The organism is Burkholderia sp. b14 (genome assembly GCF_900156195.1).
GTDB lineage: Bacteria > Pseudomonadota > Gammaproteobacteria > Burkholderiales > Burkholderiaceae > Mycetohabitans.
The window spans coordinates 572,193-687,535 of record NZ_FTPJ01000003.1 but is presented as its reverse complement, the minus strand read 5'-3'; the positions used below and the strand labels follow the sequence as shown (position 1 = coordinate 687,535).

The 115,343-nt window shown below is 58.9% G+C and carries 41 protein-coding genes and 7 pseudogenes (1 of these 48 only partly in view); 34 read left to right on the top strand and 14 right to left on the bottom strand.

What is annotated here, in order from left to right:
* Positions 1–622: 622 nt before the first annotated feature.
* Genes B0B13_RS07515 through lexA form a run of 3 tightly spaced genes read right to left on the bottom strand, consistent with a single transcriptional unit; the run spans position 623 to position 2,394 of the window.
* The gene (locus B0B13_RS07515) at positions 623–1,285 is read right to left on the bottom strand and encodes a DUF2939 domain-containing protein (RefSeq protein ID WP_076786907.1); all 663 of its coding nucleotides are present in this window, start codon (positions 1,283–1,285) and stop codon (positions 623–625) included.
* Positions 1,286–1,309: 24 nt separating this feature from the next.
* Entirely contained in the window at positions 1,310–1,726 is a 417-nt protein-coding gene (locus B0B13_RS07510; protein WP_076786909.1) for a hypothetical protein, read from the bottom strand.
* A gap of 20 nt (positions 1,727–1,746) precedes the next feature.
* Positions 1,747–2,394, bottom strand: coding sequence for a transcriptional repressor LexA (gene lexA, locus B0B13_RS07505; protein ID WP_076795441.1), 648 nt, complete (start codon positions 2,392–2,394; stop codon positions 1,747–1,749).
* Between the two features lie 217 nt (positions 2,395–2,611).
* Between lexA and B0B13_RS07500 the strand changes: the two genes are divergently transcribed.
* The 5 genes from B0B13_RS07500 to B0B13_RS07480 all read left to right on the top strand — a co-directional run bounded on the left by B0B13_RS07500 (position 2,612) and on the right by B0B13_RS07480 (position 7,597).
* Positions 2,612–3,661, top strand: a complete 1,050-nt coding sequence (locus tag B0B13_RS07500; RefSeq protein ID WP_076786913.1) for a sulfate ABC transporter substrate-binding protein — start codon at positions 2,612–2,614, stop codon at positions 3,659–3,661.
* A gap of 111 nt (positions 3,662–3,772) precedes the next feature.
* Complete coding sequence (gene cysT, locus B0B13_RS07495) at positions 3,773–4,669, top strand: sulfate ABC transporter permease subunit CysT (RefSeq protein ID WP_076795439.1); 897 nt, start codon at positions 3,773–3,775, stop codon at positions 4,667–4,669.
* Complete coding sequence (gene cysW / locus B0B13_RS07490; protein WP_076786918.1) at positions 4,666–5,571, top strand: sulfate ABC transporter permease subunit CysW; 906 nt, start codon at positions 4,666–4,668, stop codon at positions 5,569–5,571. The genes cysT and cysW overlap by 4 nt, the downstream gene beginning before the upstream one ends.
* A gap of 20 nt (positions 5,572–5,591) precedes the next feature.
* On the top strand, positions 5,592–6,653 hold the full coding sequence (locus B0B13_RS07485) for a sulfate/molybdate ABC transporter ATP-binding protein (RefSeq protein WP_076795436.1): 1,062 nt from the start codon (positions 5,592–5,594) through the stop codon (positions 6,651–6,653).
* 17 nt (positions 6,654–6,670) lie between these two features.
* Positions 6,671–7,597, top strand: coding sequence for a CysB family HTH-type transcriptional regulator (locus B0B13_RS07480; protein WP_076786923.1), 927 nt, complete (start codon positions 6,671–6,673; stop codon positions 7,595–7,597).
* A 53-nt stretch (positions 7,598–7,650) separates the two neighbouring features.
* On the opposite strand, the gene B0B13_RS07475 is transcribed toward B0B13_RS07480, so the two are convergent.
* Entirely contained in the window at positions 7,651–8,085 is a 435-nt protein-coding gene (locus B0B13_RS07475; protein ID WP_076795433.1) for a hypothetical protein, read from the bottom strand.
* A gap of 271 nt (positions 8,086–8,356) precedes the next feature.
* Between B0B13_RS07475 and B0B13_RS07470 the strand changes: the two genes are divergently transcribed.
* Genes B0B13_RS07470 through B0B13_RS07460 form a run of 3 tightly spaced genes read left to right on the top strand, consistent with a single transcriptional unit; the run spans position 8,357 to position 12,699 of the window.
* Positions 8,357–10,231: a sensor histidine kinase gene (locus B0B13_RS07470; protein ID WP_237573895.1), complete on the top strand. Its 1,875-nt coding sequence runs from the start codon at positions 8,357–8,359 to the stop codon at positions 10,229–10,231.
* Positions 10,228–10,677, top strand: coding sequence for a response regulator (locus B0B13_RS07465; RefSeq protein WP_076786930.1), 450 nt, complete (start codon positions 10,228–10,230; stop codon positions 10,675–10,677). The genes B0B13_RS07470 and B0B13_RS07465 overlap by 4 nt, the downstream gene beginning before the upstream one ends.
* 18 nt (positions 10,678–10,695) lie before the next feature.
* On the top strand, positions 10,696–12,699 hold the full coding sequence (locus tag B0B13_RS07460; protein WP_076795428.1) for a response regulator: 2,004 nt from the start codon (positions 10,696–10,698) through the stop codon (positions 12,697–12,699).
* Positions 12,700–12,766: 67 nt separating this feature from the next.
* Here the strand turns inward: B0B13_RS07460 and B0B13_RS07455 are convergent, their stop codons facing one another.
* The gene (locus tag B0B13_RS07455) at positions 12,767–13,231 is read right to left on the bottom strand and encodes a carboxymuconolactone decarboxylase family protein (RefSeq protein ID WP_370643211.1); all 465 of its coding nucleotides are present in this window, start codon (positions 13,229–13,231) and stop codon (positions 12,767–12,769) included.
* 115 nt (positions 13,232–13,346) lie between these two features.
* Here B0B13_RS07455 and pdxR point away from each other — a divergent pair, with 115 nt between their 5' ends.
* Complete coding sequence (pdxR, locus tag B0B13_RS07450; RefSeq protein ID WP_237573893.1) at positions 13,347–14,864, top strand: MocR-like pyridoxine biosynthesis transcription factor PdxR; 1,518 nt, start codon at positions 13,347–13,349, stop codon at positions 14,862–14,864.
* Positions 14,861–14,986, top strand: a complete 126-nt coding sequence (locus B0B13_RS19220) for a hypothetical protein (RefSeq protein WP_255710744.1) — start codon at positions 14,861–14,863, stop codon at positions 14,984–14,986. Before pdxR ends, B0B13_RS19220 begins: the two co-directional genes overlap by 4 nt.
* Positions 14,987–15,053: 67 nt before the next feature.
* On the opposite strand, the gene B0B13_RS07445 is transcribed toward B0B13_RS19220, so the two are convergent.
* Both B0B13_RS07445 and B0B13_RS07440 read right to left on the bottom strand, forming a co-directional pair.
* On the bottom strand, positions 15,054–16,271 hold the full coding sequence (locus tag B0B13_RS07445; RefSeq protein WP_076795425.1) for a tetratricopeptide repeat protein: 1,218 nt from the start codon (positions 16,269–16,271) through the stop codon (positions 15,054–15,056).
* Positions 16,272–16,333: 62 nt separating this feature from the next.
* On the bottom strand, positions 16,334–17,017 hold the full coding sequence (locus tag B0B13_RS07440; protein ID WP_076795422.1) for a PspA/IM30 family protein: 684 nt from the start codon (positions 17,015–17,017) through the stop codon (positions 16,334–16,336).
* 350 nt (positions 17,018–17,367) lie between these two features.
* Between B0B13_RS07440 and B0B13_RS07435 the strand changes: the two genes are divergently transcribed.
* The 3 genes from B0B13_RS07435 to B0B13_RS07425 all read left to right on the top strand — a co-directional run bounded on the left by B0B13_RS07435 (position 17,368) and on the right by B0B13_RS07425 (position 21,342).
* A complete protein-coding gene (locus B0B13_RS07435) occupies positions 17,368–19,860 on the top strand; it encodes a penicillin-binding protein 1A (RefSeq protein WP_076797208.1) in 2,493 nt (830 codons plus the stop codon).
* A 324-nt stretch (positions 19,861–20,184) separates the two neighbouring features.
* Positions 20,185–20,655: a hypothetical protein gene (locus tag B0B13_RS07430; protein WP_139337360.1), complete on the top strand. Its 471-nt coding sequence runs from the start codon at positions 20,185–20,187 to the stop codon at positions 20,653–20,655.
* Positions 20,656–20,712: 57 nt separating this feature from the next.
* The gene (locus B0B13_RS07425) at positions 20,713–21,342 is read left to right on the top strand and encodes a LysE family translocator (RefSeq protein ID WP_076795417.1); all 630 of its coding nucleotides are present in this window, start codon (positions 20,713–20,715) and stop codon (positions 21,340–21,342) included.
* A gap of 374 nt (positions 21,343–21,716) precedes the next feature.
* Here B0B13_RS07425 and B0B13_RS07420 read toward each other — a convergent pair whose 3' ends face one another.
* Complete coding sequence (locus tag B0B13_RS07420; RefSeq protein WP_076795415.1) at positions 21,717–22,364, bottom strand: TetR/AcrR family transcriptional regulator; 648 nt, start codon at positions 22,362–22,364, stop codon at positions 21,717–21,719.
* Between the two features lie 320 nt (positions 22,365–22,684).
* On the opposite strand from B0B13_RS07420, the gene B0B13_RS07415 reads away from it, so the two are divergent.
* The 5 genes and pseudogenes from B0B13_RS07415 to B0B13_RS07400 all read left to right on the top strand — a co-directional run bounded on the left by B0B13_RS07415 (position 22,685) and on the right by B0B13_RS07400 (position 36,284).
* Positions 22,685–23,116 (top strand): EthD family reductase, encoded by a 432-nt coding sequence (locus B0B13_RS07415; RefSeq protein ID WP_237573892.1) that lies wholly within the window; start codon positions 22,685–22,687, stop codon positions 23,114–23,116.
* Positions 23,117–23,356: 240 nt separating this feature from the next.
* Positions 23,357–23,581 (top strand): annotated as a pseudogene (locus B0B13_RS19995) (transposase); the annotation flags it as partial.
* A gap of 730 nt (positions 23,582–24,311) precedes the next feature.
* Entirely contained in the window at positions 24,312–25,967 is a 1,656-nt protein-coding gene (locus B0B13_RS07410) for a ShlB/FhaC/HecB family hemolysin secretion/activation protein (protein ID WP_083703677.1), read from the top strand.
* Positions 25,968–26,007: 40 nt separating this feature from the next.
* Positions 26,008–36,039 (top strand): two-partner secretion domain-containing protein, encoded by a 10,032-nt coding sequence (locus B0B13_RS07405; protein WP_083703676.1) that lies wholly within the window; start codon positions 26,008–26,010, stop codon positions 36,037–36,039.
* Between the two features lie 5 nt (positions 36,040–36,044).
* Complete coding sequence (locus B0B13_RS07400) at positions 36,045–36,284, top strand: hypothetical protein (RefSeq protein WP_076797206.1); 240 nt, start codon at positions 36,045–36,047, stop codon at positions 36,282–36,284.
* Positions 36,285–36,607: 323 nt separating this feature from the next.
* Here B0B13_RS07400 and B0B13_RS17845 read toward each other — a convergent pair.
* Positions 36,608–36,772, bottom strand: a pseudogene (locus tag B0B13_RS17845) (IS256 family transposase); the annotation flags it as partial.
* Between the two features lie 112 nt (positions 36,773–36,884).
* Here B0B13_RS17845 and B0B13_RS07385 point away from each other — a divergent pair.
* Positions 36,885–37,547, top strand: a pseudogene (locus B0B13_RS07385) (IS256 family transposase); the annotation flags it as partial.
* A gap of 351 nt (positions 37,548–37,898) precedes the next feature.
* A complete protein-coding gene (locus B0B13_RS07380; RefSeq protein WP_076793855.1) occupies positions 37,899–38,936 on the top strand; it encodes an IS481 family transposase in 1,038 nt (345 codons plus the stop codon).
* Between the two features lie 46 nt (positions 38,937–38,982).
* On the opposite strand, the gene B0B13_RS07375 is transcribed toward B0B13_RS07380, so the two are convergent.
* Together B0B13_RS07375 and B0B13_RS07370 are read right to left on the bottom strand one after the other, a co-directional pair.
* Positions 38,983–39,942 carry an IS481 family transposase gene (locus B0B13_RS07375; RefSeq protein WP_076795409.1) on the bottom strand — a complete coding sequence of 320 codons (960 nt, stop codon included), beginning with the start codon at positions 39,940–39,942 and terminating at the stop codon, positions 38,983–38,985.
* Between the two features lie 21 nt (positions 39,943–39,963).
* Positions 39,964–40,926, bottom strand: a pseudogene (locus tag B0B13_RS07370) (IS630 family transposase); the annotation flags it as partial.
* Between the two features lie 61 nt (positions 40,927–40,987).
* On the opposite strand from B0B13_RS07370, the pseudogene B0B13_RS07365 reads away from it, so the two are divergent.
* From B0B13_RS07365 to B0B13_RS07340, 4 genes and pseudogenes are all read left to right on the top strand, one after another.
* Positions 40,988–41,470 (top strand): annotated as a pseudogene (locus B0B13_RS07365) (transposase); the annotation flags it as partial.
* A gap of 54 nt (positions 41,471–41,524) precedes the next feature.
* Positions 41,525–41,822, top strand: a pseudogene (locus tag B0B13_RS19205) (helix-turn-helix domain-containing protein); the annotation flags it as partial.
* 139 nt (positions 41,823–41,961) lie between these two features.
* Positions 41,962–43,125 (top strand): ISL3 family transposase, encoded by a 1,164-nt coding sequence (locus B0B13_RS17840; protein ID WP_338909953.1) that lies wholly within the window; start codon positions 41,962–41,964, stop codon positions 43,123–43,125.
* 196 nt (positions 43,126–43,321) lie between these two features.
* Positions 43,322–43,567, top strand: a complete 246-nt coding sequence (locus tag B0B13_RS07340) for a transposase (protein WP_076795404.1) — start codon at positions 43,322–43,324, stop codon at positions 43,565–43,567.
* Positions 43,568–43,674: 107 nt separating this feature from the next.
* Here the strand turns inward: B0B13_RS07340 and B0B13_RS07335 are convergent, their stop codons facing one another.
* Entirely contained in the window at positions 43,675–45,225 is a 1,551-nt protein-coding gene (locus B0B13_RS07335; RefSeq protein WP_237574117.1) for an integrase catalytic domain-containing protein, read from the bottom strand.
* Between the two features lie 128 nt (positions 45,226–45,353).
* Here B0B13_RS07335 and B0B13_RS19200 point away from each other — a divergent pair.
* Both B0B13_RS19200 and B0B13_RS07325 read left to right on the top strand, forming a co-directional pair.
* Positions 45,354–45,602, top strand: a pseudogene (locus B0B13_RS19200) (IS481 family transposase); the annotation flags it as partial.
* A 540-nt stretch (positions 45,603–46,142) separates the two neighbouring features.
* The gene (locus B0B13_RS07325; protein WP_076795399.1) at positions 46,143–47,288 is read left to right on the top strand and encodes an acyl-CoA dehydrogenase family protein; all 1,146 of its coding nucleotides are present in this window, start codon (positions 46,143–46,145) and stop codon (positions 47,286–47,288) included.
* A 253-nt stretch (positions 47,289–47,541) separates the two neighbouring features.
* Here B0B13_RS07325 and B0B13_RS07320 read toward each other — a convergent pair.
* Positions 47,542–48,671 (bottom strand): IS3 family transposase gene (locus B0B13_RS07320; RefSeq protein WP_370643208.1). Its coding sequence is split into 2 segments (ribosomal slippage): positions 47,542–48,410 and positions 48,410–48,671, totalling 1,131 coding nucleotides; the frame shifts between segments, so codons are not numbered across the junction.
* A 163-nt stretch (positions 48,672–48,834) separates the two neighbouring features.
* Here B0B13_RS07320 and B0B13_RS07310 point away from each other — a divergent pair.
* A complete protein-coding gene (locus B0B13_RS07310) occupies positions 48,835–49,104 on the top strand; it encodes a dioxygenase family protein (protein ID WP_076795391.1) in 270 nt (89 codons plus the stop codon).
* A gap of 295 nt (positions 49,105–49,399) precedes the next feature.
* Entirely contained in the window at positions 49,400–50,266 is an 867-nt protein-coding gene (locus B0B13_RS07305) for a class I SAM-dependent methyltransferase (protein WP_076795389.1), read from the top strand.
* A 200-nt stretch (positions 50,267–50,466) separates the two neighbouring features.
* On the opposite strand, the gene fabD is transcribed toward B0B13_RS07305, so the two are convergent.
* Positions 50,467–52,464: an ACP S-malonyltransferase gene (gene fabD, locus B0B13_RS07300; RefSeq protein WP_076795386.1), complete on the bottom strand. Its 1,998-nt coding sequence runs from the start codon at positions 52,462–52,464 to the stop codon at positions 50,467–50,469.
* Between the two features lie 722 nt (positions 52,465–53,186).
* Here fabD and B0B13_RS07295 point away from each other — a divergent pair.
* The 6 genes from B0B13_RS07295 to B0B13_RS07270 all read left to right on the top strand — a co-directional run.
* On the top strand, positions 53,187–60,269 hold the full coding sequence (locus B0B13_RS07295) for a beta-ketoacyl synthase N-terminal-like domain-containing protein (RefSeq protein WP_237573873.1): 7,083 nt from the start codon (positions 53,187–53,189) through the stop codon (positions 60,267–60,269).
* Between the two features lie 172 nt (positions 60,270–60,441).
* Positions 60,442–80,835 (top strand): amino acid adenylation domain-containing protein, encoded by a 20,394-nt coding sequence (locus B0B13_RS07290; RefSeq protein WP_076795384.1) that lies wholly within the window; start codon positions 60,442–60,444, stop codon positions 80,833–80,835.
* Positions 80,836–80,895: 60 nt separating this feature from the next.
* Complete coding sequence (locus tag B0B13_RS07285; protein WP_076795381.1) at positions 80,896–96,573, top strand: SDR family NAD(P)-dependent oxidoreductase; 15,678 nt, start codon at positions 80,896–80,898, stop codon at positions 96,571–96,573.
* 22 nt (positions 96,574–96,595) lie between these two features.
* The gene (locus B0B13_RS07280) at positions 96,596–109,021 is read left to right on the top strand and encodes an SDR family NAD(P)-dependent oxidoreductase (protein ID WP_076795379.1); all 12,426 of its coding nucleotides are present in this window, start codon (positions 96,596–96,598) and stop codon (positions 109,019–109,021) included.
* A 22-nt stretch (positions 109,022–109,043) separates the two neighbouring features.
* Positions 109,044–110,501 carry a cytochrome P450 gene (locus B0B13_RS07275; protein WP_083703674.1) on the top strand — a complete coding sequence of 486 codons (1,458 nt, stop codon included), beginning with the start codon at positions 109,044–109,046 and terminating at the stop codon, positions 110,499–110,501.
* A gap of 67 nt (positions 110,502–110,568) precedes the next feature.
* A protein-coding gene (locus tag B0B13_RS07270; protein WP_076795377.1) for an SDR family NAD(P)-dependent oxidoreductase crosses the window boundary here: on the top strand, positions 110,569–115,343 show its start. 7,873 nt of this gene lie beyond the right edge of the window; the window shows 4,775 of its 12,648 coding nt (coding positions 1–4,775); it begins with the start codon at positions 110,569–110,571; the stop codon falls past the right edge of the window.

The window sequence follows — 115,343 nt, the reverse complement described above, 5'->3', positions numbered from 1 at the left end:
CCACGGATCCACGCAAGCTGAATTAAACACGCTGAGTGATACAGGCTACTCGATACGCTGTTCCAGTCGCGCTTCTCTGTGTAGCCCACTTTTTCGCGCTCGCTACCAGTCTCATGGCGCTTTGCGATTTTTCAGCCAGTAACCCGTTTTTCTTCTAGACGGCTACGCACCGAAGCAACTCCATAGAATCACTTCGCTAAATATTATAGTAAGGTTGCGACTTGCTTCGGAACTTACTGTAGCCTAGGTATATTACTTTCGCAAGCAATTTTCATAAGTCGACAAGCACGCACGGGTCGCGCACGCACGAGTGCGGCCTTCGCTTGGTGAAGGGCACGCAAAACTCGTCAAACAACTACGATTAACTCAAAAAAGCCAAAAAGTGCTACGGATGTCAATCCTCGCCAACACCATACGTAGCGTGGTCGTCTTGCCGGCGCCGTTTAGATCCAGTAACCCGTAGCACCGCCTGTTTGGCGGTAAATGACAGGGCGTCGACGGCCGTCTTATTTGCATAGGCTTTTTGGGCGCCGTTATCCACCACCGCAGCCGCCGAAAGGGCTTGATCGGCGCACTGTGGTGCGGGCTTGCATGAGTGTGCCGCGTGTCGCAACGGCCCGCATCATGAACCGTTGAGTTTGACGCCGACAAGTTGCCAACTGAAGACGCCGGTGCGATGAAAAATCGTTGTATATGGCGGCTCCTTCGGCTCAGCGCGATATCGGACCACGAACTCGTTGATGCCGCGATAGCCGGCGCTCACTTGAGCGCCGCCACTTCTGGACGTGCCGGCCACGGGCTGCCGGCCGCCTGGCGTACTGGAACCGGTTGAAGCCGAGGCGCCCGAAACGGCTGCGCCGCGTGTCGCATCGGCTTGCGGAGCCCGCACCGGGCCCGGTGGTGCCGTGTCGCTCGCCACATCGTGCGGGGGCATGCCGGCTAGCAACGCAGCTACGCCGTCTGGCGTCGCATAAATCTCGACAATAGGTGCGATCAATGCGGAGCCGACCATCGTGCCGACACTCGCGACTGCCTGCGCCAGTGGCGAATCATCCGCATGCGTGCCGACCGCGCGCGCGATTTGTGCATTGAGTTCCTGTTTCAGACTGGTACGCAATGCAGGGTAGTCGACGTATCGATTGACCGCCTCGGCGTCGCGTGCATCGGCTGCATGCTCCAGGCGGCTCAGGACGATATAAGGCGACGCGTAACTGAGCACGCCTGCCAGCACGCTAGCTAGTGCCACCCCTGCGGCGAAAAGACGCTTGAATGAGGCCGATGTCATATGCGCAGTTGTAGCGGGAGCAAATTAATCCAGCAAGCTGGGGGCAACCCCAGTCTCTTCTGCCGCGATATACTGGTCGATCATACTGCAAACCGCATCGATATGGCCCACGAGCACCACACGTGACGCACTGCGGTAGACGCGCACCGGATCGTCCTTCCGCAATGGGCGACGACGGGTCGGTTCGGCCTGAGGCACGCCGTGGCGCAGCGGCGAGCGCGCGAAAGCTGGCAACCCGGATGGCAATATTATGTGTGTCTGCATGACGTGTGCCACGTCGTTGTCCACCAGTGCGGTCGGGTGCTGTGCCGGCGTCGCGTCGCCCATCACCGGACCGAACAAAGTGGCGGGGCGCGACGATGCACCACATGGCACGAGGCCTCGCAGATAACGCAGGCGCCCGAACGCGCGTAATGGAAACAGGTGGGCAAGTCGTTTCATCGGTTTCTCTGTGTCGGTATTTAGAATGCGTTGGGACGGATCAAGCCGACCGCAACGCCTTCCAGTTCGAAATCTTCCTGTCCTGGGCTTACGACGATGTTCTCGTAATCCGGATTTTCCGCGATCAGTTCGATACCATTCGCCAGTCGATGGAAGCGCTTGACCGTTACATCGTCGCCCAGCCGCGCCACCACGATCTGGCCTTCTTTCACGTCGTGCTGTTTCTGTACGGCCAGCAGGTCTCCGTCGAAGATTCCCGCATCGCGCATCGACATCCCGCGCACTTTCAGAAGATAGTCGGGCCGGCTCGCAAACAACGCTGGGTCGCACGCGTAACGCTGCGCGATATGCTCCTGAGCCAGGATCGGACTGCCGGCCGCGACGCGACCGACTAGCGGCAGCGACAACTGCATGAGCGCCGGATGCGGTAGCGTGTAGTGGCGCGGTCCGTCGTCCGTCGACAGCAACCGGATCCCGCGTGACGCACCCGCCGCCAGTTCGATCACCCCTTTGCGCGCCAGCGCGCGTAAGTGCTCTTCGGCCGAATTGGCCGAGCTGAAGCCGAGTTCTGCAGCAATCTCGGCGCGCGTCGGCGGAAAGCCGGTGCGCTCGATCGCGCGGCGGATCAAGTCGTAGACCTGCTGCTGACGGACGGTGAGTTTAGTCATGGTTACTGTATGGATGAACAGACACCTGTATTTTTATACAGTATCAACGGTATTTCAAGTGCTATTTGAAGTCGCCGTTCCCCGCTCAGGAATAGAAGGGCGTGTCGCTCCGTGTCTTACGACTTTTGAATATAAAAGCATAAGGAACGATTATTTTTGATAATGAAATGCGTTCGTTAGACTTGGCCGGTCCCTCACGACATCCACGGGCATACAAATGAGTGAACAGGTAACGGGGCGGGCGCGGCAGTGCGACAGCGCATCGGCGTGGCGGCGCCTGGCCGCGGCATGGGTGCTGACGGGCGGCGTCGTGGTCAGCGGCACGTCCGTCGCGGGCAGCACACTACTCAATGTATCGTACGACCCGACGCGGGAGCTGTACCAGGATGTGAATCAGGCGTTCGCAAAGGAATGGAAGGCCAAGACCGGTGAGAGCGTTTTGTTCAAGCAGTCGCACGGCGGCTCAGGCGCGCAGGCGCGCTCGGTCATCGATGGCTTGCAGGCGGACGTCGTCACGTTGGCGCTGGCCTACGATATCGACGCGATCGCCAAGAAGGGACTGATGGATGCGGATTGGCAAAAACGCTTGCCGGACAATGCGTCGCCGTACACGTCGACGATCGTGTTCGTCGTGCGCAAAGGCAATCCGAAACGTATTAAGGACTGGGACGATCTGGTCAAGCCGGGCGTGTCCATTATTACACCGAACCCGAAGACCTCCGGTGGCGCACGTTGGAACTACTTGGCTGCATGGGCGTACGCGTTGCACCAGCCGGGCGGTAATGAGCAAAAGGCGCGCGAGTTTGTCGCAAAGCTGTACAAGAATGTCGGAGTGCTCGATTCCGGCGCGCGGGGAGCGACCACCAGCTTCGTGCAGCGCGGCATCGGCGACGTGCTGCTCGCCTGGGAAAACGAGGCATTTCTATCGCTCAAGGAATTCGGGCCCGATACATTTGAGATCGTGGTGCCATCGGTCAGCATCCTGGCTGAACCGCCGGTCGCGTTGGTCGATAAGGTGGTGGACCGACACGGCACGCGCAAGCTCGCGCAAGCTTACCTGAACTTCCTGTACACCGAGCAGGGCCAGCAGATCGCGGCGAAGCACTTCTATCGGCCGCGCTCGAGTAAGGTGCCCGAGGCGCTGACCCGGCCGTTCCCAAAGCTCAAGCTGTATACGGTCGACGATACATTCGGCGGATGGGCGAATGCTCAAAAAGTGCATTTTGCTGACGGTGGAGTATTCGATTCGATTTATCAGCCACAGTAAACCGACGACGGCCGCCAGGCGGCGGCCCGCGGCCTGAGATGGCTGCCAGCGTGCGCTGAGCCCGGTTCCTCTGGGCCCGGCACGAGTGGTGCTTAGAGGCGAGTAGCAGGCATGAGTCGTTTTTCTTTTCGCAAGCCCAGTGCGTTGCCCGGGTTCGGTGTCACGCTCGGTATCACGGTGGCGTATTTGGGCCTAGTGGTGCTGATTCCGCTCGCCGCGACCTTCTTGAAGACGGCGATATTGACGTGGCCCGAGTTTGCACGTGCCGTCGCATCGCCGCGCGTGCTGGCCTCGTACCGGCTTACGTTCTGCGCGTCGCTGGGCGCCGCGCTGCTCAATGCAGTGTTCGGCCTTCTCGTAGCATGGGTGCTGGTGCGGTACGAGTTTCCGTTCAAGCGGCTCGTCGATGCGGTGGTCGATTTGCCGTTCGCTTTGCCCACTGCGGTCGCTGGCATTGCGCTGGCCGCCGTCTATTCGGGTAACGGCTGGGTGGGCTCGCTGCTCGCCCCGCTCGACATCAAGGTGGCGTTCACGCCGCTCGGGATGCTGGTCGCGCTGACTTTCATTGGCATGCCGTTCGTGGTACGCACCGTGCAGCCGGTGCTGGAGGACTTCGAGCGAGAGCAGGAGGAGGCCGCTGCCTGCCTCGGTGCGACGCGCTGGCTGGCCTTTCGCCGTGTGGTCCTGCCTTCGTTGCTGCCCGCGTTGCTGACGGGTTTTGCGCTCGCGTTTGCGCGCGCACTTGGCGAATATGGCTCGGTGATTTTCATTGCGGGCAATGTGCCAATGAAGTCTGAAATCACATCATTGTTGATCATCACGAAGCTGGAACAGTACGACTATGCGGGTGCGACGGCACTGGCAGTCGTGATGTTGCTCGTATCGTTCCTGCTGCTATTGGCGATCAACACGCTGCAATGGGTGCTGCAGCGGCGCACATCCAGTACGCGCCGCGCGATGCCGTCTGGCGTTGCACCGTCCGTGGTCGTGGCTGGAGGGGCGCAATGAGCCAGCAAGCCACTCAATCGGCGGTCGCGATCGGCACTAGCGTGCAGTCGAGGCGGGCACCGCGCGTGGGCGCGACGACCGAGCTACGTGCGGTACGTTGGGCGCTGACTGCGATCGCGCTGCTTTTTCTCGGCCTGTTCCTAGTGCTGCCGCTGGTCGCGGTGTTCTATCAGGCGCTAGCCAAGGGCGTGGGGGCCTATCTGAGCGCCCTGACCGACCCGGATGCGCTGTCGGCAATCAAGCTAACATTGATCACGGCGGTAATTGCCGTGCCGCTGAACGTCGTATTCGGCTTGTGCGCGTCATGGGCAATTGCAAAGTTCGAGTTCCGCGGCAAGAGTCTGCTGACCACGCTGATCGACTTGCCATTTTCGGTATCGCCGGTGATCTCCGGGCTAATCTACGTGTTGATGTTCGGCGCGCAAGGTTGGTTCGGCCCGTGGCTACAGGATCGCAACGTGCAGATCATCTTCGCGGTGCCGGGCATCGTGCTGGCGACGGTGTTCGTCACGTTTCCGTTTGTTGCGCGCGAGTTGATCCCGCTGATGCAGGCGCAGGGCGCCGACGAGGAGGAAGCGGCCCGCGTGCTGGGGGCCTCCGGCTGGCAGATCTTTCGGCGCGTGACGTTGCCCAACGTCAAGTGGGGCCTATTGTATGGTGTGATCTTGTGCAACGCCCGCGCCATGGGTGAGTTTGGTGCCGTCTCGGTGGTTTCTGGCCACATTCGCGGGCAGACCAACACGATGCCCCTGCATGTGGAAATTCTCTACAACGAATACAACTTCGTCGCCGCGTTCGCGGTCGCGTCGCTACTGGCGTTGCTTGCGCTGGTGACGCTCGCGCTGAAGTTGATCGCGCAACGACGGCTCACCCAGACGTCGAGCGAGCCGGCAGCCAGCTAGTCATCTAGGCAGAAATTGATATGGGCATTATCGTTCGCAACTTGCAAAAGCACTTTGGCGATTTCGCCGCGCTCGACAACGTGTCGCTGGAATTCCCGTCCGGCGAACTGGTCGCGCTACTCGGGCCGTCCGGCTGCGGCAAGACCACGCTGCTGCGCGTGATTGCAGGTTTGGAGTATGCGGACGCGGGTCAGGTCGTGCTGTACGGGCAGGACGTGAACGACGTCGGCGCGCGCGAGCGTCAGGTCGGTTTCGTGTTCCAGCACTATGCGCTGTTCCGTCATATGACGGTGTTCGAGAACGTCGCGTTCGGGCTGCGTGTGAAGCCGCGTCGCGAACGACCCTCAGAGGCGCAAATCCGGGAAAAGGTCTGCGAGCTGCTCAAGCTTGTACAACTGGATTGGCTTGCGCAACGCTATCCATCTGAGCTGTCGGGCGGACAGCGCCAACGCATTGCGCTGGCGCGTGCGCTTGCGGTCGAGCCCAAGGTATTGTTGCTCGACGAGCCGTTCGGCGCGCTCGATGCCAAGGTGCGTAAGGAGCTACGCAGTTGGTTGCGGCGTCTGCATGACGACTTGCATATCTCGACCATCTTTGTCACGCACGACCAAGAGGAGGCACTGGAGGTGGCAGACCGGATCGTGGTGCTCAATCACGGCCGTGTCGAGCAGATCGGTAGCCCGCAGGACGTCTATGATCATCCGGGCAGTGCGTTCGTCTATGAATTTCTCGGCGCGGCGAATCGGCTGTCCGGCACGCTGAGCGAACAGGGCTTCGTGACGCACGGCGAAGGCGTACGGATCGCCGCGCGGGGTGACTTCAGCGGACCAGCGCTCGCCTTCGTGCGGCCGCACGATCTACGACTGTTGCCGCAGGCGGGCACCGCGCAGGACGGTATCCGCGTGGACGTGCGGCGGATCGTGCCGCTGGGCGGCTCGGTGCGCGTCGAGCTTCAGGCTCAGGCTGGCCAGACGCTGGAAGCGGAACTCGATCGTGACGCATGGCGCGCGCTGGGGCTGGACGTCGGCGACGGCGTGACCGCGGTGCCACGCGCCGTGCGGGTGTTCCCCGCGCAACGATGAGAAATTGAGAAAACAAAATGAACTTCCAACAACTGCGCTTCGTGCGCGAGGCCGTGCGCCAAAACATGAATCTGACCGAAGTGGCGAATGTGCTGTACACGTCGCAATCGGGGGTATCCAAGCAAATCAAGGATCTCGAGGACGAGCTTGGTGTCGATATCTTCATCCGCCGGGGCAAGCGGCTCACTGGCTTGACGGAGCCCGGCAAGGCCGTGCACACGCTGATTGAGCGCATGTTGCTCGATGCGGAAAACCTGCGCCGCGTCGCGCGGCAGTATGCCGATCAGGACACCGGCCATCTGGTGGTCGCCACCACGCACACGCAAGCGCGCTACTCACTGCCCAAGGTTGTGCATCGTTTTAAGGCGATGTATCCGAAGGTCCATCTCGCGCTGCGCCAGGGTAGCCCGCACCAGATCGCGCAGATGGTGATCAACGGCGACGCGGATATCGGCATCGCGACCGAGGGCCTGGACCGCTACGGCGAGATCGTGACGTTCCCAGGCTACTCATGGCACCACACCGTCGTGGTGCGAAGCGAGCATCCGCTCGCGACCCGGCCCGCAGTGACGCTGGAGGATATTGCCGACTACCCGATCATCACGTACGACCAGGATTTCACGGGACGCTCGCACGTGGATCAGGCGTTCGTGCGGGCCGGTGTTGCACCGGACGTGGTGCTGACGGCGATCGACGCGGACGTGATTAAGACGTATGTCGAATTGGGACTGGGCGTAGGCATTGTCGCTGCGATGGCGTACGATCCGAAGCGAGACAGTGAGTTGGTGGCACTGGATACACAGCACTTGTTCGAGCCGAGCACGACCCGCGTCGGACTGCGCAAGGGCGCGTTCTTACGCGCCTATGCATACCGGTTGATCGAGATGTTCGCGCCCCACTTGACTGAGGCCGAGGTGTCCGGCCAGTTGCGCGAAGCCGCCTGACGGCGCGAACGCACCGATGAACGACATGCGGCTGCCCGGCGGCACGCTGTGGATTATGTTTGCCGTGTGCGCAGCGGGCGTCGCGTGTCACGTTCGGCGCCATATGAGCGCCGGTTTGCGATCGAGCAGAATTGAGGCAGGATCGCGGTGCGCGCCCGGCTGGCGAACACCAGGAAGCCGACGCCGTTGGCCTCATACCAATAGCCGCCGCACTCGAGCCCGTCCAGCGGCTGCTCCAACGCATGGGCCACCGATTCGATGCAGCGCCGGCGCAGCTCAGCCGCACGCGGGTAGGGCGGCTGCGCGCCGCGCACCGTGCAGATCAGCACGTCCAAGCCCGGCAGCGCATGCGCATACAGTACGGGTTCGTCCTGGGCGCGGGCGCGCGCGATCTTGGTGTCGAGCTGCGCGAACGGCTCGCAGCCAGCGAGTTGGGCCAAAAAGGACTCGTCGCTGCAGGCGCGTCTGTGCTTTTTTGAAGTGGACATGGTATTCGCCTCGAAACGGCTCGGATGGAATGAAAAGACGGCGGCCTCGGCAAACGCAGCAGCCGTCGTCGTGCAGGCGTTCCGATCTTTATAGCATATTGGCCGATTCGAAAAAATGAATCTGGATCACGTCGCCGCGAGCCTGCTTCGCGATTGAAATATCGGCGTGCAAGGCCGATAATCGTTTGCTGGCCGGCACTGGACCCGTAACGTGACGCCGGCGTTCGATAAGGGGACATGCATTGACGTTCGAGCGGATGCCGGTTGGCACATGAGGCTCTTTACCAAGGGACTATTGCTCGTCGCGGTGCCGATAGTGTGCGAGCTGGCGCTGTTGGTCGCGTTGTTCGGCGTGGAACGGCAAGTGGCCGACGCCGAACGATGGGCGTTGCAATCTAAAAAGGTGATCAATCAGGCCGAGGCGCTGCTTGGTCCGTTGCTGCGCCAGGCGTCGCAATTGCGGGCGGGAATTATCGTCGGTGACCCGTCGTTCGCGGACAAGCGCGCGACATGGATCGAGCTGGCCGACCGGCTTAATGCACTTGAAGCGACAGTAGCCGACAATCCCGAGCAAACGGGTCGCACTGCGCGTATGCGCGAGACGATCGACCGGTATCGCATGCTAACGCAGCGCGTGGCCGAGCAATTACGCGAGGGTGAGCGCCAGCGCGTCATCGAGACATACCGCGGTGAGGAAATGCCGCGCGAGATCAATGAATTTCGCAGCGAGTTGAGCGACTTCGTCGATGCAGAGAACAAGCTGCAGGCGGATCGTAATGCACAGTTGCAAGGCTCGCTGAAGACGCAACAGTTCATGCTCTGGTTTGCGGTGAGTGCGTCGCTGCTAATCGCGGTGATCACAGCGCTTGCGTTTGCGCGACACATCGGCCAGCGGATCGAGGTTTTGACGACGAACGCGCTGCGCCTAGGCACGGGCGAGCCTCTGGGCGCCCCATTGGGCGGCCGCGATGAAATCGCGGAGCTTGACGAGGTGCTGCATGATACGAGCCGCAAGCTGGTGCGGGCGGAACGCGAGCATGCACTGCTGAAGGCCGACCTGCAACGACGTACCGGTGAGCTTGCGCAGGTCAATGAGGAATTGCGTCAACAGACGCAGGACAATGAGATGTTTATTTACAGTGTGTCGCACGATCTGCGCTCACCGTTGGTGAACCTGCAAGGGTTCTCGCGCGAGTTGAAGGTCTCGGCCAGCGAATTGCGCGAGACGATTGGCGAGCTGGATCTGCCCGTGGCCGAGCGTGAACGGCTGCAGCGCATCGTCGACGGCGAGATCCAGGAGTCGATTGGTTTTCTGCAAAACGCGGTCACGCGCGCGGGCGGCATCATTGAAGCATTGCTGCGGCTGTCGCGCGCGGGCCGGATCGAGTACCAGTGGGCGCTGGTGGACGTGAACGCCGTATTGCAGCGGGTGATCGGGGCGCTGAAGAACCAAACGTCGGCGAACGGCGCACGCCTGCTGATTCAGCCGTTGCCGTCGGCATGGGGCGATGCTAGCGCGATCGAGCAGATTTTTGGCCAATTGGTCGGTAATGCATTTGCCTACCTGGATCCGTCCCGCTGCGGCGTGATCGAGGTGGGTTGGATCAATCCGGGCAGTGATGGCGACTCGCCACAGGCCGACGCGCCCACGACACACGTCGCCCAACCTGGGGCGGACGGTCGCATCGCAACGACGCGGCTGACCGGCACGGGCGAGCGCCATCGTATCTATTATGTAAGGGACAACGGGCGCGGCATTCCGGCGGCGTCGTTGCCGAAGGTATTCAGTGCGTTCCAGCGGCTGCATACGGATGCGGGTCCTGGCGATGGGGTCGGGCTTGCGCTGGTCAAGCGGATGGTGGAGCGACATCGTGGACGTGTCTGGGTCGAGTCGGCCGAAGGCGCGGGGTCGACGTTTTACGTCGCGTTACCCGCGCACGCGCCGATGGGCATAGCATACCCGGGAGGTGTCGCGATCGGCCACGCACTGGAGGTAAAAAATCAGGAGCGTGGCAAACGTTTGCCTTACTGGGCACAGCGCGATGCGGGCATGGCCGCTCTCCATGTACTGACCGCGCACCGGGTCGAGGACGCCGGTTCCGGCCCGTATGCCGGTGCATACAATACTTCTTGGGAAAAATCATGACAATTGGGGAGACGGTTAGCATCATCCTAATCGAGGACGACGATGGCCATGCGACGCTGGTCGAGCGCAACCTGCGTCGCGCAGGCCTGACTAATGGCTTCAAGCGGCTATCCGACGGTCACCAGGCGCTGGACTATTTCTTCGGGCCCGCGCCGCTCGGCGATCTGCGCAACTGCGTGGTGCTGCTGGATTTGAAAATGCCGCGCGTGGACGGGGTCGAGGTGCTGCGTCGTCTGAAGGAATCGCCGCAAACCGCGTCGCTGCCGGTCATCGTGCTCACGACCACCGACGATCCGCGCGAAATCGAGCGGTGCTACGAACTCGGCTGCAATGTCTATATCACCAAGCCGGTCGAATACGATGCATTCATCGAAGCGGTCAGGCGGTTGGGCTTCTTCCTTCAGGTCGTGAAGCTGCCGTGCAGCGTGCGGCCGAGCGCACGCTGACCGCGTCCCGGAGTGATCATGTCCAGCGATGCTCACGTGCTGGTGCTCGACGATGACGAGGGCATCCTACTGCTTGCGGCGCGTGCGTTGCGGCGGGCCGGCTATCGTGTCAGCGCATGTTCGACGGTGCAGCAGGCGCTCGATTGCATTGGCGAGCCGTTGCCCGATCTACTCGTGCTCGACTACCGGCTCGGTACGCCACAAACCGGACTGGATTTTTTCCGCGGACTGGTTGCGCGCGGGATCAAACTGCCGGCCATCCTGGCGACAGGCTTTTCGGACGAGTCGCGGATCATTGAGGCGTTGCGTGCCGGTGTGTCCGATGTGGTGCCGAAAGCGGCCGATTACCTCGATTACCTGCCCGAGGCCGTCGAACGTGCGTTGAACGAAGCGCGGATGCGGCGTGTTGTGGCGGAGTCTGAGCGCACGCGCGATCGCGAGCGGCACTATCGGACCATTGCCGAAGCGCTGCCGCATCTGGTCTGGACTTGCACGCCGAGCGGCGAATGCGATTTTCTGTCCAGGCAATGGTCGGATTACACCGGAATGCCGGCTAGCGCGGGACTCGGTGCCGGGTGGTTCGACGCGGTACATGTCGATGATCTTCCCGCACTGCGTGATGCATGGCGACAGACCATCGGGCGGGGCACGGACAGCTTCATCCGTGAGGTAAGGCTGCGGCGTCATGACGGCGTGTATCGCTGGTTTTGTGTGCGAGGCACGGCATTGCACGAAGCAGACGGGCGCATTGTGAAGTGGTTCGGCACGTGTACGGACATTCAAGATCAGCGCGAGGCGAGCGACGAGCGCGAGCGGCTGCTCCAGTCCGAGCAGGCGGCGCGGCAGGCGGCCGAAGAGGCCAATCGTGCGAAGGACCGTTTTCTCGCGATGTTGTCGCACGAATTGCGCACGCCACTTACGCCGGTGTTGGCCAGTGCGCGAATGCTCGAGCGCGCTCGTGACGTTCCCGATCCGGTGCGCTCCGCCATGAAGATCATTCGACGCAACATCGAGTTGGAGGCCCGCCTGATCGACGATTTACTGGATTTGACGCGGGTGGCCAACGGTAAGCTGCTGCTGGCGTTGGAGACGGTGGACGTGCATGAACTCATCGATGCGGTGCTGGAGATTTTTCGCAGCGACATCCAGGTCAAGCAATTGCGTGTGGAACTGGATTGCGCTGCACAGCATCGCTTCGTGCGTGGCGACCGTGCCCGGTTGCAACAGATGTTGTGGAACTTGATCAAGAATGCAGCCAAGTTTACGCCCGAGCGTGGCCGCATCGTGCTGCGCACGCGCGATGCCGAGGCGCCATCCGAAGCGGGTGCACCGCAGATCCGGATTGACGTGCAGGATAGCGGTATCGGCATCGCGCCAGAGCAACTGGGGCGACTCTTCAACGCATTCGAGCAGGGGGGCCAGCGCACCACCCAGCAGTACGGTGGCCTGGGCCTGGGCCTGGCAATCACCAAGGCGCTGACCGACGTGCATGGCGGGACGGTGCACGCTGCCAGTGAGGGGTTAGGGCGCGGCGCCACCTTTACGATCGTGCTGCCTAGTGTCGAGGCACCCGGGCCGGTGATGGAGCGCGGCACGATCGCGGCGGCGCCGCAGCGTGCCACGCTGGACATCCTGCTGGTCGAGGACCACCAGGACACAGCCGACGTGATGGCTCAGCTCATCGCGGGCTTTGGCCACAACGTGATCGCGACCGGGACCGTGGCATCGGCGCTGCAGGCTGCACGGCAGCGGCGCTTCGATCTCGTGGTCAGCGATATTGGCTTGCCCGATGGTACGGGGCTGGACCTGATCACGGCGTTGCGGGGCATGGAGACTGGCGCACGCGTGCCGGCGGTGGCGCTGACCGGCTATGGCTCGGATGATGACGTGCGCCGCTGTCTGGAGGCCGGCTTTATGTCGCACCTGACCAAGCCAGTCAACTTCACACTGCTCGAAGGCCTGATCGAACAGATCGCGATAGCCAAGGGCAGCGATGACGCGTTGTCCACGCCCACCGCTTGATGCTGCGAGCAAGCCGCTATTTTTGCGCTCTCGTGAATGGGGTTTCCGGCCCAGCGGCTCAAGCGGCTCAAGCGGCGCTGGCGGTACGGCGTGTGACCGGCAGTTGCATGCCGACGCCGAGTCGGTTCCAGGCATTGATCACCGCGACCGCGAAAGTCAGGTCGGCAATCTCCGTGTCGCTGAAGTGAGCCTTCAGTGCCTCAAAATCGGCATCGGCTGGATGACCGCCAGGTAGTGTGGTCAGGCGCTCGGCCCAGTTCAGCGCGGCGCTCTCCCGCGCATCGAACAGCTTGGTCTCGCGCCAGGTCGGCACGCTGAGCAGGCGCTGCACGTCTTCGCCTTGCTGAACCAGGTCGTGTGAATGCATGTCGACGCAAAACGCGCATCCGTTGATTTGAGATACACGTAGAAACACAAGGTCACACAACTTCTGGCCGAGTGTGGAGCGTCCCAGTGCGGCATTGACCGACGCCAACGCGAGATAGGCATCTTTGGACAATTCACGGTAAGGCAGGCGGGGTTGGCTCATCATAATTTCCTTTCGTGTCAATGGACTATGAGTCTTTATCGTAAACGGCGAATGGGTTACCGTAAAAGGCCAAAAACGGTTTAAATGATTAGGCCATGATGCAAGTTGGGGCAGAGTGATGACAGTGGAGCGCGGTGGCAAGCGGGCCGTAGTGCGCGAAGGCCGGCCCAGCACGATGCCGACGGCCGATTGGGCCTGCACGCTAGCGCTAGATCGTCGGCGTGGTGAGCCAATGTATCGGCAACTGGTCACCCGGCTTCGCGAGGGAATTCTGGACGGCCGGTTGCCCGCCGGCATGCGGCTGCCGTCCACGCGCTCGCTCGCTACACAACTCAATATCGCCCGTGGCACGGTTGAACTCGCCTACGAGTTGCTCGCGGCGGAAGGATTCATCGAGACGCGCGGCGCAGCTGGCACCCGGGTCAACGCGCGACTCCCACCACAGCATGGACCGGTAAAGCCTGCACCTGCACCGTCGGCCGATAGTGCACCGGTGAGTGCCGCGATAGCCGTAGCGCCGTTGCAAATGGGACTGCCTGCGTTGGACTTGTTCCCACGCAAGCTGTGGGCTCGGGTGGCTAGTCACGAAGGGCGCGTGTTGGCTACGGAGGCGTTCAGTTACGGTGATGCGCAAGGCCAGTCCCGCTTGCGTTATGCGATTGCCGGCCATCTTGCGATAGCACGCGGCATCAACTGCGACCCTGCCAGGATTATTATCACGAACGGGTACCATGGCGCGCTTGGACTGTTGATGACGGGGTTATTGCCGGCGACGGCGTCGCGCCCGATCTGGTTCGAGGATCCCGGCTACCGGCGGGCACGCGACGCGTTGAGGCTGGCCGGCGCGCAATTGGTTGGCGTGCCGGTGGACGACGAAGGACTGGATGTCGATGCAGGCGTGGCGAAGGCACCACAGGCCTACATGGCGCTGGTCACGCCTTCGCACCAAGCGCCGCTGGGGGTATCGCTGTCATTGCCGCGGCGGCTTGCGTTGCTGGACTGGGCGGCGCGCGCCAACGCGTGGGTCGTCGAGGACGACTATGATGGGGAATTCCGCTACTCAAGCCGGCCGTTGCCCGCGCTGGCAAGCCTGGATGGCGGCGAGCGGGTGCTCTACGTCGGCTCCTTCAGCAAGGCGCTCGCGCCCGGCCTGCGGCTCGGCTATATCGTCGCGCCGTCTGCGCTCGCCGGGCACTTGGCCAAGGTGGCCGCGTTGCTAGCGCCGCCCCCGGCCCTGACGCTGCAGGAAAGCATCGCGGCCTTTATCGAAGCCGGACATTTCAGCCGGCATATCCGCCGGATGCGTGCCGCGTATGCGGCGCGGCGCGACGCACTTGCCGCGGCGTTGCACCGTCGCGTCGGCGGCGTATTGGATATTTCGCCCAGCGTTGGCGGCATGCATCTGATTGGCTGGCTGCGTAAGTCTTCCGCGCCACGCGACGGCTCGTTGGCGAACGACGTATTGCTGGCCCGGGCAGCGGTGCGCAGCGGCCTCGCGCCCGATGCGCTGTCGCCGTGGTATTTGCATCAGCGGCGACGTGAGGCGCTGTTGATGAGTTTTACCAACGTGCTGCCGGAACGGGCCGACGACGTTGCCGTCAGGCTGGCCGCCGCATTCGAACGATCCTACGCGTGATGACCACCGAGGAATTATCGCAAGACGATATCAATGCGCCGGCGAGCCGCGATGCGTTGCTGGATGCGGCGCAGCGTTTCATCGGGCGATTGTCCGCCGGCAAATCTATGCTGCAGTCGTAGTCGTAGTCGTAGTTGCGATTGCAGTTGCAGTAGACGTCCCATCGGCTGCGCGCAATGCGTGGGCTGTTTAGGTCCAGTCCGAGTCGTCGTTGTCGCCGACGTCGATGTTACCGCCCGCGTTGTCGCCCCAATCTTCGTTGCCACGGCCGACATCGAATCCTGGGTCACGCTGTGTGCCTGGATGGCCGCACCGGCGCTCGTCGTCGAAGATCACATTGTGCTCGGTCGCCTGCTCGCGGCTGCCCCCGAGCATTTGACCGAGCAGCACGCCGGTCAACAGCCCGCCCATGCTACTCCCACCGCCGCCTGGGTGCTGCACGATCACGGTCGGCTGCGGTTGCGGTTGCGGTTGCGGTTGCGTCGGCGGCGCCGCGCCGCCTTGTGCATGGCCGAACCGTTCGGCTTCTTGGGCATACACGGACGGGTTCCCACTGCTTGACGAGTTACCGGTACCGGTGCCGGCGTTGCCCGCGGCCGCATTCGGCTCGGCTCGTCCTTCAGTGCGGGCCCGGGCGCTGTCCAGACGACGTTTGAGATCCTCGAGTGCGTAGTCTGGCATCGGACTACCGTGGTTCGCAAGTTTGTCGGTCAACTCGCGCAACGCGGTTTCGATCGCGTCGACTTCGCCAAGTAGTGCTTCATGTCCCGGCACCGTCGAGAGGCGCACATCGAGCTTGAGCGAGCGCGTCGCGTTCAGCAGTTCGGTTGCATGCTTGAGTTGCGCGCGACGCTGCTCCTTCGCGCGACTATCATCATTCGAACGTGCGCGCAACACGGTACGTCGCACCAGCAGTACGACCAACGCGAGCACGATAACAAAGCCGATCCACCTGCCGATCGACGGGCTGTGGCGTGACGCCTGCAAAGGCGGCGCGATGGGCGCCACCGCCGTGCCGGCGGTGCCGGGCAGTATCGCGGGCGCAGACGGCAACGGCCTACTGCGCGACACCGCATGTTCGGCCTGTTGCTGCACGCGCGCCTCGATGGCGTTGAACTGCGCGGCGCTGGAGGCAAAGCGCAGTTCAGGGTCGAGCGCCCGCGCTTTCTGAAGTTCGGCCAGTGCGTCCGGGACTCGGCCTTCCTGGGCGAGTACCTGGCCGTACAGGTAGTGTACATGGGCGCTGTTCGGATGCGCGCGCAACACTTCGACGAGCTGGCTGTGCGCCTGCTGCCAGTTGCCTCGTGCAATTGCGTTGTTGACTTCGCGTGTGCTGGGCACCGCAAAGGCTGCAGCCGACGCTGCGATGGCGGCGCCGGCCAGGATGATCGCCAGTAGTTTCTTCATCGTTTGATCGGGCCATGCATCGGCCCATACAGAGGCGTGCGCCGGAGCGCGGCGCACGCGGTTTACGACTGGGCAGTCGTACTGAGCTGCTTCTTCAGCGCCTCGAGACGATCGTCCACAGAGGGCCCCTTGGATAGCGCGGCCAGCTTGTCATCCAGCGCTTTGCCGCTACGCTCGTCGGCCGAGTTCAGCCGCGAGTCGGAGCGCGCGTTCTGCAGCGCGACTTTGTCCTCGAGTTTCTGAAAGTCCTCTGCAAGGTTTTGCCCGCCGATGCCGCCTAGCGCGGTGGCCGCCGTGTCCTTCGCTTGCGCAATCTGCTGCTTGGCTTGCAAGATGTTCGAGCGCGCATTCAGGTCGTTGCGACGTTCGCGCATCTCGTTGATTTGCTGCTTGAGCTGTTCCACCGACGGCTCCAGTGCCGCCAGTTCCTTTGCAATCGCGTCGCGTTCGGCCTGCGCATTCGCCTGGGCACTGAGTGCTTCGCGAGCCAGTGCCTCATCGCCGGCTTGCAGCGCGCGTTTCGCTCCGTCTTCGTACTTCTTCACCTTGTCATCGGCGACGTCGCGCTTGCTGTACTGCATCGCGACCTGCGCCTCGATCTCGATCAGCGAGTTCTCCGCTTTCGCGATGTTGTCGTCGAGTTCGCGTACGATCTGCCGCGCGTCGCGCGCGGGATCCTGGACCGATTCGGCTGCGTCGTTCAACAGGCCCTTGAGCGTACGCGAGATGGTGTTCAGTAGTGACATGAATTCCTCCGTTGATTGGGCCGCGCCCGAGCATCGGCCGCCGCAAATAGTAGGACCGGGCGGGCGGTTGCAAGGGCCGCACTTGTCGCGCCGTTGGCCGGCGTGCGCGCAGCTATGCCTGTGCTTTGACGGGTTGATGGCGGATTCGTTGCGCCGCCGCGCTGTCTGACGTGAGGATCATACACAACGCCGCGCCGACGCGGCACGGTAGCGCGCATCAGCAATTGCTTACAAAAAAGTCGGGGAGAGTGCCGCGTGCACGCATTAAAATGCGCGTTTTGTCGCGACGCCGCAATCCGCACGGGGCGGTAACATCACGCGCGTCGACAAGACCGCGGCGCTATCCTGACATGCCTACCGTAAAACGACCCGATCCGTCCGATCCTCAACGCGGCGAGCGTCGTGCACCACCGACGCGGCAGCGTGCCGCGGCACGCCAGCGGGGCGGGTCGCGCTCGCTGGCTGCCTCGTTTATGCTGGGCTTTGCCGGCCTGGTGGCGGTCGCCGCAGTGATTGGCGCACTGGTGCTGGGCTACGCGCTGGTTGTGATGCGACCAAAGCTGCCATCGCTGGACGTGTTGATTGACTATCGCCCTAAGGTGCCATTGCGCGTCTACACGGCCGACCACGTGTTGATCGGCGAATTCGGCGAGGAGCGCCGCAGCCTTGTGCGAATCCAGGACGCGCCCGACATGATGAAGAAGGCTGTGCTGGCGATCGAAGACTATCGGTTCTACGAGCACGGTGGTGTGGACTTCATCGGTATCCTGCGCTCGGGCATCACGGACCTAGTGCACGGCGGGCGTGCGCAGGGCGCGAGCACAATTACGATGCAGGTAGCGCGCAACTTCTTCCTGTCCAGCGAAAAAACCTATACGCGCAAGATCTACGAGATGTTGCTCGCCTATAAGATCGAGGCGGCGCTGTCTAAGGATCAGATTCTCGAGTTGTACATGAATCAGATCTATCTCGGTCAGCGCGCGTACGGATTTGCCGCGGCGGCCCGCGTGTACTTTGGCAAGGACCTGAAGGACATCACGCTAGCGCAGGCCGCCATGCTGGCGGGATTGCCGAAGGCGCCGTCCGCCTACAACCCGATCGTTAATCCCAGGCGTGCGAAGGTGCGGCAAGAGTACATCCTGAAGCGCATGCTCGAGCTGCGCTACATTACGCAAGACCAATACGACCAAGCGATCCATGAAGACTTGCACGTGCGCACGGCGGGCAACGAATACAGTGTGCACGCGGAATACGTCGCCGAAATGGTGCGCCAGGCGATGTACGCGCAATATCGTGACGAAGCCTATACGCGCGGGCTGACGGTCACGACGACGATCGACTCGGCGGATCAGGCCGCCGCCTACGATGCGGTACGCAAAGGCGTGCTCGACTACGAGCGCCGCCATGGCTATCGCGGACCGGAGGCGGGCATCGAGCTGCCGCCCGCCGGGGGCGAGCGCGATCAGGCGATCGAGGACGTGCTCGTTGACCATCCGGACAATGGTGATTTGCTTGCCGCCGTGGTCATTGATGCGAGCCCGCGGCAGGTCGATGCGCAGTTGTCCGACGGCACCGTCGTGCAGATCAGAGGCGACGGGCTGCGCTTTGCCGCAGGCGCACTGTCGCCCCGTGCGTCGGCAGCAGTGCGGATCCGAGCAGGCTCGGTCATCCGCATCGTGCGCGATGCGAACGGTCGGGCCTCGATTACGCAGCTGCCGCAGGTCGAGGGTGCGCTTGTGTCGGTCGTGCCGCAGAATGGTGCGATCCGCGCGCTGGTCGGCGGCTTCGATTTCAATAAGAACAAATTCAACCACGTCACACAGGCGTGGCGGCAACCGGGCTCGAGCTTTAAGCCGTTCGTTTATTCGGCCGCGTTGGAAAAAGGGTTGGGCCCGGCGACCATCATTAACGACGCGCCGTTGTATTTTCCGCCGACGACACCGGGTGGGCAGGCGTGGGAACCGAAGGACGATGACCAACCTGAGGGCCCGATGCCGATGCGCGTGGCGTTGCAGAAGTCTAAGAACCTGGTATCGATCCGGATTCTGTCGTATATCGGCACGCAGTACGCGCAGCAATACGTGACCGAGCGGTTCGGCTTCGATCCTGACAAAACGCCACCCTATCTACCGATGGCACTGGGCGCGGGGCTGGTGACGCCGTTGCAGTCGGCGGCAGCCTATTCAATCTTCGCGAACGGTGGCTATCGGGTCAATCCGTATTTGATCGCGCAGGTCGACGATGCGCACGGCGAGCCGCTGCTGCAGGCCCAGCCGCTGGTGGCCGGCCAGGATGCACCGCAGGTGATTGCGCCGCGCAATGCGTATGTGATGAACAGCCTGCTGCATTCGGTCGCGTCGGTAGGCACGGGCTCGGGAACCAACGCGTTGCATCGCGGCGACCTGGCTGGCAAGACTGGGACGACCAACGACGCCAAGGACGGCTGGTTCGCCGGCTATCAGCACACCCTGGTCGCGGTCGCGTGGATGGGTTACGACCAGCCCAAATCGCTCGGCAGTCGAGAATTTGGCGCGCAACTGGCGCTGCCAATCTGGGTCCAGTACATGGGGCGCGCGCTGCGCGGCGTGCCGCAGTACCAAGCGCCGGTGCCCGAAGGGTTGACGACGATCGATGGCGAACTGTTCTACGCGGACAAGACGCCGGGTAACGGCTTTGTCGCGTCGATCGGGCTCAACGCGAACGCGCCGGTCGGCGCAAGCGATTCGAACGCACAGTTTGGCACGGTGGGGCCAGGTGGCATGCAACCGCCGGCGCCGCCGCCCGATGTGAATTCGGCAGAGCGCCAGCAGATCATGAACCTGTTTGGCGACAGCAAGCCGTAACACGCGAGCATGATTGCCAGCGTGCCCGTCGAAATGGACGGGCATCTAGTGATGGGCAACCACGGTACACACAACACGCCTTCGATCAATAGCTGGTTCGCTCGTTATCGGCGCTTCCCTGTTCATTTCACATCAACTTCTGTGTCTTGGCTCAATCAGTTCGAACATGGGCACGTTGGCAGCTTGTCCGTCACCCGCTGTGCAATACCGCCGCAACTGAGGTTGCCCGCTGCTGTGGATGCCAGCACCAGCGCGCCTCGCAGTGGCCCGACAACGTAACACGATTTGCTGGCAGAGTCGATTGTACGAATTGGCGAGCATTTATTGCGCAAAGACATCACGGTCCTGCGCAAGTTGCAGCATGATCACCCCGGGCAGTATCCGGATACAGCACATGCTGGGCGGTATCCAGACAGCACACGCTGCACTCTGGAGCGACGCGTGCGGCGCTGGCGGGCAAGTTCCGGCCTACCAAGAGAAGTTTTCCCGCAGCAGCACGAGTGTGGTGCGCAAGGCCTGTCGGATTTTACCGACATGGCTGGGCTACGCGTGACGATCGCCGGCTCGCCATTCGATCACTGGCTGTATCATTTCGTGCTGGCCTTCTCGCGCTGGGAATGCTTCCATGTTGCCAAACGAAGCGAGAGCTTCAAAGCATTATTCACTGACTTGCAAAACACGCTGTGGTTGTCTAGGCGTTGCCCGCGCGAAAATCGCATGCTACACACGCGCAACAATCGCGCTCAGGCTCACGAGAATGGCTATGGGCTGATATTGCCCATGTGTCAGGCTTAATGGCGGCAAGCATGGACGTGGCTTGAGGTGATCGATGAACGGCGATAGGAGCTTTCGATGCTGGACTTTTCGACTTTGGGCACCTTTGTCGTGGTCGTGCTCGGACTGTTGCTGATTCCCGGGCCAGCTGTGTTGCTGGTGCTCACGCGCACAGTACAAGGCGGCCGCACAATCGGCGTATTCACCGGGCTCGGTGTGGCGGCTGGAGATCTTATCCACACGCTCTGTGCAGCAGTGGGCTTATCCGCGTTGCTGATGACCTCAGCGCTGGCATTCAATATCGTTAAGTTGGCCGGCGCCGCGTATCTACTCTATCTTGGGGTGCAGGCGTTGCTCGAGAAACCGACACTTGGGTATGCGCTCACGCCGAAGCCGGCTGCGGTTTCACCTAGGAAGGCCTTTGTTCAAGCGATGCTGATCGAGGTGCTCAATCCAGAAGTCGCGTTGTTCTTTCTTGCATTCCTGCCCCAGTTTGCGCAGCCGGAGCGCGGTGCGACGTTTTGGCAGTTCGTCGTGCTCGGGCTGATCTTTGTCGCCATAGGCATGTTGTACTTGACGGCTGTAATCTTTTCGATACGCTCGCTTGGCCGCATCATGTCGCGTTTACACTGGCTGCGCCGCTGGGAGAAAAAAATGATTGGCATCATCTTCGTCCTGCTTGGACTGAAGCTGGCGATGCAGCAATAATAGGTTTGGTTTGGAGCAACACAACGCATAGCGCCGCCAGCCGCCGCACTTAAAAAAATTAGATTGGACGTTTCATTGGTCTTAGCACCATGCGGTCAGTCAACCCGTTGTTCAATGAAATGGACGGTCACTCGCCGATCCAACGCAGCACGCCGGGCGCTTTGACGCGCTGCGCCAGCGTTCGAAAACGTTGATGGCCAGACACGCCGCTGAAGGTCGGACACGCCGACGTGTTCAAGCGTGTGACCGGAACTGGCGCCCAGTTTCATCCGACAAACGCAGGCCCTGCACCATGTAGCCGCCTCTGCGCGGCCTTATTTGCAGCCTTAGCTGCACCCTATCAGCGTAGCTTTGGCAGCCCAGTCTTGCTTGGCTTAGAGGCGTTCCGCTGATGGGGATTCACTGTCCGTGACTGCTCGCGATGCATCCCAAACCGACATGACATGGGTGATAGCGGCATCTATGACGGTGTGGCGAACGCCGTCTCGAGTTAAGGTGGGCAGCCCTAGCAGGAAACTGTCGAATACCGTAGACAAGGCGCGGACATTGACATTGGCGCGCAGTTCGCCGCTGGCGATGCCCCGCTCAATGCATGCAACAATGCCGGCTCGGGTCTGTGCACGTGAACGCGTCAGCGGTGCGGTAACTGCCGAGTGCTTCTCGGAAGGGGCGCTCAGTACGCCTAAGCCGACCATACATCCCCTCGGATGCCCGCGCTCGCACTGCATCTTGGCCGAACGGCGTAATGCCGTTTCGATGGCATCGCGCGGGGACAGACCGGTGTCCCACAGGCACTCCACCACCCGAGCGTAGGTGGCCAGATAGCGCTGCACGCATTCATGAAATAGTGCCTCCTTAGAGCCGAAGGCTGCATAAAAGCTTGGCGCGGAGATGCCTCCGCCGATGCAGGCCTTTAATTGGCTCAACGACGTCGACTCGTAGCCGTTCTCCCAGAAAAGATGCATTGCTTTCTCGACCGCTTGCTCTCGATTGAAGGTTCGCGGGCGTCCCATTGTCGCCATCTCAAGCTCCAGAATTGCTCCATGGTGAATATACTAAAGATACGTAAATCGTTGACAATCTTGTAGGTGCCCAGTAGTGTACCAATCGATACATAAATTAAAGCAATGCCACTTGCTTACGTTAGTGTCCGGTCGGAAGCGAACAGGACCGAAAAAGCTCTGACCGTCCGCGTACGTAGCGTGGTCGCTTGTGCTTGCCAATGGCGGGTTGTGCACAGGCGAGGTAGCGTCCGTAAGAAATGTATTGATTGGTATATTAATGATGGCTTTCGAGCCATAACAGATCGAATTGCCCCACTTTTTACTGAGGGAACACTGCCATGTTTCAACGCTTCATGCAAATTGTATGCTGCACTTTCGTCCTGCTCGCCGCAGCCCCATCGTTCGCTATTGATAATTTTCTGGTATCAGATCCGGTAGATAGAGGCACCGCTATGAGCACAAGTAACACGCCGGTGGTCGTGTATGTGACCTATCAGGGCACACCGCAAACCTGGTTTGACCGAACCTATTATGTCACCCATCATCTGCCGCTGGTGATGAAGGCTTGGCAACAGTACGGCTTGCTTAGCGCTACTGCGTTTTTTCCTACTGCAGGTCAGGTCGGCACTATCGCCATCTGCGAATGCATTTTCCGCGACGAAGCAGCAGTGAAGGCCGCGTTTAGTTCGCCGGAAGTGCCTGAAGTGATGGCTGACGTACCGCGCTTCACCGATGTGGCGCCCAGTCGCGTGCGCGCGGTTGAGCTTTGATTGGAGGCAAGAAGATGTCCGATCAACATGTTACCTGAGCGCCATGACGATGGCATCGGCTAGCAGGATGCGACGCGACTATTTCTGGGTTCTTGGCGGATGGATCGAACTGGCTCGCCTGACATACCCGCGCAGCGAGGTGGCAACGCCAATGGAAGCAGGTGATACCCGGTGCTCCTGTCTCGGATAGTCGTAACCTACGCCGAAAACTTCGCGGCGGGAATACGCGGGGTACCGGTTCGTATCATGCCAGTTACCAACGCCATTGAAAGCATGCACATGTAGTTGCGTAAGGCCGTGAAAAATCGCGGTCGCTTCCCAAGCGACGAAGCCGACAACAAGCTGATGTATGTAGCCTTGCGCAATATCGAAAAGAATGGGTAGATGCCGCTTATCCCTTGGCGGCAAGCCATCAATCAGTTCGCTATTCTGTCCGGCGAGTGGTTCACCAGCGCCATGAACTGAGATCTTTTAACCAGCCTTAGCACACAAGGTTCCTGATACCTCTTCGCTGGCCGAGACCATCGAGGCGGCCAAGGGGCTGAGGTTGCTCCAGAATCAGGGTCGTTCTGAAATTCCAGCGTTTGGCTGTGGGCCCAACTGTCAAATGAGTTCGGCGCATCCGATAATGAGCTGACTTCGACCACCGCTGCCGACGCATACTATCCTGTGGCGGATCTGGCGGCATTAGAGGTTTGCTTCATCCTTCGAGGTCGGGTAAAGCCCGATGAATCACTCTTAAGCATTGGAGTCTGCACCAAACCAGCTGCGGTTCACTGCTTGTTGCCAATGCTGGTCCGCTGCCTGCAGCGTGGCTGGATGACCCACTCACCGGTGAATGGCACATCATTGGTCGCTCGCCGCGGCCTAATCGATGGAAATTTCGTCTGGGGGGCCTTCACCGGGTCCTTACGGTGTTTCGGCTGGAAACAGCATGTACCCCGATCAACATGGTGGTGCCGGGCCGATCGCTTCTTCATGCCTTTACGCTCGCGGCCAGCCTATAACGGAGGACTGCGGCGGCTGCTCGAGTGTGGAGCGCGCGAGTTCTGCTAGGATTGGCCCTAGCATGCGTTATTTAGCTGCTAGCGCTAGGCAAAAAGTGATTATTATGATAAGGAAAAAGGGGAAGCAGGCGGTTGGTCATCGCCAGTGGGGCGGAAAAGGGGTAGGGTTTTGCGTGGGTCTAGCGCCGATGATGTTGGCGCAAGCGCTACCGCTCGATGGTGCCGAACAGCAGCCGCTGCGCGAGCAGGAACGCGAGCGCGTACTTCGGCAGCAGCGTGAGGCCACGCCGGACGTGCGGTTGACACGCCCGTTAGCGCCTGAGCAAGCGCGTCTTCCCGCGCAAGAGTCGCCCTGTTTTCGCATCGAGCGCATAACACTCGACGGCGACACGGCCACGCACTTCCAATGGGCGTTAGCGGCGGCCAATCCACCGGACGACCCGGCCATTGGCCGCTGCCTGGGCACGGCAGGCATCAACCTGACGATGAAGCGGGTGCAAAATGCGATTGTCGCGCGTGGCTACGTGACCACGCGTGTGCTGGCGGCCCCGCAGGATTTGAAGGCTGGCACGTTGGCGCTCACGCTTATTCCGGGGAGGATCCGCGCGATCCGTTTCACCGACGATAGCAGTCCGCGCGCGACGCGGTGGAACGCCGTGCCGATTACATCAGGCGATTTGCTCAACCTGCGTGACCTCGAGCAGGCGCTGGAAAACTTCAAGCGCGTGCCGACGGCCGACGCTGACATCCAAATCACACCGGCTGAAGGGCCCGACGCCCAGCCTGGCGAAAGCGACCTGGTGATTGCGTGGACACAGGCGCATCCGGTGCGTTTAAACGTCTCTATCGACGATGCAGGCAGCCGGTACACGGGTCGGTACCAGGGTAGCGTGACCGTTTCGTACGACAACTGGTGGACGCTTAATGATCTGTTTTACGCCAGCTTCAACCACGACCTTGGCGGCGGGCATAGCGGCCCCAAAGGCACGCGTGGCTACACCGTTCACTATGAGGTGCCGTATCGTTACTGGCTCCTGGGTTTCACCACCAGTGGCTATGATTATCACCAGCCGGTCGTGGGCGCCTACCAAACCTACCGCTACGGTGGTGATGGCGATCTTACTGAAGTGCGCCTCTCGCGCCTGCTTTATCGCGATGCCGTGCGCAAGACCTACGCTCATGTGCGCGGGTGGCTACGCCATGCGCACAGCTTCATCGATGACACCGAGATCGAGGTACAGCGCCGCCACACGGCGGGCTGGGAAATCGGTTTAAGTCACCGCGAATTCATCGGTTCCGCCACGCTGGAGGGCGGCGTGGCGTATCGCAAAAGTACGGGTATGTTAGGGGCTCAGCCGGCGCCGGAGGAATTTTTTGGCGAGGGGACGTCGCGCCCATCGCTGATTACTGCAGACGCTCAACTGACCATCCCATTGACCATTGCTGCACAGCGACTACGCTACACCACGGCATGGCGCGGACAATGGAGCCGCACGCCGCTCGCGTTGCCGGAACGCTTTTCCATCGGCGGGCGCTATACCGTGCGCGGTTTTGATGGCGAAAGCGCCTTGATCGGCGACCGAGGCTGGCTGGTGCGCAATGACCTAAGCTGGTCGCTGAATCGCACCGGTCAGACGCTTTATTTGGGTGCTGATTATGCAGAAGTGGGCGGGTCATCCGCCCACTTCTTGATTGGGCAGCACTTAGCCGGTGCTGTGATTGGCCTGCGCGGCGGGGCCAAGGGGCTGCTCTGGGACGTTTTTGTCGGTACGCCGCTTAGCAAGCCGGCGGGTTTTCAGACCCGTCGCTTCAACGCCGGCTTTAACGTCAACTGGTCATACTAGGTATCGACGTTAGGACTGCTACCTTTCCTGAGTACCCGTCATGAATTCACATTTATATCGAGTCATCTTCAATCGGGCTCGCGGTTTACAGATGGCCGTGGCGGAGCATGTCGCCAGTCAAAGCAAGCAGCGCGGCGTTCGGGCCGCCCGCTCGGCGTGCAGCCTGCTGGCGACGATGCGGGCACTGGATTTTTCGATTCTGGTGTCGCTCGGAATGGTCGTTGATCTTGCACAAGCGCAGATCGTGGCTGATCCTGGCGCGCCTCGCGACCAGCAGCCAACCGTGCTAAACGCCGCCAATGGCGTGCCATTGATCAACATTCAAGCCCCCAGCGCAAGCGGTGTGTCGCGCAATACCTATAGGCAATTTGACGTCGACCATCGGGGCGTGATTCTCAACAATGCTAGTACCCACGCGCAGACGCAGCTCGGCGGCTGGGTGCAAGGTAATCCGTGGCTAGTCAACGGCACCGCACGTGTGATTCTCAATGAGATCAACGCCAGTCATCCAAGCCAGTTGCGCGGCTACATGGAAGTGGCCGGCGAGCGTGCGCAAGTCGTGGTTGCCAATCCGGCGGGGATCAGTTGCGACGGCTGTGGCTTCATCAATGCCAATCGCGTCACGCTGACCACCGGCGCCCCGATCATGAATGGCGGCAACCTCGACGGCTACCGCGTGCAGCAAGGCGCCGTTACCATTGCCGGCGGCGGGCTCGATGCGAGCCGCGCCGATTATACCGACATTATCGCGCGCTCCGTCCAGATCAATGCTGGCCTCTGGGCTCAGCAGCTACGCGTGACAACCGGCGTCAATCAGGTCAGTGCCAGCCAGAGCGTGGTGGATCCAATTACCACAGACAGCAATGTGCCGGCTTTCGCTCTGGACGTGAGCCAACTCGGCGGCATGTACGCGCAGAAAATCGTCCTGCTCGGTACCGAGCACGGCGTGGGTATGCGCAACGCTGGCCAAATCGGCGCATCAGCCGGCGAACTGGTGGTGACCGCCGACGGCCGCTTGGAAAACAGCGGCGCCCTGCAGGCTAGGACCAATACGCGTTTGGACGTCGGCGGTGGCGTGGCCAACAGCGGTACGATCAGCGCTGGACGCGAACTCGTGCTCTACACCCCAAAAGATCTGGACAACCGGGGCGGCACCTTGAATGCTATGCGCCTGGAAGTAAACGCGGATTCCGTTACAAACCGAGGTGGCACCATTGAGCAAACCGGCGCCCAGGACCTGGTTGTACATGCCGCGCAGGTTCGTAACCGGGAGGACGGCCGCATCGGACAGGCTGGGGCGGATGCCGATGCCGCCACGATGCCCGGGCATGACGGCACGTCGGGCATAAACATCTCGGGTGACAGCGACGCCGCGCCGCTCGCGGCGGGTGCGCTCAACGTTACCCACATACTGGATAACGACGGCGGCCGCATCATGGCCAAAAGTGCCATTGATCTGACCGCCCGCGCGGGCCTGGACAATGAGGGCGGGCATTTAGGCGTGCGCGATTTAAACGTAAAGGACGGCGATCTGGTCAACCGTCTGGGTGAACTATACGTAACAGGCAGCCATCAACTCCAACTCGGCGCACTGCAAAACGAGAAGGGGCAGATGCAACTAGCCGGGCCGCTAACGCTGAACGCCCAATCGTTCGATAACCGCGCGGGTCAGCTGGTGGTAGCCGGCGGCGATAATCGTCTGGAGGTGATGGATGAGCTTGATAATAGCCGAGGCGGGCAGATTGTCAGCGACGGTGCGCTGCATATCCGTGCCAGCACGCTCAAGAACGCACAAGGTCGCGTGCAGCACGCTGGCGGTGGCCGTTTGCAGATCGAGGTGCCACAGTTTGAAGGCGTCGGTGGCACGCTGACAAGCGATGGCGTTTTGACCCTGACAAGTCATAGGGCTGACTTGCGCGGCGGCTTGACTCAAGCCAAGCAGATTCATGTTGACACAGACACGCTGATTACCGCCGAAGGCGTGCTGCGCAGCAGTGGCGCCGGCATGCTCGAGTTGAAGGTGCGCGACGTGTTGGACAACACCCACGGCGCCATTCGCGGTAATGGCGCGTTGACGTTGCAGGCGCAACAGCTGACCAACGAACGAGGTAGGATTAGCGCGGCCGGCACACACGACACGCAGGTTGACATCGCTGATCAACTCAACAATATCAATGGCCAGCTTGTTACCGCGGGCAACACGATGGTGAAGGCGCGTGATTTACGTAACCAGGGTGGCATGATCAGAACCAAGGGTCAATCCAACTTGGACGTGAGCGTTGACGGCACGCTCGACAACCGTGCGCAAGGTACGCTCGCCGCCGATGGTGATTTGAAGGTAACCGCGCCTACAGTGGACAATCGCCGGGGGAAGCTGATTGGTGTTCACGGACTACGCGTCGAGTCCACCACGCTGGATAATCGCAAAGACGGTTTATTAAACGCAACCGAAGGCCACCTGAAGGTGGACAGTCAAGGCCACATCCATAATGCGGGCGGCACGATCCAAGCCGCCGGTGAGCTGACGTTGGACAGCACAGGCTTGGACAATACCGACGGCGCGATCCGGGGCAGCCAGGTCAAACTTGATACTCGGCAAGCGACACTGAATAACACTGGCGGCACACTGATGAGCACTGCCGGTCGCTTCGACGTCAACAGTGGTGTACTGGATAACACCGGCGGGTTACTGCAATCGGCCGGCGCGATGCGCGTGCAAACACACGGTCAAACAGTGCATAACATTGATTCCGGCAAAACGGGCGGCATCTTTAGCGGCGGGGAGTTGGACTTAAATAGTGGCGAACTGCACAATCGCGCCGGCGTGGTGCATAGTCAAGGCCAACTCACCGCGCACGTTGGTGCGTTGAACAATACTCAAGGCCAGTTTGGCGGCAGCGCCGAAGTCGGGCTCAAGGCTGACAGTCTGCGCAATAGGGGTGGCGTGATACAGGCTGGACAGGCGCTGCAGATGGGCGTGGCTGATGTCACTGATAACGATGGTGGCCTGATAGCCGCGAGTGGCGAGTTATCGCTGAACGCTAAGCGGATTTATAACCGTGACACCCGTAGCACGGACCCGGGTACGCCGTTAGGTTTGCGAGGCGACGCCGTTGCGTTGACGGCCAAGCATATCGACAACCATGCCGGGACCATCACCGCCAATCGCCGCGTGGAGATCACCGGCGCGGGCACTGATAGCGTGCTGGACAACACGCAGAGCAACGTCTCCTCGGCCGGTAGCATTCAGGTTTTTGCCGATCATGTGTATAACCCGGCTGGCACGCTATTGTCCGGCACTGACCTCCGTGTCGAGGCTGAGAGTCTGCGCGGAGCAGGCCATTTACTGTCTAAGGGCAATCTGAACTTAGCGTTGCAGCAGGACTTTGACAACGAGAACGAAGTGACTGCCAACGGCCATGCCGTCATTCGCACCCCGGGCCGGCTGGTTAACCGCGGTACTTTCGAGGCAGACGAGCTTGAAGTACGGGGCGCGCAGATCGACAACACCGTCGGTGGCCGGATCAACGGAAACCGCGTGGGGGTGGCCACCGATGGCAAGTTATCTAACCATGGTCTAATCGATGGCGCGCAGACGCGCATCGAGGCCGGCGCGGTGGACAATATCGGCACGGGGCGCCTCTACGGTGATCACCTTACGCTGCAAGCCAACACCGTTGACAATCGACAGGAGGACGGCCAAGCTGCAGTCATCGCCGCACGGACACGGCTGGATATCGATGCAAACAGGCTGAGCGGAGCGGGCCGTTTGCTGTCCGACGGCGATTTAAACTTGGCGTTGCAGCAGGACTTTGACAACGAGAACGAAGTGATGGCCAACGGCCATGCCGTCGTCCGCACGGAGGGACAACTGACCAACCGCGGTGTTCTTCAAGCAGGCGAACTCGAAGTACACGGCGCGCAGATCGACAACACCGTCGGTGGCCGAATCAACGGGAACCGCGTGTGGGTGGCCACCGGTGGCAAGCTGTCTAACCGTGGCCTGATTGACGGCGTGCAGACGCGCATTGGGGCCAGTGCGGTGGACAATGTCGGCACGGGCCGCCTCTACGGTGATCACCTTACGCTGCAGGCCAACACCGTTGACAATCGACAGGAGGATGGCCAGGCGGCGGTCATCGCCGCACGGGCCCGGCTGGATATCGGTGCGAGTAAGCTAAGCGGAGCGGGCCGTTTGCTGTCCAACGGCGATTTAAACTTGGCGCTGCAGCAAGACTTTGACAACGATCACGAAGTGATGGCCAACGGCCATGCCGTCATCCGCACGGGGGGACAACTGACCAACCGCGGTGTTTTTCAAGCAGGCGAGCTCGAAGTTCGGGGCGCGCAGATCGACAACACCGTCGATGGCCGGATCAATGGCAACCGCGTGTGGGTGGCCACCGATGGCAAGCTGTCTAACCGTGGCCTAATCGATGGCGTGCAGACGCGTGTTGAGGCCGATGCCGTAGACAATGTTGGCACGGGGCGTCTCTACGGTGATCACCTTGCGTTGCAGGCCAACACCATTGACAATCGACAGGAGCATGGCCGGGCCGCAGTCATTGCTGCGAGGACACAGCTGGATATCGGTGCAAACGTCGTCAACAACCACGAGCAGGCGCTGATCTTTAGTGCTGGCCATGATAGTACGGCGCTAAACATTGCCGGCGCGCTGAATGAGCAGGGCCAGGCCGTGGATCGTGCCGCTCACGTACTCAACGACAGCGCCACGATTGAATCGCTGGGCGGCCTAAGTTTCAATACCCAGCATCTGCTCAATCGCAACGCACACTTTGCCACTGAACTGGTGCAGGTTAGCGGGCCCACCCAGAGCATAGCGCTCCAGCCAGCCGGTGATCCCAATAAACACGATATCAACGACTATCATTGGGCGGGAGGGCACAAATCCGGCTGTTATTTTCACAACGGCACGGGCGCCGAAATCAGCAATTGGACTCAGTATGATATAACGCGCACCGAATACGAGACCCGGGTTACACAAAGCGCACCGGCGCTCATTCGCTCGGGCGGTAATCTTGTGCTGCACGGTGAAAACTTCACCAATGACAAAAGCCATATTTTCGTCGGCGGCACTTTACAGGGCGATTTGGGTAACCTGAAAAATGAGGCTGTGTTTGGCCAGCATATCACCCGCGAGGTAGGCACTAGCCAGTACACTTGGAATGAATGGCGTGGCGGCTTGAAACGCCGGCATGACCGCCACTGGGAGGCACGGATTGCTTACACGCCAGCCGACATCGTGCACACGATTGAGCTGCCCGTCTCCAAGGTCGAGCAGCATACCGCCAGCGGCGTGCGTGGCTATGCGATCGAACAGCAACAGCTTAGCCAGGCAGATGACGCGCTGAAAGCAAGCGCGATTGTCGAAGTGTCGGCCGTGCCCAGTGTGCGCGCTCCTGAACTGGGCCAGATCGATGTCGCGATAAGCGGTCCGGATCCGGCGATAAGCGGTCAGGGGCCGGTGATAGCGGGTCAGAATCCGGTGATAAGCGGTCAAGAACCAACGAGCGGCCAAAATGAGCAAGGTGGGCTTGATACGCACGGCGATGTCCCTATGGTTATCCGTACTGTCCAGCCGAGCGCCCAGGTACCGGCTAACAGCTTATTTCGTGTTCAGCCCAACAATGGCAGCTATCTGATCGAGACCGATCCGCGCTTTACTGACTATCGCACCTGGCAAAGCGCTGCTACCCTACTGTCACAAGGAAAGCAGAATCCGGCCGCCACACACAAGCGCCTGGGCGACGGATTTTACGAACAAATGCTGGTGCGTGAGCAAGTCGCGCAACTGACAGGTCGGCGTTTTTTGAAAGGCTATGCCAGCGATGAGGCGCAATATCAAGCGTTGCTCGAGGCCGGCAGCGCTTATGCGAAAGCATGGAACCTGCGTCCTGGCGTGGCGCTGAGCGCGCAGCAAATGGCGCAGTTGACTCGCGATATCGTCTGGCTGGTTGAGCAGGACGTGCACCTACCCGATGGTACTGTCACTCGCGCGCTAGTGCCGCAAGTCTACGCCCGAGTCAAGCCGGGTGACCTTGACGGTAACGGCACACTGCTCGCCGCGGAATCGATCGACATGCGACTCAAGGACGAGCTCGTCAACACAGGCACCCTCGCGGGACACACTGCCGTGCAGCTGAATGCCGAAAATTTGCGTAACGTTGGCGGCCGGATCACTGGCAAGACAGTATCTGCTCAGGCGCTTGGCGACATTGACATAATCGGTGGCAGCATTGACGCTGACCAAGCCTTATTCGTTCAGGCTGGCCGCGACCTGAATATGGTCACCACAACCCGCAGCGATGCCAAGCAAGCTGGCCAGAGTGACTTTAGCCGTACCCATCTGGACCGTATAGCCGGTCTGAGCGTTAACTACCCCCTTGGCGGCCCCCTAGCGGCCAGCGCCGGGCGCGACGTCAATCTAATTGCCGCGCAGATCGCCAACAATGGGCAGAACGGCCAGACCGCCCTAATCGCCGGCCGTAATCTGAGTCTGGTCACGGTCAAAGTCGCGGAGCAAGAACGCAACGTCATCGACGCCAGCAACTACCTCAAGCAAGGCATTGAGCAAGAGGTCGGGACCACCGTGCATGCGCGGGGTGACGTACGCATGCAGGCTGGCGGCGACCTGAATGCCCGTGCGGCCCGCGTCAACAGCGACCAAGGCACATTGGTGGCGCTGGCTGATGGGGATGTCAACATCGTGGGCGGGCAAACAAGTCGTCACTGGAGCGAAGGCCGGCAGTATAAAAGTCGTAATCTGTTCGGCTCCAGTCAAACCACCACTCGCGACAGCCTGGTGGACACGACTGCGCAGGCCAGCATCTTCAGCGGCCACACGGTGGCGGTGCAAGGCCGCAACGTGACCTTGACCGGCAGCAACGTCGTGTCAGATAAGGGCACGTTTATTGAGGCGCAAAACGACCTGACTATCCAGGCTGCGACGCAGACCTACAGCGAAAGCCACTTCAAGGAGACCAAGAAGCGTGGTTTACTACATAATGGCGCGATGTCGGTGACAATTGGCAGTCAGGCGCACAGCGCTGACCAGCAAGAGGCCGGCACTCGTGCAACGGCTTCCACCGTGGGCTCGACCAATGGTAACGTGACCTTAGCTGCCAAACAGCTCTATCGGCAAGAAGGCAGTCATATCCTCACGCCGCGGGGCGATGTGGATATTCAGGCGGGCGCAGTCATTATTACGGAAGCCCGTGAGCAGAGTCAGGGTACGCAGCAAACTCAATTCAAGCAATCGGGTTTGACCGTGGCGGTGACGGCGCCAGCGATGGCGGCGGTTCAGACCGCGCAGCAGATGGAGCGGTCGGTCGGACAGACATCCGATCCCCGTATGCAAGCGTTGGCGGGCGTGACGACTGGCTTGGCCGTCAAGAACACTGCCGACGCCATCGCTCAGGATCCAAAATCGGGTGGCGGGGTTAACATTTCAGTCACTGTGGGCGGCGCGCAGAGCGGGAGCCAGGCCACTTACAACCGTGCCACCGCATCGGGTTCGAGCATTGCCGCTGGCGGCAACGTGAGGGTTCAAGCTATCGGTTCCGGCCAAGATTCCACGTTGACTGTACAAGGTAGCGAGATCCAGGGTGGCGGTGATGTCCAACTGAAGGCCGACGGCAAAATCAACCTGCTGGCCGCGCAAAACGCTCGCGAGTCGCACCTGACCCACAGCAGCCTCAGCGGTGGCGCAGGCGTGGCGGTGAACCTAAACTCCCAAGGCAAGGCAGCCGGTGTGACAGCGAACGTCAGTGGCGCACGCGGCTGGGGCGAAGGCACTGACGTGAACTGGACACCCACCCACGTGAGCGCGGGTAACCGACTGGTGCTGGAGTCGGGCGGCGACACTACGCTTAAGGGAGCGATGCTCAGTGGCCGGCAAGTGATCGGCGAGGTGGGCGGGGATCTGAGCATCGAAAGCTTGCAAGAGCGCAGTAGCGAGCGCAGCCGGGATATATCGCTCGGCGGCAGCGTGACGGCGGGTTTGGGGGTGTCGGGTAGTGTCAGCTTCAGCCAGCAAAAGATTGCAAGCGATTGGGCGAGCGTGACCGAGCGCAGTGGCATTCAAGCGGGCGACGGTGGCTTCCAGATTAACGTCAAGGGTCACACGAGCCTGAAGGGCGCGGCGATCGCCAGTACGCAGCAGGCGGTGCATGACGGAGCGAATAGTTTGACGACGTGCACGTTAAGTACCGAGGATATCGTCAACTACGCCGAATACAACGCCAGTAGCGTGGGCCTGAGCGGAGGTTACAGTGTGGGCGGCAGTGGTGGTGGCGAAGATCTGGAAGGGGTTGGCACGAACCAGTCTGGACAGGCGGCGACGGGCGCGGAGCAAGTACCGGATAGCAAGCTGCCGTCGACTCCGGGCGGATTCAGCGTTGCGCCGCCGAGCGTGATGGCCGCTTCGGGCAAGGCCAGCAGCACGACGCTGAGCGGGATCAGCGCGGGTACGATTCGCATTACGGATGAGGCGCAACAGAAAGCTTTGACGGGGCGAGACGTTGCGCAAAGCCTTGCCGGGCTGAACCAGCAAGTGCGGAGTGGACAGGATGGCGATAACGCGCTTAAGCCAATCTTCGACAAGGAGAAGATTCAGGCGGGGTTCGAGATTGCGAATCAGTTGACGCATCAAATCGGCACGTTTGTGGGCCATCGTCAAGCGCAACTGGATGAAGCACAACAAGCGGCCCAGGACCCGAATCTGAGTGCGCAGGCCAGGGCGCAAGCGCAACAGCAAGCGGCACAGCTAAAGGCGCAATGGGGCCCGGGTGGCACTTATCGACGCGCGCTGTCGGCGCTGGGCGCCGCAGCGGGTGGCAATGTGACGGCAGGCGCGGGGCAGTTTGCCCTGTCGGCGACCGTCAATTACGTGCAGGGTTTGGCGGCCAGCGAAGTGAAACGCGTGGCGGATGGCTTGCAAAGCGAGGAAGCGCGCGCGGCGTTGCATGCGCTGGTGGGGTGCGCGGGCGCGGCGGCTAGCCGCCAGGATTGCGGAGCGGGCGCGATGGGGGCGGCGGCCAGTTCGATGCTGGGCTCGTTACTCGGGCCGACGCAGGGGTTGACGCAGCGTCAGAAAGAAGCGCAAACGAACCTGGTGAGTTCATTGGTGGCAGCGGTGGCGGGGATGGCGGGTCAAGACACACCGATTGCGACGACGGCTGCGGTGACGGAGGGGCGGTTTAATCGGCAGCTCCATCCGCAGGAGACGAAGTGGATCAGTGATCGTGAAGCGGTGTATGCGAAGCGCTACGGTTTGACCGCTGAACAGGCGCGTGAAGAATTGATAACACAGGCAAACCTGCAAGTGCAGAATGGCTCGCTAGGCGAATGGAATCAGCGGGCCCACGAATTCCTGAAGCAGGTGCATGGGATGATGCAGGCAGACGGTGACAGCGGGCCGGGGTATATGTTCTATGCGACGCCAGCTCAAAAGGCTGATCCGAGCATGTATGCGGAGCACTATCCGAGCGGCTTGGGGCTTAACCAGCCCACATCAGAAGCGATGAATGCGTCGGTCAATCATGATGCAACCAGTCGAGAGATGATTGCGAAACAGACGCTGGGTGCGGCGGCTGGCGCAGGAGCGATTGTGTTGGCACCGAAGGTTGCTGTGGCAGCGGGGCTGGGTACGGGGTATGACTACGCAGGCGATGTGATTAGCCGAGCAATGGGGTTGTCGAATGGTGAACCGAGTGTAGGGAAGTCGCTGGTTGTGGGTAGTGTTGTTGGAGTAACGGCACCGTTTTTCTTACCGTTGAGTACGTTGGGTGGGAGTACTGCGGGAAAAATTGTGGTGGGCGGTTATAACAGTGTGCTGGCGGGAACGGGGGCGTTTGCGGGTACGGCAATTACGCAGTCAGGCAACCCGGATTTGTCCGCTGGAATTGGCACAGGATCTTATATGTTGGGTACGGCAATGATAAAAATGCTTCCTGGTCCGATGGGTAATGTTCTCAATCAAATTAATCAGATTCTGTCTGGGCCTGCACAAAATGCGATAACGAACGCTGGCGATAAGACGGGGAAGCAGTGAGTGATATGTCTCGACGATTCAGCTTGTATCGCCGTGCCGCAATAGCTTATCTGGCTGCTTGTGCATTGCCGGTTTTTATCCTTGCCATCTCTATCGCGAAAGGAGGGGGCTGGCGTCCAATGCTTATAGGTTTGCCTGCATATTTAACTTTCTTTGCGGCAATTACCTACCAATTCTTCAAGGAACTGCGTGCGTTGAGGCGAGCGGGGGAAGCCGGTGAATCTATGCCGGACGGTAAGCAGTAGCGACGAACCCGACGTATGCCGGTTTACCGAGATCGCTTCAATCTGCAGTTGCATCCGCAGAAAAGGAAGTGGATCAGTGATCGTGAAGCGGTGTATGCGAAGCGCTACGGTTTGAGCGCCGAGCAGGCGAGTGAAGAGTTGGCAATACAGGCAAGTCTGCAAGTGCAGAATGGCTCGCCAGGCGAACGGAATCAGCGGGCCCATAAATTTTTGAAGCAGGCGCATGGGATGTTGCCGGCAGGAGGTGAAAGCAGGCCGAAGTATATATTTTATGCGACTCCAGAGGACGTATCCGTAATTCTGTGTGTGAGGCGTGTTGAAACTCACAGTCCGATGTTGAAGCGCTCGGGGTAGAGCAGCGCGAACTGCGTCATTGCGCTTTTCCAATCATGTCGGGAACCGGTCCATTTGGCAATGACATTGCGCAGCGCCAGCCAGACCAGCTTGAGCGCGGCTTCGTCGCTGGGGAAGTGGCCGCGTGCCTTGATATGTGCGATTCACAGACATCGTTTCAACTAAAATGAGGCGATGGACCGAGAGATCGTCGCGCGATTACGTTGGGTGCACCTGTATCACGAGGCCGGCAACGAGCGAACAATGATCAACGAGCAGTTTGCCGCGCTCAAGAAAGCGATCTTCGAACGGGCCCTGGGCGCAGAGCTGACGCATCACCTGGGCTACGAGAAAGGCCAAGCCAAGCTTGAGGAAAGCGAAAACCATCGCAACGGCAGTAGCCGCAAGCGGATCACGACCGACGATGACCTGCTGGAATTGAATATTCCACGCGATCGCAACGGGACATTCGACCCGGTGCTCATCGCCAAAGGCGAACGGCGTTTTACTGGATTTGACGACAAGATCATCGCGATGTATGCACGCGGTATGACTGTGCGCGAAATCCAGGGTTTTTTGCAGCAGATGTACGGCATCGAAGTCTCGCCTGACTTTGTCAGCACGGTCACGGACGCCGTAATCGACGAGGTACGCCAGTGGCAGCAACGGCCCCTTGAAGCGATGTATCCAGTCGTGTTCTTTGATGCTCTGCGCGTGAAGGTGCGCGACGAAGGGACGGTGAAGAATAAGGCGATTTATCTCGCACTTGGCGTGCGCCGCGACGGCACACGCGATGTGCTCGGGCTTTGGATCGAGCACACTGAGGGCGCCAAGTTCTGGCTGCGCGTGGTCAACGAGCTCAAGCTGCGCGGTGTGCAGGACATCCTGATCGCCGTAGTTGACGGCCTGAAGGGTTTTCCCGAGGCGATTATTGATAAGAAACAAATGATCTTGAATCAGGCTGCGTAGCGAATTGTCTTATGCATGAAATAGCGAGCGACTCTTTGTGGCGATTTCTGAAGACGGCGTAAATGACTGATGGCAGCTTTCTTGAGATGTGCGATTCACAGACATCGTTTCACTTTTTAGAGGGCCGTTTTCGTGGCGTGTTGGAACTTGCCTCTGCTATCGGAGCCACGAGTTCCAACACGCGCCAATGATGTTTAGCTGCAGTGAACTAGACTAAAACTGACAGTGGTTGGTTTTTCATGCTGGCGTGCGTTGCCGCGCAGGGCGTAGTCCGTAGCGGCAACGCACGCCACGAACAGCAAGGAGTCCACCATGACTCAGGAACAGAAGGTCATCCGTGCCAAAGTCGGCATGCTCGAACTGGCCCGGCAACTGGGCAACGTCAGCCAAGCTTGCCGCGTGATGGGTTACTCACGCGACAGCTTCTACCGATTCAAGGAACTGTACGATAAAGGCGGCGAAGCGGCGCTGCAGGAAATCTCCCACCGCCGCCCGCTGCCCAAAAACCGCGTGGATCCGCAGATCGAGGCGGCCGTAGTTGAACTGGCCCTGGAACTGCCCGCTTATGGTCAGATCCGCATCGCCAATGAAGTGCTCAAGCGCCATGCGTTAAAGGTCTCGCCTCAGGGCGTTCGCAGCATCTGGCTGCGTCACGATCTGCAGACCATGAACAAGCGTCTAAAGGCGCTGGAAGCCAAATCCGCTCAGGACGGGCTGGTGCTGACCGAGGCCCAGTTGGTCGCGCTGGAGCGCGCCAAACAGGAAAAAGAGGCCCACGGCGAGTTCGAGTCTGAATGTCCAGGCTACTGTGGCGCGCAGGATACATTCTATGTCGGTAGCCTCAAAGGCGTAGGTCGTGTTTATCAACAAACCTTTGTCGACACCTATTCGAAGGTGGCATTGGCCAAGCTCTATGATCGCAAGACACCGCTGCCGGCGGCTGACTTACTCAATGATCGTGTTGTCCCATTCTTCGACAGTTTCGGTATCCCGCTGCTGCGCGTGCTCACGGATCGTGGCACCGAATACTGTGGCAACCCCGAGCATCACGAATATGAGCTGTATTTGGCCGTAGAAGACATCGACCATACCCGCACCAAGGCCAAGTCGCCGCAGACCAACGGCATCGTCGAACGGTTGCACAAAACCATGCTCAACGAGTTCTATCGGGTGGTGTTCCGCAAGAAGATCTACGAATCGATCGACGCCTTACAAACCGATCTTGATGCATGGCTCGATCAGTACAACAATGAACGTGAGCATCAGGGGCGATGGTGTTATGGCAAGACGCCCATGCGCACCTTCCTCGATTCACTAGCACTTGCCAAGGAGAAACTCATTCCACATTGACCGCTTCTTTTCTATCGGCTCGACTATCTGTCAGATCAAGTTCCGGCTAATACAGTTTAGCAAGGGTCTTGTCGAGTCGCCATTCGCGGTGTTGGACGTGCTCTTTCAGTTCGTCGTAGGCACCGGCTACCTCTTCCGAGAGAGGTGTCAGTTCGCCCAGTTCTGCTATGCGATCGACGGGCGTCTTGCCACCGAGTGATCCGTGCGGGCGGCGCCAGTTATAGTCGAATTGCCACTGTTCAATTTGCTCCTCGATCATGCCTTCGCTCAGGCCATGACGGGGCCAGAATTCGTTCAAGTCAGTGAGTTGCGAACGCTCGACCTTGCCATTGAGGTGTGGCAAGCGTGGTGGGATCGGTCGGAATTTGATGCACTCACTCATCAGGCACCGCTGCACTGACTCGGCGAAGAACTCGCTGCCCCGATCCGTCTGGATACGTTGAATCGGAAACGGCATTTCCTCGATGACGCGATCAAGAAAAAGCAACGTATTACGTGCATTTCTGCGCGAATAGACCGCTAGTACGCGAAAGCGAGAACAATCGTCGACGGCTGTGTACTGATAGAGGCCCCGCGCAATCTTCATCGTGTCCATCTGGACGCAATCTCCCGGAACTGGACGGCTATAACGTTTGGGCTGCGCTGGTCGCCTGGGTCGAACCAATGGCGTCACACGCGCCTGGCACAAGATCTTATGAAGGGTCGCGAGGGATAGTTCTCTTTGCTCATGCAATCGCAGCTCATTTTGGATCCGCCGCGCGCCTTTGTGCTCGGCACGCAGTCGGAGGATCGTTGCTCGATCGCTCTCAGAAACCTTCTGGTTTGGACTTCGGTGTGGACGGCGGCTTTGGGATTGGAGACTGGCTTCGCCGGCTTGCTGATAGCGGCGTAGCCATTTGCGAAGTGTCGGTCGAGAGATGCCGCACCGCGCGCACACGAGGCCGGCAACGCCGGCCTCGTGATACATGTGCACCCAACGTAATCGCGCGGCAATCTCTCGGTCCATCGCCTCATTTTAGTTGAAACGATGTCTGTGAATCGCACACTTGAGATGTCCCTTGGTTCGCGCCACAGCCTGCCGGGTGATACTGGCCTTCAGGTCGGCATTGAGCATCTCATCAGGATTCAGCTCCGGGCTGTACGAGGGCAGGTAGAACACCTCGATTTCATTGATGTGCTCGGCCAGCCAAGCCTTGATCGGCTTGGCGTGGTGAACTTTCAGGTTGTCCAGAATCAGAAACACCTTCTTGCTGCCCATGTCTTGAATCAGCCGCCTCAGAAAGTCGATCAGAATCTCGGCGTTCATCGCACCTTCGAACACCTTCCAGCGCACCTGGCCCCGGTTCGTCACGCTCGAGATCACCGACAAACCTTCGCGCCGACTCATTACACGCCGCTCAGGCGTCTTGCCGATAGGTGCATAGGAGCGGCCGCGCACATCGTCCGAACGCAAGCCCGTCTCATCGCCCCACTGGATTTGCGCGCCTTCGGCTTTTGCCCGGCGTGCAATGTTGGGGTACGTCTCGTTCAACCACGTCTGTACTGCTTCCGCTCGCTGCTCGTAGGCCCGCTTGATCGGCTTTTGCGGCGTGAAGCCCCAGCGTGCCAGATACAGACCGACGCCCTGCAATGTCAGCATCAAACCGAACCGCTGCCGGATCAGTTCTCGCACAGCGTGCCGGTTCCACAGCGCGAAGGGCATCTTCATCTGGTCCGGCATCTGCTCGCTCAGCAGTACGCGAATTTGCACTTCCTGCTGCTCATTCAAGGCACGAGCTCGATTTACCGAGCGCCCACTCGGTTTATCGCACAGAGCCGCCGTGCCTTCTCGCGCATAGCGTTTGCAAATATCGAACACGCCCGTGCGCGACAGGTTCGTATGGTTGGCGATTTCCTCGTAGCTCCAACCACGCTCACGCAGCCCGATCACCTGCCGGCGCCGTTCTTCACGCGCCTCGCGGGGAAGCGCTCTCATGTCTCGTTTTTCCATCTATTTCACGTAGGGGCGGTTTTCCTAGTTTCAAGTTCAAGCATTGCGGATCAATAACACTGTGTTTCCCGAGACGACAGTGCAAACCTGCATCGTTCATTTGATTCGCAATTCGCTGGATTTTGCGAGTTGGAAAGAGCGCAAGCAAGTCGCCGCCGAACTCAAAGAAGTGTATCGGGCGCCGTCGGCCGAAGCCGCGGCGCTGGCGCTCCAAGCGTTCGACGAGGGCCCGTGGGGGTACAAATATCCGCCGATCGCCGCCCTGTGGCGGCGTGCGTGGGAGCAGGTCACTCCCTTCTTTGCCTTTGCGCCGGACATTGGCAAGATCATCTACACAACGAATTCGATTGAGTCGTTGCACATGCAGCTGCGCAAGATCATCAAGGCACGCGGCCACTTCCCCAGCGACGAAGCCGCGCTCAAGCTGGTCTGGCTGGCGCTGCGCAATGTCATTGCCAAATGGACCGGTTCCCGACATGATTGGAAAAGCGCAATGACGCAGTTCGCGCTGCTCTACCCCGAGCGCTTCAACATCGGACTGTGAGTTTCAACACGCCTCACACACAGAATTACGGATACGTCCCCGACACTTCGCTAATGGCTACGCCGCTATCAGGAAGCCGGCGAAGCCAGTCTCCAATCCCAAAGCCGCCGTCCACACCGAAGTCCAAACCAGAAGGTTTCTGAGACCGATTGAGCAACGATCCTCCGATTGCGTGCCGAGCATAAAGGCGCGCGGTGGATCCAGGCGGATCCAGAATGAGCTGCGATTGCATGAGCAAAGAGAACTATCCCTCGCGACCCTTCATAAGATCTTGTGCCAGGCGCGTGTGACGCCATTGGTTCGACCCAGGCGACCAGCGCAGCCCAAACGTTATAGCCGTCCGGTGCCGGGCTGTTGCGCGCAAAGTAAAAATGGCTCTTCCCCACTTTGTGTGAACCTGCAGGTGACAATGACGATCAAGCCGGTATCGCATCACTCGGATAATCGGCATGGATTTTTCCTTTCTTCAACGCCTGTTGCCCGCTTCCGGCATGCGCATTGTCGGGTGGGTGATGATCGGCCATCGGCTCATCATTGCACTAAAACATCAAGGGCTCGTTGCGCACTGCACGGCGTGTGGAGCGACCAGTTCCCGGATACACGGAGGGTACCGACGACGCGTTGAAGACCTGCCGTGTAGCGGCCATCGCGTCACACTGGAAATCCAGGTGCGGCGCTTTCGTTGCGATAATACAATATGCCGCCGGCAAACATTCGCCCAATGCCCAGCGCCATTCGGCGCACGTCAGCAGCGTCGCACAGCCCGAGCACAGACGGTGCTGTGGCATGTGGGCTTGGCGCTCAGTGGCGCCGCGGGTGCGCGCCTGGCGCAGCGGCTGGGCATTTCGATCAGCGGCGAAACGATACTCCGTTTGCTTAAACGCAACGGCCAAAAGCACGTCGCGACGACATCACCCCCTACCATCATTGGCGTCGATGACTGGGCATTCAAGCGCGCTCATCGCTATGGCACCCTACTGGTCGATCTCGAGCAACGGCGCCCATTGGATCGGTTGCCCAATCGTGATGCGACCTCGGTGGCGAACTGGCTAACAGGAAACCGCGCAATCCGCATCGTATCGCGCGATCGCGCTGGGGTTTACGCCGAAGGCATCACCCGTGGCGCGCCGCAGGCAATACAAGTGGCCGACCGATGGCATCTATTAAAGAATCTTGGCGATGCTATTGAGCGCGCGCTGAGCCGCTGCCAGCGGCCTATCCGCGAAGTTGCACGCTCACTCAACCACGAGCACGCTTCTGTCGCATTGCCGGCGATCGAATCGAATGCGCCCGGCGTGGCAACAACATCGCGCGCAAAGGAGCAACAAGCGCAGCGGCGAGAAGCGCGGCTCGCACACTATGAATCGGTCATGCACCATCATCAAAGCGGAATGGCAATCCGGGCGATTGCGCGCCTTACAGCATTGGACCGGCGTACGGTGCGCCATTGGATCAACGCCGGTGGGTTCCCTGAGCGGGCGCAACGGCTGCCAGCCGCCAGCAAGTTGGATCCCTATCGAGCGTATCTTGCCCAGCGCTGGCGTGAAGGCTGCCAAAACGCGGCGAGGTTGTATCGGGAAATCGTCAGACAAGGGTTCAACGGCGGTTGCGGCATCGTACGCCAAGCCCTTCAACCTTGGCGACAAGCCGGGTGAAATCACGCAGCAGCTGCGTACTGCTGTGTCACGAGCGGTGCCTTCCACTCGCCGCGTAGGCTGCTGGTTAATGGGTCGGGGCACGGCCGCGCTCACCAACGACGATAAGCGGCACGTCCAGCGCTTGGTTCAACGACTCGCCGAGCAAAATCCCCAGATAGCAACAATCCGGCGGCTGTCGCTCTAGTTCACTGACATGGTCAAGCGCCGCGCACATCAAGCGTTGGCAAGCTGGCTGCGTCAAGCCCAGGCCAGCGGTGTACCAGAAATGCAGCGGTTTGCAGCGGGCATTGGCCACGACTACGATGCCGTACACGCTGCCCTACTCACGCCCTACAGCAACGGCATCGTTGAAGGCCATGTCAATCGGCTCAAGTTCCTCAAGTGCCAAATGTATGGCCGTGCCGGCTTCCAACTGCTTCGTACTCGCGTGTTGAATTAGGGCTGACTTGTGACGTGAAACTTCACACAAAGTGGGGAAGAGTGTCTGGCATCAACTAAAAAAGCCGCCGTGTTGCCTCATGGGATGATGTTACTCTCAGGTAATTGTCACTCTCCGGTTTTTTTCGATGAAGGCTGGTGCTGCGTAGCAGCGCCAGCCTTCATCGCATCGGCATCACCCAGTATTCTGGCTACCAGTTCTTTGGCGCGGTTCGATCGCCATGCCTTCACACGGCGCTGCACAGTGCGCAGCTGCGCGCCGGAATACATCGTCGGCGCCATGGCGACGAGACGCTCATGTAGCTTCTTGGCCGTGATGCCCGGTTCGGCTTCCAACCATTGCTGTATCGTCGGCCACGTATGCTCGAATGGATCTTCTCGGCTGCGCCAAGTGTGAGGCACGCGCGCCTTTCGCTGATGTGTCGCTCTTACCTCGCCTTCCTGCCACGCTGTGCCAAGACTCGCCAGGAAATCCGCGAGGGGAACGCGAGCAGGTGTGGTTGCCTGCGTCGGCGCCAAGCCGGATTCACTACATTGTGCGACGCGCTGTTGCGCTTCGCGCATGCGGCTCAACAGCTCCAGTGGGTCGAGCGCTCGGAACTGCGCACGTAGCCTGCGTTTGGTTGCCTGCGGCACCGACGCCGAGCGCAGCACACGCTCAAGCGGCGTCAACGGCGCTTCATACCGTTTCGTGACTCTCGCGCCATGACGTGTCTTCGATTGCAGCTTAAATGAAGGCTGGAAGAAGTTAATGTACAAACGTGGCACCTCGTAAAGGCAGGCAAGGGTTTGCGTGGCTTCAAGTCCGCGTAACCGGCCATACCCGACGAGGCGGCGCACGACTGACCCATTCTTTTGTTCGACCCACGCCTGGTCATTCTTCTTATACGCACGAGAGCGTGTCAGCTCGATGCCCGTTGCCTTGCACAAGTCGAATACGGCCTCATTCATGAAAGCGGTATCGTTATCGCAATCCAGACCACGCAGCGCAAACGGCAATGCTCGGCTAACCCGTTTGAGGTGCTCGAGAACGAACGCACCGCTTCGATAGGGCATGGCCAGGCATTCGGTCCAGCCGGTCGCGATATCGGTCATCACGAAGCTATGCACGAACTCGCCGTCGATCTTGGTGCCACCGCAATGCTCGACGAAATCAACCTCGAGATAGCCGGGTGGCGGATTATCCCAGTGAGCGAAGGTGCGGATCGGCACGGCACGGCCAATGGCGTTACCCACTCCACCAGCGCGTCGGCGTTGACCCGCGAAAGCCTGTTCGCGCACGTCATGCAGCAGCCGATCAATGGTAGCGGCGCTGATTTGGCTCAGCCGTTGGCGAACCCGCTTGGATAGCCTCAGGTGAGCATGCCGTGCCATCGCATCAGTCAGCGTTGGAATGAGCGCCTTCAGTCGTTTGCCGCAAATCCGATCGGCCGCCTCCCAGAGCGTGATCAGCGCGGCCCGCACCTGATCGTCGTAGCGTCGCTGGGGGCTGGGCTTCGTCCTGGGCGGCACAGGCTCGCGACACAGCACACGGATGGCGTGCTTACGGTGATAGCCCGTCACCTGGACAAACTCGTCCAGTATCGCGCGCTTCTCGCTCCGATCAGAACGGCGGTACCGCTCACCAACCGCCTCTATCAATTCCCGTCGTGTTCTCATGCTGAGCCGCCTCGTCATCAGTCGTCCCCGCCAGCATTCTGACGGGTAACAAATTACATGAGGCAACAGGCTCCGCTCGGTAGCAAAAAACCTGAGTCAATGCGTCGGCCAAGATGATTGTCGCTGTTCACTGGCGCCGCCCGCACGGATCACTCGGTGGCAAGACGCCTGTCGATCGCATAGCAGAACTGGGTGAACTGACACCCCTCTCGGAAGAGGTAGCCAGCGCCTACGGCGAACTGAAAGAGCGCGTCCAACACCGCGAATGGCGACTCGACAAGACCCTTGCTACACATCACCGGAGTGTGTTGGAACTCGTGGCGCCGATAGGAGATGCTAGTTCCAACATGCCACGAGAACAGCCCTCTAAAAAGTGAAACGATGTCCGTGAATCGCACATGAATGTCAAAAAGCTAGGCTGACGCGCCGTGTGCAAGCGATCCGCGCTCGGGTGCTTGCCTCGTTGAGCAGAGCGCTTGGCCAGTTCAGCGCTCAATGGTTCTTTTTTGCGCTTAAGTCAGATGCGGCCCAGCGTGGCGCACAGGTGAACGACGGCGCTCGCTGGTCAAGCCCATTAGCGCGCCGACTTCATGGTTGACGCATCTTGGGTACAGTTGCTGGTGAACAGCTTGCTCGGTGGCATAGCGCCGCACGTCGCTGGGAAAGCAGCCGACTGGGGCCAGCGTGTGCAACCCGGATGCACACCAGCGGGCGATCGTGGATCCAGAGCGGCCGTCAGTGCCCATCACGTCACGTGGCTGTGACTCGCGATATCCCGGTCTGCCCCACCGATTTGAGTCGGTTCTGTTACCACCGACTCGCACAGTACATGGTGCCCGACCAATTCCGCTACCTTCCTGATCTGCCCCGCACCTCGACGGGCAATACCCACTATCAACTTTTGGAGCGTCAGTGCAATGCCAAACCCGCCTGATGAACGACGAGTCGCGCTGCGCGAGCATGCCGCCTGTTTTGCCCGCGACCAGCTCAGTATAGACATCGCAACCGCCGAACGTACCAACACTTTTCATCGGGACGGCTGGCGCCGATGCGCAGAATTTGGCCTGTTCAGTATGGCCCTACCCGAGGAGTACGGGGGAGCGGGCGCGCCGCTGTCCGACCTGCTTGCCGTCATGGACGGCCTGGGATACGGCAGCGAAGACTTGGGACTGCTGTTCTCGCTCAACGCGCACCTGTGGACCGTGGCCCTGCCGCTGGCCATCCACGGCACACCGGCACAGCGCTCGCGCTTTTTGCCAGGCTTGATGGATGGCTCGTTGATCGGGGCCAATGCCTCGACGGAAGACGAAGCAGGCTCAGACGTGTTCTCCATGCGCACCCAAGCGGTACGAGACGGCGACAGCTATGTCCTCAACGGCTCGAAAACCTACATCACCAACGCCCCTATCGCGGATCTATGCGTCCTCTACGCCACCCTTGACCCCACGCTCGGTCCACTGGGCGTCACCGCGTTCCTGGTCGAGACGACCAACCCGGGCCTGGAGCTGAGCCCGCCTTTGGAAAAGATGGGACTGCGCACTGCACAGATGGGCCGGATCACACTCAAGGACTGCCGTGTCTCGGCCGATGCCGTACTGGGACGAGAAGGACGAGGCGTCAAGGTCTTTGAAAGTGCCATGGAATATGAACGTGGCTGCATTCTTGCCACCACGTTGGGCGCCATGCGCCGCCGCCTTGAAGCATGCATTACCCACGCGCGTACCCGCCGCCAGTTCGGCCAACCCATTGGGAAGAATCAAGCCATCTCCCATCGCCTCGCCGACATGAAAGTCAACCTCGATGCCGCGTGTGAACTCGTCTATCGGGTAGGGCGGCTCAAGGATGCGGGCAAAGATGCCACGCTGGAAGCGGCCTGTGCAAAGCTGTTCGTCTCGGAGACGTACACGAAGTTTTCGCTAGACGCACTGCGCATTTACGGCGCACAAGGTTACCTCGCTCAAACCCCTACTGAAAGAGGACTGCGCGACGCCATCGCATCCCTCCTCTATTCGGGAACGTCTGATATTCAACGCAACATCATCGCCACCGAACTGGGATTATGAACTGACCTAGCGATGCGCCAGCGCAGCGTCGCGATCGAATCAGGCATGTGCCGTTCGCACACTGAGCGGCCGCGCGGCACGTCGTGCTCGGGTAAGGCAGGCGGGCGGCGGATATGGCGGTGTCGATACGGTGTCGTGTGGCATAAGGCGACTCCGTATCCTTTATTCCCGATGTGACCTGCCTGACTTCTTCGGACCGTTTCAATCTTGGAGTGACCTGCCTGTTGATCCGCTTGGGTTTTCTAGACCAGATCTAGAGCGAGTTTTCCGGCGTTTCGGGTCCAGCCGGACCCGGCAAAAGCGCCAGCTGACGGGCAAATTCAGCTGGCGCCAACTCTTTGAGAGCAGAGTGAGGACGGCTCTCGTTGTAATCCCGGCGCCACGCCTGGACGATCGCTTTTGCTTCGCTCAACGTCTCGAACCAATGTAAGTTCAAGCACTCGTCACGGAATGATCCATTAAACGTCTCGATGTGGCAATTGTCCGTCGGCTTACCCGGCCGGCTAAAGTGCACTTTTGCGCGATGATGATATGCCCACATATCAAGCAGACGTGCGGAAAATTCGCTGCCATTGTCCACGAACAGGTGCCGTGGAGCGCCGCGTCTGGCTGCGATTCGATTCAGTGCTGACACTACGTGTTCGCCTTTTAATCGTTGTCCGACTTCGATGGCCAGTGCTTCCTTCGTGAAGACATCCACGATCGTCAAGGTTCGGAATTTTGAACCATCAGCCAGCTGGTCGGCCACGAAATCCATACTCCAGGCGTCGTTCGGTTTGGCCGGCATGATCTTGGCCACCCGTGTCACCACCATCTTTCGTCGCTTCGGCAGCTTCGAGCGCAGCTGCAACTGTTCTTCGCAATACAGCCGGTACGCCTGATTCTTGCCCAACTGCCAGCCTTCGCGGCGCAATAGCACGTGGACACGCCGATAGCCGTAGCGCACGCGTGTGTAGGCAATCTCGCGCATGCGCGCGCGAAGCTCAACACGAGGGTCCTTGACGCTGCGGTAGTATTGAACGCTGCGCGGTTGCTTTACGAGCCGGCAGGCCCGCCTCATCGTCAATCCGTAGTGGCTTACCACGTAATCCACTACGGTTCTCCTCAGCGCGGGCCGGGCCACTTTTTTGAGGTAACATCTTGTAAGATAGCCTTGTCCAGGCTCCGTTCAGCAACGAGCTTCTTGAGCCGTGCATTCTCATCCTGCAATTGCTTGAGCTCACGCACTTGGTCCGACTGCATCCCAGCGTATTGCTTCTTCCACCGATAGAACGTCTGCTCGCAAATGCCGATCTGGCGGATCAAGTCCGCCACCGGCATCCCCAGTTCCGCTTGCTTGAGCACAGCCACAATTTGTTCGATCGAAAAACGCTTGCGTTTCATGACAAACCACCTCCTGGTTCAGGGTCAAGTTTGCGCAAAACTCGCTTCCGAGTCGGTCCAGAATTCCTAAAGCAGATCACGAGCCAAGTGACCCGCATCGTGATGCACGGACGCGTCGTCGTTGACGGTCGGCAGGTGCCCAATGTGGTCTTAAAAATATGGTATGCCAATCATTGGTGCAACAGCTCATCATTCGACAAATTGCAATCGGTACCCAACTCGGCGGCGTTCGATCGTAACCGGTGCCAATGGCCGCTACAGCTTCCGTAGTGTCGTGCTGAAAAGATACGTTGTGCCGCCGGGCAGCCTGATCGAAAACCGGCTGGGACAGCTCGGCAGGCATGGATGCGATATCGCGCATATCCACTTCTTTGTTTCGGCCTTTGGCATGCGCAAGCTGATGATGCAAACCAACGCCGTATCTTTGAAATGATTTTGCGTTAGCGCCGCATAGAACATGCGAGCACGCTGTAAGTGAGTTGGGCCGTCCACAACAAATCGGCCACACTCACATAGGCGGTCGGCTTGGGCGAGATCGGACTGCTGGGCAAGTTCGGCACAGAGCAGGCGGGCTATTGAGCGCCTATGCAAACGTCTGCAGTCCAAGCGCGCCACACACGCTTGTTGCCGTGAGCAACTGGCTGCGCAAGCCAAATAATCTAGCTGGAACGTTTTTGCTCATTGGGTTATGATAAGAATTCAATAGTTATGTCAAAAACGAGGTAAAAATGGAAGCTTCATTAGAAAAAGACGTATCGCCGATCAGCCAATGGTATGACATGATGACTCGGATGTTTCCCGATGACCGCCTAACTTTTCTGAACTACGGTTATCTGGACGATCGCAGCAACTTTGACTGGATCAAAGAGGAGGACCTTGAGCAGAAATGTTCGGTTAACTTAATCCGAACCATTTTAGGCGATGCTGATTTGCGTGGTAAAAAGGTCCTTGAAGTGGGTTCTGGGAGAGGAGGAAATTGTTCTTATCTTGCCAGATATGCTGGCGCCGCATCAGTAACCGGGCTGGACTTCTGCCCAGCGCATATTGAGTTTTGCAATCAGGTGCATCGTCTAGACGGGTTGTCTTTTATTGGCGGTGATGCGACGAACTTACCCTTTGCCGATGAAGAATTCGACGTGGTAGTCAACATCGAGTCGTCTCACTGTTATCCAGACATGAATAGGTTTGGTGAAGAAGTGCGACGGGTGCTGAAAAAAGAAGGCTTGTTTTTTTATGCCGATACCATGAAGGGCGACAATCATGATGTGTTGTCCGAGCAGGATAAAATCGGCGTTGATTTTTTCAATAACGTGTTGGGGCAGCATCAGGCAATGATTGCCAACGCCCAATTCGTTGTAGAGGACCATATTGATATTTCTAAAGGAGTGGCTAGGGCTTTTGAAAGCGAGCAAGGTCACCTAAAGCATGTGCTCAAGGCATTGGTGAGTGAAAAGAAGCAGCAGCATGGTCTTCTACCGCCCGATGTGTATCATGCATTCGACACTATGTTTCACTTCTTTGACGATAGTGGCCTGAAGGCTTATAAAAATGGTCACCTAGCGTACAAATTTTGGCGTCTTAAAAAAGCTGCTTAATGTTTTAAGTCTGAGCTTAGACAATTCTTATGGCATTGGGTGTGCGCTGGCCCTGTAAATTTCAGCCCACATGATTCACCATGCTTGTGATGGCGCGGTTCAAATAATTGCGCAGCGCCATTATTGTTTTCCTCACTGTAAAAAGACAACCGTAGGCACACGCCGCGATTAAAGCGGCGTGTGCAACCAGCGGCTTTGTTTTAGACAGTAGTCTCCGCGGCTCGGATACTGTTGATTAATTTAGTCAACACATTCCCTGGCCCGAGTTCTTCGAACTCGCACTCCCCTTGGCGAATCAAATACTGAACGGTATCAACCCACCGCACGGATCCGCAGATCTGTCGGGTGAGGTTGTCAATCAGTTCATTATCTCGGTAGGGAGCAGCATGAATATTGGATATCACGGGTATTTGCAGCGGAGAATAGCTAAACTGCTTCAGATATTTGCTAAACTCCTCCATCGCGCCTTGCATATAACGGGAATGAAACGGAGCGCTGACTGACAACGGAATAACTGTAATTTTCAACGCCTGGAAGATCTCTTTGGCTTGGCTAAGGGCTTCAACGGGGCCGGCAAGGACAACTTGGGTCGGCGAGTTGTAGTTGGCCACATCCAGAGCATTCAAACCATGCTGAGATAGTAGCGAATTGATTTCTGTTGGAGAGGGACCGATGACCGCGGCCATGCTCCCGCCGGTGGCGCGCGCCATCAATTCGCCACGTTTCTTGACCAGTTTCAGGCCAGTTTCGAACGAGAAGGCCCCAGCGGCAAATAATGCGCAGTACTCGCCTAAGCTATGGCCGGCAAGGTAATCTGGTTGACGAGGATGTTGTTGCTGCTTGCTTAGGAACGCTAGGGCGCTGACAGTGTAAAGCGCTGGCTGCGTATATTGAGTATGGGACAGCTGGCGATCTGGGTCTTCCAAACAAAGTGTTCTTAGCGAATAGCCAAGGATTTCATCGGCCTGGGCAACGTGATCGGGAAACTGCTCGAACAGTTCCGCTCCCATGCCGACGCGTTGCGATCCCTGGCCAGGAAAGACGTAGACGCGCTTCGGGCTAGTCGCTGGCCGCGTCGACGGCTGCTGTGCCACGTGGGCTGGTTGCTGAACTTGCTGCGACGCAGGCCGCGCAAATGGCTGCATTTGTTGGGGCGTTTGTGGTGATGGTGCAGTCGCACTTGCTGGTAGCGGTTGTAGCGTGCGCCCGAGCGCCAGCGTTTCATCAAACTTTTCAAGGTCACGGCCGAACGGGCTGAGCACAGCAAAAGTCTGTGGCGCCTGACGGTCACGGATATTTTGTTTGATTAGATTGGCTAGCGTGCCACTGGGGCCGAGATCCAAGTAGATCATTGACTCACCGCGCTCGGCGGCTTCTCGCTCGATCCGCGCCAGTGTTTGAGAAAAGTGAATCGGTTCTCGGATGGTCTGCCAAAAGTGATCGGTCGTGAGTTGATCCAAGGTCTCGGTGTTGTGGCAGGAGATCACCGGGATCTGCGTGCGCCGTAAGCGCAGTTCACTGGCTAGCGCATCGACCTCCGGTTTAAGGAAATCGATATGGCGGGAATGGAAAGCCTGTTTGACTGGCAGGCGTTGGAACACGATATCTTGACTGCTGAGGTAGCGTTCAGCGTCTGCAATCCGCGCGGATTGACCGGCGATGACGATCAGCGATTTAGCGTTATAGGCTGCAATATCGCAATGATCATGAAGTAGCGGCGTTTGATGGTAGAGCGACTCATCGCAGAGAATCGCCAGCATCGCACCTTCAGTGGCCGAAGTTTGACGACGGTGAAATAGCTGGCCCTGGCGGGTCACGAAACGAATCGCGTCGGACAATGGCAGTGCATCGGCGAGGGCGGCGGCGGCCAGTTCTCCGAGACTGGTGCCCAGTAGGTAGTCAGGCTTGATCTGCTGCTCGATCAGCGTTTTGCCAAGTGCGTACTCCACCATGAAGATGGCTGGATGGCTAATGCGAAGATCATCGAACGTCTTAGAACGTGCGTTATTAGCATCGTAAATTTCGGCAATTAATGAATGCCCGAGCTCGACGCGAATGAGCGCATCAAGTTCGTTCATCCAGCGGTGGAACACCAAATTGTTTTGATAGAGCTCCCGTCCCATCTGGTAGAACTGGCAACCTTGGCCTGGAAACATAAAAACAACGGAAGTTTTCTGTCCTTCGCAGAGGTACGGCATATATTTGTCCTAGGATGTGGAGGGTGCAGAGAACGATATTCTAGCCAAAACTCATTTTGCGGTCCTGCACAATTTGCATGCCGTGTGTACATTCGTCGCTGCAAACCATTGCCGGCCTACACGTTAAGCTTTGTGTTTCGCCAGCTCGTGCTCGGCACTCACTTGACGCAACGCGCGATGTTTCCAAGAAAACGGCGGCCTTCTGCGATGCGCACGATTGTTGGCAACGCGTGTCACAGTGTCGCGCTATTGGCGTGTAAACCGTATTGGGGTATCTAAGTATACCGATGTGGTTGTCGTGGCGATACGATCGTTCATACCGCGCGACCGTAAACGATGTTATGTAAAGCGTTAGTGTGAGCGTTGCCGAATACGATGGTGCTACATACGGGAAATCGTAGTCGGCGATGAGGAGCGAGTTCGCGCACTGCTGGGAACAGGTGCTATCGCTTGACTTTGCCGACATAGTCAGTGCCGCGCATACGCAGCGCTTACGACTCGAAGTCAGGTGTGATGCGGTCTGGCTTATACACTATTTACCGTAAATGAGCAAAACTTCTATCGAAGTTCGATCAACCTTTTTCTAAACGACAATTTATTTAAGTATTGAATTATCTGGGCGTGTCAACGGCGTATCGTTGTTCTTTCAAAAAACCATTGAACCAATATGGCTTTTCGGCTATGTTTTCGCTAACAAATAAACCCTTGCTATGGAAATTTTGATGATGGTCACTTTTACCGATCATCTGTTTTTTCTTTCTATCGTTCTTAGTCTCGAAAATCGTCGGCTGATCTCCCGCCGTGGGATCGGCCAACCGTTTGAATTTGAACAATTTGTTCCGACGACGTCCGTCAATGTTGGTCCATTACGGGTTGCGTTTGATGGCCTCAAGGCGTTTGGCTGGCTGAGCCAGTCAAGCGACGACGAGTATTTTTTTCTCAATCGGGCGTATGCTGCCCAAGCCCTGCCGGACCGGATCGATGAACTTTTTGCGTGGCTAGCGCCTGAGCGTGAACCCGTCAAAGAAGATTTATCGCAGCTGTCGTGCTGGCTGTCGCTGTCGGCGTTGGACTGGAATTTGCAGTGCCCTGCACTGATTCGCAGCCTCGACGATTTGTTGGCGTTGGTGCTATTGCGTCGGATGGCATTGGGCGACGCGATTGATCACAGCACCGGACGGGTGGCACCACAGCATATTGACAGCGGCCGAATCAGCCCAAAGTTGGTGCATCAGCTGACCGATTTCATGCTCACCCGACAATGGATTCAAAGCAGCGGTGAGCAGGGGCTGACGCTCAACCCAACGCGGCGGCAGCGATTGTCTGAGTGGTTGAGTGAGCCGTTTCTTGCTTACTGCGCTAGCTTACCTTCGACTCTCGATGATGTCTTGTTTGGTAAGGGGGAGCGATGGGTGGCATCATCGCGGTGGCTAAAGGAGGCGGGTGAGCGGCAAATTTGGCGCGGCGACCTGCCAGCGCTTGAACAGCTGTTGAGCACGATCTTCGATGAGCAGCCGTTGGCTACGCAACCAGACTGGATCGTTGAATTCGGCCGCCGTTCCAATCGTTCACTGGATGACGTGTGGCAATGGATTCGCCAGCATACTGCCCGAGGCAAGGTGCTGGATAGCTTGCCACTACGGTTGCTAGTGCTGGATGACGCCGTGTGGGGCGATCTGGCTGCGCTTAGACGACGCCTTGAAGACGCTGGAGTCGGGGCGAGTGAGCGAGTGCTGTGGCTAGGTGTTGGCCAGCAAAATCTCGAAGAACCGGGGACTACGCCGGTGCCGCCATCGCAACGGGTGCCACAACGCTTTTACATTCGCGCCAACGGCTTGGCGGCGGATGGCGCCAGCGTGATGGGCAGCCTGCAAGCCCAATTTGACTGTCTGGCTGCTTTAGCGAGCAGCCATTTGGTAGTCCTTAGCGAAAGCCACTGGCGCCCTGGTGGCGCCCTGGCCGATCGCTTTGCTTACCATTACGGTGTTGAAGCGGCCCACTACTTGATGGCGTTGGCTGGTGCCGGGTTGTTTGCAAATCCAGGAATGTTGCACAAGTTGCCTCGGGATCGGGCCGATTGCGATGCGACCCTGGGTTGCTATCAGACCAGAGAATATCGTATTCGCTATGCGACCGTCGATGACCTGCCTGCACTGTTGAAGCTGGAAAAGGCTTGTTGGCCGGAAGGCGCAAGGGTTGACGAGCCGATCCTGCGTCGCCGGCTGAGTCAGTGGTCCGCTGGACAGTTAGCGCTGGAGCTCGATGGCGAGGTCGTTGGTGTGATTTATTCACAGCGGATCACGAAAATCGATGGCCTTTTCGGCGTCAATTTCGCGACCGTTGATCAGCTTTATCATACCGAAGGCAGCATAGTCCAGATCCAAAGCCTAAACATCTTGCCAGCTCATCAGTACAGCGGGTACGGCGATCAGTTGCTGGAGTTCATGCTGCAATACTGCACTGTGCTCAACGGTGTGGATACCGTGGTGGGTGTGACCCGCTGCAAGGACTATCCAAAGCATCAGCCCATTCCTTTGGGTGACTATATCCACAGTCGTGATGAGCGAGGCATCCTGCTGGATCCGGTACTGCGTTTTCACGAGCTTCACGGCGCACGGATCGAGCGGCTGGTGGCAGGTTATCGTCCGGCTGATCACGACAACTCGGGTTACGGCGTGCTGGTGCATTACGATCTGGCTAGCCGCCAGCGTCAAGCGCTACAGCTGACCACAGCGCCGGTGGCGTTGCCGACGGTATCCATCGATGACGCCGTGCGTCACGGCGTCAACCGGTGCTTGGGTCAACCGGAAGACAGTCGGCTGTCGCCGCGCCACAGCTTGATGGAGCTGGGACTCGACTCAGCTGATCTTCTCGCGCTGGGTGAACAACTGGGACCGATGTTTGGGCTCACGCTGGAGCCGACATTTTTCTTCCGCCATAACAGCATCGACAAGATAGTTGCGGCACTAAAAGAGCGTTTGGAAGGGCCGGCGCCGTCATCGAGTGGCAGCAACGTACTCCACCCCAAACCCACCAACACGTCACCGCAAAAAACGCCATCCACGTCAATCGAAGACCACGATGACTTTGCGATCATCGGCATCAGCGGTTGTTTCCCCGGCGGGGAACTGGAGGATTTTTGGGCGGCGGTACGCAGCGGCGTCAGTCAGATACGTGAGGCGCCGGCCGGGCGCGCCAATGCAGGCTCTCTAGGCGGCTATATCGACGATATTGATTGCTTTGATCACTCATTTTTTGGCGTGTCGGCGGCGGAAGCGGCGCTAATGGACCCCCAGCAGCGGCTGCTATTGCAACATGCTTGGCTGGCGCTTGAAGATGCCGGCATTCCAGCGGCGCAGCTAGCCCGTAGCGCCACCGGTGTATTTATTGCTGCCGCACCGAGTGAATATCGCGGCGTCGTTGAAATCCCCAAAGATAGCCCGTTCCTGCTGACGTCTTCGTCTGCGTGCATGTATGCGAACCGGGTTTCTTACCTCCTAGATCTATGCGGACCGAGCGAATATTGCAACACGGCCTGTTCATCGGCATTGGTGGCGTTACATCGAGCGATGCAGGCGATCAGGGCCGGCGAGTGTCGGCAAGCGTTGATTGGCGCAGTCAACCTATTGTTGTCGCCTGACGAAACGGCAGGGTATCGGTTGATGGATTTCCTCAGCGCGCATGGTCAAACGCGCTCATTCCAAGCGGGAGCCGATGGCTATGTGCGTTCTGAAGGCGTTGGCGTACTGTTGCTCAAGCCATTGGCAGACGCTGAGCGGGATGGCGATCACATTTATTTAAAGCTCAAGGGTAGCGGCGTTTGCCACGGCGGGAGAGGGGCTTCGCTGACCGCGCCCAATCAAGACAGCATGAAAGCGGCAATCGTTGCCGCCTATCGCAGAGCCAACGTGGAGCCGAACAGCGTCAGTTACGTGGAAGCGCACGGCGTCGGCTCGTTGCTCGGCGATGCAATAGAGATCGCCGCTATCCAGGCAGCCCGGGCGGAGTTGAGCGACGATGACCACGATGTTCCTTGGACAGTGAGTACTTTGAAGCCGGTGATCGGTCATTGTGAACTGGCTTTTGGCATGGCGGCGTTGTTCAAAGTGATCGATGCTGTGGCGCAGCGGCAGTTACCAGGGATTCCGGGATATACACAACTGAATCCCGCGATCACGCTGGATCCGCGCCAATTGCGGCTGCAGGCCGACAGCCACCCATGGCCAGCGCTAAAGGACGCGAACGGCGTGGCGTTGCCGCGGCGAGCGAGTATCAATAGTTACGGCTTCGGCGGCGTCAATGCCCACTTAGTCGTGGAGGAGTACATTGCACCGCAGCGTACGATACAGGATGACGTCGGGCCTCAGTTAATCCTGTTGTCGTCACGTGATGCGGCGCAGTTGGCCGAGCAGGCGGCGCGGCTAAGCCGCTATATTGCCCAACGGCCCAATCTGTGCTTGGCTGACATCGCTTATACATTGCAAGTGGGTCGCACTGCGATGGCATGCCGCTGGACGTGCGTGGTTGACAGCATTGCGTCGCTACAACAGCAGCTCGACGCACTCAATCGTGCGCCGATGAATGCAATCACGATGCTCGATGCGGACACGGTGGCGATCGGTCCGTTGCAAGCTGGAATCGGCGACGAGGTGGACCGGGCCTTGGCCCGTTGCGATTTGCAAGTGCTGGCCGGTTACTGGCGGCAAGGCGTTGAGCTAGACTGGCTCAAGTTGTCGCGTCCCGGTGAGGTGCGGCGCATCCGTCTGCCCGGCTATGTCTTTGCCAAGGTGCGTCATTGGCTGCCGCCGCGGCAGGCTGTTGCAGCTTGTCAGAAAAGCGAAGGTGTGGCGCAACCGCAAGGCTTTCGGCAAATACTGGCTGAGCTACTCGGATGCGAGCCAGCCGCGCTTGAAGGCGGTGAATCGCGTAGCCTGGCCAGCCTTGGCCTCAACTCGCTGGCCGCAGTCGGTCTTAAAGCCAAACTGGAGCAGCAATTGCAGCTATCGGTATCGTTAGCGCAATTGAGCCCCTATCTAAGCCTTGGTGAGGTGGAAACCCATCTGGCAGCACTAGCGGGACAGGGTGACAATCATCCGGTGCCTCAGTTGCAAATGGCACCCACCGATCAGTGGCAGCCTTTTGCACTCAACGATATCCAACAATCTTTTCTGTCAGGGCGCAAGCTACTGGCCGAGACTGAGCGGGTAGGCTGCCATATCTATTTGGAATTCGACTGGCCGGATCTCGAAGTCTACAGGCTTAACCAGGCTTGGAATCGCTTGATGAGCCGACATGAAATGTTGCGAGTCAAGCTGCTCGATGATGGTCGCCAGCAAATCCGCGAATCGGCTTCTTATCGCATCAAAGCACGGGATTTGCGACGAATCGACACGGCCGGCCGCGAGTTGGCGTTGGCAGCCATTCGTGCGTCGATGTCTCACAACGTCTACCTACCGGGGCAGGAGCCGCTTTTTGAGATCCGCGTTTCGCTGCTGGATCAACAGCGCAGCCGGGTACACTTGAGTATCGACGAGTTAGTGGTGGACGCCACTTCTTTGGACTTACTGTTGCAACAGTGGTTGATGCTTTATCGGGACCCCGCTGCGCAGCTGCCAGATCACGGCTTGTCGTTCCGGGACTACCAGTTGTCGCTGGAAGCTTTCAAACAGTCTCCACGCTACCAGCGTGATTTGCAATACTGGGTTGACAAGCTGGCGCAGATGCCGCCAGGCTTGTGCTTGCCCAAGGCACAGCGGCCAGCTGGCCGTCAGCGAAGACGACTGGCCTCGACGCTGGAGCCAAGCCGCTGGCTGCGATTGAAACAGCAGAGCGATGCTTTGCAAATCTCAGGTACAGCATTGCTGCTGACCTTGTTCGGCTTAACGCTTAGGCAGGCCAATGCGGGCAAAGCATTTTCGTTGATCTCCACATTCTATAACCGGTTCCCTATACATCCAGCGGTGGATTATTTGGTTGGACCGTTCATCTCGACCCATTTTTTTGCCTTTGCCGGCGCGGCGGAAGAAACCCTGGCTGAATTGGCGCAGCGGGTTCAGCGCCAATTGCTCGAGGACATTGACCATATCAGCGTTAGCGGTGTTGCCGCGTTGCGGGAAGCCCGGCGCCGCAGTGGCAAACAGCTGCATTTTAGCGGCGGCGAAGTGGTATTTACGTCGATGCTCAACAACCCAGTGATTGGAAGCGCGGACAGTTTTGGTGACGCACAGCACTACTGTGTCACGCAAACGCCGCAGATCAACCTCGATCATCAACTGCGAGAGCGTGGTGGTGCGCTGAGTTTCAGCTGGGACGTCGCCATCGACTGCTATCCGGACGGCATGATTGACCAGTTGTTTTCTGACTACTGCCATTTGCTGCACAAGTTGGCAGACGACGATGTCGACTGGCAAGCTGTAAAAACGGGTGAGTTGGTGGGGCGACTAGCGGTCGCTGAGCACCCTTTACCTGTTCCTACCACCGGGCATACGGGGCCCTTTATTTTGGCGTCGGGCGAGCCGCCGAAAACGCCGTTTGCGTTGACTGATCAACAGCAGGCGTATGCGTTTAGCCGCTCGCTTTATCCCAAGCAAAGCAGCTCGCACCTCTATATGGCAGTGGCTATAGAGGATATTGAAATCAGTCGGTTGGAGCAGGCTTGGCGGCAATTGGTAGTTCACCATCCGATGCTGCGCGCCCGGATTCTGTCCAGCGGAACCCAGCAGTTCATGGAAGCGGCGCCACCACTGCAACTCGAACTGAGCGAGCAAGGCGTTGATGTGGCTCAGATCGCCGATGAGATGCTCGGTCGGGTAACAGCGCTGGGGGATTGGCCCTACGCCGAATTGCGAGTCAGCCCGCTGGACGGGCGGTGCAGCCTGGTGCATTTATCGGTGGACCTGCTGATTGCCGACCTTCCCAGTCGGGATCTGTTGATTCGCCAGTTGCTGGACCTCTACTACGGTCGTCCGCCGGCACCGTTGTCAATTAATTTTGGTGGTTATATTAAAGCGCTTGGACAATACAGGCGTTCGCCAGCAGCGCAAAACGCCGCTGCGTATTGGCAAGAAAAATTCCGTCTGCTGCCGCAGGGGCCGGTGGTGAACGACAAGCATGCCCAGGGTCGGTATCTAGGCTACGAGCACCGCCTTGATTGCTGGCCGGCGCTACGTCACCGCATCGCGCAGGCCGGCATTTCAGCGGACGCGCTACTGATTTCTGCCTATGCATGGAGTATTGCCGAGCATAGCAGCAAGCAGGCTTTTACTTTGGTGGCGCCAGGCTGGCACAGGCCTGCGGTACACGCTGAGATCAACGCGCTGGTCGGTGACTTCACGACTTTGAGTTGGATCGACTTTAACGACGAACCGATGACTTTCATTGAGCGGGTTCGGCGTTGTGAACGGATCTTCACTGAAGATCAACGCCACGGCGCAATCAGCGGCTTGCAGGCGCTGCGTAAGGTGGCAACGGATAAGCACCGACCGCGGAAGCTGAATTTTCCGGTAGTTTTTACCCGGCTCAATCCGCAAGGGCCATTGGAGCTACCAGCCGGAACGAGGTTGGCCAAGAGCGCGAGTCGCACGCATGGGGTGGCGTTGGACAATCTCAGCATTGAGCATCAAGACGTGTTGTTGATCCACTGGGATCTCGCGGCCGACTGCTTAGCGCCAGCAAAGGTCGAGGCGATGTTTGCTGACTACTGCCGGTTACTCGCGGCGTTGGCCGATGACGATAGCCTGTGGATGGTACAGGAGCCTCAACTGGCGACAACGCTAGCTGCAGGCGAACAACCAGCCATGATTTGAATCGCACCGCCACTCTATATTTAGACACGGACTCAAGTCGCAGCGGAAGTTGCCCTAGTTTGGCTGCAAGGGCGTGAAGTGACAGACACGGCTTGACGGATGACAGCTAGCAGAGCAACCAGCGGCATCGCCCGGACATGATTGCTGTGCACAATGACCAGGATAGTAATTCGTGAACAAACAAGACAGTAAGGCCCTTTCCGGCCGGAACGATACTCACAACGCATACCCACTGGACAAGTGCTTGCAGCAGTTGATCGAAGCGCAGGTCGAACGCAGTCCGGACGCGGTGGCGGTTCGTTTCGAAGGTCAGACCTTAAGCTATCGCGAGTTAAACCGGCAAGCTAATCGGCTAGCTCACTACCTGCGGGAGCTGGGAATCGGGCCAGATAGTCTGGTGGGCGTTCAGATGGAGCGCTCAGTAGAGCTGATCATTGCGCTGTTGGCGATTATGAAGGCCGGTGGCGCTTATTTGCCGCTGGACCCTGGCTATCCCGATGAGCGATTGGCGTTGATCATTGAAGACGCTGCGGTGACAGTGCTGCTGACGCAACAGCGTTTTCGTGAACGGCTGGCGGAATATGACGGCGAAGTGCTTTGCTTGGACGAGGCTAATCAACAAGCGCTGTCTGGCAACGAGGCCAATCCTGTGCCAATCAATGGCCCCGATGATCTTGCCTATATTATCTACACGTCGGGCTCTACCGGCCGGCCTAAAGGCTGCATGCTGCCGCATAAGGCGATTTGTAATCGTCTGCTGTGGATGCAGCGCCATTATGATGTTGGCTCAGCCGATCGGATCTTACAAAAAACACCCTTTACTTTTGATGTCTCAGTCTGGGAACTGTTTTTGCCGTTGCTCAGCGGTGCTTGCTTAGTCATAGCCAAGCCGGAAGGCCACAAGGACGCGCATTACCTGGTGGAGGTCATTCAAGCGGAGCAGATTACGATCTGCCATTTTGTGCCTTCGATGCTGCGCTTTTTCCTCAAGCATCCAGCGGTCTCCGAATGCGTATCGCTACAGAAAGTATTCGTTAGCGGCGAGGCGCTGACTCACGACTTGCTACTCCAGTTTCGCCAACTGCTGAGCGCCGAATTACATAACTTATATGGTCCGACCGAAGCGGCGGTGGACGTGACCTATTGGCGTGGTGAGCCGCGAGAAGACCAGATCGTGCCAATCGGTCGGGCTATCGATAATATCCAGATATATATTCTGGATAGCGAAGCAAAGCCGGTAGCGGCCGGTGAAACTGGCGAGCTGTGTATCGGTGGTGTCGGCCTGGCTCGAGGCTATCTCAATCGGCCTGAGTTGACGGCTGAAAAGTTTATCCGCGATCCGTTCTCTAGTGAGGCCGGCGCCAGGCTATACCGCACAGGTGACAAAGCCCGTTTCCTCAGTAATGGTGAGATCGAGCTGCTTGGCCGTTTCGATTCGCAGGTCAAGTTGCGAGGCTTTCGCATTGAGCTGGGCGAGATCGAAAGCGCACTGAAAAGCCATCCAGCGATCGATGATGCGGCGGTGCTGGTCAAGGACCCGAGTTCAGCAGATCCCAAACTAGTGGCTTTTGTGGTAGCGCAGGGGTTAGACAAGAAAGCGGTACGGGACTTCGTTAAAACGCGCTTGCCGGAGTACATGGTGCCCAATCTGGTCAGCTTTATTGACCAGATTCCCGTGACCGTCCACGGCAAAGCGGATCGCAAGGCGCTGCTCACGGGTGACGTGGAGGCGACGGCCCAACCGCGCAGGCAAGCGATCAATCCGCAGGCGCTGACCGCCTGGCTGCAGCAGTATTTTATCGAGGCGCTCGGCGTCGACGAACTGGCGGTCGATGACGATCTTTTCGATCAAGGCGCAACCTCCTTTACGTTGGTGCAAGCAGTCCATAGCATCCAGCAGCAGCATCAGGTGACGCTGCCAGTCGATGTGTTTCTGGAGCATCCGACCATCGCTGCGGTGAGCGCTTATATTCTTGAGGCTAAAGGCATAACGGCTGACGAGGTGGAGCCAGAGCCGGAGCCGCTGAGCGCTGCACCAGCTTGCCAAACAACGGTCAATGGTTCCATCTCGTTAGAAAAAGTCAGCTTTGATCCTCAGGCATACTGGCGACCGACTAGGGGGGCATCTGCGAATCTTGAACGGCTTGGACGCCTGCTGTCGCTGCTACGAGAGGTACCGCTAGACGGCCACGGCAAGTACCTCTATTCGTCAGCGGGTGGCTTGAATGCGGTCCAGTGCTATCTGTATGTGGCCGAGGAGCGGATCGACGGCTTGGCTGGCGGCGTCTACTATTACCAACCGCAGCTTAATCGTCTGCTGCCTGTTAGCGTACCGGCCAAGCTGGATCCACAGGCGTTGCCAATAGGGCAACGCGCGCAGCTGGCCGAGGCTGGCTTTGCACTATTTTTGATCGCCGAAAATGACGCGATCGCGCCAATCTACAATAAAGCATCACCCTTCTTGCTGGTGCTCGAGGCGGGTTATATTGAGCAGCTATTGTTGTCCCGCCAGCGCGACTTTAACATCGCGCTGACCCCGGCCTACGGCGTAGATTTTGCGGCGATTGCCGGGTTGTTTAAGTTACGGCCGAGCCACCGGTTCCTGCATTGCCTGATCGAGGGCGTGGCGCCGGCCGCCCTGGCTGGGGAGGGGCAAGTACTGAATGATCATTGGCGTCAGTCTGGTCCTCTGTTTGCTGATTTTCTCAGTGAGAAAAATAACGGTTTTGCGTTACCCACCCGGGAGGAATTGGCTCAACTGCACGAAGAGCAGCGCCAGATCCGCCATGACTTGCCGGAGCAGGGTGACGGTGTCATCGAGCTGTGCGCTGAGCCGATCAGCGCTGACGCCCTGCGGCTGCGGGCTGCCAAGCGGCAATACTGCGATGGGCCGCTGAATTTAAGCCAGCTGAGCCGGCTGTTGAACCTGTTGCGGGCCGATCAAGACAACGGGCGGTTGTACCACACCGATGCTGGGTTAGCGCTGAAAATTTATTTGCACGTTGCTGAACAAAGCGTACAGCAAGGCTGCCAGGGACCATGTCTGCCCGCTGGAATATACCGCTATGATGGCGAAAGTCATAGCTTAGCGCGGGTTAGCGACGGCGATCTATCGGCAATCAGCAGTTGCTATACGCCGTTTAACCGTAAGCACGCTCATCAGGCACGGCTGCGCATTTTTATCGTCGCCGGTCGCGCTACCGCCTACGGTGATGAAAGCCGTTATTTTAATTTGCTTCAAGCGGGCAGAATCGGTCAGTTACTGCTGGAAAAGCAGGGTGAGTTCGGCATTGGCCTGTGCCCGATCGGATCGATGTATTTCAACAAGATCCGTGATGCGTTCGATCTGAATGACGACGATGAGTTGGTGCACAGCTTTGTGGGCGGTGCGGTGACGCAATCACTGCCCGTTGGCTGGCCGCGGCTGGAAATTCACGACATCGGCGAATCCGCTCAAGTCGTTCACGCGTCGACGCATGGGAGCAACGGGCACTTGTCGACCCGAGCGGTCAATGGACGCTGCAATGGCGACGCGATGGCGATCGTCGGGATCAGCGGCCGCTATCCTGGCGCCGCGAACCCGGATGAACTATGGCAAAACTTGAGCGCTGGCCGCGCGAGCATCGCCACATTGAGTCGCGAAGCGTTAATTGACGGCAGCGACGAGGCGAGCGATTCGCCACAGTGGGCAGTGGGCGCACTGGCGGGCAAGCAGCTGTTTGATCCATTGCTGTTCAAAATTACGCCGGCTGAGGCGAAAACGCTCGATCCTCAGGAGCGTTTGTTCTTGCAAGCGGTTTGGCACTGTCTGGAAAGTAGCGGCTATACCGCTGCGAGCCTGCGGCGGCAGGCCGAGCGCATTGGCGTGTTTGTCGGCGCAATGTGGGGCGATTACGAGCATCATCGGCCGACTGAACAAGGCGAGCGGGCCACCTCGTTCCTGTCGGCGATCGCCAACCGTGTGTCTTTCTTCAACGATTTTAATGGTCCCAGCGTCGCTTTCGATACGTCATGCTCGTCGGCGATGACTGCGTTGCATTTTGCTTGCAACAGTATTCGCCAAGGCGAGTGCCACGCAGCGATTGTCGGTGGCGTCAACTTGATCAGCCATCCATCGCATCTCGAGCTGCTGACTTCACTGAAGCTGTTATCCGACGATAGCCAATCTTATCCATTTGGCCGCCATGCCAACGGATGGGTGGCTGGCGAAGGTGTCGGCGCGCTGCTGATTCGGCCACTCGAAGACGCCACGCGGGATGGCGATTCCATTCTCGGCGTTATCCGTGCAACGGCGATCAGCCATAGCGGTAAGACTTTCCGTTACGGAGCGCCCAATGCCGATAGCCACGCTCTGTCGATGCGTCGAGTGCTACAACAGGCGGGATTGTCTGCTGACGAGATCGGTTATGTCGAAGCCGCGGCCCCCGGCGCCAGCCTGGCGGATGGGGCTGAGTTTGCGGCGATCAGCAACGTGTTCGGTGCTCGTCGTGGCGATGCGCCGCTATTGGTAGGATCGATCAAAGCCAATATCGGCCACCTCGAATCAGCGTCGGCGCTGTCGCAGATCACCAAAGTGCTGATGCAGTTGAAACACCGGCAGATCGCGCCGACGCTCGGTTGTAATCCGCTCAGTCCGATGATTTGTTTGAACGACAATCATCTTGCCATCGCCGATCAGCTGAGCGACTGGCGGGGACCGCAGCGCGCGCTAATTAATGCTTTTGGCGCTAGCGGATCGGGTGGCCATCTGATTCTCGAGGCACCGCCACAACAGGCCGCTGTGCGGCAAAGCGACGGGCCCTGGCTGTTCCCGTTTGCCGCCGCGAGTGACGAGCAGCTTGATCAATTGATTTCAGCGTTTGCTGACGATATGCAAGCTGGCCGGTTTGGCGACGCCAGCCTGGGGGATATCAGCTATACCTTATGTGTCGGCCGAGTCGCGCTTAACCATCGCCTGGCGGTCGTAGCTGATAGCCGAGACGAGTTGGTGGAGCGGCTGAAAGGTCAACATTCGGAGATGCCGCTGCGCGGCAGTCTCAAAAAAGAGCCGCAGTCTAGCCGTATTGAAAAGGATCTTCGGGGACTGGACCGCCAGGCGTTGACAGCGATTGCCGGCCAATGGGTCGCTGGACAGAGCAGCTTAGCGCAGATTGCTCGGCATCACCATCGTCGGGTGGCGTTGACGACTTATCCGTTTGCGGCTATCGATTGCCATATCGCTGCGTCAGCAAACAGCGCTTGCGCCGAGATGCTGCGCAACGAGGCGTTGCAGCCAGGAAACGAGGCGTCGCAGCTAGAACAAGATAAGGCGCTGCGACGGGCACTGGAAAGCCATATCAAGCGCCATTTCTCACAGGTATCGGCGATTCCTGAGAGTAGCCTCGATTGTGACGACACCTTCGATCGTTACGGCTTGACGTCGCTCATGATCACCACGCTCAACCAACGCTTGGCCCAGGAGTTTGGCGAGTTATCGGCGACTCTATTCTTCGAGTACCAAAGCATCGCTGCGCTGGCGGGCTATTTTGTCGCTGAGCATCCGGTGCGCAGCAGGCAATTACTCGGGATTCAGGCGACGCAGCCCATCCTAGCCGCCAGAGCGCAACAGCAGACACGCGTAACAGCATGGCGACGCTATGATCGTAGTGAACGAAATGAGCCGATCGCCATTATTGGCTTGGCCGGTCGGTTCCCGGGCGCGGCCGATATCGACAGTTTTTGGAACAACCTCAAAAACGGTGTCGATAGTATCAGCGAGATACCCACCGAGCGTTGGGAGCACAGCAAATATTACAGCCGCGACCGCAGTTTAAAAGGCAAGATCCACACCAAGTGGGGCGGCTTTATCGACGACATCGATCGTTTTGATCCGCTCTTTTTCAATATTTCGCCGCGGGATGCCGAGCGGATGGATCCTCAAGAGCGGATCTTTCTCGAAACCGCCTGGCGTACGCTCGAAGACGCCGGCTACGATCGAGCCGGGCTGCGACGTCATTACCAGGGTGAAATGGGGGTATTTGTCGGTGTGATGCACGGCGAATACTTGCTTTATACCCGCTCGAGCGCTGCGGACTGTACCGATGATGCGGTCGATTCATCGTTTGGTTCGATTGCCAATCGCGTGTCTTACGTCTTCGACTGCAACGGTCCGAGTATGGCGGTCGACACCATCTGCTCATCGTCGTTGACTGCGCTGCACTTGGCGGTCGAGAGCCTCAGGCGCGGCGAGTGCCAATTGGCCCTGGCCGGTGGCGTCAACCTATCATTGCATCCGAACAAATATTTCATTCAGTCCCAGCTGACGATGTCGTCTTCTGACGGACGCTGTCGCAGCTTTGGCGACGGGGGGGACGGTTTTGTGCCCGGTGAGGGGGTGGGAGCGGTGTTGCTCAAGCCGCTGTCCCGAGCCGAGGCCGACGGCGACAACATCTATGCGGTGATCCGGGCGACGTCAATTAACCATAACGGTAAGACCCATGGCTACACCGTGCCCAGTCCCCATGCTCAGGGTGCCATGATCGCCGATTCGCTCGACAAGGCCGGCATGGATCCACGAGAGCTGAGTTATGTCGAGGCTCACGGCACGGGTACAGCACTGGGAGATCCGATAGAAATCACGGGCCTGCAATCGGGCTTTACCCGGCGCAGCGCCACGCTGGGTAGCGAAATGGTGCCGGCACAGCACTGCGCGGTTGGCTCCGTCAAATCGAATATTGGGCACTTAGAGTCAGCCGCGGGCATTGCCGGGATCGCGAAGGTGCTATTGCAGCTTAAGCATCGCCAGTTGGCGCCCTCGTTGCATTCAAAGCGTCTGAATCCCAACATCCCCTTTGCCGATTCGCCGTTTTATGTCCCTCAACAGTTGCAGGAATGGCGGCGGCCAGTGTTGAACCTCGATGGTCGGGAGCGAGAGTATCCACGTGCGGCTTCAGTATCGTCTTTCGGATCGGGTGGTTCAAACGGACACGTGATCATTGCCGAGTATATTGCCCCGACTCGGGACGATGACGTCGGCGGGCAGACAACGATGATTCCTTTGTCCGCAAGGACACCGACTCAATTACGGCAGCAAGTCGAGCAACTGCAACAGTTCCTACATCGGACCGGTGCCGAGCATACGCGGCCGCGGCTGGCAGATCTGGCCTTTACGCTGCAGCAGGGCAGGGAGCCGATGGACTATCGTCTGGCTTTTATCGCCGAGTCGATCGACCAGTTACAGGACAGACTAGCGCAAAGCGCCGAGCTACTGGCGAACCAGCCTGAACCGTTCGGCTTCTTTGATGGCATTCATATTGGCCGGGTCAAAGATCATAAGGCGGCAATAGCGGTGCTCGCCCATGATGAGGATATGGCGGCGACCTTGACCGCCTGGGCCAATAAAGGCAAATATGACAAGCTGCTAGAGCTATGGGTTAAAGGGCTGGCGCTTGACTGGACGCTATTTGGGCAGCCAAAAGAGTCGGCTAGGCGGATCAGCCTCCCGAGCTACCCCTTTGCTCGCGAACGGATCTGGGTCTCTGGCGAATCCCACTTCTCGTCGCTAGGACAGCAAAACGGTGAGGGACGGTTGCATCCTTTGCTGCACACCAACGTATCGGATCTGTCGCAGCAGAAATTTATCTCAATATTCAACGGCAGAGAGTTCTTCCTGCGGGATCATCGGGTCCGTGACAACAAAGTTTTGCCGGGCGTCGCCTACCTTGAAATGGCGCGCGAGGCAATCCTCCGCTCGCTGGGGGAGCAGGTGCCAACTGGCGTGCTGAGCTTGCGTAATCTGGTGTGGTTGCAGCCGGTCATGCTCAGTAACCAAAGCGACGACTCGGTTGAAGTAGAGATCCGTATCGACAGTCTTGACGAACATCGACTGACCTTCGACATTCTCGAGCGCAAGCAGCAGGTGGTGTGCTGCCAAGGCGAAGCAGCTTTTGTTCAGGATGCCGATGAACCAGCAGAGTCGTTGACTTCGTTGCAAGCGGCGATCGGCGGCCATATGCTTGACGCTGATGCGTTGTACCCGCTGTTCGACAGCATGCAGATCTACTATGGCCCGTGGCACCGATCGGTGAAATCGCTGCGGATCGACGGCGGCCAAGTGCTGGCGCGAATTGAGCTACCGCAAGCGCTGGCCTCGGATCATAAGCGACTTGTTTTACATCCCAGCCTGATGGATGGCGCTTTGCAGTCGAGCGTCGGCTTGCTCGTCGCGGATCAGCTCGACCAAGGTTTGACGCCGCAACTGAAGCATACCTGGGTACCTTTTGCGTTGGCGCAACTACAGTTGAGTGGCGCTGAGCTAGGTGAGCAGATTTGGGCTTGGGTGCGTCCTTGCGCCGAGCCATCTGAAGCGGGACAATCGACGTTTAATATCGATATTTATAATCAACGAGGCCAACATTGCGCCGCGCTGCGTGAATTTGCGCTACGGGTCATGAAAAAGCCGTCACCGCTGGAAGTGATGCTTGAAGATCGGCCACGTAGCGACTGTTATCTGGTGGAAAAGTGGCAGCGTTTTTGCCCCCAAGACCTGATTCCGTCTAATGGCCGGCTGCTGCTGGTTGGCAATGATCCCCAGGGCCACAAACAGTTGAGCGCCCGTTATCCGCAAGCTGTTTCATGGTTGTTGGAGGGTAGTGAGTCTATTGAGCAGCTCACTGAACGGCTGCGCGAAGCCGGACCTATTGAACATCTGGTATGGCTGGCGCCGACAACGTTGGCGCAGGACGAAAGTCTCGACGGCATGATCTGCGCCCAGCAGCGTGGCGTGCTGGGCTGCTTCCGTTTGATTAAGGCGCTGCTGGCGTTGGCGCTGGATCAGCAGCCACTGACCTGGACGGTGATCACTCGAGGGGTGTTGACCTTATTCGACGAGGCTGACAGTACTCACCAAACCGTGACCGGGCCGGTGGCGCCGGCGCATGCCAGCGTGCACGGATTGATCGGCGTCATGGCCAAGGAATACAGCCACTGGCGGGTGCGGCTGGTGGACCTGCCGGCAGGCGACAGTTGGCCCACTGTGGACCCGCTATCGTTGCCCACGCATCCTCGTGGCGACGCGCTGGCCTGCCGCAACGATGTCTGGCACCGCCAATATCTTGCGCCTTATCTACCGCTGTCGGAACGGGGCACAACGGATGTAGCCGCGCAGCTAGGCGAGGTAGGCAGTCTCTATCGCGATGGGGGCGTATACCTGGTGATCGGCGGCGCCGGTGGTATCGGCCGGTTGTGGAGTGAGTATCTGATCCGCACTCGACGGGCGCAAATCATTTGGCTGGGGCGTCGCGAGCAAAATAACGACATTGATCAGGCGATCGCCGAGCTTGCCAAGCTTGGACCTGCGCCGCGCTATATCCGCGCCGATGCCAGCAATCATGCTGCACTACGACAGGCGGTAGCGCAGATCTGCACCGAGTATGGCAGGATTCATGGCGTGATCCATGCCGCCATTCAGCTTCAGGATCAAAGTCTGGCGCGAATGGATGAGCAAAGATTTACCACCGGTTTGACCGCTAAGGTGGATATCTGTGTCCGTCTGGCCGAGATGTTTGCGCATCAGCCGCTGGACTTCATGTTGTTTTTTTCGTCGTTGCAAAGCTTTACCAAGTCAGCTGGGCAGAGCAACTACGCTGCCGGTTGTACCTTCAAAAACGCCTTTGGCCATTACCTTGCGCAGCAGTGTTCCTACCCGGTCAAAGTGATCAACTGGGGTTACTGGGGGCATGTCGGCTCGGTGGCTAGCGAAGACTATCGCCGAAGGATGGCTGACGTCGGTCTCGGTTCGATCGAGGGCGAGCAGGCGATGACTGCGCTGGATATTCTGTTGGCCGGGCCATTTTCCCAGCTTACGTTCTTGCGAACCTCACAGCGGCTCAGCGATACGTTCAGCCGTCTGGCGCTGCCCACGCATCCGGCTGGGCCTTTTGGTGAGTATGGTCAGAGGCTGACGCAAGCCTACCCGTCGCTGATTGCCCGGATAAAAAAACAACTGGTTGTAGACAACCACGAGATTCGGGCGGTGACGCAGCAAATGCAGGCCCGGAAGGCGGCCATCGACGAGTTGCAAGCTCGCTTGCTGTACGCCCAGCTGCAGCAACTGGGCTGGTTTAGTGGCGAGCGCGAAATCATCGAGCAGATGAAGCAACGCAGCGGTCTGCTGCCGATGTATGGCCGCTGGATCGATAAGAGTCTTGACGAGCTGGCGCAGCGCGGCTACCTGTCCATGGAGGACGGGCATTGTCCGGCAGCCTATCGCGTGGTCCATCGTCAACCGCTGGCAGTTGAATCCCTATGGAAAGAATGGGATGCGCAAAAGCCGGATTGGCTAGGACACGCGAGTCTGAGCGCCGAAGTGAATCTTGCTGAGGCCACTCTGCGGGTGTTGCCAGCGATCCTCAGCGGTCGGATCATGGCCACGGACATCATGTTCCCTGACTCATCGATGGTCATGGTTGAGGGAATATACAAGCATAATCCAGTGTCCGATTTTTTCAACGACGTGATGCTCAACGCGATGGTTGAGTTTGTCAGGGGACGGCTGGAACAGGCGCCGCAGACGCCGATCCGTATTCTGGAGATTGGCGCCGGCACCGGCGGCACCAGTGCACGGGCGTTTGAAAAACTCCGGCCTTATCAGCGGCAAATCGCGGAATACTGCTACACCGATGTATCGCAGGCATTCCTCATGCATGCGCGGCAAACGTACGGGCCGGACAATCCGTACCTTAGCTATCAGCTCTTTGATGTTGACAAGCCTTTGGCTGGGCAAGGTATCAAGATTGGCCATTACGATCTGGTTATGGCCACCAATGTCCTGCACGCGACGCAGGATCTACGGCGGACGATGAAAAACGCCAAGGCAGCGTTGAAGCACAACGGCCTGGTGATGATCAACGAGATTTGTCGCAACGGCTTGTTTACCCACTTGACCTTCGGCTTGCTCAAGGGATGGTGGTTATTCGACGATCAGGAGTTGCGATTGCCCGGTGGACCCGCGCTCGCACCCAAACAGTGGAAGCAGCTGCTGGAGAGCGAAGGCTACAGGCAGATCTATTACCCGGCGCTGGCTGATCACGACCTTGGTCAGCAAATCGTGATCGCCGAGAGCAACGGAGTCATTTGGCAGGATCGGCACAGCGATGTGGAACCGACCAAGGTTGCGTCCAAGGGCTTGACGGTGCGGGCGGCCCCCGCTTCGCGGCCACCGCAGCGGATCGCCCAAACCGTGTCGGTGGGCGAGGTGACGCCCCAGGCGCTAAAAGATCAGACGGTGCGCTATCTCAAGCAGATGATCGGCGAACTGTTCAAAATCCGGCCGGAGCAGATCGATGCTGGGGAGCCGCTCCAGACGTATGGCATCGATTCGATCCTGGTGGTGCAGTTGACTAATCTGCTGCGCGACAAGCTGTCGGGAATTAGCAGCACGCTATTCTTCGAATACCAGACGATCGACGCGCTTGCGGATCATTTTGTTGCGTCACAAAAAGATCAGCTTAGGGTCTTGCTGGGGCTGGACAAAGCGTCGGTGGTCGAACAGCCGGTATCGATTGATACCGCGTCGGCTCCTGCGGTTAATACGTTAGTCAAGCTAGCAGCTGGACACCGCTTTGCCGCCAAGACGCCCGACAGCGCACCAAAGGGCCAGCGTGGCACTGAAGTCGCGATCATCGGCCTAGCGGGACGCTACGCGCATTCCGATAACGTCCAAGCGCTGTGGCAGTGTCTAAAAAATGGCGAGAACTGTATCGATGAAGTGCCGGCGGATCGCTGGGATTGGCGTCAATACTTCGATCAAACGCCGGGCAAAAAAGGTGGCATTTATACCCGCTGGGGCGGTTTCATTCGGGAAATCGACAAATTTGATCCATTGTTTTTCCATATCTCGCCCCATGAGGCGCAGAAGATGGATCCCCAAGAGCGGCTCTTCTTGGAAGAGGCCTATCATTGCATCAGCGATGCCGGCTATACGCCGGGTCGTTTGGCTGAACGGCATCGAGTCGGCGTGTTTGTCGGTGTGATGAACGGAACCTACACCCATCAGTCCAGCTATTGGTCGGTTGCCAACCGGGTGTCTTATCAGTTCAATTTCCAAGGACCGAGTATGGCGGTGGATACCGCCTGTTCGTCGTCGATCACCGCGATCCATCTGGCGCTGGAGAGCTTGCATAGCGGCGTGAGCGACTGCGTACTGGTCGGTGGGGTCAATCTGGTGATCGATCCCGTGCACTACATGCGTCTGACCGAGATGAAAATGCTATCGTCAGGCAAGCAGTGCAAGGCGTTTGGGACGGACGCCGACGGCTTTGTCGCCGGCGAGGGTGTGGGTGCGCTGCTGCTTAAGCCGTTGGCTCAAGCTGAGGCGGACGGCGATCGAATTTACGGCGTGATCAAAGGGAGCATGATCAATGCCGGCGGCAAGACCAACGGCTATACTGTGCCTAACCCATTGGCCCAGAGCCGACTGGTGGCCGACTCGCTGGCCAGGGCCGGCGTTGATGCTAGGGCGGTAAGCTATGTTGAAGCCCACGGCACCGGCACGTCGCTGGGGGATCCGATTGAGATTGCAGGTCTGACCAGAGCATTCAATAGCGGCGCCGAGACGGCGGCTAAGCAGTACTGTGCTATTGGCTCAATTAAGTCCAATATCGGTCATTGTGAAAGTGCTGCCGGCATCGCGGGCATCACCAAAGTGCTGCTGCAGCTAAAGCACCGCCAATTGGTTCCGTCGCTGCACGCCGGTGAACTCAACCCTGAGATTGATTTTGCCAACAGTCCGTTCGTGGTGCAGCAGTCGCTGGCCGATTGGCATCGACCCGAGGTCGTGATCGATGGCAACCGTCAGGAATTCAAGCGAATTGCTACGGTGTCGTCCTTTGGCGCGGGTGGCGCCAACGCGCACGTAGTGATCGAAGAGTACGAAGATCATCGACCGCGGCCGGTGATTGTCGTCAACGAGCAGCAGCCGGCGATCATTCCATTATCGGCCAAGACGCAGGCTCAGCTATTGCAGCAGGTTAGCTTGTTGCTGCACGCGCTGGAGCAGGGCGAGCTGGGCGACGCTGATTTGCCGGCACTGGCCTATACGCTGCAGGTCGGGCGGGAGGCGATGGAGTATCGGCTAGGCGTGCTGGCTCATTCACTCGCCCATTTGAAGACCCAACTGCAAAATTGTATTGATCACCCGTCTACAGCCGCTTGCTATAGCGGCCGGATCAAAGATCACGACAAGGCGCTGTCACTGCTGGCGGGTGCAGACATACAAAGCGCCATGGCTAACTGGATGGATCACGGCCAGCATGAAAAATTGCTCCAGGCCTGGGTCAACGGTTTAACGCTGGATTGGCGCTTGATGTATCGACAGGGCACGCCGACGCCCCTCAGCTTGCCGGGTTATCCGTTTGCCCGTGAGCGTTACTGGCACAAGGATGAACCGGCACAAGCGCTAACGACGAGCGAGAAGCGACTTCACCCACTTTTGCACCGCAATGTCTCTGACTTATGCGGTTTGCGTTACCTCAGTCAGTTCAGTGGTCAAGAAAGCTTCTTGTCCGACCATCGAATCAACGGTCGCGGCGTTTTGCCGGGTGCGGCGATGATCGGAATGATCGATGCGGCGCTAACGCACGCATTGGGCGGTGAACGACCTGCCGGCGCGGCACGAATTATCCGTGATTTGTCCTGGTATCAGCCGTTCAGCGTGGACGCGGTCAACCATGGTGAGCTATTCGTTGAACTGGCGGCGCAGCCGGATGGCGACTACCCAATTGGGATTTGCTCGTATGATTCCGCCGGACAGCTGCAACTGCATTGCCGAGCGGTGGCTGGGACCGCCGTGGCGCAACCGGCGAATCTTGACTTCATTGTCGCCGACGCTCGCCCGATGGATGTCGATGCTTGCTACCAGCGTTTCACCGCTATGGGCATCGAATATGGCATAAGCCATCGCAGAATCCAGTCGCTGCTGCGCCAGGGGGACCAGGCACTGGCGTGGGTTGCACTGGAAGACGCTGCTGCGAACGAAGGTTACGCTATTCATCCTGGGCTGCTGGATGCCGCGATGCAAGCGGTCATGGCATTGTTGTTTGATGAGCTGGGAGAGCGGCCACCGTTGCTGTTGCCCGACGGACTGGCCGAATGTGTGCTATTTGCCGACTGTCCGGCAACATTGCAAGTACAGATTCGCAGCACTGCACGCACACCCGGTGGCTATCGCTTTGATCTGTATTTGTTTGACAAAAATGGCCGGTGCTGTGCGACCCTGCGCCAGTTGTCGTTCAAAACGTTGTCCGCTGACAACGACGTTGACAGCGAAGCGCTACTTTGCCATCGGCAATGGCGTGACGCTGAGCTTGCTTCGGCCACGGATGCGCCGGTAGTGTCCCATCTGGTGCTGACGCTGGGCCACCATCCCGCCTTTGCCAACTTGCCGGAGCAGTTGCAAGCGCATCAACATATTTCCGTCCTGGCGATGCACAGCGACGATTATCGACAGGCGGCGCTGGCGCTGGCCGGACAACTCAAACCACTGCTTCGCACTGAGCGCCGTTGTTTGGTTCAGCTGGTCATCCCGGCAAACGATCCGCAAGGTTATCGCGGCCTTGGCGGCCTGTTGTACAGTGCCAACCGAGAGCAGCCGGCGCTGACTGGTCAGTTGATAGAAGTGTCGCCAGGGCTCGATGCGTCGCAATTGGCGTGGCAACTGGCGGCCGAAGGGACTGCGCCTGATGAGCGTCAACTGCGTTATCTGTCTGAGGCCGGCAAGTTACAGCGCCAAGCGCTAACTTGGCTCCATCAACCATTGAATCATAGCCCTGCGCCCTGGCGGTCGGACGGCGTCTATCTAATTACCGGAGGCCTGGGCGGCGTTGGCATGATCTTCGCACGGGCGATCCTGGACGCTGCACCGAGTGCGAGCGTGGTGCTATGCGGCCGTACCGAGGCTAACGCGCCGTCGGTCACCGACAAGCTGGCGCAACTGGGCGCACGATGTCACTACCGCGCTGTGAATCTTGCAGAGGCAGGTCAGGTTGAGCGCTTGATCGCTGGGATCATGATGGAGCGCGGCGGATTACATGGCATTATCCATTGCGCTGGGCTCACTCGTGACACGCTGTTGTCACATAAAACGCAGCAGGACTTTGAAGACGTGTTCGCTGCTAAGGTAGCTGGCGTGCGCCACCTCGACCAGTGCAGCGCTGCAGTGGCACTGGACTTCTTTGTGCTTTGTTCATCCATTGCCAGCGTACTGGGCAACGCCGGGCAGAGTGATTACGCTGCAGCTAACGGCTATCTTGATGCTTTTGCCGGTCTGCGCAATCAACGGGTCGCGGCGGGGCAGCGCCATGGCCGTACCGTGGCAATCAACTGGCCGCTGTGGCTCGAAGGCGGCATGCAAATGGACGATGCCGCCCGGCGCGCGCTGGCGCAACGCACTGGCATCAAGGCGATGACCGGGACAACGGGCATTCGGGCGCTATACCAGGCGCTGCAAAGCGATGAAGATCAGCTGATGGTACTGGCAGGCGACAGAGACAGGCTAGTCGCGTTGCTGAGCCGTGAACCGGCGCCGGCTAGCCCAGCCATCACAGCGGTTGAAGGCGAAGATGTATTAACTGGATTGCGCCGGTTATTCGCTGACACGATCAAGATCGCTGAGTCGCGGCTTGACAACGACGAGCCGTTTGAAAAATACGGCATTGATTCACTGATGGTCATGGATATGACGGCGGCGCTGGAAAAACGCTTTGGGCCGCTGCCAAAGACGTTGTTCTTTGAATATCCCAGCTTGCAAAGCTTGGCGGATCATCTAGTCGCGCGACTGCCGCAAAGGCCCGCTGTCAGCCAAGTCCCGCCTGCTGCCAGCGACTCGTTAATCGCGCAACTGCGAGCAATGCTGGCGAGCACCCTGGGGATCGCGCTGGAACAGATCGATGATGCACAGTGCTTCGAGCAATATGGCCTTGACTCGCTGATGATCATGGAGATGACCAGCGTGCTCGAAAAACGTTTTGGCGCTTTGCCGCGTACGCTGTTATTTGAATACTCCAGCTTGCAGCAACTGGCGCATTATTTGGCAAACCGGCCACTCGAGCCGCAAGGTACGATGGCGGTGGTTCAGACTGACGAACAAAGGCCGCTGACGACACCAGAATCCGGAGGCAAGGGCAGTTCGCGCCGCCGGCTGTTCGACAGCGTGGTGAATACGACAAGCCCTCACGTCCAGCAAAGTTTGCAAGTTAGCCAGCCAGGCCCTCAGCCCAAAGACGATATCGCTATCATCGGCGTGGCGGGGCGCTATCCCGCGGCTGACAATCTGGAGGTTTTTTGGCAGAACCTACGCGAAGGCAAAAACAGCATCAGCGAAATTCCGGCCGAGCGCTGGAACTGGCGCGAGTATTACAGCGAAAATCGCAGCGAAAGCGGGGTGCACAACAGTAAGTGGGGCGGGTTTATCGATGGCGTCGATCAATTTGATCCACTGTTTTTCAATATTTCGCCGCTGGAAGCTGAACTTATCGATCCGCAGGAGCGGCTATTTCTGCAGACTGCCTGGTCGGCGATGGAAGATGCAGGTTACAGTCGCCGCATCGGTGGCGAGCAGACCGAGGATAGCGCGCAAGTTGGCGTCTACGTCGGCGTCATGTATGGCGAATACCAGCTATTCGGTGCTGAAGCCAGCTTGCGGGGCCAGCGCATGGGCTTTGCTGGCTGCACCGCCAGCATTGCCAACCGGACATCCTTCTGCCTCAATTTGCAGGGCCCGAGCATGACGGTCGACTCGATGTGCTCCAGCTCGCTGACTGCCATTCATCTAGCCTGTCAGGACTTGCGCAATGGCCGCACCTCGATGGCTATTGCCGGAGGTGTCAACCTGACGATTCACCCCAACAAATATTTGATGCTGAGCAGCGGTCAATTCATCTCGAACCAGGGCCATTGCGCTAGCTTCGGCGAAGGCGGTGATGGCTATGTGCCGGGCGAGGGCGTGGGTGCAGTCATCCTAAAACGACTGACCGATGCGCAGCGCGACGGCGATCACATTTATGGGGTGATCAAAGGCAGTTACCTTAATCACGGTGGCAAAAGCACCGGTTACAGCGTGCCCAACCCACGGGCGCAGCAGGCAGCAATCAGCGGCGCGCTACAGGACGCCGGCGTCGATCCGGCGATCGTCAACTATATTGAGGCGCATGGTACGGGCACCAAGCTGGGCGATCCGATTGAGATCGCTGGTTTGGCCAACGCGTTGGGAACACGCAAGCCTGAGCAAACTTGCTGGTTAGGTTCGGTCAAGTCGAATATCGGTCACTGTGAGGCGGCGGCTGGCATTGCTGGGTTGACCAAGGTGCTGCTGCAATTGAAACACCGGCAAATTGTGCCGTCGCTGCACTCCCAAAAACTCAATCCCTTTATTGACTTTACGGCAACGCCCTTCGAGGTCAACCAGCAACTGCGAGCGTGGCCGCAGCCGTTGCTGAATGGTCAGGCCGTACCGCGGATCGCCGGCATTTCCTCGTTTGGTGCCGGCGGCTCCAACGGCCATTTAATCGTCGCGGAGTACAGTCAAGCCAAGCCTGTGCTTGACGATAGTGGCAAGCCCGAAATGATTCTGTTGTCGGCCCGAGAGCCCGAGCAGCTGCGGCAGATCGCCAGCCGCTTGCTGGCCAGACTCGAGCGCTCGCAAGCCACGGATAGCTTGGCGGCCATTGCTTATACGCTGCAAGTGGGCCGGGAAGCAATGGAGCATCGCGCAGCGTTCATCACCAGCACAATGACAAGCTTGCTCGACGCATTACGGCGCCTGTCAGACGGCGACAGTCGCGGCTGGGTTTGCGGCGACGCGACCACGACCAGCGAGCGGGTTGAACAGTTTAAAGGCCGTTTTCAGGCGCAGTGGCGCGAGCAGCTGGTCAAGCTCTTTACGGACGGTGAACAGCAGTCGTTGCTGCAGTTGTGGAGCGAAGGCCTGCCCGTTGACTGGACAGCACTATGGGCTGCCAGCGGTGAACAACGCCAGCGAATCAGCTTGCCGAGTTATCCGTTTGCCACCCGCCGTTACTGGGCGCCCACGGAAGCTAGAGCACTATCGTCATCAACGCCTATGCAGTTGCACCCGTTAGTGCATCAAAACAGCTCACGATTTGATCAACAGCAATTTGTGACTGAATTCAGCGGTAACGAACCTTGGCTGAAAGATCACAGGGTGAGCGGGCGCAAGACCCTGCCTGGCGTGGCGTATTTGGAAATGATTCGGGTAGCGGTGACGCATTCGTTGGCCCACGGTCAAGCAAACGCGATGGTGATTGAGCAGCTGCACTGGTTAGCGCCGTTGACGGTTGAGTCCAATCCGCGCCGGATGCAGATTAACCTGGCGCGCGTGGGCGAACGGATCGGTGTCAAATTGGTCACCAACGAAGGCAGTTCCTCCGTGCTGCATGGTCAGGCCACAGCGATCACCGGCCTGTCGCTTCAGGAAGATCCATTGGATCTGGCGTACTGGCAGGGCTTGAACTGGCGACTGCGGCTTGACAGCGACGAAGTTTACCGTCTCTTTAGTGAAATGGGCATCGATTACGGCGACAGCCATCGCGGGATTCGCCAGTTGAGGGTGGCGCAGCGGGGCGGTCGGCGTGATGTGCTGGCGGAGTTGGAACTGAACGAGGCATTGCCCGGCACAGCCGATGACTGGTGGCTGAACCTGGGGATCACGGACAGCGCACTGCAGGCGGCAATCGGCATGTTGTTGCCGCTCGACGGCAGTGTGGCGAACTGGGCGTCGCCTTTTATGCCCTTTGCGCTGGACCGGCTGGAAATCCTCGCGCCTTGTCGTCAGCGGATGTGGGCGCTGCTTCACAGAGACGACGTAAATAACGCGGCCGGCAAAATGGATATTGATCTTTGCGACGACCAAGGGCAAATCTGCGTACGATTCTTGGGCTTAAGCTCAAGGCGCCTGCCTGCAGATTCAAGACCGCCAAACGCGGCGCTCGGGCGGGTTGATTCACTCGTCCCCCAGCAACAGCGCGAAGAGCGACATGTGCTGGCGCCGATTTGGTCGGTGGTCAACGGTGCGGTCGTTGAGCGGCGTCAACAGGAGGGCGCGACGCTGATCTTCGGCGCAACCCCGGCGCAGCGCCCGGCGTTGGCCGAGCTTTATCCCGGCGCTGTGTTGGCGCTGAACGCAGACGACTCGGAGGCCGGCTACTTGGCCGCACTGAACACCCAACCGAAACTTGTCGACGTGATTTGGTTAGCGCCGTCAAGCGACGACCACTGTGCCAGCGCGTCGGAACTGGTTGCCGCACAACAGCATGGCGTACTGGCGCTGTTCAGACTGATCAAGGTGCTGCTGAGCCTAGGTTACGGTCGCCAGCCTCTACGCTTGACGTTGGTCACCGGGCAGACGATTAACCCGCTGCCGGGCGAGGCCTGCCGGCCTGCCCATGCTGCAGTGCACGGATTGGCCGGCTCTTTAGCCAAGGAATATCCGCACTGGCGAGTGCAACTCGCAGATTTGCCGAGCGAACAGTTAACCTCGCTGGCCAATGCGCCATTCGATCACGTTGCTTCAGGTGAATTGCTGGCGCTGCGCCACGATCAGTGGTGGTTCCGCAGGCTGGCACGGGTGACGGTCGATGCGCCGCCCGCAACGCAGCAGCCCGCCTATCGCGACGGCGGCGTCTACTTGGTGATCGGCGGCGCGGGCGGGATCGGTGCAGTTTGGAGCCGCTATGTCATCAGCCGCCATCGCGCTCGGGTGATTTGGATCGGTCGTCGATCGCCGGATCAACCGCTTAAAGCCAAGCTCGATGAACTGACTGCCGTTAGTCTGCGCCATAATGCTCCGGCGCCTGTTTATTTCCAGGCCGATGCCGCAGACGAGCAGCAACTGGTCGAGGTACGGCGACACATTATCGAGCGCTTTGGTGAGATCAACGGTGTGGTGCACTCGGCAATCGTGCTTAAGGACCAAAGCCTGGCCAATATGGATGAGCAAACCTTTACCCGTGTGTTGAACGCTAAGGTCGCAACCAGTGTTGCACTGGCTCGGGCGTTCGAGCCAAGCGCCGCTTCACTGGATTTTGTCCTGTTTTTCTCGTCAATGATGTCCTTTAGCACGGCCGCTGGTCAAAGCAACTATGCTGCCGGCTGCACGTTTGCCGACGCTTTTGCCGATCGGCTCAGAGCCGATTGGCCTTGCCCGGTCAAAGTCATGAATTGGGGCTATTGGGGGAGTGTCGGCTCAGTGAGTGACGTCCGTTACCGTGACCGGATGCGCGCGCTGGGATTAGGCTCTATCGAGCCGGAGGAAGGCATGCTGGTATTGGAGCAATTGCTGGACAGCAGGATGAATCAATTGGCGTTGCTGAAAACCCTTCAAAGTGAAGAGATCGATGGCCTCGACAGCTTGGCTGGACTGCTCAGCGATGAGCAAATCAAGCTTTATCCCGATCATCACGGCAGTATGGCAGTGATGCAGAATCGGCTGGCGGACAGGCTGGCAGCGTTGACGCCGCCGTTGGATGCAAGCCAACCCATCTCCGGTGTTCCCGGCGCGCTCGAGTGCGTATGACGCCGACCTTGATATCGCAACTATGAAGAGACGGCAGACGCGTTACCACAGGATTGAAGCATGCTAACAGACGTAAATCAGACTACAGCAACGCTAGCCGGTGAACTCGAAGCGCTGGCGTGCCGCCTACTGGCGACCCAGTTGCACAGGTTGGGGCTACATCGCAGCGAGGATTTGCAACGCCTTGCGCCGCGGCACGGTAACGCCACGCCAGATTACTTTGGCCTCTGGCTAGCCGAAAGCCTAAAGTATGTGGCGGGTGTTGACGTCGGCGACCCTGACTCGTTATGGCAGCAATGGCACGAGCGGCTAGCGAATTGGCGTCAGGATAGTGACTTGGCAGCCAGGGCGCAGTTGCTTGACGCTTGTCTGAAGGATCTGCCATCTGTATTGACTGGTGAGAAGCCGGCGACTAGCGTCCTTTTTCCTGATGGCTCGATGGCGCTGGTGGAAGGGGTATACAAACACAACAGGATCTCCGATTACTTCAATCGAGTCCTGATCGAAGCGGCGTTAGCCTATATCGAAAGTCGTCCTAAAGATGCTGAGCCGTTGCGGATCCTCGAGATTGGTGCAGGCACCGGCGGTACCACGGCAGGGTTGCTGGCTGCGCTGGCGCCATGGCGGGCGCATATCGACGAATATTGCTATACCGATCTGTCCCATGCGTTCCTACAGCATGGTGCTCATGAGTTTGGCCGGGATAACCCGTTTTTACAGACCCGGTTGTTCGACGTCTCCCGTTCTTGCTTGGAGCAGGGGATCGCTACAGATCATTATCATTTGGTGGTGGCGACCAATGTGCTGCATGCCACGCCGGAGATCCGCCAGACTTTGCGCAACGCCAAGGCTGCTTTGCGCAAAGGTGGATTGTTGTTGCTCAACGAAATTAGTGAAGCGTCGTTGTTTACCCACTTGAGCTTCGGCCTGCTAGAAGGTTGGTGGCTCTACCAGGATCGCGCATTGCGTATTCCTGGGTGCCCTGGATTGTCGCCGGCTGGTTGGCAGGCGGTGCTGGAGCAGGAGGGACTTAGCCCGGTTTTGTTTCCCGCCAAACAGGCCCACGGTCTAGGCCAGCAAATCATCGTTGCCCAGAGTGACGGTATTGTGCGCCAACCTATCGCAAAGACGGCGCGACCGAGCGCGCGGCCGTCCATCGCCAGCCAGTGTGATGACGATTCCGACCCGGCGCAGGATCGCATCGCATCGGGTAGTTGGCGGCGGCGGGTGAGCGACTACCTTCGGGAATTGGTGGCGTCAACGCTGAAGATTCCGGCAGACAAAATGAGTTTGTCTCGTCCGCTGGAGGACTACGGGCTAGACTCGATTCTGGTGGTTAGGCTGACCAATGCGTTTAATGAGCAATTCGAAGCGATAGACAGTGCGTTGTTCTTTGAAATGCCGACCTTGGCGGCGCTGACTGAGTACTTTATTCAGCATCGAGAAGACGAGTTGAAAGCCTTGTTGGGGCAGTCCAGCGTTGAACCGAACAAGGGAGCCGCAGCCGTTGTACAGCTCGTGCCGCAGACCCATGCCCAGGCGGCGTTGGAGGCTAATGGCACGCCAGAGAGTGATCACGCCCCGGCGACGGTCGAATTGGCCGCGCAGGACGGCAAAAACAAGATCGCTATTATCGGTCTCGATGGTCGTTATCCCGGCGCAGAGTCGATGACTGCATTTTGGCGTAACCTGGCCGGTGGCCATTGCGCGATCGACGAAATTCCGGCTGATCGTTGGGACTGGCGCCGTTATTTTGATCCGGAGAAGGGAAAGGCCGACCACATCTACACTCGCTGGGGTGGCTTCCTGAAGGGCATTGATCAGTTTGACTCGGCGTTTTTCCGAATCTCCCGCCGCGAAGCTGAGCGGATGGATCCGCAAGAGCGACTTTTCCTTGAAGTGGCCTACCACAGTATCGAAGACGCGGGCTACAACCCGGCAACGTTGTACCAACAGGGTGAGGTTGGGGTGTTTGTCGGGGTCATGAACGGCAGCTATAACCCGATGAGCAACTATTGGTCGATTGCCAATCGGGTGTCCTATCAACTGAATCTACAGGGACCGAGTTTTGTCGTCGATAGCGCCTGTTCGTCATCACTGACAGCGATTCATTTGGCGCTTGAAAGCCTGGCTAACGGCAGTTGTGAGATGGCGATTGCAGGCGGTGTCAACTTGATCGTCAATCCGCACCACTACGTCAATCTGTGCGAGATGATGATGTTATCGCCAGGCGAACGATGCAGTGCCTTTGGCGGTGACGCCGACGGCTTCGTGGATAGTGAAGGGGTGGGCGCGGTGGTGCTCAAGCCGCTAGACAAGGCGATTGCCGATGGCGACCCGATCTACGGGGTGATTCGTGGCAGCGCAATTAACGCCGGTGGCAAGACCAATGGCTATACCGTGCCCAGCGCCGGCGCCCAACAGCGTGTATTAGAAAAAGCGCTGTCGCGCTCAGCAATCGACGCGAGCCGAATTAGTTATATCGAGGCTCATGGCACCGGCACCGCACTGGGCGATCCGATTGAGATCAGCGGCTTGAGTCGAGCTTTTGACAACCGCAACGGCGTGGCTAGTCAGGGGTGTGCCATTGGTTCAGTCAAGAGCAATATCGGCCATTGTGAAAGCGCAGCGGGTATCGCCGGATTAAGCAAGGTGCTGCTGCAATTCAAGCATCGCCAACTGGTGCCGTCGTTGCACGCCGAGCAGCTCAACCCCAAAATCCATTTTGAAGGTACGCCATTTCGCGTGCAGCGACAGTTGACGCCGTGGACAGCCAACGGTGACACGCGGATCGCGGCGATTTCCTCTTTTGGGGCTGGCGGTGCTAACGCGTCACTGATTGTCGAGGAATATAGTGGTGCGGTAGACCAACGACCCGCCGCAGCCGGCCCCTGGTTGATCCTGTTATCGGCTCGCGATCAACAGCGCCTAGCTGAGTCGGTGTCCCGATTACAGGCTTACCTTGACAGTGAAGACGGTCACCAGGTTCAGATAGCCGATCTGGCCTATACACTACAAGTGGGGCGAGAAGCGATGAACGTGCGGCTAGCGCTCATCGTTGATGCCCTTCCAGATCTGCAACGCCGTCTGGGACGGTGGCTCACTGGCGAGCCTATCGACGATGTGTTCCACGGCCATGTCGATCCGTTTGACGAGGCGCTCGACGCGCAGGGGTCCGACGCTGAGTCGCAAAAGCAAATCGACCGTTGGTTGGAACAACGCGAGTTGGCCGAATTGGCGGCGTTGTGGGTGCGTGGCGGTGCAATTGACTGGAATCGGCTCTATGTTGATCGCGCTTGTCGGCCGCCGATGCGGGTGAACTTACCAGGTTATCCGTTCGCCAAAAACAGTTACTGGATGCCCGCTCTGGCGCACCCCGCCCCGTGTCACGGCGGGGGCGAGGTCCAGCGGGCAGATTCATTGCCGTTGCTCGATGGTGAAGTGCTTGCCGACAGCGATTTATCCGATTGCTGTTATTTGCCGCGCTGGCAGCCGCAAGCGGCGGCCGAGCGGGCCACGTTGGCAGGCCCTGGGGCGATTGTGCTCGTGGCGGTGGAGCCACGCGGCGCGGCAACCGGGCTGCTGTTGGAGACACTGGTTGATCATTATCGCGATAGCCGCACGGTGGTGCAGATCGACTGCGGTACGGGAGCGACTGCCGAGTTAGCGGTGGGACGTTGGCGTTGTGGCTACGAGGATCCGCAAGGTTTTGCGCAGATCCTCGCGGCGGTCGGCAAGGTGGCGCAGATTATCGTGATCGGCGCACAAGCGAAGAGCGACGTCACGCCGCTGATGCTAGCCGACAGTGTGCAACACAACGAATTGCCACTGCTCAGCTTGTTTAAGGCATTGCAGCACCATATAGCCGCCGACGCGTGGGTAGATTGTTTCTTGTTGTCGCTGGACCGTTACGCTTTTGCCGGTGAGCAACGAGGGGGCAATCCGCTGGGGGCGGGCATGGCCGGATTGGGTTATGCGATGGCCCAGAGTGATCACCGGGTGCAACTTCGCAACCTGGATATTCGCTCTGTGGAACTAGACACGCGAGACAGTCGGCAGCGGTTGCTGGCGCAAATCTTGGCTGAACCCGCTTCAGAGCGGGGAGAACTGATCAAGCTCAGCCGAGGCGAGCGTTTTGTTCAACAGTTGACGCCATTGGCTCTGCCAGTGAGCGGTGACAGCCGATCAGCGCTAAAGCGTCAAGGAGTCTATGTCATCCTGGGCGGCAGCGGTGTCATCGGTCAGGTGGTGAGTCGCCAGCTGATCGAGCATTATCAGGCGCGCGTGGTCTGGCTGGGGCGCAAGGCCGCTGACAGCCGCGAGGTACAGCAAAGTGTGACGGCGGCCCCTTTCCATGGCCGGGTTGACTATATCCAGGCCGACGCGACGGATCTGTCGCAGTTGCAGCAGGCCGTGGCGCAGATCAAACAACGCTATGGGCGGATCAATGGCGCCGTGTTCTCCGGCATGGTCTTTGACTTTGAAAACAGCATCCAACAGACGTCGGAAACGCAATTTAGGCAAATTCTCGAAATCAAGAGCCGCGGCAGCATCCATTTTTATCAGGCGTTTGCCGAGCAGCCACTCGATTTCCTCTGTTATTTCTCTTCCGGCCAGGGTTTTGCGTTCTCTGGTGCGGCTAAATTGTCAGCTTATGCGTGCGGCATCACTTTTGCCGATGCCTTTGCCGACGCGATTCGCCCAGCGGCGGCTTTCCCGGTCGGCGTGATCAACTGGGGGTTCTGGCGCGCGTCGCTGAAACCGCAGGCGATCAGCCAACACATGGATGCGCTTGGCGATGACGAAGGGTTTGCCTGCTTCAGCCGCTTTGTCGCTAACTTGGCCGGCGGCTCGCTGCCCCGGTTGTTGTGTATCAAGGCTTCGACGGCAGTGCGTCAGTTGATGGCTGTGCCGCAGGGGCGGCAGTACAAGCTGAACCCACTTGCCGTGCCAGCGCAACCCGCGCAGTGCGTCGAGCTGGAGCCCGCCGAGCTTGCCAGGCTGCAGCACATCTTTGATCCTCGGACGCTTGATCAGTCGATCGCTGTATTGCTGTTGATTCAATTGCAGACGCTCGGAATTTTCACCGCATCAGGCCAGCAAAGCGCTGAAGCGTGGCGACGGCAGGCAGGGATCAGCGACAGGTATCGTCGCTGGTGGCACGAATGCTTGGCGATCTTGGTAGAGCATGGCTATCTACAGCAGCAGGGCGAGACCTTCGGCCTGGCAGTACATATTGCCCAAGAGCGCCGCGCAGCGATCTGGGCGGCTTGGCGGGAGCAGCGTGATCGCTACCTGGAAGACCGTGATCGTCGCGCTCAGGTGGCTTTGATCGACGATTGCCTGCAACAGCTACCGCACATTCTGATTGGGCAGATTCAGCCCACGGATCTGCTATTCCCCGACGGTTCGATGGCCAAGGTCGAAGGAATCTACAAACAAAATACGCTGTCAGATTTTTTCAACGATCAACTAGCGGCGGCGGTGACTGATGATGTGCGCCGCCGGATCGAGGCGGATCCCCAGCGGCCGGTGCGTATCCTTGAAATCGGCGCTGGCACGGGGGGCTCCACTGCAAAGCTGCTGCCCGCGCTGCAGCCGTTGGCTGGGCACATCGGTGAGTATTGCTATACCGATATTTCCCGCGCGTTCTTGCAGCATGGCGAGCGCTGTTTCGCGGCTGACCATCCTTACTTCACGACCCGAATTCTGGATATCAGCCAAGCTGTTGACGATAGCAACCCTGCCTCTGTCGGTTACGATATCGTCATTGCCACTAATGTGCTGCATGCGACAGCCAATATGCGCCGCACGCTAGCCCACGCCAAGGCGATGCTACGCGGTGGTGGTCTGCTGGCGTTAAACGAGCTGAACCGCAAAACCACAGCAGCGACTGTGACCTTCGGCCTTCTCGACGGCTGGTGGCTGTACGAAGATGAACCACTGCGGATCCCCGGCTCGCCGTTATTGGCCGATGACAGCTGGACTGAGCTGCTGTGCAGCGAGGGCTTCACGCAGGTCAGTCTGCGGATCAACCACGGGGTCACGCTAGGCCAACAAATCATCACCGCCCATAGTGACGGATTAGTCCTGCAAGACATTGGACAACCCGCCCCAGCCACGTCGGCGCGCCAACCGGAAAACAACGACTCCATGTTAAACGAGCACCATGCAAGCCAGGCCGGACAATGCGAAGATATAGCCGGTAAACTGCAGCAATTGATCATCGATGCTTTGGCCAATACGCTTAAGGCTGACGCACAGAGCATCGCGCTACGCACGCCGTTTTCCGACTATGGCGTGGATTCGATCCTTGGGGTGGGCTTTGTCAAGCATTTGAGTCATCAACTGGGAATCAAGCTCAATAGTGCGGTCTTGTTTGAACAGTCCACGGTGGCTAAGCTGCGGGACTATTTGTTAAACACGTATGGCGAGCCAATCAAACGGACGCTGGCTGAACCGATTGAGGCTCATTCTGCCGTGGCCGTAGCCAACGGCACCTCGAAGATACAGCCGCCGGCAGTCGCTGCCGCGGCAGCGACGATGAGCCCAGTCATGGCCGTTGCGCTAGGCGGCGCGGATCGGCCAACGACTATCGACGCAGCCCCGAGCGTCCATTCGTCGGCGAGCACGGCCGCTAGTGGACGGATTGCGGTGATCGGCATGTCCGGACAGTTTCCTGGCGCGGATCATGTCGATGAGCTGTGGGATAACTTGCTGGCCGGGCACAATAGCGTGCAAGAGCTGCCGGCGCATTATCTTGATCCCCGTGCCTACAGTGCCGATAAGCAGCCAGGCAAGAGTTACTGCAAATGGGCAGGGATACTGAAAAACCGTGACTGCTTCGATCCCCTGTTTTTCAACCTCACGCCTCACGAAGCGGAGTCGATGACGCCGCACCAGCGGTTGGTGATGCAGGAAAGCTGGAAGGCGCTCGAAGACGCGGGTTATAACCCGATGACGCTGGCGGGTCGTGCAATTAGCGTCTACGTTGGCGCGGAGCCCGGCGGTTACCACCACGACTCCTTTACCGGTGGCTCCGAGGCGATTGTAGCTTCCCGACTGTCTTATTTCCTCGACCTGAAAGGGCCGGCGATGGTCGTCAACACCGGTTGCTCTTCGTCTGCCGTGGCGATCCACCAGGCTTGCGAAAGCTTGCGTCACGCAGAAAGCAATATGGCGCTAGCCGGCGGGGTGTACGCGCTGCTGGATCAGCGGGGATTGATTAGCCTGTCGGCGATTGACATGCTCAGTCCCAGCGGCCAATGTCACGCATTCGACGCGGCAGCCGACGGCACGGTGATCTCCGAGGGTGTCGGCATGGTGGTGTTAAAAAGGCTGGAGGATGCCGAGGCCGACGGCGATCCCATCTATGGTGTCATTGAAGCGTCGGCGGTGAACCAGGACGGGGCCAGCAACGGTATTACCGCGCCAAACGGTGACGCCCAGGAGCAGTTGATCCGCGACACCTATCGTAAGTTCGCGATCGACCCATCGCAGATCAGCTATGTTGAGGCCCATGGCACCGGCACCCGGCTCGGTGATCCGGTCGAAGCCAACGCATTGATCCGCGCGTTCCGTCAGTTCACCGCTGCCCAACAATATTGTGTGTTGGGCAGCGCCAAAGCTAACCTCGGCCACGCGGCTGCGGGTGCCGGGGTAATCGGCTTAATCAAGATTCTACTGTCGATGCGGCATCGCAAGCTGCCGGCGATGCCCGGCTTCGAACGGCTCAACCCGTTGATTGAACTGGAGGGCTCGCCGTTTTATATCAACCGCCAAGCGATCGACTGGCAGCCAATGGGCGGCGAACGGCTGCTGTCGGCGCTGAATGCTTTTGGCCATAGTGGCACCAACGCCCACCTGGTCATCGGTGACTACCCACCGAGGCAAGCCGTTGACCGGTGTCCGGCGCCACCGACAGTGAGCCGGATTTTTCCATTGTCAGCCAAAACCGCTGAAAGCTTGCAAGACAATGCCCGGGCGCTGGCGCGTTGGCTGGACAAAAGCGCATCGTCGCAGCAAGGGCTGTTGGTCAATATGGCCTTTACCTTACAGACTGCTAGAGAGCCTATGCGAGTGCGGGCGGCGGCGGTGGCCGACAATGTTCCGCAGCTGCAAGCCCAACTGGCACGGCTGGCCAACGGCGATTTGCCAGTAGCGTTGGCTGACGAAGCTGGGCAACTAGCCACCGAATGGGTCGGCGGAGCCGAGATCGACTGGGCAACGCGGTGGCCGGCCGGATCGGCAATGCGTCTGAACCTGCCGAGTTACCAGTTTGCTAAGGAGCGTTACTGGGTCGATCAAACTGCGCGGTCGGTCATCGCTGCGCAGAGCGTTATTGAAGCGCCGAATGCAATGAGTGAATCAACGGGTGAGGACCTGCCGCAGTCTGCTACGGGTTTGTTCGTTGCACGGCCTGTTTGGCAAGAGCCGGTCGGCGAAAACGTTGATGATGGGGCTGTCCAGGGCTTGCTGTTTTTGGTCGGGTTCAGCAGTGAACAGGTGGCGCAATGGCAATCCTTGTCTACCGCTGCAGCAAGTGCGCTCAGCTGTGAAGTCCTGGCTTCTACCAAGAGCACGCCGGCAGCGCGTTACCAGGAGCTGGCGATTGCGCTGTTACTGCGTCTACAAAAGCTGAGTGGCCGGGTGCACATTGAACTGGCTATTGCCGAGCACGCGCCGGACAGTTTGCTTTACGCGGGCCTCGATGGCTTACTGAAAACGGCTTGCTTGGAACAGCCCACACTCAGCGCGCGTTGCCTGTTGGTCGAGGTTGAAGCGGACAAGCCATTGCCAGCATCACAGATCAGTGAGCTCACGGCGATGCTCTCTGAAACGCACCGTAGCGGCAGTTCGGTATTGCAACGAAGCAGTGCTGACGGTGGCCGTCTGGAGCTGCAATGGCAGGAGCTAGCTGATGATGTTGCGGCGGGCCAACCGATAAACAGGCATGGCGCGACGGCAGGCTGGAAAGATCGGGGCGTCTACCTGATTACCGGCGGCGCGGGTGGTCTGGGGCTGATCTTCGCTAACGCGATCGCTTCGCAGTGCCGCGAGACGACTTTGATCTTGATCGGCCGCTCGACTCTCGACCACCAGCAGCAGGCGCGTCTGCAGCAAGTGCGCGACGCCGGCGCCCAAGTCAGCTACTATCGGGTCGATCTGACCGATGCCGAAGCGCTTGAGCAGTTGATCAATGAAATCTGTGCCAAACATGGCGGCTTGAACGGCGTGCTGCATAGCGCAGGTGTCAATAGGGATCGGCTACTCGCACGCAAGTCTCCCCAGGACATTGCCGAGGTGTTTGCCGCCAAGGTCATCGGCACCGAACTGCTGGATCGAGCTTGCCGTCGGCTTTACCTGGACTTTTTTGTCTTGTTTTCTTCGTGCTCGGCTGTGCTGGGCAGTGTGGGGCAGGCTGACTACGCCGCGGCCAATGCGTTCATGGACCACTTTGCCAGCTTGCGCAACAGATGGGTGGAGCAGGGGCAGCGATTTGGCCATACGATGTCAATCAATTACCCGCTGTGGCGGGATGGTGGCATGCAGATTAGCGCGGCCGATCGGGCAGACATTCGCCGCAAGACCGGGATGGCACCGATGCAGTCTGTCCATGGCGTCAACGCACTACAGCTGGGACTCAATGCCGCACTGGAACGGCTATTAATCATCGAAGGCGATCTGTCGCAGATCCGCGGTCATTTCACCGCTGCGTCAGGCGCTGAAGAGTTGGCCGCGGTGCTGGCTGCGGCTGGCAGCGGCGCGCAAGACTCGGTGACATTGGCCGATGCTACTGTGGATCGTGAGCGGCTGGCCGCCGCTACGCTTGAGCGACTTAAGGCCGTGTTTTGTGAGGTCACCAAGCTGCCGCCCGCGCGTGTCGAGTCTGATGCGCCGCTGGAACAGTACGGTATCGACTCGATTATGATCACCCGGCTCAACAAGGCGCTGGAAGATGCGTTCTCCCGGATGACGTCGCTGCAGCCGGCGGAACGTCAACTGTCGAAAACGCTGTTTTTTGAATACCACAGTCTGGACAAGTTGACCGGCTACCTGGTGGAGCGGCATCATCGCGCTTGCCTGTTGTGGAGCGGCTTGGTCGAAGAGCCAAGCGGCGGGCAAGTTCAGCGTCAAGCTTCGAGCCCATGCGAACCAGCGACCGCCAAGCCGGAAACAACGGTGGTGGAACGGAGGGTAACGGCTGCGGAGCTGCGGGTGGCTGCTGCGGTTGAGCCCATCGCGGTGATCGGCATGAGTGGTCGCTATCCGCAAGCCGCTGACCTCGACGAGTATTGGCGCAACCTCAAGGAAGGACGCGACTGCATCAGCGAAATTCCAGCCAATCGTTGGTCGCTGCAAGATTTTTATGTTGACTCAGTGCAGCAAGCGCTGAAGCAAGGCCGTAGTTACAGTAAGTGGGGCGGCTTTGTTGATGGCTTTGCCGATTTTGATCCGCTGTTTTTCAATATCTCGCCTCGTGAAGCGGTCAACATGGACCCGCAAGAACGGTTGTTCTTGCAATCCTGCTGGCACGCGCTGGAAGACGCTGGCATCACCAAGGCGGATCTGGTCGAACATTACCAAGGCAATGTCGGTGTCTTCGCTGGGATCACCAAAACTGGATACGGCCTCTATGGGCCGGTGTTGCGCGAACAAGGTCATCTAATATTCCCGCGCACCTCGTTTAGCTCGACGGCCAACCGAGTCTCCTATATCCTGGGCTTAAACGGGCCGAGCGAACCGGTGGATACCATGTGTTCATCGTCTTTAACTGCGCTGCACCGCGCCTGCGAAAGCCTGCGTCGCGGTGAGTGTCGAATGGCGTTCGTCGGCGGCGTCAACCTTTATTTGCACCCGTCCAACTATGTCGAGTTATGTGCCGGCCAAATGCTGTCGAAAGACGGTCGCTGTCGCAGCTTTGGAGCAGACGGTAACGGTTTCGTACCCGGCGAGGGTGTCGGCGCTCTGTTGTTGAAGCCCCTGTCGCAGGCGTTAGCGGATAGAGACAACATCCATGCTGTCATCCGTGCCACGGCGGTCAACCATGGTGGTAAGACCAACGGTTACACCGTGCCCAATCCCCAAGCGCAAGCCAAAGTGATTCGCCTGGCGATCGAGCAAGCTGGGCTGCACGCAAGCCAGATTAGCTATATCGAGGCCCATGGCACTGGCACGGAGCTAGGCGACCCGATCGAGGTGAGCGGGCTGAGCCAAGCTTTTGCGATGGACGGCGTCGATCTGGGCCGTTGCGCGCTGGGCTCGGTGAAATCGAATATTGGTCATTTAGAAGGCGCGGCTGGCATCGCCGGCGTCAGCAAGGTGATTCTTCAGCTCAAGCACAAGCAGATTGCGCCGAGCCTGCATGCCGCCAAACTGAATCCCAACTTGACATTGGACGCCACGCCGTTTTATTTGCAACAGGCGTTGGGCGACTGGCAGCCCGCAGCGGAAGGACCGCGCATCGCCGGCGTCTCGTCCTTTGGCGCTGGCGGCGCGAATGCGCATGTGTTGCTGCAGGAGCACAACGAATACCGTGAGCTGCCAAACCATCGTGGCGCTGAGGTGATTCTATTGTCGGCCCGGGACAGCGAGCGTCTGCGCGACTATGCCAAGGCGCTGCTGGCTTATGTTGAAGCCCGGCCGTCTATGTCGGGTGCTGACTTGACCAACTTGGCCTATACGCTGCAAACCGGCCGGGAGAAGATGGCGACGCGGCTTGGCCTGGTGGCTGAGACGCCCGTCGCGCTAGCGATGAAGCTGCGGCAGTTTATCGACAGCGGCGGCCAGGCGGGTGACGGCATCTATGTGGGCGACGTTAAGCGCGAACGGATGGCTACTCAAGCCGATGAGGATTGGGCACCGGTTATCCGTCACTGGGCGGCTAGCGGTAAGTTCGATAAACTGCTGCAATTATGGGTGGACGGCGAGGCGATCGACTGGTCGCTGCTGCATGCTGAACGCCCGGGCCCGCAGCCATACCGGATTAGCTTGCCGGTCTACCCGTTTGCCCGCGAGACCTTCTGGTTGCCCAACAGTGAGTCTCCTGCCCGTGCGCGTTTCGCCAGTGACGAGCGCGAAGTGGCCGAGATAACCCAAGTCCCGGCCCAGACCGCAAACACGATGGAGACGGCGGCTGCGTCGGTGGCGTCAACCGTCTGTGATCGACTGAGCTATGTATCGCGCTGGCAGGCCGATGGGCGACACGATCAGCCACTGATCAGCGAGCACCGTTGCGTCTTGATTGTCGCCTGTGCGTCGGCCGCGGTCGCTGCCGAAGCGATCGCGAGCCAGTACCTCGCCAACGCGGATTTCGTTGACGGCGGCGGCAGGGTCATCCGAGTGGAGCCGGGACAGCTCACCCGTTTGGTGGCCACTGATCACTGGTTGTTGGATGTGGCGGATCCGCAAGCACTGGATTGTTGTCTCGGTGGCTATCCAGCGATCGATTGTTTTTATTTTATCGGTGGCTCAGGCGAGCCAACCGATTGGCAAACGCTGCTCGACAGCCCGCGCTATAACGAGGTCTTGTTGCTCCGGTTGATCAAGTGGCTCAAGCAGCATGGCGGTCGCCAAGCGATTGACAGCTATATCATTAGCCAGAACAACTTTGACGTTGCCGGTGAGCCCGTCAACGCCTTTGGCGGCGGTCTGACTGGCATGGCTTATGCCATTGCTCAGGGCGAGCATCGATTCCGGGTGCGTCATATCGATGTTGACCATCGTGAGCTGGCCGATAGCCGGTGTCTGTCGCAATGGGTGCGTCAGTTGCAAAGTGAGCGCGGGCTGGCGCGTGGTGACGCGTTGTGCCTGCGCGCAGGCCAGCGCTATCGCCGCCGCATCTTCAGCTTGGCCTGGCAGGCCCAGCAGCCAATGCGAGCCAACACAGAGTTTGTCACCCCGGCGCTCAAGCGCGGTGGCGTTTACGTGATCCTCGGCGGTAGCGGTACAGTGGGCGGGATCATCAGTCGCTACCTGCTTGCCGACTACCAAGCCAATGTCATTTGGCTGGGGCGCAGTGGGGCGGATGATCCCAAAGTGCGACGGCGACTGGATCGCTGCTTGAGCCGTGTCGGTCGTGCGGTCGATCCAGCGCAGTTGGCGTACCTCCAGGCTGACGCCAACGATCTGGCATCGTTGCAGCGCGCTGTAGCGCAGATCAAGCAGCGCCACAGCGTAATCAACGGAGCCATTTTCTCTGGTGTGGTCTTCAATCATGAAGATGCCCTTACCCGGATGCCAGAGGCGCAGTTCCACGAGATCTTGGACGTGAAAAGCCGTGGTGGCATTGAGTTCTATCGGGCGTTTGCCAATGAGCCATTAGATTTCATGTGCTACTTCTCGTCGGGGCAGAGCTTTGCCTTCTCCGGTGCAGCTAAATTGGGCGCTTATGCTGCCGGGATCACGTTCTGCGACAGCCTAGTACGCAGCCTGCGGCACCATGCTGCTTTTCCGGTAGGTGCAATCAACTGGGGATTTTGGCTTTCGTCGCTCACGGAGCAACAGGCGGTTGACCCGTCGGCGCAACCGATGAGCCGCCATGCCGGCGCATTGGAAGATCGCGACGGCTTTGAATGTTTCGCCCGCTTTGTTCAGGCACTGAGTCGGGGCCAGCTCGATCACGTTATCTGCATGGCGGCTTCCGCACCTGTGCAGCAATTAATGCAGTTGCAACCGGAGCCCATCGTGCTCGCAGACGGCGGTGATCACGGGCCGCTTGATGGCTTTGAGCGCTACCGCGTTGCCGCTGCACCGTTGCTAGCTGCCCATGACCCCATGCCTTTCGACGAGGCGATGGCCGGCATGACGTTCGTTCAGCTGTGCCGTATGGGACTGTTTGGACAGCCGGGATGCTTCGAAGATAGTGAAGTGATGCGCCGTCAGGCTGGCATTGGCGACAACTATAGTCGCTGGTGGTCAACCTGTATCGATCTGCTGCAACAGCATGGTCTGGTGTTGCGCCGTGGCGCGCAGATTTGCGCCAATGACAGCGCGTTTTCTCAGCAACAACAACTGGCTGAACGCTGGCGTCAACTCAGCGGCGAGTTGAGGGCTTCTGCTCAGCGCAAGGCGCAGGTTGAGCTGGTTGACGCCTGCTTGCAACAGCTTCCGGCGATACTCAGTGGCCGGGTCCAGGCAACCGATGTCATTTTCCCCAAGTCATCGATGGAGAAGGTCGAAGGGGTCTATCGCAACAATGCGTTGTCTGACTACTTCAATCAGGTGGTGGCTGGCGTGGTTCAACAGCACATCGAAGCGCTACTGGCCAAGGATCCCCAATGCCGAATTCGCATCCTTGAGATTGGCGCTGGCACCGGGGGCACCACGTCAATCGTGTTACCGGCGCTACAGCCCTGGCGTGAGCATATCGCCGAATACTGCTACACCGATATGTCCAAGGCATTTTTGATGTATGCCAAAAAAACGTATGGTCCGGCCCATCCTTTCCTCACTTACCAACTGTGGAATGTCGAGCAGTCGCCGGAAGGTCAGGGACTGACGCCAGGTCACTACGATATTGTGATCGCGGCCAACGTGTTGCATGCCACTGGCAGAATTCGCCGTACCCTAAGTCACGCCAACGCGGTATTGCGCCGCGGCGGGATCCTAGTGATGAACGAGATCAGCGACATATCGCTGTTCTCCCATCTCACTTTTGGTTTGCTCAAGGGCTGGTGGCTGTACGAAGACCCTGAGTTGAGAATTCCTGGCACGCCGGCGCTTTATCCAAAAAGCTGGGCCAGCGTGCTGGGCGAAACCGGGTTCTGCGACGTTGCTTTTCCAGCGCAGTGCGCCCATTGCCTCGGCCAGCAAATTATCGTCGCTCAGAGCGATGGTCACGCGTGTGCGACTTCAGCGAATCGCCCAGCGCAGGAGTACAGCAGTCCTGAACTTCAGACTCGCTCCGGTCAGCAGCACAGCGTCGGCGGGGCCGGAAACGGCGACAGCCGTGAGGCACTGACCATAGTAGCGCTTAATGGCTTGGCCAAGACGCTGCAGCTAGAGCCAGAGCGGATCATGGCCGATCAACCGTTTGCCGATTATGGCATCGACTCCATTCTTGGCGTCAGCTTTGTCGGCGATTTAGGTGAAGCGCTAGGGATAGAGCTCAATACCGCATTGCTCTTCGATTACCCGACGCTGGACACTCTGGTTGACTACCTGCTTGGCCAATACCCAGCGGAAAGCGCCCGACTGGCCGGCGGGCAGCGTGGCGATGTTGAGTCTGCGAATGGCCTGGGGTCAGCGCACACGCTTGATCCGGTGGTGACTACTCAGGTAAATGGTGCCTCCCAAGAAGCCGTCGCCGCGCTGGTGGTACAAGGGCTGGCTAGTGCGTTGCAACTCGACGCGGCGCAGATCGATAGCGAGCAGCCGTTTTCTGATTACGGCCTTGACTCAATTCTCGGCGCGAGCTTGGTTGACCAGCTGAACGAAGCCCTTGGCGTCGAGCTGAGCGCGGCGATACTGTTCGACTATCCCACTGTGGCGACGTTATCCACGTACCTTGTTGAAAATCATCGCGCAGAGGTGGTCACTTGGCTAAACGGCATCAATCGAGCCGGCTCGGCAGCGAATGGTGCTCCCCAGCACCGTCAGTTTGAGCCACCGCATCCGTTCCCCAGTGAACTCGAAGAGCAATTTCTATCCGGTGAATTATCCATCGATTCTTTGCTTAGTTTAGTAAGTATTGGTACCGTAGAACGTGACGCTGTTGCAAACCGTTGTACAGCGTAGGGACTTGCCGGGAAACGACATAATGAGCAGCCAAGAATTCCAATCCATCATTGCCGGACTTCAAAATCGCCAGATCACCGTGGCCGAGGCCAAACAGCGGCTGCAACGACTGCAAGCTGCGCCCACTACACTAGGGACAGAGCGGACCGGAGCAGCGGATAAACCGGTGCCCGGCATTGAGCGGGCGCAGGCGCCTATCGAAATCGCAGTCATCGGCATGGCGGGACAGTTTCCCGCGGCTGACAACGTTGAGCGCTTCTGGCGTAACCTCAGCACTGGCGTTGATGGCATCGTTGAATTGGGCGAGCGCTATCTGGACGCCCGGCGCAGCTACTCACCGCAGCGCCAGCCCGGCAAGACCTATTGCAAATGGGGGGGCGTGCTCGAGCAGCGGGATGACTTTGATCCGCTGTTCTTCAATATTTCGCCCCGTGACGCGGAATCGATGAATCCGCATCAAAGGCTGATCCTGCAGGAAAGCTGGAAGGCGTTGGAAGATGCAGGCTACAACCCCAAAAGTTTCCGGAACCAGCCGGTGGGAATCTTTGTCGGCGCCGAGCCGACGGGTTACTTCCACGAAACGTTTATCGGCGCCTCCGATGCGATTATCGCGTCACGACTGTCCTATTTTCTCGACTTCAAAGGACCGGCGCTGGTCGTCAATACGGGTTGCTCATCATCGGCTGTGGCCATCCATCTGGCCTGTGAAAGCCTGCGCAACCGTGAGACGGATCTGGCATTGGCCGGCGGGGTTTTTGCTACGCTCGGCGAGCCAAGCCTGGTTAGCTTGTCGCAGATGGATATGCTGTCGCCCACTGGGCGCTGCCACACCTTCGATAGTCGTAGTGATGGCATCGTATTGTCGGAAGCGGTCGGCATGGTGACCCTCAAACGCTTACCGGAAGCGATAGCTGACGGTGACCCGATCTATGGGGTGATCTGTGCTTCGGGCATGAACCAGGACGGTGCCAGTAACGGCATTACTGCACCAAGCGGCCAGGCTCAGGAGCGGCTGATCAGCGAACTGTATCGACGTTTTGGCATTGATCCGCGGCAGATTAGTTATGTCGAGGCCCATGGTACCGGCACGCCGCTTGGCGATCCGGTGGAGGTCAATGCACTGGCCCGGGCCTTTCGGCGGTTCACCGCGGATACCGGCTACTGTGCGTTGGGCAGCGCCAAAGCCCATATCGGCCACACTTCAGCGGCCGCTGGTGTGGTCAGCTTAATCAAAATCCTACTGTCAATGAAATACGGGCAGTTGCCAGGTTTATTGAACTTTGAGCAACTGAACCCCCGGATAGCATTGGCGGACTCGGCGTTTAATATCCATCGCGAGCTGAAAGACTGGCCGGTCGGTGACACGGGGCTGCGAATGGCGGCGCTCAATTCCTTTGGCCACAGCGGGACCAATGTGCATATCGTGGTTCGCGAGGCAGTCGAAGTGGCCGCTGCGACCAGCGCTGAGGTGTCACGGCCGCGGCTCTTGCCGCTATCGGCACGCACCGCCGATAGTCTCAAGCACTATGCTCGCCGAGTGCGCGAAGCGTTGGCCGATCCGGCGATTCGGCTTGCGGATCTCGCCTATACGCTGCAAACGGGCCGGCTGGCGCAGGATCATCGGTTAATGTTTCTGTGCATCGACAAAGCCCAACTGACACAGCAGCTCGATGATTGGCTGGACGGCCGTGCATCTGAGCACGCCTGGCACGGGCAAATCGGCACAGGCGAGCATTCGGCTGTCGAACTGCCGTCTACCGACGATCATGCTGACTTACAACGCCTGGCCAAAGCCTGGGTGGCGGGCGGTCATGTCGATTGGAACGCGTTTAACCGTCGCTATGATGCCGATGCCCGACGTATTCACGCTCCGGTTTATCCTTTTGCTCGGCAGGATTTCTGGATACCGCCTGCACGTCGGGGTACGGCGGGAGGCGATGTCGGCGCGGCACCTAGTCTTAGCGTGGGCCGTCTGCATCCGTTCCTGACGCGAAATACTTCAGATCTGCTAAGCCAGCGCTTTACCACCGTGTTTGAGGGCGAAGAATTTTTCCTCAAGCAGCATGTGGTGGGTGGAAGGCAGATCTTCCCCGGCGTCGGTCATTTAGAAATGGCCAGAGCCGCGGTGGCGATGGCTGCCAACGGCTTGGCGGGGACAGCACGGCAGCCGGTATTGAGCGATATCGTCTGGTTGCGGCCGTTAATCATCGACGGCCAAGCGCGGCAAATTGACATTGAGTTAACGCTGGAAGAGGACAATCAGATCCGCTTCGAGATCACTAGCCGTGATTATGATCCGCTGTCAGGCCTTGGGTTGGGTGAACCCGTGTTGCACAGCCAAGGCTTGGCAAGTTTTCCTGAGCCTTCTGCGCAGCGCCAAGTTGATCTGACGGCTTTGAAGGCTAGGATGGAAGGTGGCCGGTTGAGCGCTGAACAATGCTACCAAGCCTATCGGGAGATGACATTTGAGCATGGCCCGGCTTACCAAGGCTTGCAGTCGATTGCGCTGGGGCGCTCAGAGGTATTGGCGGAACTTGCGTTGCCGTCCTGCCAACAGGACAGTCTGAATGACTATCTGCTGCATCCGTCACTGATGGATTCGGCGCTCCAAGCAGCGATCGCGCTGAGTCTCGGCGCCGACGTCGTGCTTCCCGAAGGCGATAGAGGCAATTTGCCGCCGGCGACGCGGCCGGCGCTGCCCTTTGCGCTTGAACGCTTGCAGATATGGGACCGCTGCAGCGAGCGGATGTGGGCCAGGGTGGCCTATGCCGAGCGGCGCGATGATCAGCAGCCCGACACCAGCTTGCAACGACTCAATATCGAGCTCTTTGATCAGCAGGGCAAGCTTTGCGTGCTGATGCAAGGGTTTACCTCCCGGGTGCTCGGCGACCACAGTGATCAGGCCGCGACCGATCAACCGCTGACAGAAACGCTGCTGTTCCAGCCGCAGTGGATCGACGAGGCGGCCAGTCACCGTAAAACGGTCGACTTTAACGAGCAATTTGTGTTGCTCAGCGGCTTTGATGAGCAATGTATTGCCGACGTGCAACGCCAGTTAGTCACGCAGGGTACTGATTGCCGCTGCGAGTTACTGGCCGTGCCGCAGCAGGATCCAGCCGATGATTACCAACAGGCAGCGCTGGCGCTGTTGCAGCAGATTCGGACGTTACTCGGTCGGGGCACCAGTGGACGTTCACTGATTCAGCTGGCGCTCTACAACCCCAAAGGCGATCGGATGATCGGCGGCCTAGCGGCCATGCTGCGCAGCCTGCAACTCGAAGCGCCGAACTTGGCTGGTCAATTGATTGAGTTGGACGAGCCGCAATCGTTGGCGCAGCGGCTCAAGGAAAATGCTGCCACCGGCGACGTCGAAATCCGTTACCAGGCAGGGCAGCGCCAAGTGCAACGCTGGCACCCTTGTCCGACGATGGATTTAGCGGTCGGCACGCCATGGAAAGATCACGGCGTCTATTTGATTACCGGCGGTCTTGGTGGCCTCGGACAGATTTTTGCCCGCGCGATGGCGGCTAACGTCAACGATGCCACATTGATTTTGACAGGCCGCTCTGCGGTAGACCCGCAGCGCGTGGCTGAGATCGACGCGGGCCGAAACACGATTGCATACCGGCAGCTGGATGTCAGCGACCGCGACGCGGTGCAGCGATTGGTTGCATGGATTGGTGACAAATATGGCCGCCTTAATGGCGTGCTGCATAGCGCCGGCGTGATCCGAGACAGCCTGCTGATCAATAAGCGGGATGATGAACTGAAACAAGTGATGGCAGCCAAGGTGGCCGGCGCTCGCAACCTGGATTTAGCCACTGCCGAGCTGCCATTGGATTTCATGATCTTCTTTTCGTCGGGTACCGGCGTGATCGGCAATACCGGCCAGGCCGACTATGCGGCAGCGAACGCCTTTGTCGACCGTTACGCTGCGTACCGCAGCCGGCTGGTCGAGCAGGGACGGCGAAGCGGCCGTAGCCTGTCGATCAATTGGCCGCTGTGGAAAGAAGGCGGCATGAAGGTAGACGAGACGATTGCGCAGCAAATGGCAGAAAGCACCGGCATGGTGGCGATGCCCACTAATGCCGGAATTCATGCGCTGTGCCAATGCTTTGCATGGGATAAGCCGCAATTGCTGGTGATGAACGGTCGACGTGAGCAGATGAGCGCACTGGTGACCGGCCGCGACGATGCCGATATGGCGCTCGCGCACGACAACGAGCCGCAACACCAAGACGTAGCGCCGCCGTCGTCAACCGACGCTGGGGTGTCATGGGCAGAGCCACTGCGCCGCGCGCTGATCGACCTCGTGTCCCAGCAGATGAAAATTCCTGCCGCAGAGATTCGTATCGATGCCGAGTTCAGCCAATACGGCTTCGACTCCATCAGCCTCACCGCGCTGGCGAGCACTTTGAAGCAGCAATGGCGACTGAACCTGGTGCCGACAATCTTTTTTGAACATGCCACGATTGACCGTTTTGCTGCTTACCTGGAACGCGAGCACGGTAGCGTGCTCGCGGCCAAGCTATCGCCGCAATCCACAGCGCCACAACAGCAGTTCAAGCCATCGCCTTCAACGCCGCAGCAGCATAGTGCCCCGGCGCCAAGATCGGTGCTCAAGCGGCGCCCACTGACAGTCGCGCAATCTTCCGTTCATACGGCTGCCTCTTCTGTTCCGAGCAAACCTGCAGAGGAGGATGAGATTGCTGTGATCGGCGTCAGCGGCCGCTTCCCAATGGCCGACGATGTTGAGCAGTTCTTGCGCAATCTGACGGACGGCCGGGACTGTATCAGCGAGATTCCCGCCGATCGCTGGGACTGGCGTGAATATTATGGTGATCCGCATCAGCAGGCCAACAAGACCAACGTCAAATGGGGTGGCTTTATCCACGGCGTGGACCACTTTGATCCGTTGTTCTTCGGTATTTCGCCGCGGGAAGCTCAGCTGATGGATCCCCAGCAACGCCTGCTGATGACGTATGTCTGGCTGGCGATTGAAGACGCGGGCTATGCCACTGCTGATTTGGCGGGCAGCAGTACCGGGATTTTTGTGGGCACTGGAATGACGGGCTACAGCAGCCTGATCGCTAAAACCGGCGTGCCGATTGAGGGTTACAGTGCCACGGCGATGGTACCGTCGGTCGGCCCCAATCGAATGAGCTTTCTGCTTGACCTGCATGGTCCCAGCGAGCCAGTCGAAACGGCCTGCTCTTCGTCGTTGGTGGCGATCCACCGTGCGGTTCAGGCGATGCGCAACGGAGATTGCCAAATGGCGATCGTCGGCGGCGTGAATACCCTCATTGCGCCCGAAGCACAAATCAGCTTCAATAAAGCGGGCATGCTGGCGCTGGATGGGCGCAGTAAAACCTTCTCGGCTCAGGCTAACGGCTACGCCCGGGGCGAAGGGGTCGGGATGATTGTGCTGAAGAAGCGTTCGCAGGCTGAGGCCGACGGCGATCACATCTACGCGCTGATCCGTAGCACCGCGGAAAACCATGGCGGCAAGGCGAATTCGTTGACTGCGCCAAACCCGCGAGCCCAAGCGGAGCTGCTAAAAGCGGCTTATCGCCAAGCCGGTGTCGATCCACGCAGCATCGGCTATATTGAAGCGCATGGCACCGGTACCGAACTGGGTGATCCGATCGAAATCAACGGCCTGAAAATGGCGTTTCGCGAGCTGAGTGAAGAGTTGGGCATTGGCCCACTGCAGCCAGGCTATTGCGGCGTGGGTTCCGTGAAATCGAACGTCGGGCACCTTGAATTGGCGGCCGGTATTGCCGGGGTGATCAAGGTATTGCTGCAATTGAAGCACAAGGTGCTGTTTAAGAGCCTGCATTGCGAAGCGCTCAATCCCTATATCGAACTGGACAACAGTCCGTTTTATATCGTGCAGCAAAGCCGGCCCTGGCTGGCTGCCAAGGACAGTAACGGCCATGCGTTGCCGCGGCGGGCGGGGGTGAGCTCCTTCGGCTTTGGCGGTGCTAACGCGCATATCCTGCTGGAGGAATACCAACCGCCGCAGCGCCCTCGGCACGATGTGACGTCCGGTGCGCGACCAATTCTGCTCTCGGCCAAAACGCCAGAGCAATTGCGTGAATATGCACGTCGCCTCGCCGAGTTTATTGCCGCGGAGCCTGCTGAGGCGAAGCTCAACCCAGAGCATTACCTCGATGATCTGGCTTACACGCTGCAGGTTGGCCGTGATCCGATGCCAGAGCGGCTGGCGCTGCTGAGTGACTCTTTGACTGATCTACAGCGCCAGCTTGCCGATTTCGCTGCCAGCGGCAAGGCGGTCTATCGCGGTCGTAGTGATGGTGATAACCAGGCGCTGGCGCTGTTTCGTCAGGATGAGGACATGGCTGCGGCGCTTGCGGCATGGATTGACAAGCGCAAGTATCACAAATTACTGGAATTGTGGACGCAGGGGCTGGCGATCGACTGGCGACAGTTCTATCGCGATGAACGCTCGATGCAACGTCTCAGCCTGCCAGGCTATCCGTTTGCCCAAGAGCGTTACTGGGTGACGGATTTGGCGACCGTACCCGTCACTGATCCCGTGCCAGGCGACGGCTGGTTGCACCCGATGCTCGAACGTAATACATCGGATTTTTACCGCCAGCGATTCAGTAGCCGCTGGCGAGGCCAAGAGTGTTGGTTTGCCGACCATCAAGTCAATGGCCATCCAACGATGCCAGGCGTTGGCTATCTGGAAATGGCTCGGGCGGCGATCGCCCAATCATGGGATCCGCAGCCATTGGCCGACGGTTGGCTGCAATTCAAAAACATTGTCTGGTTGGCTCCGTATACGCTGGCGTCGCAGCACAACGAGTTGCATATTGAGCTGGCGCTAGAGCAGCAAAAAATCAATTTCAGGATCTACTCACAGGCCCAGGGCGATGCAGTCGAGCATTGCAAAGGCAGCGCACAAGTCATCCCTGCCGGGGCCGTGGAGCCACTGGATCTTGAAGCCCTCGCAGCGGGCCCGTGGCAGCGTAGCGTTGATGCTGCGCAGCTGTACTCGCTGTTTGACCCAATTAATATTGTCTATGGCCCCAGCCACCGCGGTGTCAAGCAGCTGTGGCTCGGCGACGGCAGACTGCTGGCTAGGCTTGAGCTGGATCCGCAATGGCTGGGCAGCGACTGGGTGATGTATCCCGGTATGCTGGACTCAGCGGTGCAGGCATCGATCGGACTATTGCTGCAACAAACGGAGGGCCCAAACGAGACTCTGCTGCCTTTCGCGTTGGAACAATTGAATGTCTATGATCGTTGCCGACCCGTCATGTGGGCGTTGATCAGCGTTGACCGTCGTGGTCAAAGCAGCGCAGTGCAGCGGATCGATATCGAGCTGTGTGATGAGCGAGGGCACATCGCCGCCAGTTTCCGCGGTTTCAGTTCCCGGCCATTGAACGGCACGCGCGCCCGCGTGACGCCGCTCACCGCTGACAGTAGATTGCCCGCAGGGCTGAGCCTGCTGGCGCCACAATGGCGTGTTGCCGACAAGGCATCCACAACCCGGCAAGTGTTGCCCACTTTGGCGATTGGCGCGGTTGGGGAACGGCGCAACTGGCTGGCCGGGCAACATCCGCAGATCGAATTCTTACCGTCGCTGGCGACAACGATTGATGGGATTGCCGCTCAGTTGGCTGCTTGCACGCCGTTTCAACGGTTGATTTGGCTGGCGCCGCAACCGTCGACCGATTTTGCGAATCAGCGGTTGATCGACAGCCACGAACCAAGCGTGCTGGCGTTGTTCAGGTTGATCAAGGCCCTGCTGCAACTAGGTTATCAGCAGCGAGCGTTGGAACTGCAATTGATCTTGACAGCCAGCGTCGCGGTGCGTACCGGTGAGCCGTTGGCGCCGCAGCAGGCGGCCTGCCATGGCTTGGCGGGGTCACTAGCAAAGGAATATGAACATTGGCGGGTTGAACTGATCGATCTGCCGGCTGACGCTCAGGGGTTGCCGGTCGCAACGCCTGCGCAGAGGCTGCCCGGCGAATGCTTGGCCTGGCGTGATGGTGAATGGTTTTGCCAACGGCTATTGCCGCTGGCGCAGCGGGCTCAAACAGATGACGGCGTGAGCTACCGCGAAGGCGGCGTCTACGTCGTGATAGGGGGGGCCGGCGGCATTGGTGAAGTGTGGACGCGTCACGTGATCCGTCATTACCGTGCCAGAGTGATTTGGCTGGGTCGCCGCACTGCTGATGATGAAATCAATCGCAAGCTGGCGGCGCTGACGCAAATGAGTCAAGCATGCAACGCTCCGGCGCCGTTGTATATCCAGGCTGACGCGGCTGATGTTGAGCAGTTGGCGCAGGCCAGGCGGCAGGTGGTCGAATCGTTTGGCGCGATCCATGGCGTGGTGCACTCAGCGCTAGTGCTGGATGACGCTCGCTTGGAGCAGATGGACGAAGCGCAGTTTACTGCCTGTCTCGACGCCAAGATGGCGACCAGTGTACGGATGGCCCAGGTCTTTACGCCAGCCGACAATCCGACGTTGGATTTTGTGTTGTTTTTCTCGTCGATGATTGCCTTTAGCAGGGCTGCTGGTCAGAGCAATTACGCCGCCGGCTGCACGTTCGCTGACGCTTTTGCCGCTCAGCTCAATCAACACTGGCGTTGCCCAGTCAAAGTAATCAACTGGGGCTATTGGGGCAGCGTTGGCGTGGTAGCCAATGCCGGCTATCGAGCACGGATGGCTGAACAGGGGCTCGGCTCCATCGAGCCGGACGAAGGCATGGCGGCACTTGATCAGTTGCTAGCGGGTGCGCTGCCACAGTTGGGCTTAATCAAACTGCTTGAGCCGATGACCATTGCCGGTATCGACAGTGGCACACAGCTGCATTGTTATCCGTTGGAGAAGCCTCCAGCGTCTTATGTGTGGACAAACGTGGCGCAAAGGCTAGGCCCGCCGCCGCAACATCACCGCGCGGCGGCTGAGATGGACCGACTGTTGCTGGCCCTGACCTTCGCCTGCATTGGCGAGCTAGCCGGCGACGGCCCGCTGACTGAACAACAGATTGCCGCCCATCCGGCGGTGGCGGCGAACCTTGACGCCTATCCTTTTTATCGTCGGTGGCTGCGGGAAAGCCTGCGGTTGTTGACGCAAACAGGCGCTATTGACGATCAAGGACGGTTATTGACGGCCATCCCTGCCGCCGCATCACTGTGGTCGCAGTGGCGTCAGGCTAGCGATGAATGGCGCCGGGATGGTGATTTGCATGCTCAGTTGCAGCTAGTGGAAGCGTGTTCTCGGGCGTTGCCGGCTATCTTGCGCGGTGAGAAGCAAGCCACCGAGGTGATCTTCCCTGGCGGCTCCATGTCGTTGGTAGAGGGTATCTATAAAAACAACAAGATTTCCGATTATTTCAACGAGGCGCTTGGTGAGGTCGTGGTGGATATCGCCCGACGGTATGCTGAGGACAACCGGCCGCTGCGGATTTTGGAGATCGGCGCGGGCACCGGCGGCACAACCGCTGGACTGATCAGCAAACTGCGGCCGTGGCGGCATCAGATCGCTGAATATTGCTACACAGATTTGTCGCAGGCTTTCCTGCGCCACGCCGAACAGCATTTTGCGCCCGAGGCGCCTTACTTGCGCACCGCCATTTTTGACGTCAGCAAAGCCTGCTTTGAGCAGGGCATTAACACGAATCACTACGATTTGGTGATTGCCACCAATGTGTTGCACGCTACGCCAGACTTGCGTTGTACGCTGCAAAATGCCAAAGCTACGTTGTGCCATGGCGGTTTGTTGCTGCTGAACGAAATCAGTGAGCGTTCGATGTTTACTCACCTGACCTTCGGTCTACTCGAAGGCTGGTGGCTCTATGATGACGAGGCGCTGAGAATCGATGGCTGTCCCGGTCTGTCTCCCGAGAGCTGGCAACGGTTGCTGCAGTCGCAGGGCTTTAGCGACATTGCCTTCCCGGTCGCGGGCAGTCATTGCCTGGGCCAACAGATTATCGTTGCCGTGAGTGATGGCGTGGTGCGTCTGCCGGCGCAGCAACAGGTCATGCCTGCCGCCGACGTCACCGACGTGGCGATGGATGCGCCCGTCGAAGTCATCGCACCCGTGGTGACGCAGAGGATAGCTACGGGCGAGGTCGACGAAGCCGTCTTAGCCAAGCAGTGCCGCCAGCTGATTACTGACGTGTTGTCGAAGCTGGTCAATATTGCGCCTGAGCGGCTGCAGCGGGATGTCGCCTTCGATCGCTACGGCGTCGATTCAATTTTGCAGATCAGCCTGATTCAGGCGTTGGAAAAGGCGACCGGTGAGCTATCGCGCACGATACTGTTTGAATACAACACGATCAATCAGCTAACGGACTACCTTCTGAGTGAGCATCGCGCTGCGCTGACCCAGCATTTTGCGGCTTCCCAGGAGGGCCAGCGCCCGGTTGCGACGCAGCCAGTGACCGCGGTGGCGGTCAGTCACGAGCGTGCGCCGCGTCATGCTCCCCGTCATGTCCAGCCAATCGACAACCAGGCCAATAGCGCTCGGCTTATGTCGACGACCAAGCAGCCAAGCGTTGTCGAGCAGCCCACGATGGTCGCCGAACAGTCCGCGACGGTCGCTGAACAGCCCGCGACGTGTCGAGATATTGCGATTATTGGTGTCAGTGGTCGTTATCCTATGGCCGCTGATTTGGCGTGTTTCTGGGATAATCTACGCAATGGACGTAACTGTGTGAGTGAGGCACCGAGTTCGCGTTGGGCCCAGTCTCTGACCGGAACGCAGTCGTGGGCGACTGGACGGTACTATGGCGGTTTCCTTGAACAAGTCGAGGATTTTGATCACAAGTTGTTCGGCGTTCCTCACGATGAGGTAAGCAACCTGTCGCCAGAGTTGCGACAGATGCTTGAAGTGACTTGGCGTACCTTTGAGGACGCGGGTTACAACAGCGATGCTATTGCGCGGATCCAGCAGCGCGACGCGGCAGGAGTCGGGGTCTTCATAGGCTCGATGTATCACCAATCGCCGTGGACCGAGAGCAGCCTGGAGCGGGCAGCGATCAAGTCAAATGTCACTGACTGGCAGATACCCAACCGGATTTCCCATTATTTTGATTTGAAGGGCCCAAGCCTAGCGGTGAATTCGGCGTGCTCCAGCTCGATGACCGCCATCCACTTGGCCTGCCAGAGCCTATTGCAGAATGACTGTGCAATGGCGATCGCCGGCGGCGTCAATCTGATCCTTGATCCGTCCAAGTACCAGACGCTCAAACTGGCTCATTACCTGGGGAGTAGCGATCTTAGCCGAGGCTTCGGTCAAGGTGATGGGATGATCCCAGGCGAGGGTGCCGGCGCCGTGCTGCTCAAACCTTTGGCCGCAGCCATGGCCGACGGCGACCGAATCTACGGGGTGATCAAAAGCTCCAGCGTCAATCATGGCGGTGGCAGGCTGATGTATTCGGCTCCGGATACTCAACAGCAATCCCGACTCATTGCGCAGACCATCCAGCGGGCCGGCCTGGAACCGGCGCAGATCAACTACGTCGAAGCGGCGGCCAATGGCTCCGAGTTGGGCGATCCAATCGAGGTGGCAGCGCTTAAAAAAGTGTTTGGTGATACGCAGCCCGCCAGTTGCGCGCTTGGCACAGTCAAGTCAAATATCGGCCACCTCGAGGCGGCGTCGGGCATCTCCCAGCTCACCAAGGTGTTACTGCAGTTACAGCACGGGCAATTGGCGCCGTCGATCAATGCCGACCCGCCTAACCCTCATATACGACTCGATGGCAGCGCTTTTTATCTGCAACAGCAGGTGTCGCCGTGGCCGGCACCGGTGAGCGCAGACGGAGTGCGTGAGCCGCGCCGTTGCTTGATCAATTCCTTTGGCGCTGGCGGTAGTTATGCCAGCCTGGTGGTCGAAGAGCACCTGGAGCATCGAGTGCCGCGCAAACATCGCCAGGGGCAGACGCAGTTGTTGGTTTTCGCGGCGGCGAGCCGCCACAGCTTGTTAGCCTACTTGAAAACGTTCAAAGCATTTACCATCGCTCATCCCAGTCTCGAACTGCAGGATTTGGCCTACAGCTTAGCGCAGCGTGAGCACCAATTGACGCACCGCGCGGCGGTAGTGGCCGATACCATCGAACAGGTGGTGGCGCGACTGCAGTCATTGCTGACTGACGAGTTGTCAATGCAAGGCTGCTGCTGGATTTCGCCGCTCGAGGGTATTGAAGAAGGAGAGATAGGGACCGCGTCAGGCACACTCGCGCAGATGGCGGCAGCCTATTGTCGCGGCGCGCAGTTGGACACATGCGCGCTTTACCCGGAAGGCGGCAATCGCGTCGCGTTGCCGGGATACGAGTTCGAACACGCGATGGCGCAGCCGTCGCAGGCCGTCGCAACGCCGCAACCGTTGTTCAATAGCATGCTTTATCGCCGCATTAGCAGCGGCGAGCTGGACGCCGAGCAATTTGAGCAACTGATCACAGCAGTCTAACGAATGCATAACGGGGAATAAAATGAACCATAAACCAGATACGCTCGCCTTGGCGCAGGCAGAGGCGGGCACAGAAGCGCAACATAGCCCGGTGGTGGCAAACGAACTCAACATGGAGCGCAATGATCAGCCGGTCAACGTGGCGCGCCCGGTCGCCGAGAACTTGAAGATGAAAGACGGGTTTCCGGTCATGCCAGGCAAGATTCCATTGCTGGGCCATGTCCATAAGATCGGTCAGGATGCGCTCAGTGAGTTGCGCCAGGCCGAGGCGGTTTGCGGGCCGATGTTCTGGACTTATTTCGGCGCTAAGCTACCCGTGCTGCAGATTATGAGTGAGGACGGCCTGGCGATCCTTCAAAATAAGTACACCGACAACTCCTATCTGCGCGAGCAGATGCCGGTCATCACGGGTGAAGCGATGAACGCCTTTGACGGCCAACGTCATCGCAATGCGCGCCGCGCTAGCATGGATGCTTTTACCCCGAAAGGGCTGACCCGAGCGCGCGTTGGCCAATTCGTGGTGGAAACCGTCGAGCAACGGCTTAAACATTGGACCAGCGAGCGCAAACTGGCGATTTTCCCGCAGACCAAGGATATTGCGCTGGAGGTGGTGTTCCGGATTATGGGTATTGAAACCCACGAGCTTGAGCAGTGGCGTCACCAGTACGAGGAATTTTTTCTCGGCATGATACCGCTGAAAATCAACTTGCCGGGCTTCCCTGCCTGGCGCTGCCGCAAGGCGCGCGGCTGGCTGGAACAGCGGGTGTCACAGATCGTTGCCACGGTACGCGCGAACAACGACCGCGATAGCCTGGTCGGGGCGATGATCTTCGGCCGCGACGATAATGGCAACGGCATGTCTGAGGTCGAGCTGGTGCACAACATCCTGGGCCTGGGTTTTGCCGGCTCAGAAACAACTGCCGCGGTGATGGCGTGGTCGGCGTTAATGCTGTCGCAGCATCCACACGTCTGGCAGCAGTTGTGTCAACAGGTCGCCGGCCTAGACAGCGTGCCTTATACCCATGAGGAGCTGGTCAAGCAAGTGCCGCTGGCTGAAGCGATATTCCGAGAAACTTTGCGGCTCTATCCACCGGCGCCGTTTGAAATGCGCAAGGTGCATACCGAGTTTGAAATGATGGGTCATACGGTCCCTGTCGGCACGATGGTGGGCGTCAGTCTGCTGCATGTTTCTCGTAACCCCGAACGTTACCCGGATCCGGATAGCTGGAAGCCGGAGCGCTGGCTGGGCATGGATCGGGCACCGAACCAGGTGGAAACCTGCCAGTTTGGTGGCGGTCCTCACACCTGCCTGGGCCGCCATGTCGCCGCGTTGGAGATCACGCTGTTTATCGCGATGTTGGCTCGAGAGATGGGGCCAAAGGGGATCTCGCCCCGCCTGGTGGGCAAGTTGCCGCCGCCAACCTACCTGCCGTTTTTGCGGCCTTCAAACAAGGCATTTCTCGACCTGACCGGTCGCTAACCGGACACGGGCGGCAAAGTCGCTTAGACGCCGCCTACCCTATCCGCATTTGAGAGCGAAGAGAACAGTGGACAGTCAAATTAGGGTTCTACACCGGAAAATACAGCGGGAAGAAATCAGTGTCGAAGAAGCAGCCAGAGAGTTTGAAAAGATTCGGGCCAGCTATCGCCGTGACCAGGCGGAGCGGGTGATTCAGGCGCCACCGGCGATCGAGAACCCAATTGCAGCCGCTGTTTACCACTACGATGAGCGCTATCTGAAGGATCACCAGTTCAATCAGCAGCGGATCCTGTTGGGGCTGACCTATGCCAGTCTGGCGCTGGAGTACGGCTTGGGCCAGCTGGCCGACGGTGAGGCGCTGCGGTTGAAAAAGCTGACGTTTGCTGCGCCAGTCGCGCTGGCCGAAGGCGAGCGGCTTGAAGTGGCGATCCGCGCAACCCAGCGTGACGGACGGGTCTTCGAGGCAGTATGCCGACATTCGCCGTCGGCGCCTTGGCAGCCTAGGGCTAGCGGTGAATTGTCGGCCGTGGCTGCCCAGCAGCGGCAGGTGGATCCAGCCGAGCTGATGGCTGGTATGACAGCGGTGGAGCCGCTGGCATCAATTTACCAAATTAGTGAGCAGATCCACATCGGCGATAGCTATCGGACCCTCAAGGCGCTTTACCAGCGGCAGGATGACGGCGAAGCGCTGTCCCAAATTACGCTGACCGTCGCTGAGAACGCGGATTCTCGCCACTACAGCTTGCATCCGTTGTTGATCAACAGTGCCTTTTTGACTGTTATCCCGCTGCTGGCCAGCGAACAACTGGACAGCAATTTTATTCCGTTTGGCGTTAAATCGCTGGTTCTCCATCGCAGCCAAGCACCGACAACGGGCTGGATTCACACCAAGTTAATTAAAAATTCCGGCGAGCTGGTGTTGTTCGACGCACAGTTGTACGACGACGAGGGTGTGCTGGTGGCCGAATTCAGCGGTTGCTCGCTGAAGCGGCTGCGAGGCAGCCACTTGGTCGACGATACAGCGCGGCGCGACAGTGACAGTGGCTGCAGCCGCGAAGCGATCGAAGACTACCTGTTGACCCAGCTGCAAGCCCTCGGGGCAAAGCAAATCGGTAAAAAGCAGCGTCACCGCAACTTGATGGAATTGGGACTGGAGTCGCTGCAGCTAGTCAACTTGGCGAGTCGCCTTGAAAGTGCTGCGGCGATCGAACTGGAGCCCACAATATTTTTTGAATATCCCAGTGTTGCTGAACTGGCGACGTTTTTATGGCAGGAGTACGAAGCAGCTTTTACGCCCTTGTTGACCGAGCGTGGCGAGACGACTGACGTTGCGCCGGTAAAGGCAAATCATGTTGCGCCGATTGTCGAAACTTGTACCGCGCACGAGTGTGTCGCCAATGATTTGCCTAGGGCTGTCGTTGGTAGTGACCGCCAGCAGGATATCGCCATCATTGGTATGCAAGGACAGTTCGGTGAAGCCCGCGACCTGGACCAATTTTGGCAAAATATCTGGCAGGACCGTGAACTGATCAAGGAAGTGCCGGCAGACCACTGGGACGTTGCGCCTTGGTTTGACGCGGATCCTGAAGCGCATGACAAGACCTATTCCAAGTGGGGCAGTTTTATCGACGACGTTGATAAGTTCGACGCCGACTTCTTTCACATGTCCCGCCGAGAAGCCCAATGGATGGACCCTCAGGTGCGGCTGCTACTGCAGAGCACGTACGCTGCCGCCGAGAACGCTGGCGTCATCACGCAGTTACGTAGCAGTCGTACCGGCGTATTCATCGGTTCCTGTTTCAACGAATACGTTGACAAGATCACCGAGTTGGGACTGCCGATGGACCCCTATATCGCCACGGGCAGTGGGGTAATCGCCGCTAACCGAATTTCATTCTGGTTCGACTTCAAAGGGCCGAGCCTGATGTTCAATACGGCGTGCTCGTCGTCGCTGGTGGCGTTGCATGCCGCCTGTGTTTCATTGCGCAACGGCGAATGCGAAATGGCCTTTGTGGGCGGTAGCAACTTACTGCTGTCATCCTGGCACTACCGGTATTTTTCGGCGATCCGCGCGCTGTCGCCGACGGGGCGCTGTCACACCTTTGATGCACAAGCGGATGGTTACGTGCCAGGCGAATGCGTGGCGATGCTGCTGCTTAAACCGCTGTCGAAAGCGTTGGCTGATGGCGATCCGATTCATGGCATCATCAAAGGTTCGGCGGCATTGCACGGCGGCTACACGCCTTCACTGACTGCACCGAGCGTGGCCGGAGAGGAAAACGTGATAGTGCATGCGTGGCAAGATGCCGGCATTGATCCTCGTAGCCTCAGTTATATCGAGGCCCATGGCACCGGCACCAAGCTGGGCGATCCGATCGAGATCAATGCGCTCAAGCGAGCCTTTGCACGTTATACCAACGACCGGGGTTTTTGCCATATTGGCTCGGTGAAGGCCAATATTGGTCATACCGAGGGGGCGGCAGGCATCGCGGGCGTCATTAAGGTGCTGCAGCAGATGAAGCACCATAAGTTGCCGGCGTTGGGCCACTTCAAACAACAGAATCCCCACATCAAGCTCGATGACTCGCCACTGGTCATTGATAGAGAAGGATGCGACTGGCCGGAGCAAAGTGCACCGCGGCGCGCTGGCGTCAGCTCCTTTGGTTTCTCTGGCACAAACGCTCATGTTGTGCTGCAGGAGTATTGTGAGCAGCGTGAGTTCGCCGTGCACCGGGGCGAAATGGTGCTGGTTCCGCTGTCGGCGCGCAATGCACCACGCTTGAAAGAGCAGGCTGTGCGGTTATTGGCACACGTTGCGCAACACACGCCCGATCTTGCCGCGTTGGCTTACACGCTACAAACCGGCCGGGAGGCGATGGCAACACGGGCCATTTTCATCGTCGATAGCTTGGAACAATTACGGCGACAACTGCAAGCGTGGATTGCCGGCGAGCCGGGCGTTGACTTTGGCGTAGCCAGCATGACGGCCGAAGAGGCCGTGGCCGCTGGCGACCTGCGACAGTTGGCGGCGCGATGGCTCGCTGGCGCTGAAGAGGCAGAAGCATTTGACTGGACGTGTCTTTATGGCGACGGGCCGCGTCCCGCCCGAATCGCTCTGCCGGGCTATGCATTCGCCAAGGAACGGTACTGGCTGGATGCGCCGGCGGTAACTGCAGAACAAAGAGAAAGCGCGGCTACCGAAACAATCGTGGCAACCTACACGGAGCAATGGCAGGAGGCCGATGAACCAGGACAGGGTGCGCCGATCAAACGATTGATTTGCTTGCTGGGTGAGCCTGGGCTACGGCAGCAGCTAGCCCGACAGATCAGTGCGCTCAGTGCGCAGACCGAGTTGATATTTATTGCGGCCGATAATAAAAATGGACGCGATGAGGATGGCCATTATCGTGTAGCAGTCGACGATCCGCAGCAGTTACAAGAAGGTCTGCAACACGTGTTGTCGGCTCACGGCGCTAGCCGAGTGCTCTATTTATGGAGTATGGACGATCGTCGCTGGATGATCGACAACAGCGCGATTGTCGCACTGCTCAAGGCGATGGCGGCCACGGCGGCGCCAATCGACCGATTAGTGCTGGCTGGGCGGGCTGGCGACGCGCTCGAGCGCTGTTATCTTGAATCTTGGATCGGCATCGAGCGTTCGCTCGGTGCGGTGATGGTCCATTGTCCAGTCGAGGTGGCGATTGATTTGCCGGACAATACCGGCGACGACGGTCGCTGGTTGCGTCGCCTGTGGCTGCAGCTTAGCGGCGACGCGGCGGGCAGCAGGCTATACCAAAGCGGGCGCACTTTCCAGCTGAGGCTAGCGCCGACCTGCGCAACCGCAGCCGTCGAGCCGCTGGCACTGGAGCAAATCCACACCCTGTTGATCACCGGAGGGTTGGGTGGATTGGGGTCGCTATTAGCTGGCGAGCTTTCGAGCCGAGCGAGGCGTCGCAGCGACGGTCAACTCAATCTAATCCTGAACGGACGTTCATCGCTGTCGGTGGCCCAGCAGGCGCGGCTGGATAGCCTGCGTCATGACAAGTGCAACATTTTCTATTTGCAGGCGGATTGTGCTGATCGTCAGGCGATGGCCGCTGCGTTGGCCGAGGTGCTGCCGCACAGCGGACCGATCGACGGGTTGGTCCACGCTGCTGGCCTGAAGGCGTCGGGCAGCCTGTTTGACATCGCCCAAGCGGATTTTGACGCGGTATTACATGCCAAGGTCAAGGCCACACTTGTGCTGGATGAAGTGCTAGCGGCGCAACCGCTGGCGTTGATCTGTTATTTCTCGTCCAGCTCGGCGGTGCTCGGCGATATGGGCGCGTGCAGCTACGCGATGGCTAATCGATTCCAGCAGGCCTATGCGCGTTATGTGCAAGCCGGACGCGCTCGGCGTGTCGTGGCTATTAATTGGCCGCTGTGGCGCAATGGCGGTATGGCAGTGGGCGATCAGGCATCGACCGAGTTTTATTTGAAGTCCAGTGGTCAGCGAATGCTGGAAAGCGCTGAAGGCCTGACGTTGTTGCAGCAGATTATCGCCAGCGATGCCGATCACATGCTGGTGTTGGCGGGTGAGCCGGCGAGGTTGCAGCAATTAGTAGACGGGATCAATTCCCCGGCACGCCAAACAACGGCTCGCCCAATTGTTCAAGCAACGGCGGCCAAACCCATGATCGAGCGGACGCGAAGCCGTCCCGAACTCAAAGGGTTGAGCGTGGAGCAGTCTCTATTATGGGATTTGCGGGATTTGGCGAGCCGGCCTCTCAATGCCGAGCGACATAAGCTTGGCGAAGACACCAACTTGGCGGACTTCGGCTTTGATTCCATTAGCTTGGCGGA

Excerpts from the sequence above, each read along its gene's own strand:
- B0B13_RS07405 (WP_083703676.1), top strand. The coding sequence starts at position 26,008 with ATGAATTCACATTTATATCGAGTCATCTTCAATCGGGCTCGCGGTTTA.
- B0B13_RS07475 (WP_076795433.1), bottom strand. The coding sequence starts at position 8,085 with ATGTCCACTTCAAAAAAGCACAGACGCGCCTGCAGCGACGAGTCCTTT.
- B0B13_RS07380 (WP_076793855.1), top strand. The coding sequence starts at position 37,899 with ATGACTCAGGAACAGAAGGTCATCCGTGCCAAAGTCGGCATGCTCGAA.
- cysT (WP_076795439.1), top strand. The coding sequence starts at position 3,773 with ATGAGTCGTTTTTCTTTTCGCAAGCCCAGTGCGTTGCCCGGGTTCGGT.
- B0B13_RS07445 (WP_076795425.1), bottom strand. The coding sequence starts at position 16,271 with ATGAAGAAACTACTGGCGATCATCCTGGCCGGCGCCGCCATCGCAGCG.
- lexA (WP_076795441.1), bottom strand. The coding sequence starts at position 2,394 with ATGACTAAACTCACCGTCCGTCAGCAGCAGGTCTACGACTTGATCCGC.
- B0B13_RS07295 (WP_237573873.1), top strand. The coding sequence starts at position 53,187 with ATGATGGTCACTTTTACCGATCATCTGTTTTTTCTTTCTATCGTTCTT.
- B0B13_RS07425 (WP_076795417.1), top strand. The coding sequence starts at position 20,713 with ATGCTGGACTTTTCGACTTTGGGCACCTTTGTCGTGGTCGTGCTCGGA.
- B0B13_RS07285 (WP_076795381.1), top strand. The coding sequence starts at position 80,896 with ATGCTAACAGACGTAAATCAGACTACAGCAACGCTAGCCGGTGAACTC.
- B0B13_RS07375 (WP_076795409.1), bottom strand. The coding sequence starts at position 39,942 with ATGGACCGAGAGATTGCCGCGCGATTACGTTGGGTGCACATGTATCAC.
- B0B13_RS07455 (WP_370643211.1), bottom strand. The coding sequence starts at position 13,231 with ATGATGAGCCAACCCCGCCTGCCTTACCGTGAATTGTCCAAAGATGCC.
- B0B13_RS07470 (WP_237573895.1), top strand. The coding sequence starts at position 8,357 with ATGAGGCTCTTTACCAAGGGACTATTGCTCGTCGCGGTGCCGATAGTG.
- B0B13_RS07305 (WP_076795389.1), top strand. The coding sequence starts at position 49,400 with ATGGAAGCTTCATTAGAAAAAGACGTATCGCCGATCAGCCAATGGTAT.
- B0B13_RS07480 (WP_076786923.1), top strand. The coding sequence starts at position 6,671 with ATGAACTTCCAACAACTGCGCTTCGTGCGCGAGGCCGTGCGCCAAAAC.
- B0B13_RS17840 (WP_338909953.1), top strand. The coding sequence starts at position 41,962 with ATGCGCATTGTCGGGTGGGTGATGATCGGCCATCGGCTCATCATTGCA.
- B0B13_RS07340 (WP_076795404.1), top strand. The coding sequence starts at position 43,322 with ATGGTCAAGCGCCGCGCACATCAAGCGTTGGCAAGCTGGCTGCGTCAA.
- B0B13_RS07310 (WP_076795391.1), top strand. The coding sequence starts at position 48,835 with ATGCCAATCATTGGTGCAACAGCTCATCATTCGACAAATTGCAATCGG.
- B0B13_RS07460 (WP_076795428.1), top strand. The coding sequence starts at position 10,696 with ATGTCCAGCGATGCTCACGTGCTGGTGCTCGACGATGACGAGGGCATC.
- B0B13_RS07515 (WP_076786907.1), bottom strand. The coding sequence starts at position 1,285 with ATGACATCGGCCTCATTCAAGCGTCTTTTCGCCGCAGGGGTGGCACTA.
- B0B13_RS07275 (WP_083703674.1), top strand. The coding sequence starts at position 109,044 with ATGAACCATAAACCAGATACGCTCGCCTTGGCGCAGGCAGAGGCGGGC.
- B0B13_RS07415 (WP_237573892.1), top strand. The coding sequence starts at position 22,685 with ATGTTTCAACGCTTCATGCAAATTGTATGCTGCACTTTCGTCCTGCTC.
- B0B13_RS07435 (WP_076797208.1), top strand. The coding sequence starts at position 17,368 with ATGCCTACCGTAAAACGACCCGATCCGTCCGATCCTCAACGCGGCGAG.
- B0B13_RS07500 (WP_076786913.1), top strand. The coding sequence starts at position 2,612 with ATGAGTGAACAGGTAACGGGGCGGGCGCGGCAGTGCGACAGCGCATCG.
- B0B13_RS07510 (WP_076786909.1), bottom strand. The coding sequence starts at position 1,726 with ATGAAACGACTTGCCCACCTGTTTCCATTACGCGCGTTCGGGCGCCTG.
- B0B13_RS07420 (WP_076795415.1), bottom strand. The coding sequence starts at position 22,364 with ATGGCGACAATGGGACGCCCGCGAACCTTCAATCGAGAGCAAGCGGTC.
- B0B13_RS07280 (WP_076795379.1), top strand. The coding sequence starts at position 96,596 with ATGAGCAGCCAAGAATTCCAATCCATCATTGCCGGACTTCAAAATCGC.
- B0B13_RS07440 (WP_076795422.1), bottom strand. The coding sequence starts at position 17,017 with ATGTCACTACTGAACACCATCTCGCGTACGCTCAAGGGCCTGTTGAAC.
- pdxR (WP_237573893.1), top strand. The coding sequence starts at position 13,347 with ATGACAGTGGAGCGCGGTGGCAAGCGGGCCGTAGTGCGCGAAGGCCGG.
- cysW (WP_076786918.1), top strand. The coding sequence starts at position 4,666 with ATGAGCCAGCAAGCCACTCAATCGGCGGTCGCGATCGGCACTAGCGTG.
- B0B13_RS07335 (WP_237574117.1), bottom strand. The coding sequence starts at position 45,225 with ATGAGAACACGACGGGAATTGATAGAGGCGGTTGGTGAGCGGTACCGC.
- B0B13_RS07465 (WP_076786930.1), top strand. The coding sequence starts at position 10,228 with ATGACAATTGGGGAGACGGTTAGCATCATCCTAATCGAGGACGACGAT.
- B0B13_RS07410 (WP_083703677.1), top strand. The coding sequence starts at position 24,312 with ATGATGTTGGCGCAAGCGCTACCGCTCGATGGTGCCGAACAGCAGCCG.
- B0B13_RS07485 (WP_076795436.1), top strand. The coding sequence starts at position 5,592 with ATGGGCATTATCGTTCGCAACTTGCAAAAGCACTTTGGCGATTTCGCC.
- B0B13_RS07400 (WP_076797206.1), top strand. The coding sequence starts at position 36,045 with ATGTCTCGACGATTCAGCTTGTATCGCCGTGCCGCAATAGCTTATCTG.
- B0B13_RS07325 (WP_076795399.1), top strand. The coding sequence starts at position 46,143 with ATGCCAAACCCGCCTGATGAACGACGAGTCGCGCTGCGCGAGCATGCC.
- fabD (WP_076795386.1), bottom strand. The coding sequence starts at position 52,464 with ATGCCGTACCTCTGCGAAGGACAGAAAACTTCCGTTGTTTTTATGTTT.